The 115,343-nt window shown below is 51.3% G+C and carries 125 protein-coding genes, 3 tRNA genes and 3 pseudogenes (2 of these 131 cut by a window edge); 59 read left to right on the plus strand and 72 right to left on the minus strand.

The genetic code is table 11. The annotated features are described in order from the left end of the window. The 5 genes in view from HBUT_RS05920 to HBUT_RS05940 are tightly spaced (at most 47 nt apart) and all read right to left on the minus strand, a layout consistent with a single transcriptional unit that may run on beyond the window. Window positions 1–325, minus strand: partial view of a DNA cytosine methyltransferase gene (locus tag HBUT_RS05920; protein WP_048061506.1) — the start only. The gene continues 641 nt to the left of window position 1, outside the view; the window shows 325 of its 966 coding nt (coding positions 1–325); its start codon is at window positions 323–325; its stop codon lies beyond the left edge, outside the window. Beyond that, window positions 297–818: a GntR family transcriptional regulator gene (locus HBUT_RS05925; RefSeq protein ID WP_011822291.1), complete on the minus strand. Its 522-nt coding sequence runs from the start codon at window positions 816–818 to the stop codon at window positions 297–299. The genes HBUT_RS05920 and HBUT_RS05925 overlap by 29 nt, the downstream gene beginning before the upstream one ends. Window positions 819–844: 26 nt before the next feature. After that, entirely contained in the window at window positions 845–1,408 is a 564-nt protein-coding gene (locus tag HBUT_RS05930) for a tRNA (cytidine(56)-2'-O)-methyltransferase (RefSeq protein WP_011822292.1), read from the minus strand. Next, window positions 1,360–2,487 carry a GTPase HflX gene (hflX, locus tag HBUT_RS05935; protein ID WP_011822293.1) on the minus strand — a complete coding sequence of 376 codons (1,128 nt, stop codon included), beginning with the start codon at window positions 2,485–2,487 and terminating at the stop codon, window positions 1,360–1,362. The genes HBUT_RS05930 and hflX overlap by 49 nt, the downstream gene beginning before the upstream one ends. Window positions 2,488–2,534: 47 nt before the next feature. Further along, a complete protein-coding gene (locus HBUT_RS05940) occupies window positions 2,535–3,137 on the minus strand; it encodes a multiprotein bridging factor aMBF1 (RefSeq protein WP_011822294.1) in 603 nt (200 codons plus the stop codon). Between the two features lie 90 nt (window positions 3,138–3,227). Between HBUT_RS05940 and HBUT_RS05945 the strand changes: the two genes are divergently transcribed. Further along, window positions 3,228–4,445, plus strand: a complete 1,218-nt coding sequence (locus HBUT_RS05945) for a proteasome-activating nucleotidase (RefSeq protein WP_011822295.1) — start codon at window positions 3,228–3,230, stop codon at window positions 4,443–4,445. Here HBUT_RS05945 and HBUT_RS05950 read toward each other — a convergent pair. From HBUT_RS05950 to HBUT_RS05960, 3 genes are all read right to left on the minus strand, one after another. Next, complete coding sequence (locus HBUT_RS05950) at window positions 4,417–5,133, minus strand: hypothetical protein (protein WP_011822296.1); 717 nt, start codon at window positions 5,131–5,133, stop codon at window positions 4,417–4,419. The two genes, HBUT_RS05945 and HBUT_RS05950, sit on opposite strands and share 29 nt — an antisense overlap. A gap of 3 nt (window positions 5,134–5,136) precedes the next feature. Continuing rightward, window positions 5,137–5,565, minus strand: a complete 429-nt coding sequence (locus HBUT_RS05955; RefSeq protein ID WP_011822297.1) for a putative metallopeptidase — start codon at window positions 5,563–5,565, stop codon at window positions 5,137–5,139. Between the two features lie 73 nt (window positions 5,566–5,638). Further along, a complete protein-coding gene (locus HBUT_RS05960; RefSeq protein ID WP_011822298.1) occupies window positions 5,639–6,796 on the minus strand; it encodes a PhoH family protein in 1,158 nt (385 codons plus the stop codon). Between the two features lie 95 nt (window positions 6,797–6,891). On the opposite strand from HBUT_RS05960, the gene HBUT_RS05965 reads away from it, so the two are divergent. The 8 genes from HBUT_RS05965 to HBUT_RS06000 all read left to right on the plus strand — a co-directional run bounded on the left by HBUT_RS05965 (window position 6,892) and on the right by HBUT_RS06000 (window position 13,383). Beyond that, window positions 6,892–7,569 carry a tRNA(Phe) 7-((3-amino-3-carboxypropyl)-4-demethylwyosine(37)-N(4))-methyltransferase gene (locus HBUT_RS05965; RefSeq protein WP_048061507.1) on the plus strand — a complete coding sequence of 226 codons (678 nt, stop codon included), beginning with the start codon at window positions 6,892–6,894 and terminating at the stop codon, window positions 7,567–7,569. Window positions 7,570–7,642: 73 nt separating this feature from the next. Beyond that, window positions 7,643–8,104: a CBS domain-containing protein gene (locus tag HBUT_RS05970; RefSeq protein WP_011822300.1), complete on the plus strand. Its 462-nt coding sequence runs from the start codon at window positions 7,643–7,645 to the stop codon at window positions 8,102–8,104. A 63-nt stretch (window positions 8,105–8,167) separates the two neighbouring features. After that, on the plus strand, window positions 8,168–8,962 hold the full coding sequence (locus HBUT_RS05975) for a CBS domain-containing protein (protein WP_228546800.1): 795 nt from the start codon (window positions 8,168–8,170) through the stop codon (window positions 8,960–8,962). 65 nt (window positions 8,963–9,027) lie between these two features. Next, the gene (locus HBUT_RS05980; protein ID WP_048061830.1) at window positions 9,028–9,975 is read left to right on the plus strand and encodes a CBS domain-containing protein; all 948 of its coding nucleotides are present in this window, start codon (window positions 9,028–9,030) and stop codon (window positions 9,973–9,975) included. 73 nt (window positions 9,976–10,048) lie between these two features. Then, the gene (locus tag HBUT_RS05985) at window positions 10,049–10,900 is read left to right on the plus strand and encodes a CBS domain-containing protein (protein ID WP_011822303.1); all 852 of its coding nucleotides are present in this window, start codon (window positions 10,049–10,051) and stop codon (window positions 10,898–10,900) included. A 45-nt stretch (window positions 10,901–10,945) separates the two neighbouring features. Further along, entirely contained in the window at window positions 10,946–11,758 is an 813-nt protein-coding gene (locus tag HBUT_RS05990; protein WP_011822304.1) for a CBS domain-containing protein, read from the plus strand. A gap of 162 nt (window positions 11,759–11,920) precedes the next feature. Continuing rightward, the gene (locus tag HBUT_RS05995) at window positions 11,921–12,457 is read left to right on the plus strand and encodes a Mut7-C RNAse domain-containing protein (RefSeq protein WP_011822305.1); all 537 of its coding nucleotides are present in this window, start codon (window positions 11,921–11,923) and stop codon (window positions 12,455–12,457) included. Window positions 12,458–12,645: 188 nt separating this feature from the next. Beyond that, on the plus strand, window positions 12,646–13,383 hold the full coding sequence (locus HBUT_RS06000; RefSeq protein ID WP_011822306.1) for a VTT domain-containing protein: 738 nt from the start codon (window positions 12,646–12,648) through the stop codon (window positions 13,381–13,383). Here the strand turns inward: HBUT_RS06000 and HBUT_RS06005 are convergent. Together HBUT_RS06005 and HBUT_RS06010 are read right to left on the minus strand one after the other, a co-directional pair. Continuing rightward, window positions 13,307–13,960: a hypothetical protein gene (locus tag HBUT_RS06005; protein WP_194840469.1), complete on the minus strand. Its 654-nt coding sequence runs from the start codon at window positions 13,958–13,960 to the stop codon at window positions 13,307–13,309. The two genes, HBUT_RS06000 and HBUT_RS06005, sit on opposite strands and share 77 nt — an antisense overlap. Next, a complete protein-coding gene (locus HBUT_RS06010) occupies window positions 13,902–16,133 on the minus strand; it encodes a GNAT family N-acetyltransferase (protein WP_011822308.1) in 2,232 nt (743 codons plus the stop codon). The genes HBUT_RS06005 and HBUT_RS06010 overlap by 59 nt, the downstream gene beginning before the upstream one ends. Before the next feature lie 75 nt (window positions 16,134–16,208). Here HBUT_RS06010 and HBUT_RS06015 point away from each other — a divergent pair, with 75 nt between their 5' ends. Further along, window positions 16,209–17,342 carry a M42 family metallopeptidase gene (locus tag HBUT_RS06015; protein WP_420804934.1) on the plus strand — a complete coding sequence of 378 codons (1,134 nt, stop codon included), beginning with the start codon at window positions 16,209–16,211 and terminating at the stop codon, window positions 17,340–17,342. Window positions 17,343–17,429: 87 nt separating this feature from the next. Then, window positions 17,430–18,977, plus strand: a complete 1,548-nt coding sequence (locus tag HBUT_RS06020; RefSeq protein ID WP_011822310.1) for an acyl-CoA carboxylase subunit beta — start codon at window positions 17,430–17,432, stop codon at window positions 18,975–18,977. Window positions 18,978–19,500: 523 nt separating this feature from the next. Here HBUT_RS06020 and HBUT_RS08985 read toward each other — a convergent pair. Further along, window positions 19,501–19,977 (minus strand): acyl-CoA carboxylase biotin carboxyl carrier protein subunit, encoded by a 477-nt coding sequence (locus HBUT_RS08985; protein ID WP_011822311.1) that lies wholly within the window; start codon window positions 19,975–19,977, stop codon window positions 19,501–19,503. Next, window positions 19,946–21,421 (minus strand): acetyl-CoA carboxylase biotin carboxylase subunit, encoded by a 1,476-nt coding sequence (locus HBUT_RS06030; protein WP_011822312.1) that lies wholly within the window; start codon window positions 21,419–21,421, stop codon window positions 19,946–19,948. Before HBUT_RS06030 ends, HBUT_RS08985 begins: the two co-directional genes overlap by 32 nt. A 146-nt stretch (window positions 21,422–21,567) precedes the next feature. Here HBUT_RS06030 and HBUT_RS08990 point away from each other — a divergent pair, with 146 nt between their 5' ends. The 9 genes from HBUT_RS08990 to HBUT_RS06075 all read left to right on the plus strand — a co-directional run bounded on the left by HBUT_RS08990 (window position 21,568) and on the right by HBUT_RS06075 (window position 26,937). Further along, window positions 21,568–22,278, plus strand: a complete 711-nt coding sequence (locus HBUT_RS08990; RefSeq protein WP_011822313.1) for a biotin--[acetyl-CoA-carboxylase] ligase — start codon at window positions 21,568–21,570, stop codon at window positions 22,276–22,278. Window positions 22,279–22,296: 18 nt separating this feature from the next. Then, entirely contained in the window at window positions 22,297–22,827 is a 531-nt protein-coding gene (gene dcd, locus HBUT_RS06040) for a dCTP deaminase (RefSeq protein WP_011822314.1), read from the plus strand. 329 nt (window positions 22,828–23,156) lie between these two features. After that, a tRNA-Pro gene (locus HBUT_RS06045) sits at window positions 23,157–23,268 on the plus strand. Window positions 23,269–23,587: 319 nt separating this feature from the next. After that, window positions 23,588–23,971 (plus strand): class II SORL domain-containing protein, encoded by a 384-nt coding sequence (locus HBUT_RS06050; protein ID WP_011822315.1) that lies wholly within the window; start codon window positions 23,588–23,590, stop codon window positions 23,969–23,971. A 213-nt stretch (window positions 23,972–24,184) separates the two neighbouring features. Then, window positions 24,185–25,360 carry an MFS transporter gene (locus HBUT_RS06055; RefSeq protein ID WP_011822316.1) on the plus strand — a complete coding sequence of 392 codons (1,176 nt, stop codon included), beginning with the start codon at window positions 24,185–24,187 and terminating at the stop codon, window positions 25,358–25,360. 67 nt (window positions 25,361–25,427) lie between these two features. Then, window positions 25,428–25,505 (plus strand) — tRNA-Arg (locus HBUT_RS06060). 282 nt (window positions 25,506–25,787) lie between these two features. Continuing rightward, window positions 25,788–26,033 carry a hypothetical protein gene (locus tag HBUT_RS06065; protein ID WP_048061509.1) on the plus strand — a complete coding sequence of 82 codons (246 nt, stop codon included), beginning with the start codon at window positions 25,788–25,790 and terminating at the stop codon, window positions 26,031–26,033. Between the two features lie 24 nt (window positions 26,034–26,057). Further along, a complete protein-coding gene (locus HBUT_RS09565) occupies window positions 26,058–26,315 on the plus strand; it encodes a hypothetical protein (protein WP_048061510.1) in 258 nt (85 codons plus the stop codon). Then, window positions 26,224–26,937 carry an integrase gene (locus tag HBUT_RS06075; protein ID WP_083756350.1) on the plus strand — a complete coding sequence of 238 codons (714 nt, stop codon included), beginning with the start codon at window positions 26,224–26,226 and terminating at the stop codon, window positions 26,935–26,937. The genes HBUT_RS09565 and HBUT_RS06075 overlap by 92 nt, the downstream gene beginning before the upstream one ends. A gap of 260 nt (window positions 26,938–27,197) precedes the next feature. Here HBUT_RS06075 and HBUT_RS09835 read toward each other — a convergent pair. The 9 genes and pseudogenes from HBUT_RS09835 to HBUT_RS06120 form a co-directional block, all read right to left on the minus strand. Then, window positions 27,198–27,851: pseudogene (locus HBUT_RS09835) on the minus strand (recombinase family protein). A gap of 15 nt (window positions 27,852–27,866) precedes the next feature. Further along, complete coding sequence (locus HBUT_RS06085; RefSeq protein WP_011822320.1) at window positions 27,867–28,409, minus strand: hypothetical protein; 543 nt, start codon at window positions 28,407–28,409, stop codon at window positions 27,867–27,869. 135 nt (window positions 28,410–28,544) lie between these two features. Next, complete coding sequence (locus tag HBUT_RS06090; protein ID WP_011822321.1) at window positions 28,545–30,263, minus strand: hypothetical protein; 1,719 nt, start codon at window positions 30,261–30,263, stop codon at window positions 28,545–28,547. After that, a complete protein-coding gene (locus HBUT_RS06095) occupies window positions 30,263–30,781 on the minus strand; it encodes an exosortase/archaeosortase family protein (RefSeq protein ID WP_011822322.1) in 519 nt (172 codons plus the stop codon). Before HBUT_RS06095 ends, HBUT_RS06090 begins: the two co-directional genes overlap by 1 nt. After that, complete coding sequence (locus tag HBUT_RS06100) at window positions 30,774–32,108, minus strand: glycosyltransferase family 2 protein (RefSeq protein WP_011822323.1); 1,335 nt, start codon at window positions 32,106–32,108, stop codon at window positions 30,774–30,776. Before HBUT_RS06100 ends, HBUT_RS06095 begins: the two co-directional genes overlap by 8 nt. Window positions 32,109–32,120: 12 nt before the next feature. After that, window positions 32,121–33,302, minus strand: coding sequence for an ArsR/SmtB family transcription factor (locus HBUT_RS06105; RefSeq protein ID WP_153801403.1), 1,182 nt, complete (start codon window positions 33,300–33,302; stop codon window positions 32,121–32,123). 43 nt (window positions 33,303–33,345) lie between these two features. Then, a complete protein-coding gene (locus HBUT_RS06110) occupies window positions 33,346–34,086 on the minus strand; it encodes a hypothetical protein (protein WP_048061512.1) in 741 nt (246 codons plus the stop codon). A gap of 630 nt (window positions 34,087–34,716) precedes the next feature. Next, entirely contained in the window at window positions 34,717–34,986 is a 270-nt protein-coding gene (locus HBUT_RS06115; RefSeq protein ID WP_048061513.1) for a hypothetical protein, read from the minus strand. Window positions 34,987–35,079: 93 nt separating this feature from the next. Then, window positions 35,080–35,565, minus strand: a complete 486-nt coding sequence (locus tag HBUT_RS06120; protein ID WP_011822326.1) for a hypothetical protein — start codon at window positions 35,563–35,565, stop codon at window positions 35,080–35,082. 412 nt (window positions 35,566–35,977) lie between these two features. Here HBUT_RS06120 and HBUT_RS06125 point away from each other — a divergent pair, with 412 nt between their 5' ends. Continuing rightward, window positions 35,978–36,874 carry a VIT1/CCC1 transporter family protein gene (locus HBUT_RS06125; RefSeq protein WP_228546725.1) on the plus strand — a complete coding sequence of 299 codons (897 nt, stop codon included), beginning with the start codon at window positions 35,978–35,980 and terminating at the stop codon, window positions 36,872–36,874. Window positions 36,875–38,256: 1,382 nt separating this feature from the next. Further along, complete coding sequence (locus HBUT_RS06130) at window positions 38,257–38,868, plus strand: nitroreductase family protein (RefSeq protein WP_011822328.1); 612 nt, start codon at window positions 38,257–38,259, stop codon at window positions 38,866–38,868. A 73-nt stretch (window positions 38,869–38,941) separates the two neighbouring features. On the opposite strand, the gene HBUT_RS06135 is transcribed toward HBUT_RS06130, so the two are convergent. Continuing rightward, window positions 38,942–39,019: transfer RNA gene (locus HBUT_RS06135), tRNA-Arg, on the minus strand. Window positions 39,020–39,125: 106 nt separating this feature from the next. On the opposite strand from HBUT_RS06135, the gene HBUT_RS06140 reads away from it, so the two are divergent. Further along, on the plus strand, window positions 39,126–40,826 hold the full coding sequence (locus HBUT_RS06140) for a M28 family peptidase (protein ID WP_011822329.1): 1,701 nt from the start codon (window positions 39,126–39,128) through the stop codon (window positions 40,824–40,826). Between the two features lie 3 nt (window positions 40,827–40,829). On the opposite strand, the gene HBUT_RS06145 is transcribed toward HBUT_RS06140, so the two are convergent. Both HBUT_RS06145 and HBUT_RS06150 read right to left on the minus strand, forming a co-directional pair. Beyond that, window positions 40,830–42,815, minus strand: coding sequence for an arginine--tRNA ligase (locus HBUT_RS06145; RefSeq protein WP_011822330.1), 1,986 nt, complete (start codon window positions 42,813–42,815; stop codon window positions 40,830–40,832). 58 nt (window positions 42,816–42,873) lie between these two features. Beyond that, complete coding sequence (locus tag HBUT_RS06150) at window positions 42,874–43,200, minus strand: DUF167 domain-containing protein (RefSeq protein ID WP_011822331.1); 327 nt, start codon at window positions 43,198–43,200, stop codon at window positions 42,874–42,876. Between the two features lie 87 nt (window positions 43,201–43,287). On the opposite strand from HBUT_RS06150, the gene HBUT_RS06155 reads away from it, so the two are divergent. Both HBUT_RS06155 and HBUT_RS06160 read left to right on the plus strand, forming a co-directional pair. Next, window positions 43,288–44,067, plus strand: coding sequence for a CBS domain-containing protein (locus tag HBUT_RS06155; RefSeq protein ID WP_048061515.1), 780 nt, complete (start codon window positions 43,288–43,290; stop codon window positions 44,065–44,067). Window positions 44,068–44,175: 108 nt separating this feature from the next. Next, complete coding sequence (locus HBUT_RS06160) at window positions 44,176–44,415, plus strand: DUF2283 domain-containing protein (protein WP_011822333.1); 240 nt, start codon at window positions 44,176–44,178, stop codon at window positions 44,413–44,415. A gap of 134 nt (window positions 44,416–44,549) precedes the next feature. On the opposite strand, the gene speD is transcribed toward HBUT_RS06160, so the two are convergent. From speD to HBUT_RS06185, 5 genes are all read right to left on the minus strand, one after another. Next, window positions 44,550–44,978, minus strand: a complete 429-nt coding sequence (gene speD / locus HBUT_RS06165; protein ID WP_011822334.1) for an adenosylmethionine decarboxylase — start codon at window positions 44,976–44,978, stop codon at window positions 44,550–44,552. A gap of 114 nt (window positions 44,979–45,092) precedes the next feature. Continuing rightward, the gene (locus HBUT_RS06170; protein WP_011822335.1) at window positions 45,093–45,302 is read right to left on the minus strand and encodes a hypothetical protein; all 210 of its coding nucleotides are present in this window, start codon (window positions 45,300–45,302) and stop codon (window positions 45,093–45,095) included. A 138-nt stretch (window positions 45,303–45,440) separates the two neighbouring features. Next, window positions 45,441–45,815 carry a hypothetical protein gene (locus tag HBUT_RS06175; protein WP_011822336.1) on the minus strand — a complete coding sequence of 125 codons (375 nt, stop codon included), beginning with the start codon at window positions 45,813–45,815 and terminating at the stop codon, window positions 45,441–45,443. A gap of 127 nt (window positions 45,816–45,942) precedes the next feature. Beyond that, window positions 45,943–46,503, minus strand: a complete 561-nt coding sequence (locus HBUT_RS06180) for a hypothetical protein (RefSeq protein WP_011822337.1) — start codon at window positions 46,501–46,503, stop codon at window positions 45,943–45,945. A 19-nt stretch (window positions 46,504–46,522) separates the two neighbouring features. Beyond that, complete coding sequence (locus HBUT_RS06185; protein ID WP_011822338.1) at window positions 46,523–46,807, minus strand: TIGR00304 family membrane protein; 285 nt, start codon at window positions 46,805–46,807, stop codon at window positions 46,523–46,525. Window positions 46,808–46,931: 124 nt separating this feature from the next. Here HBUT_RS06185 and HBUT_RS06190 point away from each other — a divergent pair, with 124 nt between their 5' ends. After that, the gene (locus HBUT_RS06190) at window positions 46,932–47,555 is read left to right on the plus strand and encodes an SAM-dependent methyltransferase (protein WP_011822339.1); all 624 of its coding nucleotides are present in this window, start codon (window positions 46,932–46,934) and stop codon (window positions 47,553–47,555) included. Here HBUT_RS06190 and cysS read toward each other — a convergent pair. Beyond that, window positions 47,530–49,002 (minus strand): cysteine--tRNA ligase, encoded by a 1,473-nt coding sequence (gene cysS / locus HBUT_RS06195; protein ID WP_011822340.1) that lies wholly within the window; start codon window positions 49,000–49,002, stop codon window positions 47,530–47,532. The two genes, HBUT_RS06190 and cysS, sit on opposite strands and share 26 nt — an antisense overlap. 88 nt (window positions 49,003–49,090) lie before the next feature. On the opposite strand from cysS, the gene HBUT_RS06200 reads away from it, so the two are divergent. The 5 genes from HBUT_RS06200 (at window position 49,091) to HBUT_RS06220 (ending at window position 56,362) form a co-directional block, all read left to right on the plus strand. Continuing rightward, window positions 49,091–50,284, plus strand: coding sequence for a radical SAM protein (locus HBUT_RS06200; RefSeq protein ID WP_011822341.1), 1,194 nt, complete (start codon window positions 49,091–49,093; stop codon window positions 50,282–50,284). A gap of 3 nt (window positions 50,285–50,287) precedes the next feature. Next, complete coding sequence (locus tag HBUT_RS06205; protein ID WP_011822342.1) at window positions 50,288–50,869, plus strand: THUMP domain-containing protein; 582 nt, start codon at window positions 50,288–50,290, stop codon at window positions 50,867–50,869. Window positions 50,870–50,946: 77 nt separating this feature from the next. After that, window positions 50,947–52,458, plus strand: coding sequence for an ATP-binding protein (locus HBUT_RS06210; protein WP_011822343.1), 1,512 nt, complete (start codon window positions 50,947–50,949; stop codon window positions 52,456–52,458). A gap of 20 nt (window positions 52,459–52,478) precedes the next feature. After that, window positions 52,479–53,702, plus strand: a complete 1,224-nt coding sequence (locus tag HBUT_RS08995) for a DNA repair exonuclease (RefSeq protein WP_011822344.1) — start codon at window positions 52,479–52,481, stop codon at window positions 53,700–53,702. Continuing rightward, window positions 53,699–56,362, plus strand: coding sequence for an AAA family ATPase (locus HBUT_RS06220; protein ID WP_011822345.1), 2,664 nt, complete (start codon window positions 53,699–53,701; stop codon window positions 56,360–56,362). Before HBUT_RS08995 ends, HBUT_RS06220 begins: the two co-directional genes overlap by 4 nt. 37 nt (window positions 56,363–56,399) lie before the next feature. On the opposite strand, the gene HBUT_RS06225 is transcribed toward HBUT_RS06220, so the two are convergent. Continuing rightward, window positions 56,400–57,347, minus strand: coding sequence for a hypothetical protein (locus HBUT_RS06225; RefSeq protein ID WP_011822346.1), 948 nt, complete (start codon window positions 57,345–57,347; stop codon window positions 56,400–56,402). A 156-nt stretch (window positions 57,348–57,503) separates the two neighbouring features. On the opposite strand from HBUT_RS06225, the gene glnA reads away from it, so the two are divergent. Both glnA and HBUT_RS06235 read left to right on the plus strand, forming a co-directional pair. Then, window positions 57,504–58,889, plus strand: a complete 1,386-nt coding sequence (gene glnA / locus HBUT_RS06230) for a type I glutamate--ammonia ligase (RefSeq protein WP_048061843.1) — start codon at window positions 57,504–57,506, stop codon at window positions 58,887–58,889. 99 nt (window positions 58,890–58,988) lie between these two features. Further along, window positions 58,989–59,744, plus strand: a complete 756-nt coding sequence (locus HBUT_RS06235) for a hypothetical protein (RefSeq protein WP_011822348.1) — start codon at window positions 58,989–58,991, stop codon at window positions 59,742–59,744. A 219-nt stretch (window positions 59,745–59,963) separates the two neighbouring features. Here HBUT_RS06235 and HBUT_RS06240 read toward each other — a convergent pair whose 3' ends face one another. The 4 genes from HBUT_RS06240 to HBUT_RS06255 all read right to left on the minus strand — a co-directional run bounded on the left by HBUT_RS06240 (window position 59,964) and on the right by HBUT_RS06255 (window position 63,057). Then, the gene (locus HBUT_RS06240) at window positions 59,964–61,250 is read right to left on the minus strand and encodes a BPG-independent phosphoglycerate mutase family protein (RefSeq protein WP_011822349.1); all 1,287 of its coding nucleotides are present in this window, start codon (window positions 61,248–61,250) and stop codon (window positions 59,964–59,966) included. Window positions 61,251–61,273: 23 nt separating this feature from the next. Beyond that, entirely contained in the window at window positions 61,274–61,978 is a 705-nt protein-coding gene (locus HBUT_RS06245) for an HD domain-containing protein (protein ID WP_194840470.1), read from the minus strand. 91 nt (window positions 61,979–62,069) lie between these two features. After that, window positions 62,070–62,720, minus strand: coding sequence for a VIT1/CCC1 transporter family protein (locus tag HBUT_RS06250; protein WP_011822351.1), 651 nt, complete (start codon window positions 62,718–62,720; stop codon window positions 62,070–62,072). A gap of 100 nt (window positions 62,721–62,820) precedes the next feature. Continuing rightward, a complete protein-coding gene (locus HBUT_RS06255) occupies window positions 62,821–63,057 on the minus strand; it encodes a ZPR1-type zinc finger protein (RefSeq protein WP_011822352.1) in 237 nt (78 codons plus the stop codon). Window positions 63,058–63,233: 176 nt separating this feature from the next. Between HBUT_RS06255 and moaA the strand changes: the two genes are divergently transcribed. After that, window positions 63,234–64,322, plus strand: a complete 1,089-nt coding sequence (gene moaA, locus HBUT_RS06260) for a GTP 3',8-cyclase MoaA (protein WP_228546801.1) — start codon at window positions 63,234–63,236, stop codon at window positions 64,320–64,322. Here moaA and cyoE read toward each other — a convergent pair. Further along, window positions 64,315–65,211: a heme o synthase gene (gene cyoE, locus HBUT_RS06265; protein ID WP_011822354.1), complete on the minus strand. Its 897-nt coding sequence runs from the start codon at window positions 65,209–65,211 to the stop codon at window positions 64,315–64,317. The two genes, moaA and cyoE, sit on opposite strands and share 8 nt — an antisense overlap. Before the next feature lie 611 nt (window positions 65,212–65,822). Here cyoE and argF point away from each other — a divergent pair. Beyond that, window positions 65,823–66,767 (plus strand): ornithine carbamoyltransferase, encoded by a 945-nt coding sequence (gene argF / locus HBUT_RS06275; RefSeq protein ID WP_011822355.1) that lies wholly within the window; start codon window positions 65,823–65,825, stop codon window positions 66,765–66,767. Between the two features lie 20 nt (window positions 66,768–66,787). Here the strand turns inward: argF and HBUT_RS06280 are convergent, their stop codons facing one another. Beyond that, a complete protein-coding gene (locus tag HBUT_RS06280) occupies window positions 66,788–67,138 on the minus strand; it encodes a hypothetical protein (protein WP_011822356.1) in 351 nt (116 codons plus the stop codon). A 435-nt stretch (window positions 67,139–67,573) separates the two neighbouring features. Here HBUT_RS06280 and HBUT_RS06290 point away from each other — a divergent pair, with 435 nt between their 5' ends. From HBUT_RS06290 to HBUT_RS06315, 6 genes are all read left to right on the plus strand, one after another. Further along, window positions 67,574–69,706 carry an STT3 domain-containing protein gene (locus HBUT_RS06290; protein WP_011822357.1) on the plus strand — a complete coding sequence of 711 codons (2,133 nt, stop codon included), beginning with the start codon at window positions 67,574–67,576 and terminating at the stop codon, window positions 69,704–69,706. 101 nt (window positions 69,707–69,807) lie between these two features. Continuing rightward, window positions 69,808–70,290 carry a hypothetical protein gene (locus HBUT_RS06295; protein ID WP_011822358.1) on the plus strand — a complete coding sequence of 161 codons (483 nt, stop codon included), beginning with the start codon at window positions 69,808–69,810 and terminating at the stop codon, window positions 70,288–70,290. A 10-nt stretch (window positions 70,291–70,300) separates the two neighbouring features. Next, window positions 70,301–70,549: a hypothetical protein gene (locus tag HBUT_RS06300; protein ID WP_011822359.1), complete on the plus strand. Its 249-nt coding sequence runs from the start codon at window positions 70,301–70,303 to the stop codon at window positions 70,547–70,549. Next, on the plus strand, window positions 70,546–70,944 hold the full coding sequence (locus HBUT_RS06305) for a hypothetical protein (protein ID WP_011822360.1): 399 nt from the start codon (window positions 70,546–70,548) through the stop codon (window positions 70,942–70,944). Before HBUT_RS06300 ends, HBUT_RS06305 begins: the two co-directional genes overlap by 4 nt. A gap of 91 nt (window positions 70,945–71,035) precedes the next feature. Beyond that, on the plus strand, window positions 71,036–71,347 hold the full coding sequence (locus HBUT_RS06310) for a hypothetical protein (protein WP_011822361.1): 312 nt from the start codon (window positions 71,036–71,038) through the stop codon (window positions 71,345–71,347). A 3-nt stretch (window positions 71,348–71,350) separates the two neighbouring features. Then, a complete protein-coding gene (locus HBUT_RS06315; RefSeq protein WP_048061518.1) occupies window positions 71,351–71,929 on the plus strand; it encodes a hypothetical protein in 579 nt (192 codons plus the stop codon). On the opposite strand, the gene HBUT_RS06320 is transcribed toward HBUT_RS06315, so the two are convergent. Further along, on the minus strand, window positions 71,881–72,474 hold the full coding sequence (locus tag HBUT_RS06320; RefSeq protein ID WP_228546726.1) for a nicotinamide-nucleotide adenylyltransferase: 594 nt from the start codon (window positions 72,472–72,474) through the stop codon (window positions 71,881–71,883). The genes HBUT_RS06315 and HBUT_RS06320 overlap by 49 nt on opposite strands. A gap of 76 nt (window positions 72,475–72,550) precedes the next feature. On the opposite strand from HBUT_RS06320, the gene HBUT_RS06325 reads away from it, so the two are divergent. Next, window positions 72,551–73,693, plus strand: a complete 1,143-nt coding sequence (locus HBUT_RS06325; protein ID WP_011822364.1) for an ATP-NAD kinase family protein — start codon at window positions 72,551–72,553, stop codon at window positions 73,691–73,693. A 37-nt stretch (window positions 73,694–73,730) separates the two neighbouring features. Beyond that, a complete protein-coding gene (locus HBUT_RS09000) occupies window positions 73,731–74,330 on the plus strand; it encodes a zinc metalloprotease (protein ID WP_011822365.1) in 600 nt (199 codons plus the stop codon). Between the two features lie 30 nt (window positions 74,331–74,360). On the opposite strand, the gene alaXM is transcribed toward HBUT_RS09000, so the two are convergent. Continuing rightward, entirely contained in the window at window positions 74,361–75,086 is a 726-nt protein-coding gene (alaXM, locus tag HBUT_RS06335) for an alanyl-tRNA editing protein AlaXM (protein WP_011822366.1), read from the minus strand. A gap of 225 nt (window positions 75,087–75,311) precedes the next feature. Further along, the gene (locus tag HBUT_RS06340; protein ID WP_011822367.1) at window positions 75,312–76,061 is read right to left on the minus strand and encodes a hypothetical protein; all 750 of its coding nucleotides are present in this window, start codon (window positions 76,059–76,061) and stop codon (window positions 75,312–75,314) included. 98 nt (window positions 76,062–76,159) lie between these two features. Here HBUT_RS06340 and HBUT_RS06345 point away from each other — a divergent pair, with 98 nt between their 5' ends. Next, complete coding sequence (locus HBUT_RS06345; RefSeq protein ID WP_011822368.1) at window positions 76,160–76,936, plus strand: helix-turn-helix domain-containing protein; 777 nt, start codon at window positions 76,160–76,162, stop codon at window positions 76,934–76,936. A 276-nt stretch (window positions 76,937–77,212) separates the two neighbouring features. Here the strand turns inward: HBUT_RS06345 and HBUT_RS06350 are convergent, their stop codons facing one another. The 7 genes from HBUT_RS06350 to HBUT_RS09850 all read right to left on the minus strand — a co-directional run bounded on the left by HBUT_RS06350 (window position 77,213) and on the right by HBUT_RS09850 (window position 81,186). Then, the gene (locus HBUT_RS06350) at window positions 77,213–77,422 is read right to left on the minus strand and encodes a hypothetical protein (RefSeq protein WP_153801404.1); all 210 of its coding nucleotides are present in this window, start codon (window positions 77,420–77,422) and stop codon (window positions 77,213–77,215) included. 148 nt (window positions 77,423–77,570) lie between these two features. Next, window positions 77,571–78,389: a DUF2258 domain-containing protein gene (locus HBUT_RS09260; RefSeq protein ID WP_011822369.1), complete on the minus strand. Its 819-nt coding sequence runs from the start codon at window positions 78,387–78,389 to the stop codon at window positions 77,571–77,573. Between the two features lie 54 nt (window positions 78,390–78,443). Next, window positions 78,444–79,697, minus strand: coding sequence for an Nre family DNA repair protein (locus HBUT_RS06360; RefSeq protein ID WP_011822370.1), 1,254 nt, complete (start codon window positions 79,695–79,697; stop codon window positions 78,444–78,446). Window positions 79,698–79,822: 125 nt separating this feature from the next. Further along, on the minus strand, window positions 79,823–80,254 hold the full coding sequence (locus tag HBUT_RS10035; RefSeq protein ID WP_267195221.1) for an IMP dehydrogenase: 432 nt from the start codon (window positions 80,252–80,254) through the stop codon (window positions 79,823–79,825). A 4-nt stretch (window positions 80,255–80,258) separates the two neighbouring features. Then, the gene (locus tag HBUT_RS10040) at window positions 80,259–80,582 is read right to left on the minus strand and encodes an IMP dehydrogenase (protein ID WP_052287762.1); all 324 of its coding nucleotides are present in this window, start codon (window positions 80,580–80,582) and stop codon (window positions 80,259–80,261) included. Window positions 80,583–80,597: 15 nt separating this feature from the next. Then, the gene (locus HBUT_RS09845) at window positions 80,598–80,849 is read right to left on the minus strand and encodes a CBS domain-containing protein (RefSeq protein WP_228546727.1); all 252 of its coding nucleotides are present in this window, start codon (window positions 80,847–80,849) and stop codon (window positions 80,598–80,600) included. Then, window positions 80,800–81,186, minus strand: coding sequence for an IMP dehydrogenase (locus tag HBUT_RS09850; RefSeq protein ID WP_228546802.1), 387 nt, complete (start codon window positions 81,184–81,186; stop codon window positions 80,800–80,802). The genes HBUT_RS09845 and HBUT_RS09850 overlap by 50 nt, the downstream gene beginning before the upstream one ends. Before the next feature lie 147 nt (window positions 81,187–81,333). Here HBUT_RS09850 and guaA point away from each other — a divergent pair. Further along, window positions 81,334–82,905 (plus strand): annotated as a pseudogene (gene guaA, locus HBUT_RS06375) (glutamine-hydrolyzing GMP synthase). Between the two features lie 45 nt (window positions 82,906–82,950). Here guaA and prf1 read toward each other — a convergent pair. Continuing rightward, complete coding sequence (gene prf1, locus HBUT_RS06380; RefSeq protein ID WP_011822371.1) at window positions 82,951–84,063, minus strand: peptide chain release factor aRF-1; 1,113 nt, start codon at window positions 84,061–84,063, stop codon at window positions 82,951–82,953. Between the two features lie 146 nt (window positions 84,064–84,209). Here prf1 and HBUT_RS06385 point away from each other — a divergent pair, with 146 nt between their 5' ends. Beyond that, entirely contained in the window at window positions 84,210–84,518 is a 309-nt protein-coding gene (locus HBUT_RS06385; protein WP_011822372.1) for a hypothetical protein, read from the plus strand. 3 nt (window positions 84,519–84,521) lie between these two features. Here HBUT_RS06385 and HBUT_RS06390 read toward each other — a convergent pair whose 3' ends face one another. From HBUT_RS06390 to HBUT_RS06405, 4 genes are all read right to left on the minus strand, one after another. Then, window positions 84,522–84,926: a hypothetical protein gene (locus HBUT_RS06390; RefSeq protein WP_153801405.1), complete on the minus strand. Its 405-nt coding sequence runs from the start codon at window positions 84,924–84,926 to the stop codon at window positions 84,522–84,524. Between the two features lie 33 nt (window positions 84,927–84,959). Continuing rightward, window positions 84,960–85,583: a transcriptional regulator gene (locus HBUT_RS06395; protein WP_011822373.1), complete on the minus strand. Its 624-nt coding sequence runs from the start codon at window positions 85,581–85,583 to the stop codon at window positions 84,960–84,962. Window positions 85,584–85,614: 31 nt separating this feature from the next. After that, window positions 85,615–85,974 (minus strand): hypothetical protein, encoded by a 360-nt coding sequence (locus tag HBUT_RS06400; RefSeq protein ID WP_011822374.1) that lies wholly within the window; start codon window positions 85,972–85,974, stop codon window positions 85,615–85,617. Window positions 85,975–86,113: 139 nt separating this feature from the next. Beyond that, window positions 86,114–86,497, minus strand: a complete 384-nt coding sequence (locus tag HBUT_RS06405) for a hypothetical protein (protein ID WP_011822375.1) — start codon at window positions 86,495–86,497, stop codon at window positions 86,114–86,116. A 163-nt stretch (window positions 86,498–86,660) separates the two neighbouring features. On the opposite strand from HBUT_RS06405, the gene HBUT_RS06410 reads away from it, so the two are divergent. Then, complete coding sequence (locus HBUT_RS06410; protein ID WP_011822376.1) at window positions 86,661–86,966, plus strand: helix-turn-helix domain-containing protein; 306 nt, start codon at window positions 86,661–86,663, stop codon at window positions 86,964–86,966. A gap of 160 nt (window positions 86,967–87,126) precedes the next feature. Beyond that, window positions 87,127–87,516 (plus strand): hypothetical protein, encoded by a 390-nt coding sequence (locus tag HBUT_RS06415; protein WP_011822377.1) that lies wholly within the window; start codon window positions 87,127–87,129, stop codon window positions 87,514–87,516. A 67-nt stretch (window positions 87,517–87,583) separates the two neighbouring features. Here the strand turns inward: HBUT_RS06415 and HBUT_RS06420 are convergent, their stop codons facing one another. Then, window positions 87,584–87,898, minus strand: coding sequence for a hypothetical protein (locus HBUT_RS06420; RefSeq protein ID WP_011822378.1), 315 nt, complete (start codon window positions 87,896–87,898; stop codon window positions 87,584–87,586). 183 nt (window positions 87,899–88,081) lie between these two features. On the opposite strand from HBUT_RS06420, the gene HBUT_RS06425 reads away from it, so the two are divergent. Next, complete coding sequence (locus tag HBUT_RS06425) at window positions 88,082–89,119, plus strand: NAD(P)/FAD-dependent oxidoreductase (RefSeq protein WP_011822379.1); 1,038 nt, start codon at window positions 88,082–88,084, stop codon at window positions 89,117–89,119. Between the two features lie 4 nt (window positions 89,120–89,123). On the opposite strand, the gene HBUT_RS06430 is transcribed toward HBUT_RS06425, so the two are convergent. Continuing rightward, a complete protein-coding gene (locus HBUT_RS06430; protein WP_011822380.1) occupies window positions 89,124–89,738 on the minus strand; it encodes a hypothetical protein in 615 nt (204 codons plus the stop codon). Window positions 89,739–89,886: 148 nt separating this feature from the next. Between HBUT_RS06430 and HBUT_RS06435 the strand changes: the two genes are divergently transcribed. From HBUT_RS06435 to HBUT_RS06445, 3 genes are all read left to right on the plus strand, one after another. Further along, a complete protein-coding gene (locus tag HBUT_RS06435) occupies window positions 89,887–90,255 on the plus strand; it encodes a hypothetical protein (protein WP_011822381.1) in 369 nt (122 codons plus the stop codon). 39 nt (window positions 90,256–90,294) lie between these two features. After that, complete coding sequence (locus HBUT_RS06440) at window positions 90,295–90,789, plus strand: adenosine-specific kinase (RefSeq protein WP_011822382.1); 495 nt, start codon at window positions 90,295–90,297, stop codon at window positions 90,787–90,789. 230 nt (window positions 90,790–91,019) lie between these two features. Next, window positions 91,020–91,466: a hypothetical protein gene (locus tag HBUT_RS06445; protein ID WP_011822383.1), complete on the plus strand. Its 447-nt coding sequence runs from the start codon at window positions 91,020–91,022 to the stop codon at window positions 91,464–91,466. Window positions 91,467–91,528: 62 nt separating this feature from the next. Here HBUT_RS06445 and HBUT_RS06450 read toward each other — a convergent pair whose 3' ends face one another. Both HBUT_RS06450 and HBUT_RS06455 read right to left on the minus strand, forming a co-directional pair. Next, window positions 91,529–91,846 (minus strand): hypothetical protein, encoded by a 318-nt coding sequence (locus HBUT_RS06450; protein WP_011822384.1) that lies wholly within the window; start codon window positions 91,844–91,846, stop codon window positions 91,529–91,531. Then, window positions 91,846–92,331: a hypothetical protein gene (locus HBUT_RS06455; RefSeq protein ID WP_011822385.1), complete on the minus strand. Its 486-nt coding sequence runs from the start codon at window positions 92,329–92,331 to the stop codon at window positions 91,846–91,848. Before HBUT_RS06455 ends, HBUT_RS06450 begins: the two co-directional genes overlap by 1 nt. 207 nt (window positions 92,332–92,538) lie before the next feature. Here HBUT_RS06455 and HBUT_RS06460 point away from each other — a divergent pair, with 207 nt between their 5' ends. Genes HBUT_RS06460 through HBUT_RS09570 form a run of 3 tightly spaced genes read left to right on the plus strand, consistent with a single transcriptional unit; the run spans window position 92,539 to window position 94,059 of the window. Beyond that, window positions 92,539–93,282 carry a 60S ribosomal export protein NMD3 gene (locus tag HBUT_RS06460; RefSeq protein ID WP_011822386.1) on the plus strand — a complete coding sequence of 248 codons (744 nt, stop codon included), beginning with the start codon at window positions 92,539–92,541 and terminating at the stop codon, window positions 93,280–93,282. After that, a complete protein-coding gene (locus HBUT_RS06465; protein WP_011822387.1) occupies window positions 93,279–93,587 on the plus strand; it encodes a hypothetical protein in 309 nt (102 codons plus the stop codon). Before HBUT_RS06460 ends, HBUT_RS06465 begins: the two co-directional genes overlap by 4 nt. A gap of 28 nt (window positions 93,588–93,615) precedes the next feature. After that, complete coding sequence (locus tag HBUT_RS09570; RefSeq protein ID WP_048061524.1) at window positions 93,616–94,059, plus strand: hypothetical protein; 444 nt, start codon at window positions 93,616–93,618, stop codon at window positions 94,057–94,059. 331 nt (window positions 94,060–94,390) lie between these two features. Here the strand turns inward: HBUT_RS09570 and HBUT_RS06475 are convergent, their stop codons facing one another. Continuing rightward, window positions 94,391–95,377 (minus strand): SPL family radical SAM protein, encoded by a 987-nt coding sequence (locus HBUT_RS06475; RefSeq protein WP_011822389.1) that lies wholly within the window; start codon window positions 95,375–95,377, stop codon window positions 94,391–94,393. A 42-nt stretch (window positions 95,378–95,419) separates the two neighbouring features. Next, window positions 95,420–96,025: a 6-phospho-3-hexuloisomerase gene (hxlB, locus tag HBUT_RS06480; RefSeq protein WP_011822390.1), complete on the minus strand. Its 606-nt coding sequence runs from the start codon at window positions 96,023–96,025 to the stop codon at window positions 95,420–95,422. A gap of 187 nt (window positions 96,026–96,212) precedes the next feature. Between hxlB and leuS the strand changes: the two genes are divergently transcribed. Beyond that, window positions 96,213–99,164 (plus strand): leucine--tRNA ligase, encoded by a 2,952-nt coding sequence (gene leuS, locus HBUT_RS06485; RefSeq protein ID WP_048061526.1) that lies wholly within the window; start codon window positions 96,213–96,215, stop codon window positions 99,162–99,164. Between the two features lie 48 nt (window positions 99,165–99,212). On the opposite strand, the gene HBUT_RS06490 is transcribed toward leuS, so the two are convergent. Continuing rightward, on the minus strand, window positions 99,213–99,863 hold the full coding sequence (locus HBUT_RS06490) for a hypothetical protein (protein WP_011822392.1): 651 nt from the start codon (window positions 99,861–99,863) through the stop codon (window positions 99,213–99,215). A 406-nt stretch (window positions 99,864–100,269) separates the two neighbouring features. On the opposite strand from HBUT_RS06490, the gene HBUT_RS06495 reads away from it, so the two are divergent. Continuing rightward, window positions 100,270–100,965, plus strand: coding sequence for a metallophosphoesterase family protein (locus HBUT_RS06495; RefSeq protein WP_011822393.1), 696 nt, complete (start codon window positions 100,270–100,272; stop codon window positions 100,963–100,965). Window positions 100,966–101,175: 210 nt separating this feature from the next. Then, window positions 101,176–101,934, plus strand: coding sequence for a TatD family hydrolase (locus HBUT_RS06500; RefSeq protein WP_011822394.1), 759 nt, complete (start codon window positions 101,176–101,178; stop codon window positions 101,932–101,934). Here HBUT_RS06500 and tes read toward each other — a convergent pair. The 10 genes and pseudogenes from tes to HBUT_RS06550 form a co-directional block, all read right to left on the minus strand. Next, window positions 101,931–103,756: pseudogene (tes, locus tag HBUT_RS06505) on the minus strand (tetraether lipid synthase Tes). The gene HBUT_RS06500 and the pseudogene tes sit on opposite strands and share 4 nt — an antisense overlap. A 121-nt stretch (window positions 103,757–103,877) precedes the next feature. Beyond that, window positions 103,878–105,587, minus strand: coding sequence for a radical SAM protein (locus tag HBUT_RS06510; protein ID WP_011822396.1), 1,710 nt, complete (start codon window positions 105,585–105,587; stop codon window positions 103,878–103,880). A 37-nt stretch (window positions 105,588–105,624) separates the two neighbouring features. After that, a complete protein-coding gene (locus tag HBUT_RS06515) occupies window positions 105,625–106,782 on the minus strand; it encodes a radical SAM protein (RefSeq protein ID WP_011822397.1) in 1,158 nt (385 codons plus the stop codon). Window positions 106,783–107,227: 445 nt separating this feature from the next. Beyond that, on the minus strand, window positions 107,228–107,503 hold the full coding sequence (locus HBUT_RS06520) for a hypothetical protein (protein WP_011822398.1): 276 nt from the start codon (window positions 107,501–107,503) through the stop codon (window positions 107,228–107,230). A gap of 6 nt (window positions 107,504–107,509) precedes the next feature. Then, complete coding sequence (gene serS / locus HBUT_RS06525; RefSeq protein ID WP_011822399.1) at window positions 107,510–108,892, minus strand: serine--tRNA ligase; 1,383 nt, start codon at window positions 108,890–108,892, stop codon at window positions 107,510–107,512. 239 nt (window positions 108,893–109,131) lie between these two features. After that, on the minus strand, window positions 109,132–109,542 hold the full coding sequence (locus HBUT_RS06530) for a metal-sulfur cluster assembly factor (protein ID WP_011822400.1): 411 nt from the start codon (window positions 109,540–109,542) through the stop codon (window positions 109,132–109,134). Window positions 109,543–109,587: 45 nt separating this feature from the next. After that, on the minus strand, window positions 109,588–109,794 hold the full coding sequence (locus HBUT_RS06535; RefSeq protein ID WP_048061527.1) for a hypothetical protein: 207 nt from the start codon (window positions 109,792–109,794) through the stop codon (window positions 109,588–109,590). Further along, the gene (locus tag HBUT_RS06540; RefSeq protein WP_011822401.1) at window positions 109,784–110,581 is read right to left on the minus strand and encodes a nicotinamide mononucleotide deamidase-related protein; all 798 of its coding nucleotides are present in this window, start codon (window positions 110,579–110,581) and stop codon (window positions 109,784–109,786) included. Before HBUT_RS06540 ends, HBUT_RS06535 begins: the two co-directional genes overlap by 11 nt. A gap of 157 nt (window positions 110,582–110,738) precedes the next feature. Continuing rightward, window positions 110,739–112,055 carry a serine hydroxymethyltransferase gene (gene glyA / locus HBUT_RS06545; RefSeq protein ID WP_011822402.1) on the minus strand — a complete coding sequence of 439 codons (1,317 nt, stop codon included), beginning with the start codon at window positions 112,053–112,055 and terminating at the stop codon, window positions 110,739–110,741. A gap of 85 nt (window positions 112,056–112,140) precedes the next feature. After that, window positions 112,141–112,422: a hypothetical protein gene (locus tag HBUT_RS06550; RefSeq protein ID WP_011822403.1), complete on the minus strand. Its 282-nt coding sequence runs from the start codon at window positions 112,420–112,422 to the stop codon at window positions 112,141–112,143. 208 nt (window positions 112,423–112,630) lie between these two features. Here HBUT_RS06550 and HBUT_RS06555 point away from each other — a divergent pair, with 208 nt between their 5' ends. After that, a complete protein-coding gene (locus HBUT_RS06555) occupies window positions 112,631–113,050 on the plus strand; it encodes a thioredoxin domain-containing protein (protein WP_011822404.1) in 420 nt (139 codons plus the stop codon). Here the strand turns inward: HBUT_RS06555 and HBUT_RS06560 are convergent. The 3 genes in view from HBUT_RS06560 to HBUT_RS06570 are tightly spaced (at most 2 nt apart) and all read right to left on the minus strand, a layout consistent with a single transcriptional unit that may run on beyond the window. Then, window positions 112,991–113,914, minus strand: a complete 924-nt coding sequence (locus HBUT_RS06560; protein WP_048061528.1) for a PfkB family carbohydrate kinase — start codon at window positions 113,912–113,914, stop codon at window positions 112,991–112,993. The genes HBUT_RS06555 and HBUT_RS06560 overlap by 60 nt on opposite strands. Window positions 113,915–113,916: 2 nt before the next feature. Further along, the gene (locus HBUT_RS06565) at window positions 113,917–114,183 is read right to left on the minus strand and encodes a hypothetical protein (protein WP_011822406.1); all 267 of its coding nucleotides are present in this window, start codon (window positions 114,181–114,183) and stop codon (window positions 113,917–113,919) included. A 2-nt stretch (window positions 114,184–114,185) separates the two neighbouring features. Continuing rightward, a protein-coding gene (locus tag HBUT_RS06570) for a digeranylgeranylglycerophospholipid reductase (protein ID WP_011822407.1) crosses the window boundary here: on the minus strand, window positions 114,186–115,343 show its 3' portion. 207 nt of this gene lie beyond the right edge of the window; the window shows 1,158 of its 1,365 coding nt (coding positions 208–1,365); its start codon lies beyond the right edge, outside the window; it ends in the stop codon at window positions 114,186–114,188.

Here is a 115,343-nt window from a genome sequence, read left to right on the forward strand (position 1 = left end):
GTACAAGCTGACCCGCAGGATCCCGGTAGAGCCTGTCTATAGGATCCTTCATGCGCCTTGGGTTGGCACCGGTATAGGGCTCACAGGGAGGGCTACCTATGACCACATCCACGGGCCCTACGAGACTCTCAATGAGCTTACCCGTAACTTCCTGGATGTCCATGGCCAGGGCTACAGCCTCGGGGAAGTTGGCCTTGAAGCTCCTTATGGCGGCCGGATTGTTGTCTACACCAAGTAGTATACGGAAGCCAGCCCTCCTAAACCCCTCTGCAAAGCCTCCAGCACCAGAAAATAGGTCAACTAGCCTTAGCTCCACCAAGCTCATCCTCCAACATCTTTATGTACTGCTTGAGAATCTGTATTCTTAGTTCACGCTCCTCATCAAGAACAAGCATTGAGCCGCAACGCGGACATATGAACTCGTGGTCGAGCGCCTCTTCAAACGTATACCTTGTCCCATCACGTGGGCACACATAGTAATGAACGGACTCCTCTTTCTCTAGTAGGGTTCGGAGCTTCTCATGAGCTGCGCGCTTCCTAGACTCTATTATCGATGGCAATCCCTCATAGTTTATTCTCCAGTAGAATACGAGCTTGTTTTTCTGCGGATGTTTCTGCCTACGATAGACCACAAGGCCCTTTTCAGCCATGCTATTAAGTGCTCTCCTTACAACATTTAGCTTTAACCCTGTCTTAGTAGCTATATCAGCCTCTGATAGTTCTTCCCCAGCCTCGTAAAGGGCTTCAAAAACCTTTCTTGCATCACTGTCTACAAGCTTTTCGACAAATGTGAAGAGCTTCTCAATCTCGCTACTCATTCCTAGGCCCCCCTTATGGTTAAATATCAGGCTTCTCGGCTTACTACCTTTTTGCCCCTGGCAGACGGAACTATGCGTAGTTTTGCTCTAGGAAAGTCTATGTAGAGTTCCTTACCCTCATAAAGCTTGTGGAGAAATATTGCTAGAGCTGCAACTTCGCTGTGAGGCTGATGTCCAATCGCAACATTGTAGTCGGCATACTCGTAGAAGAATGGAGGCACCTTTTCGGCTCCGACGATTATGAGTTTAGGTTTACTGCTACGTTTAATCTCCTCTATAACGTCGTCTACGTGGAGTCCATACATGGTTAGGTGTATGACTTCGCCTCCAGCCCGCTTCCATTCTAGCACATAGCGTCTACTGTTGACACCACAAGCTAACTCCATGCTGCCGCCCCAGCGGTCGATTACATCTTTCAGCGATTCCATTACCTTCTCGTCACATGTATCACCTAAAATGAATCCATTAGCGCCAAAAGCTCTAGCTACAAGCCCTACATGTGTAGTAATCCTCTTATCTCGTTCGGGTCTGTGACCTATCCTCAACACGTAGACCCTTTCGTACCTGCTAGCAGGGTGGCTATACGACATAGCAGCTTAGCCACCCCAGCACCCGTCTTTGCGGATACCGGTATCACAGCTTCCAGGGCGGGGTATAGGGTTGATGCCGCACCCTCTAGTAGCCTTGTGAGCCTCTCGATGTCCTCTTGGGGAACGAGATCTATCTTGTTAGCTGCTATGATTAGGGGTTTATCTATTACACCTATTCTCCTCAGCGTCTGAAGCCCCTCGTCAAGCTTCTCGGCAATAACTGTGTCCGGCTCTGAAACATCCACAACATATAGTATCACATCGGCTGTAGCAGCTTCCTCTAGTGTTGAGTGAAACGCTTCTATTATCTCCGGTGGGATACGCATTATGAAGCCTACAGTATCTATGAAGACTGTTCGCAGTCCATTGAAGCTTATTGCCCTCCTCTTAGGTGTTATTGTTGTAAAGTACTCGGGGCCGACGGGTTTCTGTAAGCCGGTTATGGCGTTGAAAAGCGAGGTCTTACCGGCACTCGCGTAGCCCACTATGGCTATGTGTGGTAGGCCTGCGCTCCTCCTCTTACTCCTCTCAATCTCGTGGCGACGACGTAGTTCTCGCAGTTCACGCTTGATTTTTGCTATGCGGGAAACCATGTAGCGGTAGTATGCATCAATAGCGTAGCCGCCAGGGCCTAGAAATCCAGGGAGTTCTTTCAGCTTGGAGAGTCTGATTGCTTCACGGACCAGAGGCAGTTCATGCCTAAGCCTTGCAAGCTCTATTTGGAGCTTTGCTTCGCGGCTACCAGCGTGGAGCGAGAATATTTCGAGAATGAGCATTGTCCTATCTATTGTGTTTACACCGGTTGCCTTTACTATCCTAAAATACTCTCTTGGTTTGAGGTTGTCGTAGACTATTATCCTTGCATACTCGTTGCCCACGAGACTCTTGGCTTTCTCAGCCAACTCCTCAAGCTTTGCATCGCTTAGCAATTTGGAGCTGGAAACACGGCGGTAGTAGAGGACATCTACGACGCGGTAGCCTGCAGTTTCAGCTAGCACATAGGCTTCCCTAACCTCCCATCGTGCGAGACCACGGGGCAGCACTAGTATTGATGGTTTCCAAACAGCAACCTTAGCCATGCCTCAATACCCACCCTGGCAAGCTAACCTCCACAACATCTTGGAGCCTAGTCCTCCCTTATTTCGGCTATATCGCCTAACGTTAGGTAGAACTCGTCCCTCCTAGAGCGGGGGCTTGCCTCCAGCTCTTCCTCGACCACTGGTTCCAACAGTTTTACGCCGAGAACCCTCTCTAGCCTCCTAGCAAGATCTATTGGCGGTACTAGTGTGCCAGCTTCAATCCTCTTGATAACGTTCTCGCCGACCCTCACCTTCTGGGCTAGCTCGCGCTGGGTTAGGCCGAGGCGCTGCCTAGCCCTCCTAATTCTCTCAGCATAGTCCTCAACCACTTCGTAGCGTTCAACAACACCTAGGCTTGTCTCTCTCTTCCTGAGAGCCGCTGGCCTCCTCGCTTGTTGCCTCCGCAGAGCCGGCACTGCTGATGCCGCCGGCTCTCTAGGGGCTGGCTGTGTTGTTCGTCGGGTTGTAGTGAGGCGATAGCGTAGAGGCTCATCTGTCCCCGTACGCATTGAGCGCTCCATGTAGCGGCTGTAGCAACGTTCACATACCATCATTTCAGTGCCTTCAACGACTATACGGTAAGCCCTACCCGTTATCGGGGCGCCGCACATCTCACAGTAGAGTGGTGTAGTCCTCCTCTGTGCTGTCAAGGGGCTAGTATCACCAGTGTAGTTACGAGCCGCAAACCATTATTTAGGCTTCATCCTATCTCTAATATAGGTGCATGGTGGCGCTAGAGTATGCAGTACAGCGACGCCAATGACCATGAGGCTTACCTCCGGAAGTATATTCAACAGCTTGAGCGCAGGGTTCGCGAGTTAGAAGCTGAACGCTCAGAGCTGCGCCGTGAGCTACGCCGCTACCGCATAGAGGTTGACAAGCTGCTAAGCCCACCGCTCATCGAGGCTGTTGTACTCAGTGTGCTCCCCGATGGCAGGGTCGTGGTGAAGAGTAGTACTGGACCAAACCTAGTGGTAAACGTCTCATCAAATGTTGACGTGTCAAAACTAGTGCCTGGAGCCTATGTAGCGTTAAACCAGCGTGGATCTACAATAGTTGAGGTTCTACCGGAGCGCGAGGACCCCTACGTAAAGGCTATGGAGGTTGTTGACAGACCCAAGGTCACGTTCGACGATATTGGTGGGCTAGAGGAGCAAAAGAGGGAGCTATACGAGGCTATAATTCTACCGCTAAAGAAGCCTGAGCTATTCCGTGAACTAGGCATAGAGCCTCCAAAGGGCGTACTGCTCTACGGGCCTCCCGGATGTGGCAAAACACTACTCGCTAAGGCTGTTGCAAGCATGACCAATGCAACCTTCATACGTGTTGTAGCATCAGAGTTTGTCCACAAGTACGTCGGTGAGGGCGCAAGGATTGTAAGGGAGGTCTTCAAGCTTGCGAGGCGCAAGGCGCCATCAATAATATTCATAGACGAAATAGACGCCATTGCAGCCAAGAGGATTGATCTAGGGACGAGTGGTGAGAGGGAGATACAGAGAACGCTAATGCAACTCCTAGCAGAGCTAGACGGTTTCGACCCCCTAGGCGACGTAAAGGTCATCGCAGCCACCAACCGTATCGACATACTTGACCCGGCACTGCTAAGGCCGGGCAGGTTTGACAGGTTAATCTACGTGCCGCCACCTGATGAGAAGGGGCGGCTCGAGATATTCAGAATACATACCCGCCGCATGAAGCTCGGCGAGGACGTAGACCTTGCCTACCTCGCAAAGATCACTGAAGGTGCTACCGGCGCCGATATAAGGGCTATAGTGATGGAGGCTGGCTACAACGCTCTACGTGCCGGCAGGAGGGTAGTAATGATGGAAGACTTCCTAGCAGCTGTTGAGAAGGTTATGAAGAAGCGCCGCAGACCGTACGCCACGATGCCAGAATATCTTGACGAGGCTCCAACGCGTGCCACAACGTCTAGCGAGGCTGCTGTGATGCATATCTAGCAGTTTCCTCCTCCTCACGGATTTTAGATAGGTAGACTCTACGGTAGCGCCTCCAAACCTCGCCCATACGTGCAATCATACGGTTCCACTCCTTATCACTAACCTCCCGGTAGAACATCTCCACACGGCCATCAGGTAGGCTCCGATAGCCTGTTTTGAGGTATAGCTTGCCGTTCCTCGTAGCGAATACTGTGCAATAGGTTAGGAGACACACTATTGGCTTCAAATGCTTACCATACCTCTCAATTATACACTCTCCCCTCTCGACATCGAAGAATATGCAGCGGCCCATTGCCTCCGTGTCAAGTCTATATATTCTCACGGGGCCTCCAGGCGTGCGAATAATCTCGCTCGGCTGCCTCAACACTCTCTCACGAAGCTCGGGTGGTAGCTGCCTAACCTCATTCTCTATCATGAAGGCGCCACTACGGAATACGCAGCACCGGTTGCATCCTCTCGGACACTCCATCCGATATGTGTCGCGTAGAACGCTCTCACCCATTTCCTCGAAGACTAGGAGGTTTACATGGGTCCCAGGTGTAGGCCGGAATACTGCTAGTAGTCTCTTGAGCTTTGAACTGTAGTAGATGCCGTCAAACCACTTCTTCAGCCTGGCAGCCTCCCGGAGCATGTAGATGTTCCAGGCTCTATCCTTTCTGGGCTCCTTTAACACATATATCTTCGCCATGGACTATTCTCCCCTACTAGCTCCACGCACAACGATACTACACAGCTCCTCTACCAGCTGCCTTGGGAGCCTCGCTACAAGCCTCCTAATATTGCTTCGTCGAGCCCAGTCACCATGACTTCTCAGTCCACCACTAAACGTTCTCGGTATGTGGAGAAGTTCATGCACCAAAACTCCAACTATATCCTCGCAACTCCTAAGCCTAAGAATGTTCTCTGAAACTATCTCGATGACATACATGGGCTCACATAAGCCAAGCTTGACAAACGGTGATGGTAGCCCCCAGATGCGTGCGTGAGCCAGGGATCTCGAGCCACGGCTAAACACTATGTAGACTCGCTCTGGGTCTATGTAGTCTAGGCCTAGAGCTTCTATGAGCCGCCTCACAAGCTGCTCGAGCCTGCGGTCACGATGGAATTGGAGTTGTGGCAACCGTCGACCCGCCCCGAGGGGCCGAAGCTGCTAAAAATAACCTCTTGAAAGGCTTTTGATGGAGATGTAGAGGCTAGCGTCTCCTCCTCCTACGACCTGCCTCCTCTTCCTCTGTGACCTCGTACGCTCTCACACCGACGCCTAGCAGCTTTCTGAACACAGCGTCTATGAATTTTACGTGGAAGCCGCGCTGACCGACAAATGCGCCAAACTCATCGCTCCTAACCTTTACTGCTAGGTATGGACCCTGGAAGTCTACATCCACTATGTGCTTGTATATCCAGCTTACTGGATGGACAGCCCTTATGATGTTGGTGAAGTCTAGTGTTAGCTCTACAGCCCTCAGCCTTAGCTCTGTGTCCTGCTCTATCTTCTGTATCCGCTCGCCTCCGCGGCCCACTAGCCTGCCCAGATAACCCTCCTTGACTATTACGAGGGCGTCGGGTACGTGCTCTGCTGTTATCTCAAACTGCTTCTTGGCATCAATGAACTCTACAACCGTTATAACATCGGAGTCAGGAGCGTAGATTCTAGCAGCTTCAATAACCTTCTTTTCAACCTCGTTTAGTGGGCGGTTCCTCATCCTCATCTCTATGAGGAGTCTTATACCCCTCCTAGCGCCGGGTCTAACAATGTCCTTCAAGCCTAGATCTACGACCTTAGCGTTTTCCTCGCCGAGCAGAACCTCCCTCATCACAGTGGCACCATCTCTCTCAACACCATGAGGTTTCTGGAACACTGGATCGCCAGCAATGATGAACTTGCTGTTGCGACCAATCCTCATTAGTATCTCTACGCTGCTTTCTGGCGGTATGTTCTGGGAGTCGTCGAGGAAGATTATCGAGTCGTCAAATGTCCTGCCGCGTAGGTAGTGGGTATCAGCAAAAATTATCTTACCATCTCTTATTAGTTTCTCGACCTCGCCCCACTCTATGAAGCCTGCCAGTATGTCGCGTAGGTACGCCGATGCTATCTCATAGTACTGTGGCCCTAGCTCCTGCGCTGTTAGCTCCTTACCCGTCACTACATCAACGACCGGCCTTGATATGATTAGCCTTCGGTACTTACCCTCAAGGACAGCATCGATCCCATATAGTACGCTGAAGAGGCTCTTACCGCTACCGGTCGGGCCAAAGAGCCCCACTATTTCGTACTCATCACTGGTTAGGGCCTTGAGCATCTCCTCCTGGCCAGGGCTCATAGGCTTTAGCTTTTCAAGCAGCGCACCCATATCCGTTACACCCCGATAGCTCCTATCCTATAACCTCCAAGATACACTGGGGGCCACGCTACTGGAAGCTTATCAAGCTTAAGGATATCGGGTATATGGGTCCCAACCCAGCCTCCACCGGTGCCTGGGGACGCATCGTGGATCCAGTCTGGGAGAGGGAGAAGCTTGAGGCCTGGAGGAGGCTATGGGAGGACCTCGAAATAGGCTACCTTGACACCGACATACTCGACGTGCTTGTAGAGTTCTTTCTCAGGCCCGGCTCGTACAGCAAGAGTAGCTGCTCGGGAAGAATAACCGTTATCGACGCAAAATACCCGTGGGCTAAAGAGGAGACCATGACGGTGTTTAAGAAACATGAACCAGTAACTGTGGAAGAGATTAGGGCTGTTCTCGGGAGACCGTGGAGTACTAGGCTCTGGTTAAGCGTGCAAGGCCCCATATACCATGTCTACACCTACAGTCTTGAGGAGGCACGTATACTCCTCGAGGCTGCACGTGAGGCAGGCTTTAAGCATAGCGGGATACTTGTACCCTCTGAGCATCCATTAGTAGAGCTTAGAACGGGAATTCGGGCTGATATACTGCTAGCAGACGGTGACACGGTCATCGTTGGGGAAGATGAGAAACTACAACACGCTGTAAACGTTGCCAATGAGGTGCTCCTGCAAGCCAAGAAGAGGAATGAGAGGTTACTACAAGCGTTAAGGTATAGAAGGCCAGCCAGGCTCTGGGAGCCCGCAGTAGAGGAGGCTAGGAGGAGAGGGTGGCTCTAGTACTACAAAACCTATAATCCAGCACTACATGGCCTTCCAACTCGGCCAGTGTAGCAGCGGGGCTGGATTATCCTTGAGTAGTGAGGTTGAGATAGCTCCCGAGGAGCTAAAGATATCGGATGTCATGACCCCCAACGTTATAACTTGTAAGCCTGATGACACTGTTGTGGATGCGGCAAGAAAAATGGCCAAGTACAGTATTGGTAGCGTAGTCGTCGTCGATGATAAGGGCACGATTCTGGGCATACTAACTGAGGGCGACATCGTTAGGAGAGTTGTAGCTAGGGGTCTCGACCCATCCAGGACTCTCGTTAGGGACGTTATGACGACCAATCCCGTCACGATATACAGCGATGCAACGCTAGCAGCTGCAGCAGAGTATATGAAGAGAAAGGGTATTGGTCACCTACCAGTAGTTAATGAGCAAGGTAGACTCGTGGGTATAATAACGAAGACTGACATAGTGAGGCTAGCACCAAGCCTCATTGAAGTCCTATACCTCCGCCACAGAGAGAGCATGGAAGAAACAATCTGAACATAGCGACACAGCCTATTTTACACCCATTCAGAAATCTAATATAGTTATACGGTGTGAAACCTGGCCCTCCTAGTATCGGATGTATTCTCTGCAAGGACTTCCTATGCGCTTCCCGATACGAGTATTGGGGAGTTGCGCCGTATTATCCGCGAGTACTACGTAAGAGTTATACCAGTAGTAGCTGATGAGAAGACGTTAAAACTCATAGGTGTTGTACGTAGAGGTAATCTCCTCTACATATCATCGACACGTACTGAGTTCACTGCAAGAGACATTATGGACGAGCCAAAGATAGTAGCCAGGCCCTCAGATGACGCTAGGGAATTAGCAGATAGGCTCATTGAAACCGATGAGTGGTATGCGCCCGTAGTGGATGATGCCGGTAAACTACTAGGACTCGTTGGTCTCGAGAATATTATCGGTTATGTTGTAAATCACGAGCCTGAGAAGCTTATGAAGCCCGTGGAGGAGTTCATGGAGAGGAACGTGGTCTATGTAGAACCAACTACGCCTGTGTACAAGGTGTGGCAGGTAATGATGTCTAAGAGGTTTGCAGCATTACCCGTAGTCTCGGAGGGCAAGCTGATAGGCGTAATTGCAGAGCATGATCTCATAGTTCGCGGATTCGCACGACCCGACTTCGAGTCTCCTAGCGGTATCCGGCGGGGCCCACTAGTCCGCGAGCTGATGTCTACTCCGCCAGTAACAGTGCTGCCTACCGTTCCGCTGCTGAGCGCTGCGCGGCTAATAGTTGAGAGGTATATTGGCAGAGTCTATGTCGTGGACGATGATGAGAGTCTACTTGGCGTAGTTGATAGAAGCGATATTGTACGCGCCTGGCTCACAGCAAGGTAGCTAAATATCTCGTTACGTATACCTTCTTTGGGTTAGGAGTGGCAGCTGAAGAGGGAGGCCCAGCTATGAGAAGGAGTACAGTAGTACCTCCCAGAAGAAGGCCCGAAGGTATTAGGTGGCTTAGAAGTGATGGGAAGCCGAACTTTAGCGATAGGATACACCGGCACGAGGGCGAGGCAAAGCTACTGGCAAAACGCCCCGTCTACACTACAACGCGCACCTCTACTATCCTGCGGCTCTTAGAGGATATGACACGGTATAATGTGAGGGCTATGCCGGTTATAGTGCCTAACAAGGAGACACTTGAGGGAATGGTTACCGTTATGGATGCTGTGAGCTATCTTGGCGGCGGCGAACTCTACGACATAGTGGTTAAGAGGCATGGTAGGAACATATATGCAGCGCTACTAAAGGAGTACGTGTCATCAATAATGAACCCTAATCCAGTCTACGTCACCGTAGATGATAAGCTTACAAAGATACTTGAGGTAATGGTTACGCGGAACGTTGGGGTACTCCCAGTCCTATACCACGACGGGACGATATGGGGCATCATAACAGAGCACGACATCGTAGGATACCTGGCAGAGAAGACTGTTGGTAGGAGGGTCTCAGAAGTAATGACGACTAATGTGATAACAATAAGCGTTGATGCAACCCTTAAAGAGGCCATGGAGACAATGATTAAGTATGGTGTGCGTAGACTGCCAATAGTTGCAGACAACAGTGTCTGGGGCATGATAACGGCAAAGGACATAGTTAGGTTCTTTGGCAGCCACGAGGTATTCACCTTTGTTGAAACAGGAAATGTTGAAGAGGCCCTAGCTACGCCCGTTAAGATTGTAGGCGTAAATGACTACGTAACCATTAGCCCAGACGCAGACGTGGGTGAAGCAGCGAAGCTAATGATTGATAAGGGTGTTAGCAGCCTATTAGTCGTCGAGGAGGGGAAGCTGACGGGAATAATAACTGAGAGAGACATACTCTACGCGCTTGCAATAGCACCAAGTTAACCCAAGCTCGTATTTTCTCTCCGTATCCACATCCCGTACAAATCATACCCTCCAGCTAGATAGGCGATGTGTTATGTCCGAGCCTTTCCGTGTATCGGACTACATGTCTACGCCAGTTGTTGTTGTAACACCCCACAGCGATCTAGCCCATGTACGTAGGCTTATGCTTCGCTACCGTATAGGTAGAGTTGTAGTTATTGATGAGGCCGAGAAGCCAGTTGGCATAGTCACAATGAGCGACTTTGTCAGGCTTGTCGCAGAAAGGTTTTCAAGCAAACCCCTCGTAAACATTGCTGTAGCAGATATCATGACTAGGGATCCCGTAACGATACGTGATAATCGTTCACTAAGAGAGGCAGCTAGACTAATGATAAAACATGGTGTTAGCGGTCTACCGGTCGTAGACGAGGATGGCAAGCTTGTAGGCATAATAACTAAGAGCGATATCGTCCGGGCGTTTGCCGAGAAGCTCCGCGGCAAGTTTAAGGTGCGCGACTACATGGAGGCGGATTTTCCAGATGCCACACCATGGCATAGCATCTACTACGTAGCCGACCTCCTCTACAATAGCCCTGTAAAGCGTGTACTCGTAGTTGAGGGCGAAAGACTCCTCGGAATAATAGCACCGAGCGACATCGCATTTCTCAGCGAGCTGCCGATGCTGGCTAAGACTAGGATTAAGCCTATACGCCGTTTTGCTGAGCTGCCGAAGGGGCGTATGGGCCCCGTGTATAGCTATGTGATGCTCACCGCGCAGGATGTTATGACTCCAAGCCCCGTAACCATAGGGCCCGACGAAGATCTAGCTCTTGCTGCACAGCTAATGTTGAGACACGGATTTAGCTCGGTACCAGTGGTAGAAGACGAGACTCCCGTTGGGATAGTGGTCAAGCATAATATCCTCAAGGCGATAGCTGGAGTCTAGGCAGTCTAGACTACTAGGGAGCCCAGCAGCTGGGGTGATACAGACATGACTGTTACGGCTAAGGTACGCGATATAATGCTAACCGACTATCCGGCAGTCGAGAAGAATGAGACTCTTGTACAAGCCGTAAGGATTATGGAGCGCTATGACAGCGACCGTGTCGTAGTGTTTAGCGAGGGCCGCCTAGCAGGTATCATGACAAAGAAGGATATCATGGTTAAGCTAGCTACACTTAGAACACGCAGTGTTACGCCGGGTAGGCTACATGTCTCAAGCTTTATGACGCCAGACCCTAAGACTATAGGGCCCGACGCATCTGCTGTTGAAGCCGCCCAGGTAATGGTCGGGGACAACATTGGTAGCCTGCCAGTTGTAGAGGATGACGAGACTGTAGGCCTTGTAACGCGATGGGAGATAGCTAAGATTGTAGCCTCGCTGCCCGACGTCAAGGTTGTAGATGTAATGATAACTGTGCCTGAGGTGTTGAGGATAACAAACAAGGTTCTACATGCTAGGCAGGTGCTATTACGCTACAACCTCCTCTTCGTACCAGTTCTCGATGAGGAGGGCCGGCTAGTAGGCTACGTGACAGTGGACGAGGTCGCTGACGCATTCCTAGCATTCCACGACATTGTACCTGAGAAGTACCGTAAGGAGCGTATTGAGCACCTCTTAGTAGACGACATTATGAGGCTGCGTCCGCCAGTCGTAAGCCCCGATGCGAGCGTTGTTGAGGCGTTTGAGCGGATGAGCGAGAAGAGATCCAAGGGTGCAGCGGTAGTACATGAGGGTAGACTTGTAGGCATAGTGACGCTAAACGAGCTGGTTAAGCTAGTAGCTATGAGAGCTGCCCGCTAGCAGGTACGCCGCGGAACTACATACGATTGCAGCCACGCATCATGCCTCATTTTTACCGCTATCCATTCAACCTGACACATAGCGAGATATAGGGCGTGACCGTGTCGCGTCTTCTCCTCTGGGCACCACTCGACTCCGTTCGTGGCTAGCGGTGAGGACTTAATGAGGCAGGTAACTAGACTTAAAAGGCCTAGATTTATAGTAGACTCTATGCTAGGCAGCTTAGCGCGCTGGCTGAGAATGATAGGCTACGATACAGTCTACGCTAAGGGGTGGCATGACTCCCGCATACTGGAGGAGGCAGCGACAACAGGGAGAATAGTCGTTACCAGGGATAGAGGGCTCTATCGCCGCGCTTTACGCCGAGGTCTTACGGCTGTACTGGTCAGCGAGGACCTAGCATATTCTCTGGCTCTACTCAGCCTCAAGTTCGGTGTAGAGCTGAGTATTGACCCTAACCAGAGTAGGTGCCCGCTCTGCAACGCCCCGCTCCGGCCTGCTTCTAAGGAGGAGGTTAGAGGGAGGGTTCCACCAAGAGTTTACGAAGCCTATGACGAGTTCTGGGTATGTACTGGCTGTAGCCAGGTATACTGGCGTGGCGGCCACTGGCGAGGAATTAGGGAGACTCTTGAAGAGGCTAGGAAGAAGCTCCAAATCATGATGCGGCGGTCGAGCGATCGAGGGCCTCAGCACGGCTAATGCTCAGCCGCGTTTGCAGTCTGCATCCCGCCAACCAGTACGTATACGGGTGGGAGCCTCTTACACCTTGCTCCTCAGACAGTTATGCGCAATACTGCTTAAATGCTGCTGATCATCCAATACAGCATGGCCTTCCAGCTTATGGGTCCTAGGAGTGTCTTGGCCCCGCTGCACGGAGAGGAGGCCAAATGGAGTTTGACGTTAACGCTATCGTTGAAGCACTAACCAAAGGCTACAGCCCTGTAATAGCCTCCTTCATTATCTCGTTCGTATTTAACGCCATACCCTATATTACCGCTCCATACCTTGTAGTTATTGCTGGCTATGGGGCAATCCTCCCTGACCCCATTAGCAAGCTTGCTGTCGCTATTACAGGCGGTATAGGGGCAGCCCTCGGCAAGGTTGTAGTGTTCCTGCTTGGAAGAAGCGTACATCGCGTACTGCCGAGCAATATGAGGGAGAACGTAGTGTTCTTTGCTAGAACCTTTCAGAAGGGCGTATTTGTAGCTGTATTCCTCTTTGCTGCACTCCCACTGCCAGATGACGTGCTATATATACCCGTCGGCATGGCTGGCTATAAGTTGTTGCCCTTCTTCATAGCTGTCGCGATGGGTAAAACACTGATTACGCTACTAGCAGTGCTTCTAGGCGATGCAGTTAAACAGCTTGTTGGTGGAACAGACCCTATAGTCATACTAGCACTTATAATTGCAAGCATAATTGTCTCGATAATCATAGCAAGGATAAACTGGAGGAAGATAATAGCGCTCTACAATGAGCGTGGCATCATAAGAGCGTTTGTAGAGCTGATAATCCAGGTGTTCCTTGCGCTCCTACCCAGCAGCATTGCTAGACGTATCGAGGCCCGCGTCGATAGCTTACTAGGAGGAGTAGAACAGCAAGAGCCAGCAGGACAGCATAGATAGCATCTCCCAGGCCGAAGCTAGGCCCCCCTCCTCTCCCCTCCGAGTCTGTGCTAGAGCTGTACCTCGCTATATTCTCCGGAGTAGCTATGCTGGCACCTTCATGTATCCCCGTGAAGTGTTCTATAAGGCTAATCCACCATTCGTTGCTGGTAGTAGCGCCAGCCCGGCTGCTAGTGGTTTTGAAGCTGGATTTGTTAAACTGACCCGGCGGCTCACGCGTAACATTCACATCTAGGCTACAGACGCCATTCTTGAGGCTGACTACCAGCTGGAGCTTCCCAGTGAGCGGTACTGGAGCACGTGTCGCCAATGTTGCTGTTAAACCACTTATATTGACGGTGATGGGTACCTCGCTCCCCGCATAATATGCTTTTATATCAACTATTTCGCTACCACAAGCAACCCTAACAGCTAGGTGCTGCACAATGTAAACACCTGGCATGGATTGGATGGGTTCACTCGAAACCATGTTGACAGTACAATTGCAGTCTTCTAGCCTTGTTGCCCCTGCTGGGAAGCTAGCTAGTAGCAAGCCTTGGATTAGTGCTAATACTACTAGGCTCTGAGGCTGCTTCACAACTGTCACCAGCTTCTATACCAGCCCGCTTGGCTAGTAGTAGCGCTAGGCTTCTAAGATGCTTCCGCACCTCACTACTATCGACCCTTATGGCTGCTGTTATGTCTGCAAGGGTTTTACCCTGCAGTATCCTCATAACCGCCACCAGTTCCGCTTTAGGGTCTTCAAGGTCCAGCCTACCTCTTGCCAGTATATCGTTTACGAGTAGTAGCCATAGCACGTCGAGCACAGATTCTGCTTCAAGGCTACCGCATAGGAATAAGCTGAGCCTATACCTTTGCCACTCATCTATATCCGATAGGGGCTGCTGCGCTGGCACCTGGTGGGAGAATATTTCTACTAATATTTCTGCGGGGAGGCCACGGTAGAGGCTATGCGATGCTAGAAGCATTCTCTTCCTCGCAGCCGCTGCGACGCCTCCTAGTATCTTTGCGGCCTTGTTAGCTATGGGCTTCACGACTGCTATGTTATGCTCACCCGTAACCTTGTTGGGCAATGGCGACACGTAGATCGGAGTGTAGTTGTTTGCGAGCCAGAAGCCGAGTACGTCCGGCCTACCAAAAACTGCTCCAACCCAGTCGTATCCATCGCTAGATGCCACCTCCTCCACATAGCGTAGAAGCTTGCTGCCCAGGCCGCGGCGCTGGAGCCGGCTATGCACAGCGATCCTTACGATCCTCACGCCGCTGAGCTTGCCTGCTTCGGGTGCGTACTGGGCGAGTATGTCTGGCAGTATCCTAGCCGTTACAGGCAGCTCGGGACCCTCCAAGGCTGCATGGGCTACCGCGACAGGAGTATTCCCCGCTAGGAGAACGTATACGCGGTGGTGTGGAGCGTCGAGGAGTAGTGCTAGGTCGTCTGGCTCGTTGCGATAATGTGCCGATACAAGGATTGAATAGACTGCCCTGAGGAGCTGCTGCTTCTCTACCAGCTCCTTGCGGTCGAGCTTTGCTGGACGCAGTTCTACACCGTCAAGGCTTGGCGGTTCAGGCTCCGAGACCCGAAGCATGAAGGTGTCGTAGAGCCAGCCCTCTAGGGGATCCCCGGGTGGGTAGCGGACCGGTGTTCGGAGCTCCACTACGAGTCTTGGCTCAGGGAGTATCTCCTCCGCAATCTTGGCTAGCACGCGGCCGCTACCCTCGTAGCCGTGTATGGTTGTAGCTGCTAGGAGCCTGGGAGCCCGTCTAGCAATACTCCTAAGCCTTGAGGGGCCTAGTGCAGCCGCCTCATCAACCACGGTGAAGGAGCCCGGATCGGCACGGTCTGGGGTATGGTATCTCACGTGAAACCATGGCCCGGCAATACCGATTACAATGTTTCCACGCCTTATCTCCCAGTGCCTGGTACCCAGCTTTCCAAGCGCGAGTCTGAGTATGCGGAAGAAGCTTTGAACATTTGCTGGACTCGGCGCTGTCACGGATACAAAGCCAGCCATGTGGCTTGCAACTATGTAGGCTACCGCCAGGCCTAGGAGGCCAGACTTGCCCCGTCCCCGGTCGCCCAGTACTAGGATGCTCCTACCCCTCGACCTCACGTGGGCTACTATCTTGTCGAGGGCCTCTGCCTGCTCTATCGTAGCAGCCGCTTCGAGAAGCTTGCGGTGTACTGGGCTCCTGGCACGGTAGCCCTCGGGGCCTGGTGGCTTTCTGGCCTTGCCGCGAGGGAGCCTCATGGAATAGACCGTGTCAAGGTCTGCATCTGCCCAGAAGAGGCTCTCCAGCCTGCCGAGACTGCGGAGGAGGTATTCGCGGTAGAGCCCAGTGCTCATTCCACCGCCGGGCTGCCACACGTCAAGCCTGGGTACAACGAGGACTACAACGCCACCGCCCCTCACGGTTTCAGCGGCTGCTGCTAGCAGGTTGGGTCTAAGCAGGCCTGGAACAGCTAGGAGTACAGCATCGTTCTCCGTTCCTAACAGCTCCTCGATAGCACTAGGGCTGAGTACGCGGCTACACCGCTCCTGGAGCTCTCTCCTCAGCTCGGCTGGCGCAATACAAGCAACCTGGCTATAGACCTCGCTGAGCAGCCCCGCCACAGCGCTAGCACAGACTCCGATAGCTGTTGAGTGAAGTAGTACGAGTCCGCGGTAGCCGCTCCCTCTCAGCTCTGTAAGCCAGGCTGATAGCTGGCGTAGCACCATGTACAAGTCTAGCCGCCCCAGGACAGCCGCCACATAACCCTACCAGAGATACTATTTTCACGCAGCAACAACAAGCAAAACCACGGCCCACACAGCCCCACCGGAGGGGTGTCCGCTTTGACTCTACCTATCAGCGAGGGCGAGCTGGACGAGTTCTTCAAGCTACTCAAAAAACTCTCAGACGCCTTTGGCGTCTCGGGCTACGAGGACGAAGTTAGAGGGATAATTATAGACGAGGTACGCGAGGCTGCCGACCATGTGGAAGTTGACCGCTTCGGCAATGTTATCGCCATAAAACGTGGAGGCCGCGGCACCATCAAAATCGTCTGGGACGCTCACATGGACGAGATAGGGTTCCTAGTCAAACACATAGATGATAAAGGCTTTATCTATCTCTCACCAGTCGGCGGCTGGACCGACCACGTGCTGCCCGGGCAGAGGGTGCGAATACTCACAGACAACGGTACTTTAGTACGAGGCGTGATAGGGATAAAGCCACCACACCTCATGAAGCAGGAAGAGCGCAGCCAGGTGATACCCCTCGACAAACTCTTCGTAGACATCGGTGCTTCGAGCAGGGAGGAGGTTGAGAAGCTCGGTATAAGGATTGGAAGCCCTGTAGACCTTGACCGAGAGACGATACGGCTGGTTGGCGACAGGGTAACCGGCAAGGCCTTTGACGACCGTGTCGGCGTAGCTGTGCTCATAAAGGCGTTCAAGGAGTTTAACCCTGCTGAGCAGACCGTATACCTTGTCATAGCTACGCAGGAGGAGGTAGGCCTTAAGGGCGCACGTGTGGCAGCTCAGAAGATACAGCCAGAGGCAGCAATAGCCGTAGACGTCACAACCGCCAATGACGTACCAGGTGTAGAGGCAAAGGACCGCGTGGCAGAGGTAGGTAAGGGGCCCGCATTGACCGTTGCCGATGGGAGGAATGCTAGCGGGCTCATAGCGCATCCCAAACTGCTAAAGCTGCTTATGGAAACAGCTAAGGCTGAGGGGATACCCTACCAACTCTTCATCCTACCTGGAGGTACCACCGACGCCACCGCCATAGCGCTAGCAGGGGAGGGTGTACCCTCAGCCGTGGTATCGGTGCCAACACGTTACATCCACAGCCCTGTCGAGCTGCTAAGCCTCCGCGACGCAGTATACGCCGCGAAGCTTGTCGCAGCGGCTACCTCGAGGATAACCAGGGAGTGGTACGACCGCGAAATACTGTGGGGCAAGAAGATAAAGTAGCTTGTAACCCCAACTTTTAACCCTGCCACACCACAATCCTTCCGGACAACCTTATTCACGTAGCTCAGCGTCCTTTGGTGGCGTGCTGTGAGCCTCGAGGAGAAGCTTAGAGAGCTGGAGGAGCTTAGGCGTAGATCGCTCGAGGGTGGCGGCCCCGAGAAGATTAAGAGGCAGCGTGAGCGCGGCAAGCTCCTCGCGAGGGAGAGGCTTGACCTTCTCCTGGATCCTGGCAGCTTCCAGGAGCTAGACTGGCTCGTCACCACCCGCGGTGCACCACTCGGCGAGGTTCCAAGAATCCCTGGCGACGGCGTGGTAGCGGGGTTCGGCAGGATAAACGGTAGGCCCGTCTTTGTCTTCTCCCAGGACTTCACAGTAGCTGGTGGCAGTATAGGCGAGATGCACGCCGAGAAGATAGTGCGAACCATAAAGTACGCGTTGAAGAGCGGGGTCCCAGTCATAGGCATCTGGGACTCTGGGGGTGCCAGGATACAGGAGGGTGTCGCAGCCCTCCACGGTGTTGGAAGAATATTCAACGCGATAATCCAGGCCAGCGGTGTAATCCCACAGATATCCCTCGTCCTGGGCTCCTCGGCTGGTGGTGCAGCCTACGCCCCAGCTCTCATGGACTTCACGATCGTCGTTGACAAGATAACATACATGTTCGTCACCGGCCCAGACGTCGTAAGAGAGGTCACCGGCGAGGAGGTGACCTTCGAGCAGCTTGGAGGAGCACGGGTTCACAGCCAGTTAAGCGGCGTAGCCCACTTCCGCGCAGCAAACGAGGAGGAAGCCTTCAGGATTACTAGGAGGCTACTCAGCTACCTCCCAGACAATAATGAAGCCCCGCTACCAATCATCGACACGGGAGACCCGGTAGATCGACGCGATCCCGATCTAGACTCTATGGTGCCCGATGACCCCCATAAACCCTATGATATGAAGCAAGTGCTTGAGAGGATATTCGACCACGGCAGCCTCCTCGAGGTACAGCCGGAGTGGGGTACAAGCATCATAACAGCCTTTGCTAGGCTCGGCGGTATACCCGTCTGCGTGGTTGCCAGCCAGCCACTAGTGCTGAGTGGCGCGATAGACATTAACGCCTCGTGTAAAGCAGCGCGATTCGTTAGGTTCTGCGACGCGTTCAACCTCCCAGTCATAACCTTCGTAGACGTGCCAGGCTACATGCCCGGCCTAGACCAGGAGCACGGCGGCATAATCAGGCACGGTGCTAAGATGCTCTACGCTTACGCTGAGGCTACGGTTCCAAAGCTAACAGTCGTGGTTAGGAAGGCCTACGGCGGAGCATATATCTCGATGGGCAGCAAGTCGCTGGGAGCGGACATAGTCTATGCATGGCCCACGGCAGAGATAGCCGTGCTCGGTGCTGAGGCAGCTGTACGCATACTTTACCGGAAACGCCTCCGCGCGGCGGAGAACCCAGAGGAGGAGAGGAAACGACTCATAGACGAGTATCGCAGGACATTCCTAAACCCGTTCCGAGCCGCAGAGTTAGGCCTCGTAGACGACGTGGTTAAACCCAGTGAGACCCGCTACAAGCTCTACACAGCACTCGAGGTACTACTAAAGAAGAGGGAACCCAGGCTACCCAAGAAGCACGGAAACATACCACTCTAACCCCACGAAACCAAGGCCATGCTCTAGAGCAAGATCGCACTGATGACGATAGAAGCGGCATCCAGACCTGAATTCCACATCGTAACCCTCCCCTTGCCCACTCGCTATCATTCCTAGCACACCCAGCCCACCTACACACTGACACATACATGGTGTACATGCATGACATGCCGTTAACTCTACTCTGGATTGCAAGGAGAGCCTAGCACACGAAAACCGCATAGATGGGGGCGAGCCGCTCTACATCCTTGTACTCCGACTGACGCTTGTCAACCCTGGCTGCGATAAAGTAGTAGATAAAGTAGTATGTGAAGATACTAGAAGCGCAGACTCCCGGCACGCTGAAGCTGTGTTCCCAGCGATTGTGCAGGGTCCGCCAGCGCTGTGTACAAGCACCCTCACGGTATCACTCAGCAGTAGACCTCTGCCAAGCCCTGCCCGGACAACACCTGCTAGGTAGAGGGGTCGAAGATGAGCCACCGTGGGGAAAGCATCGCCACGCATCCAGGCTAGCTGCGCAGTATTAGCTGCTACACTTTATCCTCGCGAGAGGCTGCCCACGCCCGACGCCCATCCCACTATCGACAACATACTCCACAACACCGCTGCAGGGGGCGTGCACCTCGTTAACCATCTTCATAGTCTCAACAAGCAACAACAAGTCCCCCTTGTCCACACGTTCCCCTACCGAGACATGTACATCGACAACCTTCACTGGGAGCTTAGCCCGCAGCTCGCTACTCTCCGGGTCAAACTCTACGAGCCAGGACTCGGCAGAGGAAACATCGCCGGCTCGACCACGCTCAGCCTCTTCTTCGGCGAGTACGAGGTCTGAGATGTGGTAGCTGCCGTAGGGGGTCTCCAATATGTCCCCTACTAGGCGGGCCTTAACCGAAACCTTGCGCCCGTCCTCTAGCTCGACAACGGCCTCATAGACGCCTATATCTACCTCCCGGAACTCGACGAGCCTAGGTCCTCCACGGCGGCCATGGCCATCCATGGCTAGCTACCACCGGTAGCTTGGCAGCAGCTATCCCCGTTAGGCCGAGCGGCTTAGCCCGTATCCTGGAGGCTATAGCCCTAACTATGTTCCTCCTAGCCCTTAGCTGGGAGAGCAGCTCTCCCAGCTTCTCCTCGAGGATCCTCGTGTGAAACGCTGCTTTCCTAAACCAGTCAGACTCCACGATAGTTCTGAGGAGTTCGAGATTAGTCTTTACGCCTGCGACAACGGTTTCGTGGAGAGCCGCACGTAGCCTTGCAACAGCCTCAGCACGATCCCTACCCCAGGCGATAACCTTGAGGAGCAGTGTGTCGTAGCGGGTAGAGATCCTTAGCCCCCTCTCGGCGCCAGAGTCGACCCTCACGCCGGGGCCGCGGGGCTCACGGTACCCGGTTACGACGCCCTCCACGGCTCTGAACCCGTTCTCCGGGTCCTCGGCGTAGATGCGGGCTTCTATCGCCCAGCCGTGGAGCTTGATGTCCTCTTGTCCGAGCTGGAGCTCGCGGCCAGCAGCTATGAGGAGCTGCTGCTTTACAATATCGATGCCTGTCACCGCCTCTGTGACACCGTGCTCCACCTGGAGCCTCGCATTAGCCTCTATGAAGTATGGCTGTCCCCTCTCATCAACTATAAACTCTATCGTGCCGGCGCTCTGGTACTCGGCCTCCTCGGCGAGCCTTAGAGCGTAGTCTACGAGTCTGCTTCTAACCTGCGGCACCTTCTCGGCGAACGGGCTCGGAGCCTCCTCTATAATCTTCTGCCTCCTCCTCTGGATGGAGCACTCCCTCTCGTAGAGGTGTACCACGTGGCCCTGCCCATCGCCGAGAATCTGCACCTCGATGTGCCTCGGGTTCCTAACATACTTCTCTATGTAGACCACTCCGGCATCGCCGAAACCATTGCGGGCCTCAAGGCTCACGAGGCGGTAAGCTCTCCTAACCTCCTCGCTATTCGACGCAACCCTCATGCCCCTACCGCCGCCAGCCTTTGAAGCCTTCAACATCACCGGATATCCTATCCTCTCGGCACACCTCACAGCCTCCTCAGCACTACGAGCTTCGCACCAGGGAGGCGTGGGCACGCCAACCTTCTCTGCTAGCTGCTTGGCGCGGTGCTTATCGCCTAGGAGCTCCATGGTCTCCGGCTTTGGACCGGCCCAGGATATCCCGGCGTCGAGCACCTTCCTGGCAAAGGAGGGGTCTTCCGAGAGGAAGCCGTAGCCGGGGTGAAGTATGTCGGCGCCAGCCTTGATGGCCGCCTCCACGACGGAGTCGGGGTTAGTATAGCTCTCAACCATTACGGAGAACGTGCCAGCCCTAACATGGGGGCTATGGGCGTCGTCGGGGGCGTATATGGTTATAGGCTCCCAGCCCAGCTCCCTAACGGCGCGAGCGATGCGGATAGCTATCTCGCCACGCGTAGCTACCAACACCCTCAGGGCCACGGTGCTCTACACCCATCACCCTCTTAGCGGGCCCAACACGTTCGGAACGTGTGGATAGCGGATAAATAAGTAAGGGTTTTTGACAGGTGGCGAGATAGGTGTACGGCGGGTGTCGAACACTGTGCTACTCAGCGCAGCTCCGCCAGGTGCTTGGGCAGCTTAGCGTTTTAGAGGTATACGACGCTATAGATACGACTATGGACGCCACGCCCCCCAGGCTCCCGGCCGCTGTCGCCGCGCTCACACAGCGCCGGGGCCGTGGCAGAACTGGGGCCTGGCACAGCCCTCGGGGCGGCGCATGGATAACGGTATTCCTCAACGCACCGCCCGACCCCAGGCTCCCCACAGCTGTTGGGGGCTACCTCGCAGGGCTCCTCGAGGAGTTCCTATGCGGCGCCGTACACCTCACCGTCAAATGGCCAAACGACGTCTACGCGGGCGGGAGGAAGCTCGCCGGCATCCTGGTCGAGCACCGTGCGGGAATGCTACGGGTGGGCGTGGGGGTGAACGTCTACAACGAGCCGCCGCCGGGCGCGACGTCGCTAGCCCAGCTGGGCTACGGGGGTCCGCTAGCGCTGGTCTACGCCGCCATCATAGAGGCTGTTATGAGGGCTGCGGAGGACCCCGCAGGCGGCGTCGCGGAGGCTGCCGCCAGGGACATGCTCTGGGGCTGCAGGGTAGCCATAGAATCCCCCGAGGGGCTCGTCGAGGGAGTAGCCAGAGGCATCACTAGCAGTGGAGCCCTACTCGTCGAGACGGGTGAGGGGACCGTGGAGCTGGCGTGCTGCCACGTAAAAGCCTGGAGCTGCAGTAACACCAGGCCAGCCACCAAGTCAAGCCCGGCGGGAGGAGACTAGCCCCGGGATGGCCCGGCCTTGATACTCTCAGACCGCGACATAGCATGGTACATCGAGAAGGGCCTCCTCCGGATAGACCCACTACTAGACGACACGATAAGGGAGAACGGCGTGGACCTGCGCCTGGATAGCGAGTTCTGCCGCTTCAACCCAGACGCCCCCGAGCTAGACACGAGAAAACCATTCAACAGGGAAATCTACTACAACTGCGTGAAGGTAGACCCCGAGCAGGGCTTCACAGTAAAACCCTACGAGCACGTACTAGCCACCACAATGGAGACAGTCTGCCTACCCGACGACCTCGTAGGCCTAGTAAACGTGAGAAGCACCTTCGCCAGATACGGCATATTCGTCCCCCCAACCGTAATAGACGCCGGGTTCTGCGGACAGATAACAATCGAGATCATAGGCTCCGCCTACCCCGTAAGACTATACCCGGGCCAACGCTTCCTCCACGTAGTCTTCGTCCGCACAACAAGCCCAGTAGCAAACCCCTACCACGGCAAATACCAGGGACAAAGAGGCGTAACACCACCACGACCAGACTAGACAAAGCGAAGCTTCGAAACAATCCCATACATAATGCCTAGCTGATTTCCCGCAATTACACTCAGTTTTGCAAATCGCAGGCACAAACATGATCAAATATGCTAAGCTCATCGAAAGAATTATACTAGCTACTCACCCTGCTAGCTTGCCTAGTAACAACCCTAACTCTCCCCTAGCTAGCTATACACAGTCTCGCCTGCTCGTGAATCTGCACTGAAGCACTCACAGTCCCACCTAGACACTAACGACGCGACAGAGGACCTCGCACCAACACTGCAACCCAAATAACCCCCACCCAAACACGATACAACAATACAACACGGCCAGACGGGGCCGTCGTCTAGCCTGGCAGGATGCCAGCCTGGGGACGCACCCCGCCGCCCGAAAGGGCGGGCGCCAGAGCGCTGGTGGTCCCGGGTTCAAATCCCGGCGGCCCCACCATTACTTCTCCCTAATCGCGTCCTGGCTGGCCATTGCTGCTCCCATTTTGGATGCTGAGCGTGTCTCTGCTTCTGGGTTGTGGCACGAGGGTGCTTGGCGGGTGTAGGAAGCGTGATGGTATTGCTTTGAGCCCTTGTTTGCACGGGGCTGTTTCCATGTCCTCGTCGGGGATTTCGACTATGTCTAACTTGCTGCGCCTACGCGATTGGTGCTGGCGGGCATAGGGGTTTCGGAACTCTTTTTCGAACAGGGAAACAGCTACTACGTAGAAGTCTTTTTAAACAAGTGTTAAGTATTGGTAGGGTATGGTGAGGGGTTCTTGGCTGTCAAGCCTTTCGGGGAGATCATATATTCTCAGGAGAGGGCTAGCGGCGAGGCCATAAGCAAGGTTGAGACTCATACCCCGAGGATTGAAGCGCCTGACACTGTGAAGGCTGGTGAGCCTTTCCAGGTTCGGATAAGGGTTGGCCCGCATCCCAGCAAGGTTGAGCACTCTATAAGGTGGATAGAGGTCTACTTCTACGAGGAGGGTAGGCCGTACAACCCGATACACCTGGCGAGGATAGACCTGGCACCGGAGTATGCCGAGCCCGACGTGACGCTGACGCTCCGGCTGAAGAGGGGTGGCGTAATCTACGTACTGGAGTACTGCAACCTCCACGGCGTGTGGGAGGCCCGGAAGGAGGTTAAGGTGGAGAGCTAACCCCCACGGCTCAGCTGCGGCATAAGCGTCCGCCTCCGCCCCTGCTTCTTTTCCCCCCTCGGGGGCTCGAGTGAAGCGTTAGGGTTTCTCCCTGGCATGGTTTCTCTGGGTATTCGCTTCGCTGTTATCGGTCCTGTAGTGGGCCTGGTCGCCTGTAGAGTTAGGCTTAACCGTTACGATGCCTTCGCGTTTCTTGATGGTGCGTAGCAAGGGATGGCTACAAGGGTTATAAGGATGAATGTGGCTGCGCTAAGCCTGTACTCGCTGTTCCGTGGATTTAGTGTTAGTGGCTACCAGGTATTGTTCTCCGCCTACATGAGGTCTCTAGGCTACAGCATGACGAGTATCGGTGGAGCAGTCACGGTATCCTCTCTCGCTGGCGCACTGCTGGCGCCTGGTTTCGGCGCAGTAATAGAATGCTACGGCGCGAGGCTTACGACAACCCTTACGGGCCTCATGCTGGTGGTTTCACTCCTACTACTCTCCATACCCGAGCCGGGCTACGCAGCCTTCGTAGCCTCCTACGTGCTATACATGCTCGCCTTCAGCCTAGGGCAGCCGGCTCGCTCAACACTCCTAGCGAAGAGTGTACCCGGGGAACTACACGGCTACTACACCGGCGTAACCATGGCTGTATTCGCCACTGCACGCATAGTCGGACCCCTCACCGCCGGCTGGCTAGCAGCTCGAGCCGGCTACCCTCAAGCCTTCACTGTGCTCACCCTCTCAGCCGCAGTCGGGGTCACAGTGTTCCACATCCTCTCCATGGAGCCTAGCGAGCCAGCCTGCAAGAACACGCTTCAGAAGCTCCGGAGCGCCTACACCAGCGCCCTCAAGCCGCACAAGGAGCTGCGTAGGCTCTACCCCCTACTAGTCGTGGACCGGAGCGGCTGGAGCCTCTGGTTCCCCCTGCTAAGCGCCCAGCTTAAAGCAGTAGGTTACACCGAGGACCAGATAGGCGCCCTCTACACGGCCTCAAGCCTCCTACAAGCCACAACAAGCATGGTATGGGGAAGGCTTACAGACCGACTAGGCCCTGCCAAGACCGTAGCATCATCAGAACTCCTCGGCGCTGCAGCACTGCCGCTTCTCGCAAACCCCCACCCATGGATAAACGCCGCAGCAGGAATGGCCCTCATCGGCCTATCAATAGCAGCATGGGTACCCGCATACAACAAGCTGGTAGCCCAGCTGGCAAGAGGAAACCTAGGCGAAGCATACGCAAACGCAAACGCGGTGAGAAGCCTCGCAGGAACACCCACACCCACCATAGGCGGCATAATCTACGAAACACTGGGCCCCGCAGCACTATATACGCTATCAGCCACACTGCTAACCACATCAGCGGCATACGCCCTCAAAACACTAGACACCAAGACAACAAAATAATACCCACCTAAACACACCAACACCCAGCACGGCGGGCCCCGGCCACCCCAAAAACCTGGACTAGGATGGGCCCGTAGCTCAGCCAGGACAGAGCGCCGGCCTCCGGAGCCGGAGGTCCCGGGTTCAAATCCCGGCGGGCCCGCCACAAGCACATCTAAACCTTCACTAAATCACGCTGGGAATATGTCGGTTTCCGAATGTTGCATCCCCACGTCGCCACCATGCAACATATATCCGCTAATCACTCCTGATACACTCCCGGGGATCCCCGAGCTTGAGCCCCCCGAATGATGGGCAGGCAATCCCGGCCGGGGAGCCTTGGTGAAGCCTTGTAGACCCCTCCAAGCTGGACCAGGAGCTTAGGAGGAGGCTCCTCGAGAGGCTTGTCAAAAAGCTCGGAGTCAAGGGAGCCTCCGAACTGCTGGGCGTGGACCGGACGCTCATATACCGCATGAGGAAGGGCAAGGTAGCCGTGGGAGACCACCACGTCCCCAGGATCCTCAGCGGGCTAAGCCAGGAGGAGTTCGAGGAGGAATTAACCCTTGGAGAGAAGCTCGAGTCCCTAGGGATAATAAGCGAGGACAAGGTGAACTACACCCTACTCCTCCAGATCCTAGCCGTTGCGATGAGGGATCCCTACGCCCGGAGCCTGGTCCTACGGTACGTTACCTAGCACTACCGCGAGGACCTAAGGAGGATGCTAGAGACGGAGCTGGAGCTGAAACGACTAGAATGGACCCGCGGCTTCGAGGAGTACCTTCGCAGCCCGCCTAAGGGCAGGCCTATAGCGAGGGAGGACACCATAGCATACTACCGTAACCTCTTCAAGCGACACCTAGAGGGCAGGAAGCTATCGAGGCAGCTTGTCGAGGAGGTGTCAGAGTCAAGCAACCAATGGCTGCGGGTCGTGTTCAAGGCACTACGCCAACTACCTCTATACTCGGGGCGAGATTAGCCACCAAACCCTCCACTGGATCCAAGCAAGAGTCCCGGGAAGGCGTACCCCCAAGACTCCCAGGAACCCAGCGGTAGACCTAGAGGAGCTACGCTCAACGCTAGCCTACCTAGCAGGGAACCATGAGAGGTACTATCTCCTCTACAGGCTAATGCTAGAATCCGGCCTGAGGTTCGAGCATGCCCTGCGCCTCCTCGCCTCCCCCATACTGGAGGGTAGCGTGGTCGTATACGACCGTGTCTACCCCAGGCTATACTGTGATGAGGGGAGGGGCTTCTGTAGGCTCTACCTTGGATTCAACCAGGGGGTTAAGAGGGCTGAGTTCGCCTACTTCTCCACCAAGACCCGTAGGCTGGTCGAGGACCTCACACCCTGGAGCGTGCACCGCAGGAGCGTCGAGCGCTACGTCTCAAGGCATGGATTGATGAGGCCTGGGCTCTTGAGGAAGGCCTCTTGGCAGCTGCTTATAGCCTCGGGTGTGCCCCGCGAGGTTGCCCGCTTTATCCATTCTCGCTTCGGCGAGCTCAGGGTCAGCGAGTCATACTACGAGGGCCTGGTGAGGGAGGCAGACCAGTGGTACCCACGCTACCTCAAGCACCTCAAGAGCCTGAACCTGACCTAGCCTCACCCCCGCATATAGAGAGGCTGGGGGACCCATTAGCCCCATACTAATTAGTATTAGGAGGGATTGGGGCTCCCAATACCTTGAGAATACACGACGTAATAGAGCATCTCCACGAAATTAGGAGCTTCGGGGCTCGAAATCAGAGCTGATAATTAATCTCCCTGAAATGGGGCGCTAGACAGGGCTTCCTCCGCACTCGCCTACAGGCTAGAGGCATGGTTGATACACTCTATCATGAATCTGCCTCTCCTGCTTGATTATCTCTCATATTCCTCCCTCAGCCTTCTCCGCAGTGTGGAGTAACCCACTCCCAGCACCCGGGCTACGTCTCTTAGGCTCAGGCCTTTCCCACGGAGCTCCTCGTATTTCTTCCAGTCTATTGGCTTCCTGGGCCTTCCCACACGCTTACCCTCCAGTTTGGCCCTCCTCATGCCCTCCCTTGTACGCTGCCTTAGCAGCTCTCTTTCCCTTTCAGCCGCCCATGCTAGGACTGCTATGACTAGCTTCCTGACCTGGGGGTCTAGGCTCTGTAGGAAGGACTCCCTAGGGCTTACTGGGGGGACTGGGGCTCCCATCTCCTCCAGCTCCTCTACTGCCCTGAGGGTCTCGTAGAAGCTTCTTCCAATCCTTTACAGCTCGTACACAAGGACGGGCAGTGGCTTAACCCTCACCCTCTCAAGGAGCCTCCTATATGCAGGCCTGCCTCTCGGGGAAACCGCGCCGCTCACGCCATGATCCACGAACCATTCCTCTACGCGGAAACCGTGCTCCCGGGCCCATTCGAGTATTGCTATCTTCTGGTTTCCCGGATTCTCGTTATCGAGGCTTACCCGGATGTAGGCGTAGGCGCTCCTAGCCCCGGAACCCTTATGACCATGAGTCGTGATCGGAACCCTCCCATACGGGCGAATGTCCGTAAGGGACCCCTACCGAGCACTCCCATCGAGTTCATCGATAATCTCGTATAGTGCCTGGATTAAGTATGGGCGGAGGGCGGCGTCCGGGAGGTATCCCTGGACGCCTGGGGTTGTAGCTAGTGTTAGGAGCGCTGAGGAGCACGCTTGAGCAAGTAACTCTATGCTAGACCGAGCCCACTTGTTCACTGTCGTTACGCCTAGAGGTGTCTTGGCCCCGAATGTCTGGACCTCAGCCTTGACAACGTTCATCTGCCGGTTATAATAAATCTTGACTATCCTTGTGCCGTCGCCTGTAAGCATTCCCTTGAAGCTGTCAACTCCCCACTTGAGTGGGATGTAGGTTTCGAGCCTCGTCACGCGCCGTGCCCTCTCCATACTGGCCCTGATCGCTAGATCCCACAGGGTGAGCCCATCCTCGGAGGTGATCACTAGGGGATCCCTTCTATATGCGCTCTCCAGCCTAGCATTCTCCACAAGCAACACCGTGGAGGGCCCTCTGGGGTCGCCTGGGAGGTTGAGGATGTAGAGGCCTCCCCCGAGCCTTCTAACCAAGCCTCTCCTGCGAAGGCGCTGGAGCGCCTTGACAACCTGGTAGTAGGTGAGGTTTACACCGTAGTATTCCTCAGCGTCGCCTATTATATTATGTAATCCTCATTTCGTAACAGGTTTGAACTCATACTTAATTGCTTAGCTTATTAACTTTTTCAATTTGCGATAGAGAACGATTGCTATTATGCTAATTGCGTATCCAAGAAGTCTTGAAGGTAGAAGTAGTATTAATAGTTCATCGTAATACCCCAATGTGGTGCTTGATTTGCAGTTATTTACGCCTTCAACCTTGAATATCAGTGAATACTTGAGTTCCGATGATAGTGGTTCTCGCGAGATAAGGCCTTTTTCTTCGAGCATCTTTATAACGTTTCTAGGATTTGAGTAAAACCATTTGCTGTCTACAACTATGTACTTAATGCAGTATTTTTTACTCATATTATAGACTTTGTAGTAGCTAAGACTGTTCTTCACAAGATTATCGTAAACTATATAGTCCTTGTAGATACATCCCTCCATAAAACAGCTAAGCGCGTGCCATGTCTTAGGGCTAAAAACGTTTATCCATTGGTTTCCATGAAATGTATCACCGTCCATCAGGTACGCTCGAAAGCCTTCACCAGTATTCTCCTTAAGGAACTGAGCGACAAGGTATTCATCGCTATACACATAGGTATGGTCTGTGTGAAAGCTGTTCCAGTAGACTCCGACGTAGGCTGGCGTGTAGGCTGCAATGAACGCTACTAGAGCAAGGTGCGCGAATAGAGTAATGCTATGTCTTCCTCGTGAATTCTTAGCTGCTCTGGATAGTGAGTCTAGGAAGCCTAGAACCATTAACAGCCCTAGGGTGGGTATGAGTCTGAGTCCTTGCCCGTAAACCGCCACAAGGATTGTAAACGCAAGAATGTAATATAATGGCAGTTTTTCAGCTCTCCTCGCAATCGTAACATACGCGATGACGGCGATAAGCCCCATAACAATTATCGGGAGTTGCACAGCAGGCTCATAGAGAGGCGGGTACGGGCTAGAGCTATGGGCGAGTATTGATAGCTTGAAGCTTAAAGGTGTTTTCACCCGTAGATAATGCTGCAACCCGAAGGGTAGTAGTGCTGGTATAAGCCACCATGCAGTATAAGCAGCTGAGAGTAGTACTCCTACCGCTACTAGGATTATTAGGTATGTTATAGCCCTAAAGCTTGCCCCTCTCCTATAATGCGTGAGGATCTTAGCAACGAAAGTTGTAAGAGCCAGGATTGCGAGTTCGAGTGAGGCTATAAGGTGGGTTAGTAGCGTTAGGGCGGAGAATATGCTGAAACGCTTAACCTCATCGGAATCACCAGAATCTAGGAGCTTAACGAGGCTTGCTAGGGATAGGAAGGCGAAGGCTTCGCCTAGTATCCTAGTATACTCCCAATAAACTGCAATAGTTGATACGTATCCTGATATCAACGGCGCGGCTAGGGCTAGGAGTAGGGATGCCCTGCTTGAACCACTTACGCTGTAGGCGAAGGAGTATATAGCCCTAAGGAAAGCGTATATGGCTATGAAGTACGCTAGATAGGCTCCATATATAAAGCTGCCAGCTAATAGTCCAAGAGCGAATATGAGTAGAAGGCCTAGAGGAGGGTAGAACCGAAGTAGGTCGAAACCCCCACACCACGCTGGCGTGTACAGACCGTAGGAGTGTAGCTCCTTAGCCCACGAGATGTAGTATGCTATGGTTGCACTGTGGAAGTAGCCTCTCTCAAAGCTAGGAAGCCCCTCAGCTGTAAGGAGAGGATGTGCTAGTATGAGCGCCCATAACACTATTGCTATAGATGCAACAGTCTCGAATGGTAATGATCTTGCAAACCTCATCAAGGCCACCCTGCATATCTACTAGTTCTATAGATCCAGTCAACCCACAGTGTTGCAACCAGTAGTATCATGAAAGCGCCGCCAAGCACGTCGTGGAAGAAACGGAACGCTGCATAGCCCTGCACAACGCCAGCAACTCCGGACACAAACATGCGGACTATGTTAGCGAAGAAGAGGATTGTCGATCCCACAATGCCTGCCTTCACTTTCTGCCACTTACTAATCCTCGGGGTAAAAACTACGAGTAGGATGTAGACAATTAGAGAGTATATGCCAACGCAGGAAGGAGTGAGCACTATTGTGACAACATTCCCCCCTCCCCAGATCATGAGTGCATTATGGGCTACATCAATCACATTAATGCCCAGCGCTTTATAGGAGAGGATCATCACCCTCTTCTCAATCAACACTACTGGCTTGTAGAGAGACGTAAATATAATGACGTAGAGTATTACCGTTATCACTGCTATGGAGACTAATAAGCTATAGAAGCTATTGGTGCGAGCTTTTCTAATCACTGTAGAACCTCTCGTACTTACCCCTCTTGCTCGTAACATGCCATACCGCCCTCCTCGTAATCAAGTATTTTAAGGTCCCTATAGCATGGATTAAGGCAGTATAATATATCATCAAGATCATGTACCCTGCAACCACTACACTATTCATATAACCGCATTTCTCAAGTATGCACCCGGCAACTACGAGAGTTTCAATGCCAATCAGCCATAAATAGACTCCTATAGGCCATACAAGCTCCAGCCGCCCATAGCCTGCTAAAGCTAGGATCAAAGGCACAATTGTATTCACGTAAACCCATAACCCATTTGTGAAGAAGAGCCCTTGCAGTATATACCCGATCTTCTCGGTAAATGTGAGGTTTTCACTGCTAACAGCATCAACGAACGTTTTGAAGAACTCGTCAAGTGTTCCTACGGACCATCTTATCTGCTGCCTCCAGAAGGCGCGTTGAGTCCTAGGCACGGAGCCGTTAGCGTATGCTTCATGAGAAGCTATAACCTTCAGGTTTGGAATGCTTAATGCCGCGTCAATCGTGAGCCTGAAGTCCTCTGATAAACTGCCCTCCCTAAACCTCACAGCCTCCAATACACGTCTACTTATCAGGCCGCATGAACCTGTGAAGAAGGGGAATAACCTCAGCCAGTATCTTCCAACAATGTTGATTATCGCGCCCGCCATGGATGCACGATAGAGAAGGCCGAATAAAGTGTTAGAGCCCTTCACATGCCTCTGGTAGCCCTGTACAATATCGGCCTCCTCGTCAAAGGCGAGCTCGACAAGCTTTAAAACCATGTCGGAGGGAGGCTCGAAGTCGGCGTCCAGGATAAGTATGTAGTCAACGTTATACATTTCGAGAAGGATCTCTATAGCCTCATTTAAAGCACCAGCTTTAAGGCCTTTCCTCCCCTCTCTTTTAAGGTGGAGTATTCTACCATTACTTCTCACCGAGATATTGGAAATTTCATGCGATAAGCTTGAGTCGGTTGAATCGTCAACCACTATCGTTATTACGTACGGGTAGTCTATCCTCATAATAGCCTCAAGAGAGGAGAGCACCTCGTAATCGTTATAGACGGGCACTATTATACCTACCCTCGGCCATCCATAGGGCGACATCTTCCTAATGTAGCCTCTAGGCCTCGGAGAACCGTTCATTAAGAATTCAATGAAAGACGATATGTAGAAGACAGCATATACTCCAAGAACTGCGCTGGAGATAACGTAGAGAATGAAGAGTATATCTATGGCGGTTTCTCTAAGGACTATAGGCCACCAGTATAGCTCCTTAAAGAAATACTCTATAACCGCATCTTCAAAGAAGCCCATAGCTCTCACCCGCTATTTTCTCGCACATATCTCAAGAAGGACATCTCTCCAGCCCCTATCCCGGAGAAGACTTGTCAAGTCCTCGAGGCCCACTAGGCTAATCTTGTAACGTTTTGCAACAGCCTCGACTTCAACACCTTCATTAAGCTCTCTTACAACCCTGCAAAAATCGTCATCTCTTCTAGCTAAGCCCTCTATAAGCCTCCGTAACCCTTGTTCCCCCCTCAAATAGTAGTACTTGTATTTCTTCCACTTGAAGGATGATATTATGCCCCGTGACTCGAGAACATAGATATGCCAAGAGAGAACAGCTTTACCTAGGCCTGTAAGTCTAACCAGCTCGTTTAGATGGGCAAACCCTTTCTCGCTAAGTATTGATACTAAATATTTCCTAGTACTATGCCTAAGTGCTTTTTCTGGATTAATGCGCCAGTATAGTATGATTACATACCGTATCTTACGCTGTATTCTCTCCAAATACCTGCTATTAGCCTGTGATGCCTCTAGAAGCCCCATAGCGCCAAGTATTATAAGGGCACCTAAGCCCCTCCTATACCACGTAGAGGAAGGTGTCTCGACATTCATGCTTTCAAGAGCTTCTAGTAAAAGCTCCAGGTAGACGTTGTCCCTAGTATCATAGTAGGCCCAGACGATGTTAAATGGTATAACTACTAGTAAACCTTCCCCTACTCTTACCCTGTAAAAAGACCCATGCTCATGGACTTGATCTCCTAGAATCCCTACTACACGATATTTGCTCACGTTGTAGCCTCTAGGCATATTGATAGGTCCACCAACCAAGTTATCAATGATCCTTACAGGCAGGTCGTATTGGGATAGAGCGGGCTTTAGCATCATGACACCATTGTAGGTAGTGACCACGATGCCACTGCCTAACATGAATGTCACGAGCTTCCTGGAGATCATTAAAATTTCCCGCTCTTCTTCGGGCTTCCAGTTAGGGTCTAGAAGCACTACAACATCCTCAGAAGGGTTGAGCCTCACCTTCCCAAGCTCGCGCAGGCCTACAACACTATAGTTTACAGTCACACCGCTAGCCCTGCTGAAATTGAGGAAACTCCTTAAGTAGAAGAAATCATAATCGTCGGTAACCACATACAATATGCTTCTCGAAGACGAATCATGCGTAGAAGCAATAGTGAGACTAGCCACCCATACCGGCGACACTAGCACTAGGATAACCAATGCCCACAGGAGGAAAAAAAACGTGGAGACCTCATAAACCCTCCACCACCCTATCCCTCGCCTTCACCGCTCTCCCTACCACAGCCAGCAGCGACGCTGCTAGAGCTAGCCCTACAAGGCTTAAAGGCGACCCTAGCTCAGGAACCTCAGCACCATTAATGTACGCTGTTGCCGCGGCGCCTATAGCATACTCCGATGATGAAAGGTCTATATTAAGTGGCGTTGATGTGGTAGGCCTTACCCCCACGACCCTTATTTCGCTATCGTCATTACCATTTATAATAGTTGTTCCGTTAAAGGTGAACTGCGTCCACCCGCTAGGTGATCGAAGCACCCTGATCTCAACAGTAGAGTGGATCGAGCTTACATCGACCTTAAAGTTGGCTTTCTCTATCTGCGTATTCTCTGCAACTAGGACGCCATTAATATAGATTGATTCGACGCTCACCTTTCTCCAATCAAGCCATCCATCACTACCTATCCAGATGTGCGCCTTACCAGGAGCCTCATCACTAATATGTACTTCCACTTCATCCTCGGGGTTCACATCTATCCAACCTAAACCACTTACTTTCATCCGACCTCCCTGGACAACCCTCATTTGCATCACACCATCAACAATCCATGCACGCCCATCCGTGTTTAACTCGAACTGCTTATAGTCTCCCCTCGAGCGTGCTGGCTGGGCTAAAGCTGGTACCGCAACCAGCAATGCTAATAGCACGGCAACAACTACCATTCTTTTCATTGCCTTCTGCATACGCCTGCTCACCTTCAACACCCTTCAAAAATTAAATCGACATGTACTTAAAGATCTTATAGTCCGATCCGCACAAGCCATCGCTAACCATTAAACACGATTATTCAGTACACCTGTTTAATAGCTACGTGTCTAGGGGTTCAGTGGGCGTAGTCTTTTAAGCGGCTTTTCCGGCATCAATACGTCGCCCTTATACCTCACCCTAACAATCTTAGACATTTCTTCGCACCCCGTGTTGAATATTACCCCCGCAAGCCAATTAGTCTTCCCAGCCTAGGATGTTTCCAGATTATCAACAATGATACCCCAAGGGATAACCGTTTGTGAAGAGTGTTTCCAACTGATGGTTTCCTCTGGAAACGTAGTTTTTAATAACCCGGGCCTTTGGAGCCCCCGGGGGTCCCCCGGGTCCCTAATCCAGGCGGGCCCCCCACACTAATGCCCCTATATAAAGCCTGTCCTTTTCTGAAGAGTAGAATTCTACATGACCAGCCACAAAAGCTCTACCACCAATACCACCAGACGTGCAAGCAGCCACTATCACGAGGAGTGTACGGGTACAACCCACGTGAAAGAGGAGAACAATGAGCCTTACCACAATAGGTGGCATTGAATGATAGTGTTGTATTGAGGTACATCTTACTAGTTGTACATGACAATCTCTCTGACGAAGCTGCATAACGGGTTGCTCCTACACGCAGTTTTCGCGGTTTTCTCGTACTCGTTTAATAGCGTCTTTCTTAGCAGTGCCTCGGGGTCTATTCCGGCCTCTTTGCTTGTCTCCTTGACCAGGTTGTAGATGTGCTGAACTTGTACTTTGATATGCTTCAGCGCTTGTCTCGAAGCTTTCAGCCCTTTAATGGCGTCGTCAAGACTCTCCAACAACTTCTGAATGCTAGCGTTTTTCGGCATTTGAAGCCATACTAATAGGATGGTTAACCCGTTAAGTGTGGATGCTCTATCACCATAGCGTTCTGCTACTCTCTGTGCTCTCTCTAAGGTTGTCTATAGGTTCGCCCTGCCTAGGAGCTTGTCAAGAGAAACCTTGACCTCAACAACTACCAGTTCGTCTTCTCGATAGCCTACGAAGTCAACTTCGCCTATATCTCCTCCTATGCGGGACAAGGGCCTATACCTTTTCGCCAACAGAAGCGTTACCGTTACTTGCTCAAGAAGGACTCCCTGATATTTATCCTCCAACCTCTTAAGATCTTCATAGTAGGTTTTTACCACTGGTAGTGCGAGACTATAGCCTAAACGTACGAGGCTGACCAGTGTCCGTATAAGCTGTGTGATTTGGATTCCATGCTCGCTCGCCACGCATACTTTGTTTAGCTGCCCCACGATCTTTTCAAGATTCAGAATACTCTTTTCCACTGCCCTTTCCCAAGCTTTGCGATCTACATAGCCTAGGAGAAAGCTTAGGGCTGCCTTGCGGGCATAACTTTGCTCCATGCGCTTCTCCAGGGCGAGGTACAGGAGGCCCGCCAACACCACTCCGAAGAACAGTGTGTTACGCCTATCCCTACATGCCTATGCTGGTTGGTTGGTACCCAGCCAGACTCTATGAAGAACTTTGTGAACAAGTCGGGCGAGACGCTGCCGAAGAGTAGCCAGATAAGCATCACCCGGCGTGTGAGCACCCCAAGCGCGTAGGGCTCTAGGTCATGCGAAAACCAACACACCCAAACCACCTTACAGCACAGCCAAATCAGCCAAGAGTATTAAGGTGTTAACTCCTAGCCAGGCATTAGCTGAAACCCTGGACCCCGCTACCAGTATCGCTTAGACGGTATCAGGGCAGTGCTTTTCTCGGATAAGGCTGGGATGCCGTCTAGCTGTCTAGGTGTAGGGGATTTAGCCGTTAGCGTTACCGCATTGAATGCCGTGGGGGGCTAGGGACGTGGTGGGGCTTCCAGGGGAGCTGCTTCGGAGTGCCGAGGAGTTTTGCCGGGATGAGTTGTACAGTAGCATGATTTACCGGGCGCTAGCTGAGATTGAGAAGGATCCACACCGCCGGAAGCTCTTGGAAAAAATCGCGGAACAGGAGTACGAGCACTACCTGTTCTGGCGCAAGCTCCTCGGACGTGACTGTAGCGTTGGAAGACCCCGGGTTGGCCTCATGGCTGCCGGCTACCGGCTCCTCGGACCAGCATTTACGCTACGACTCCTAGAGCGGGGCGAAAGAGAAACCATTCGGAAGTACAGGGAGATGCTTCTCCACCTCCCGGGGGCCGAGAGGGCTAAGCTCGAGGAAATCATAAGGGATGAGAAGGAGCATGAGAGGAGGCTGTTAGAGGAGCTTGAAGATGCCAGGATAAAGTACCTGGGCTACGTGGCCCTAGGCCTCGCAGACGCAATAGTCGAGATAACCGGTGTACACACAGGCTTCCTCGGCGCAACCTCGAACACAATCGTGGCCGGCGTGGCCGGCCTCGTCGTAGGCTTCTCAGCCGCAATGTCAATGGCCGGCGCAGCATACATACAAGCAAAACACAGCAAAGAGGAGAACCCGCCCGTAAGCGCCATAGTAACCGGGATAAGCTACATACTCTCCGTAGTCCTCCTAGCACTACCCTACTTCCTCACCAAAAGCATGCTGCTAAGCTTCACAGCAAGCATACTCGTTGGGATCACCTTGACGGGAGCCTTCACCTACTATAGCACGGTAATCCAGGAGAAACCATTCACAAGAGAATTAGCCGAGAGCACCGCCCTACTCCTAGGCACAGCAGCCGCAAGCTACGCCTTCGGAGAACTACTAGGAACGATACTAGGCATAAAAGGCATAATAGAATAGCTACTACATCAACCTCCTATCTACATCATCTGCACACATTACCACAAGGAACCCAAACAACTCTCCATGATAGAGCTTGGGGCCAACACCCATTACTTTTCAGTTACCACTAAAACCCCAGCACTACTACACCAAGCTTCTCAGCTACAACTACTTTAGACGCCAAAGGCTGAGTCATTAAGTTCTGAGGTATCCACAGAAGCCGCTGCCAGGAGAACCCGTACATTCTGGCGTGGACTGGAAGGATCAAGTTAGAGACGCTGGATCTTGGTGTTAGTGCGAGTTTGTAACTTAGGACTGTACAGTGTGGTCTACATGTGATTTATGGTACAGCTAAGTGCGTGGATCGTACGTATTGCTAGTTGTTACGCATAGAAACATACATGTTCCTGCAAGCTGCTATGGCGCTGCCCGGAAATCGATTTGTATAACAGCGCTTTGGGATTACTATGTTGGACTTGTGGAAAAGTTACGGTAGTTCTTGCAGTGTACATTATGAATTTGCCTCATTGTTTGTAACCGTAGGAATTTACTTGGGGCTTGCTACGGGTTTAGCAAGTCCTACGACACTTTCCATATATAGAAAAAGAGTTGCGTTGCAATGAAGGTAAGGGTATCCTACTGGCTTCATCGTAGAACTATACCTATTCATTGCAGTCGTATCGTTTCTCGTGCTATTACACTATGAAATTGGTTTAGAGTGCATATCTGGAATCTGCATAACACATGTAATCGAAGTCTCATCATGAGCCATGTTGATAGTTAGTATTGCCTTAGCAATGTATGTTGCCAAGAACATGAGTGGAAAGGGAAAAGTGTTAAGCGTATGATTCTGCCGACATTTATACAGCCCTCCTCTATGTTGGCTGTGTTGCCAGCCTTGCTGAGACTATAGTCAAAAGGCAGTGAGGGCTCTTGTTTGGCTAAATACAAGCTTCAAGTGGTGGCATAGAATGTGCATACAGCACGTTTGATAAGAATACCGGTGTTCCATTTCCATCTAAGGGTAGCTCTTCACCCTCAATTACTATCACATTGATTGTACTGCTAGACTACAACTTAGCCTTTAGAATCCTCGTCATCCCTAGCTCAGCATCTACCGCATATATTATTAAATATCCAAATATCCTAGCAAGAGGTATGATGAAGTAGCCCGTGCCAGCCCGAAGTCTACTGCAACCCTACGCTTAGGGATTTCTCTTAACACGGTATCGATTACAAGATCTACAGGCTGCATGATTTTCCTTCAGCTAGACTCGAGAGCCCCGATTTTAGACGGTGATGCTGTTTACGGGTTCCTCCTGCACTATCATGCATTCAAACCAACCCATTATATTAAAATGGTGTGCTAGTAAAAAGTCTCGCCAGGAGGCGGTTAACCCTTGGCCGCCAACTGTGTATTCAGCCTTGCAAGGAGAAGGCGTAGTATTAGGCGTTACCGTAGGGACCCGGTTAATCTCGAGGATATCCTATACGCTATCTCGGCGGCGCTGGAGGCTCCATCGGGCGCTAATCGGCAACCCTGGAGGTTCATAATAGTTGACGACGAGGAGGTAAAGAGGAGGCTTAGAGAGGAATGTGAGCGGTGGGAGAAGAAGTTCCATGGGAGCGAGTCTCTACCAGGGTGGTTCAAGGAATGGCTTAGAGATAGGGGTATCACTTGGGAGAAGCCCTTCCTTACCGATGCTCCATACCTCATAGCCGTTGCCGCCTATAAGAAGGCGCCCTACGCACGTGAAAGCACGTGGCTTGCTATAGGCTACCTGCTCCTTGCACTCGAGGAGAGGGGCTTGGCATCGCTCACTTACACACCCACGAACCCGAGGGCCGCGGCTAGGATCCTCGGGATACCCGAGGACTACACTCTAGAAGCATTAATCCCCGTGGGCAAGCTCGCGGAAGAGAAGCGCAAGGAACCCAGGATGAGCATTGAGGAAGCCGTACACTATAACGGCTGGGGCCGCAGGCTACCAAAACCAGCATCCGAGAGCTAAACTAGTATGAGATCTAGTACTTCCTTATAGCACCTCATTGATGCCAGAAAACGCAGCACGAGGATGTCTCGAATGGCGGGCCCGCGGGGATTTGAACCCCGGACCTCCGGCTCCGAAGGCCGGCGCCCTATCCTGGCTAGGCTACGGGCCCACAAATCCTGCGCGCTACCGTGTTTGTTATTTCTCCCGGGGTGGGGTTAGTGTTTATGTTTTTGTCTTGCCGGCTTGCACTATGTTTTCATTTGGGGTAGTGTGTTATGGCTGTAGACTTGTTTTCTGATGTCCTAAAACTGGTTGATGGTCTTCGTGGGTTTGAGCTTGTTGCTAGTCTTGCCAGGTTTCACCGTGTACAAGGTGGCGACGATATAGTCGTGGCTGTTGAACATGTTGGCCAGGTGCTTGAGGAGCTTGGCGTCGAGGTTCGGTTGGAGGTGTTTCGTGGGCCTCTGGGGCTTGGGGAGTTTTGGGGTTTTGGTGAGCCGCGTGGCTGGCGTCTAGGCGGTGGACGTGTTGAGGTTTGGGAGGATGTTGGTGGCTGGAAGACTGTTGCCTCTGTGGAGGATACACCGCTTACGGTTGTTGTTCATTCTCCTCCGGGTAGTGTTGAGGAGAGGGTCCGCCTGGCTGCTGAGCCTGCTGATGCCGGTGAGGATGATATCGTTGTCTCTCCAGAGTTTGACGCGTACAAATATTATCGCTTTGCTGAGCGCGGTGTTACCGGCATAATTGGTACACATAGGGGGCCTGGTGTAAGGTATTGGGGGCTCTTCCCAGCATTCTTTATTGAAGAGCCTAGGGTGCCTGCAGTCAGCCTGGAGTACAACACTGCCATGAATCTTGTTGGTAAACGTGTCCGCATTACCGTCGAGTCTGAGTATCATGGATTCCCCTCTACCCCCATACTTGTTGCGCGTGTTGGGCCTGAGGGTGCTCCCTGCATAGCACTATACGCGCATGCTTGTCATCCACGACCCGGCGCTCACGATAATGCTAGTGGTGTGGCTGTACTTGTTGAAGCTCTCTATGCGCTGAAGGAGCTTCTTGGCAGAGATAGCTGGTTCTCCGTATGCGGCATTGTGGTGCCAGAATATACTGGCAGTATGGCTGTCTTTGCGCAGCACATCGTAGACCCGCAAGAGGTTGTTGCAGCTGTTAGCGTGGACATGGTTGCTGCAGATCTCGCTGCTACTGGCGGCTCTCTACACCTTGTTGCTTCGCCTCTACCGCTAGCGTCTCCACTCGACCCGCTACTTGACGTGTTCCTAGGCCATGTTGAGGGCTATGCTGGCTTCGAGTTCTACAGTGTTGGCAGCGACCACGATGTGACCATCTCGCTCGGCATACCAGGCAGCATGGTTAACGAGTGGCCGGACCGCTACTACCATACAAGCCTCGATGAGCCCGGCAACCTCTCTGCTGAGAGGCTACGCGCTACTGCCGCCGCAATAGCTGCTGCCGTAGCCGCACTAGCACGGCTAGGCCCCGAGAAGGCAGCTAAGCTTGCTGGGCTCTGGGCAAGGCACCAAGCTTCAAAACTCTCCGCAAGAGCTTATGCAGGCGAGCCTCTGGACATGACTGCCGCGGCTGAGCTTGAAAAGCTAGCGGTAGAGCACGCTTCTACACGCATTAAAGCACTGGCTTCTGGCGGACAACCAGAACCGCCTTGGCCATTTGAGTTTGAACTCTCTCTAAGGGCTCCCATGAGCAAGCTCTACCTCTACGCTCACCGCCACGTAGAAGCCTATAGAGAGCTACTCAAAGCACTCGAGGATGATCGTGAGAAGGTGCTTCAGCGCTTACTAGTCCTAGGCTCCGGTACTGCATCGCGTAGGGTAGTAGAGCTCTACGCGAGGGGAGTACTAGGGCTCAAGCATGCCGAGAAAAAGGCCGATCTAGTCGTCAAGGCTCTGACTGCTAAGCCCCAGCAGCGGGCTGCAAGCGGAAAGCATGAGGGCTAGGCCCTACATTCTCTCTATGGGCTCTATGCCTAGCAGCCGGAGGCCGCTCGCCACTATGTTCTTTACAGTGTATACCATTGCTAGCTTGAACATCTGCTTGCCTTTATCGGGCTCGTTGACCACACTATCGCCACTGGCATACCACTTGTTGAACAAATCTGCTAGCTTGTTAAGGAAGGCTACTATTAACTCCGGCTTCAGCTCGTCCGCTGCCTTGGCGAATATGTAGGGGTAGCTGAGCGCTAGTAGGATGAGACTGCGCCTTAGCTGGTTTTCCTCTGCCGCAGCATATTCTATGGATTCCCAGTCCAGACTGATACCGCGCTCCGCCGCCTTGGATAGTATACTCGAGGCGCGCGCATGAGCATACATGATGTATGGTGCGCTGTTGCGCTCAAAGTTTAGCGCCTCCCTCAGATCGAACGTCATGGGCTTCAGTGCTGATACCGAGACTAGTGCATACCTCATAGCTGCAACACCGACAGCGCGCGCTATCCGCTCCTTCTCCTCTGCTGACAGGTGAGGGCTCCTCTTCTCCACCTCCTCCCGCGCCACCCGTATCGCTTGCTCAACAAGCTCGTCGAGGGTTACATAGCGGCCACGCCTACCACTCATCTTCTGGCCTGGAAGGTTTACCATCTCGTAGGCATAGTGGATCGTGTTTAGACCCTCGCGACGATACCCTAATGCTATGAGTGCAAGTCTTACTTGTAGCTGTTCCAGCCTCTGTTCGGCTGCTATCACATTGTACACTTTGTCTGCATTAAATTCGCGGAACTTCTTTATGCTGTATGCTATGTCGCGTGTCGTGTATAGTGTTGTGCCATCGCTGCGCTGCAGTATAAGCGGAGGCACATCATAGTCCTCGGGGAGGCCCAATACACTACGCACTATCGGGTCGCGAAGCACTGGTTTTAAGTTTAGGGCGAAGGCTCCCTTGTAGGTTGTTGCATAGGGGCTCTTACGCGCCTCTTCGAGTATCTTTGAGACCATGCCGCTCCAGGCTAGGTCGCTCTCCCAGTCCCACACATCAAACTCTATGCCGAGTTTACTTAGGGTTTCACGGAACCCCTCAAGGCAGAGTTCGACGACTCTCCTAACCTTACGGACTATCTCCTCGTTCTCGCGGTACTCGTAGACCCTCATTAGCCTTGATATCTCTGCTCCAACATCCCTCCCCCTAACAGCCTCCGAGATCTTGTCGAAGATATCGGGGTACTGTTCGCGGAGCCGTGCAGCATCTGCTACAAGACTGTCTAGCTTCCGTAGAAGCTCCCGGTACCGTTCATCATCACCACTAGCCTTGGCCTCCTCTACCTGCCTCTTAACCTCCTCTATATCGGCCAACGTATGCGTTATAGCGTATATCGCGCCTATCCAATGGTCAGGCTTAATACCGGGCGGGGGCTCCTCGAAGCCACCAGCAATGTAGCCATAGGCCATTACTGCTACCTGGCGACCGAGATCGTTTATGTAGAACCTTGTTTGCACCACGTGGCCTCTTGCACGCAACATTCTCGCAAGAGTATCTCCGAGGCTTGCATTTCTTGCATGCCCTATGTGTAGTGGATGTACAGGATTAGCACTCGTGTGCTCTATGACTATGCGCATAGGCTTATCGGTCTTGATAATACCGTAGCTCTCCCCGTCAAGCCTAGCAGCGTTGAAGATAAGCTTTGCAGCCTCCGCTGCATTCAGTTTGATGTTGAGGTATCCACGCACAAATAATACATCCTTTACGATGGTGCTTCCTGCGAGTACCTGCTTAACTTTCTCTACAAGCTCCCCGATACCCACACGGTATTTCTTCGCGAACCTCGCCAGTGGTACACCATAGTCTCCAAGCTCCGGGTTGGGAGACTCATATACTATGTACTCTACCTCCCTACCATCAATCTCTACGTCGAATGATGAGAGTGCTTCTCTAATAGCTCTAGCAAGCAGCTTGTGCGGAGTATTAGCGTAAACCTCCAGCGACGCCTTTGTCAAGGGAACCGCCTACCCCGCAACACGTGGTAAAGGTACAAGGCTAGGGGGATCTCATGGTCTAGCTCCTAGCCTCGGACTCTCTTAGGGCTTCAACTATCTTCTCGAAGACTTGATTCCAGGTAACGTTCTTTATCCTAACCCTCTTAGTTTTCTCTCGCGTACCGTATACTATGTCTATCATTGAGGGCGAAACCCCTAGGAGCCTCGAGAAGAACATTACTATGCTTGCATTAACCCTTCCCTCTACGTCTAACTCCTCAGTGTAGAATACCAGCTCGCCAAGCTCCATGCGCAGCCCGGTAAATGATGCCTCGGGCTTAACATAGAGGGTTACGTCTACGTAACCGTCTCCCTCCGTAATGTGTTTCCTGAGTGCCTCCTCCACCGCTACTACACCCCAAACCCGGAAGACGACGTAGGCTTCTCATAAAAGCATACTAGTGGCTAACTGTATACAGCCTAACGGGTGTTGTTGCTGCAGGGACCCCGTTTCTACGAGATTGTTGAGCCTCATATGCCTATTACGAAGCTGGTTAAGCTCCTAGCCGTAAAGTCCATAGAGCACGCTATCGTCATTGATGACGGCATAATTATTGGCGTCGTCTCTGTAAAGGATGTTGCAAGACACATTGTCAGAGCTTTTGAAGCTGCAGGCTCTGTCGAAGCACTCAACCTGAATGCCATACTTGGGGATGTTGTAGCCAGTATTATGAGCAGGCCCCCCTACGTGGTATCCGGCCCGCTTGACTACTGCAGAGCTGCTAGCATAATGCTGAGCAAGGGAATAGGCATCTTACCAATTGTAGATTCTTCAGGCTCTTTCCTGGGAGCCATAACCGAGCTGGACTACGCATTGCAGAGCCTCAAGCTTGACGCGCAAGCTAGCCGTTATGCTACCGGTAAGGTGATTCTCGGTGACCCCGACGAACCCATTATAGAGGCACTGGGTAGGATGTACGAGCATGGTTTTAGGAGGCTACCCCTACGCGTAGGTGAGGACTACTACATGGCTACAATGCAGTCCCTACTCCTTGCTATAGCCAGGAGACCTCACATGGAAACACTCTTAGAGAAGGCATATAGGTACTCGACACCAGCAACAATACTTGATGCCGACACGGCTAGTATAGCCAATGCTGCAGAAACAATACTCTCCATACCCGAGCGCGCCATATTGCTTAGAAGCGCTGACAAGATTAGCATACTAACCGAGCGCGACCTAGTGAGAGCCTACAGGGATGAACACTGCTAGAAGGAGAAGGGCGTCACATTATGCCGGTCTACCCTCTAGCTCCGATCGTGGTCTTAGCCACCGCGTTAATATACTTCCTAACTGCGAGGCTCTTGTGTGGTGCAAAGCATGGAGAAAGGCCTAGCAGAGAGAAGACCTAAGCAATACTATGTGGAGGACATTGAAAGACTCTGGATAGAGTATGATAGGCAAACCGATACTCTCTACATATACTTCGCCGATAAGAACGAGGAGCCCGAGGAGGCTCTACTAGTAGGGGAAGACATCATCGTAGGAGTTAAGGGGGATAAACTGCTAAGCATAACGGTTAACGAGTTTTCGAGGAGAATAGGGCTGGAGAAATACTAGTTGTCAGCTAAGGACGCTATCCTCCGTGCCCAGCTACCTACCATGGTTCCAAGATGCTAGCCGATGAAGAGCCGTGTTTCAACGAGCCTTAGCGCGATGAAGAAGCCGCGGCCGTCTCTGAGGCTTAGGGTTCTTTAACGTTTTTCGCTCTCCGTGTAGCCTGGTATGCTGCTCCTATCTGCGTAGTGTACTATGTAGTAGCGCGGCTTTAGCTTCAATACTATGTAGTTGAACGCTTTCCAGGGATCACTGTTTGCACCACAAGTGTACACGTCCACAGTAGCATAGCCATAGTCGGGCCATGTGTGAATTGATATGTGGCTCTCAAGCACCAGGGCGATGACAGAGACACCGCCATGGAACCCAGTAAACTTCCACGTCTTAATGTCCACTAGGTTCATGTTTGCAACTCTAGCAGCTTCTACTACGATGTCCTTTAACAACTCCTCATCCCAGAGCTTCTCCTCGTCAACACCATAGAGGTTCCCATAGACATGCTTACCGACGATAAGGTCTCCGCCCGCCTCCCTACCACCCTTCTTTACGTTTTGTTGCACAGCCATTGCTCATCACTACCTTTTCGCTTGTTAAATTTGTGCCGCCGAGTGTAGGAAACCCCGCCATAAGAGAGTTTTTCACCTTTACGCAGCCAGCATATAAACCCCAGCTCGCAACAACTAGCACTTAAACCCCTCAACAATGAGGTTTAGACGCTCAGCGAGCCGACAAACTTCGTCCACAGGTACCACCGCAACAGCACCATCTTCGCCATAGAGTATTGCTATGCCGCTTACAACCTTTGCCTTAAACCTCACAGGCTTCGATGGCCTTGCTAGTTCCAGTATTTCTGGCAGCCGTACAGTCTTCTTCTGCTTCCGAGCAGGCATAGCTTCACCATGTAGAGGATTATAACATGCTTAACCGCGCGATATAAGCTGCTGGCCAAAAGATAAGATGTGCAGTCTAGGAAAGTAAAAAATTAAGATGTGGGAGGCTCTAACGCTTTCTCCAGTCTTCTACTATCTTTAGACAGTCGTTGTATATGCTAGCCTCCTCCTTGACGAGCCATACATGCTCCACTCTAGGCTTAGCGCTTCTCTCAGCATGCGCTTTCTCCTACGCTCCTCTAGCTCCTCCATGACGCCCGGCATGTCTGGCGTTGCGTAGCGGCCTCCACGTAGCTCTACGATATCGCCACGCTGCCTCAGTTTTGACAGCGCCTTCCTCAGCCTATCCTCGCCAGCTATCCCGCTGAATGCTTCCCTTAGCTCCTTCCACGTTACAGGCCGACCCTTGTTTCGTATGAACTTGTATACTAGCTCTATCAACTCCTCGTCGGTTGGAGCCTTCATTACGACTAGTTCTTCGTCCTCGTATAGGACGTTTAGCTCTATGCTCATACGTTTCCACCCATTAACTAGAGTTGACGAAGCGTTTCTGATAAATATTACCATTCACCGTGTTAACTTTAATTAGCAACATTTCTAGGGAGAAACAAGACTAAAGAATAAGCTTGTGGGACTACTGTTACCCCACCGGCTCTTCGAGAAACCTCTTTACAACATCGTATACCTGCACACTCACCCTTGCAAGCTGTGCCAGAACCACAGTAGAGAGACCACTTACGTAGAGGTGTATGGGTATATAGATTGGCGCTAGAGATGGCTCTTCAACATAGACGTCTATGAAGCCTAGCGTACTAGCAAAAACCGTTACGAGACTTGCAACTACATCGTTCTCCGACGCCACGCCCTCAACAACATTGTAGGCTAGCGAGCGTAGGCTCTCCAGAAACTCTTGTAGCGCAGCTGCCAAATCCTCACCTACATCGGTGAGTTTACAGTACTCATTACACTCAACAACACCATAAAATGAGAGCATATCTACTATCTCGTCTAGCCTACCGCATCTGAAACCATAGGACTCGATATATGCTCGCAGATCCTCTCTTGCCGCTTTACCGGTCGTCTGTAGTATTCGTAGTATGAGTATCATACATCGTGCACGCTGTGATAGGCTACGGAGGACACGCCTATCCGCCCGTAGGAGTATCTCTTCTACACTAGCATCTATACCAGCTTCCCTCAACTTCCTACACTCCCCAAGCCTACCGTGTAGGTGGTAGTGCTACATGTCTAGCTAGCAAGTAGGGAAGGAGCATTAACAGTACTGCAAGTGCCATTAACACTATGCCGCCTATAACAGCTATCTTAACCATATCACTGTTCGACCCAAAGATTATCGGTATAGGGCCTATAAATACTATGCCACCATACTCCGTCTTGCCGCCAGCTCTGAACGCTGAGAGGAAGATGCCAAGAAACACTAGTAGGACGCCTATGAAGATTAAGGCTATGCCTACGGGCACTAACTTGGCCGGCGTAAACTCCAAGGCTTCTCCAGCCCCTTGAAAGCCAGCCTATATACCCCTATCCAACTAGACTTCCTGCCGTGCGTGCATAAAGTTATTGGTTTACCGGATATATGGAGCTAGTCGGGAGTGGTGGGGGGCTTCCTTGACGCTATTTGGCTTCAACTACGATTACCAACCATCTGTGCCGTGGGTTCCGACACGCAACGAGGTTATAGAGTACCTCGTAACAGTGCTTCGGCCAAAACCTGGCGACGTCGTATATGATATCGGCTGCGGGGATGGCAGGGTAGCAGTGACGATAGCATCAAAGTTTCCCCACGTGAGGGTTAGGTGCGTAGAGCTACGTCGCGACCTTGTGGAGAGGGCTAGGAAGCTTGCCGAGGAGCAGGGCGTTAGGGGGCTAGTTGATATTGTTGAGGCTGACTTCTTCAAGGTAGACCTAAGGGATGCAAACATAGTATACATGTATCTTTTGACTAGTGTTAATCAGAAGTTGAGGCCAAAGCTCGAACACGAGCTTAGGATTGGCACTCTTTTAGTATCGCTAGACTTTCCGATACCTGGCTGGAACCCAGTTGCAACCATTGAACTTGAGAGGTCTTGGCAAAGGGTATTCTACATCTATGTGCGCGGAGTCTCGGATATAGGCACAGCCAGTGAAGCTATGGAAGAGGCCCTGAGGAGCGCACTTAGGAGACTCGACCTTGAAGCCGCTAGGAGAAAGGGGGCAAATATAGTTATTAGCCTTCCTCAAATCTCCAAGTAGTTTTGCCTCCAGGATAATCATAGAGCTTTATGCCTAGCTCTCCGAGTTCTGCCCGAATGTTGTCTGCCAGCTCGTACATCTTTCTCGCCCTAAGCTCGGCTCTGACCTTAACTATGAGGTCTACGAGCTTACCGACCAGCTTTTGGGCTTGTTGAGCTACACCATATACAATGTCGTCGAGCACTGCGAATACCTCGTTGAACTCTAGTAGTGTCCTGTAGGCTAGGATGGCTGCTGTATAGTTTTCTGCTGGCAGAATTTCGGCGTTAACAGTCTTTACGAGCTTTAGCGCTGCTGCTAGCGCGCGGGAAGTATTGAAGTCATTGCTCATGGCCTCGTGGAACTCCTTGTAGAGCGTCAGCACTGTGTTGACAAGCTTTGCTTCGCTATCACCTAGCCTTGACTGGGGGTCTACCTCCTCGATGATCCTCTGTAGGCCTTGTAGGGCCCCACGCAGCCTTCGGAGGTTTGCTTTTGCCTGCTCTAGCGATTCCTCAGAGAAGTCTAACTGTGTTCTATAGTGGGCGCTTAGTATCCAGAGGCGGAGCGTCTCGGGGCTCCACTTCTTCAACGCCTCTCTTAGCGGTATAATGTTGCCTAGACTCTTGCTCATTTTTTCGCCGCGTATTGTGAGGTAGCCCGTGTGCAGCCAGTATCTCACCCAGGGCTTCTTGCCAAAGTATGCCTCGCTCTGGGCTCGCTCGTTCTCGTGGTGCGGGAATATGAGGTCCTGGCCGCCACCATGTATGTCGAATTGGTCTCCAAGATACCTTGATGCCATTACGCTGCACTCTATGTGCCAGCCCGGCCTCCCCCGGCCCCAGGGCGCCTCCCAGTATGGCTCGCCCGGCTTCCACGCCTTCCAGAGAGCGAAGTCGTATGGGTTCTTCTTCTCCTTTAGCACGTCCTCCTCCTGGCGCCACTCCTCGGGGTGGAAGCGACCGCTAAGCCTTCCATAGTCTGGATACTTGTCTACCTCGAAGTATACGCTGCCGCTTGGCGCTACGTAGGCGTAGCCCTTGTCTATGAGACCTTCTATGAACTCTATTATCTCGCGTATATGGCTAGTGACGCGGGGATGCATGTCTATCTTTATGCGGAGCGCGCGGAGCCCCTCAAAGTAGTCCTTAGCGTATGTCTCGACTATCTCGCGCCAGTCCTTACCCTCCTCACGTGCTCGGTTGATAATCTTGTCATCGATATCTGTTATGTTCTGTACATGGTAGACATTGTAGCCTCTTAACCTCAGATACCTCTTGATGGCATCGAATGCCACGTAGGTTCTAGCATGGCCGAGGTGTGTGTAGTCGTAGACTGTTGGGCCGCAGACATACATGCGCACTAAGCCGGGCCTTAGGGGCTTAAACTCCTCAAGTTTACCTCCAAATGTGTTACGGACCCGTATGGGAGGTAGTTCTATGTAGCTTAGTACGGGGTAGTTCTGCACAATAGTCTCACGCCCCTAGGCGTGGAGTGGTGGCCCTGGAAACCTGCATAAAACTCTAACGCTGAACTCTTCCACGGGTGTAAAAGAGGTGAAGCTGCCGGCGAGGCTGGAAGCGCTACAGAAGCTTAAGGCGAGGCTTGCTGAGACGCTGGAAGCTAAGCTCGAACCTAGAGAACGCGAGACTGCAAGACGGGACCACCATGCATACCGTAGGCCCCGACCATGCGGCATGACTATTCATACCGGCGTGGGCTGTAATGTGGGCTGCCTTTACTGCTACGTACCCGACATGGGATTTCCGCTTAAGCCTAGACCATACCCTCTCAACGGCCTACAGTTGGTTTACGCACTAGTCCTCAATCCATACTTTGTACCCGGCCCCGACGGTACTCTGCTAGCCTTCGGCTCTGTAACCGAGCCACTGCTACCTGAAACCGTAGAGCAAACCATAGAGTATCTACGGCATACACGCAACTACCTTGGAAACCCACAACAGCTTTCAACAAAACTCGTGGTTCAGGGAGAGCTTTTTGAGAGGTTCACCGAAGCACTAGAGCCGAGAGCAAACATACTCATAACCATTACTACGATCTCGAAGGCGCATATCCTCGAGCCTAGAGCACCACCACCTATGGAGAGGTTTGAGTTTGCACGCATGCTCGTAGAGCGAGGTATTAATGTAACTCTCTTCCTGCGCCCTATAATACCTGGTGTGACTGATAGGGAGCTTGATGCGATACTATCGGCTGCAGCCAGGGCAGGAGTACGCACCATTGTTCCAGGCAGTCTCCGTGTAACACCAGGAATCATACGTAGGCTCCGAGCCTCTCGCATCGTCGACATGGCTGAGATCGAGAGGAGGCTGCCAAGGAAGCCCCGCAGTAGCCGCGACCAGGTTGCGATACGCGAAACGGACCTGAAGAACCTCGTGGCCCGTAAAGCTAGGGCTTACGGGCTAAGGGTTCTGCCCAGTAGCTGCTCAGCAAACATAAGGTCCCATGGCCTTGCATGCCATGCATGCATCTGGGGCCCTTGTGGTAATCCGAAATTACTCCCGCGACTCGTGGAGGAGGAGGTTGCTGAGGCTGCAGAGCTTCTGGGCTGCAGAAAGCCCCGTGTGAGGATCTCTGGATTCCGGGTGCTAGTCCGGTGCGGCTCAAGGCTTGAGGCAAAGACGAGGAATATAATCCAGTCGTGGCTTGAAACTCTGACAAAGAGGACTGTAACTGTTATAGCTCCCGGCCTACGTGGCAAGGGGTATGAGGCGTATGAGGAGGACTAGGCTGTGACAGGCGAGCAGGCTGGACGGTACCGTCTATTCAACCTAGTCATAGCCTATGAGCCTGGCACACATCGGGAGGATGATGCTATACGGCTTCTCCGGAGCATCATACCGGGCTTCCGGGTATTTGACGTAGCACAGTTCCTCATACTCGGGAAGGTCTATGGAAACCCTTACCAGGCTGTACAAGCTGCTGCAGAAAAGCTTTCAGAGGATGACCCCATACTCCGCATGATACCTGTTGATTACAACACGCCACCCTACGTGGAGTCTGTCGCTCCTCTCATCGCAGAACTCATCCGGGAGAGAGCTAAGCCTGGCGACACGTTTGCAGTGAGGCTTGAGGGCTATCTCTACAGCAGGGAGACTGAGAGAAAGCTCCACAAGAGGGAAGCCATAGAAGCGATAGCAGAGAACATAGATCTACCCGTAGACCTGGACAATCCGAGGATACTCGTGCTTGTAAAGGTTGTAAGGCTAACCCGCTCACTAAGCTATGCAGCTGTAACAGTTGCGCCACCCTGCACCATCTACTCGAGGCACCATGGCGGAGGCGTCTGTAGGGTAGAGTGGCCCCCAGCCTAGAGGGCTAGGAGCCCTAAACCCTAGTAGGGTCCTATGAAGGGTAGTCCATGTATTAGCTTCTATGGGGAGGACAGTTATTGAGCCGCCAGCAGCCAGGAGAGGTGGTCGGCTTCACCATTGATAATGCTACACCAAGTATTGTCCGCTTCGTTTCGACGAATCCACCCCCAATTGGAGACTATGTTGTTGTCGAGTCTCCCGAAGGCTATGTACTAGGTCTCGTAGAACGCGTTGGAACGAAGAGTATGACACTTGCATTCATGTCTACAGCTTTCGACCCACGACTCATTGAGAGACTCGGCGATGAACTGAGAGGCGACGTTTACTTTGAATGCATCGCAAGACTGCTAGGCAGACTTGAGGATTTGAAATTACCGCGGCTACCACCGCTTCCAGGTGCACGTGTGTATAAAGCGCCAAGAGCAGTTCTTGAGAAGGTGTTTGGGGGCAAGGAGCCCTACTACATTAGGCTCGGTGTTCTCGCCTCCAGACCCGACGTACAAGTTAACGTGAATGTAAACATGCTTGTTACTAGGCATACCGCCATACTAGCCATAACTGGTGCTGGCAAGAGTAACACAGTAGCAGTTATTGTTGACAGGCTTGTAAGGATAGGCGGAACAGTAGTAATCCTAGACTTTCACGGCGAGTACCTAGCCTCAAACCTTGGAGGGGGAAGGGTAAATATTATCGAGCCACGGCTTAACCCACGCCACTTATCCATAGCTGAGCTTATGACGCTACTGGGCATAGAGCACAGGTTCTATAACCAGGAGCGTGTTCTCCGCAAGGCTCTGCGCAGGCTCGAACAGCGCAGCGTACACACCAAGGGCTTCCTTGACGAGCTTGCTGAGGAGCTGGAGAAGCTCGGTACTAGCCGAAGAGAGGAGGTCACGGCCATAAACGCAGTCATAAACAAGATTGAGAGCGTAAAGGACCGCTATAGCGACATACTTGACGACGAGGCTGCGGACATAGTTGCAAGGATTAGACCAGGTTATGCAAACGTTGTTGACCTGAGTAGGCTTGACCGGGACGCCATAGACGTTACCGCGAGCCATTTACTGCGAAAGGTGCTATGGGAGAGAAAGCTACACAAACTCGGCGTGAAGAGTAGATTACCATACCCTATCCTCATAGTAGTTGAGGAGGCGCACATACTAGCGCCAAAGGATGAAGACACCTTGTCGAAGTACTGGCTGGCAAGGATAGCTAGGGAAGGGAGGAAATTCGGAGTAGGCCTCATGCTTGTAAGCCAGCGCCCCAAAACACTTGACCCGGATATTCTTAGCCAGGCGAATAACCTTATAGTGCTTCGGATTGTCGAACCAAGCGACCAGCGCTACATACAAGCCGCAAGCGAATCCCTTACCGATGACCTTGTTGAACAGCTTCCAGCGCTAAACACGGGCGAGGCAATAGTAATAGGGCCCCTCATCCGCGTCCCGGCGCTGGTTAAGATAGACAAGTACCCAGGTCCTCTCGGCGGCAGCGATATAGACGTTGTGGCCGAGTGGCAGAACCATATGAGCCAGGAATCCGAGGCCGAAGAGTCCACAATAGAAGATGTACTATCAAACCTCATGTAGTAACACCCCTAGGAGGGGATATGACGGAGGCTGACTATAGCGTGGAGCATCTACACTTGCTTCACGTGTCTGATACTCATCTTGGCTACCGACAGTACGGCATTATAGAGCGAGAAATGGACTTCTACCAGGTGTTCGAGGAGGTAATCGATATAGCAATCCGCGAACATGTAGATGCAGTCATACATACTGGCGACCTATTTGACTCTACAAGGCCACCAGCACAAGCCATAAGGGCTGCAATAAGAGCGCTTAAGAAACTAAGAGGACATGGTATACCCTTCATAGTTCTCGCGGGTGACCACGACACTCCTAAGCGTGCAAACCTCTCACCCCTCACCGAGCTCGATGAGGTCGGGCTGGCATACACTATAGGAGCCATCGGAGATAAGCCGACAACCATACAAATTGATACAAGACATGGTCGCTTACTTGTTAGCGGTATAAGGAGCCAGAAGGGACTCCATGCCAGGAAACATTTGCTTGATGCGTTTAAACAGCTTGTCCCCCGCGATAGGAGCACTGTGAACATACTCTTGCTCCACCAGGCTCTCCGCGAGGTCGCCCCCAACTACGAGGTTGAACTGGGCGAACTTCCCAAGGGATTCTCATACTACGCGCTAGGACACATACATCTCTACCGCGAGTTTAGGCTAGGAGATGCTGCAGTGGTATACCCTGGCTCGCCCGAAGTCCTAAGGATTGATGAGGCTCGCGAACAGCCTCAGCGCTATGTTGTACTCGTAGAGGTAGACCAACGTTCAACAAAATCACTTGAAAGAATAAGGCTGGAGATGCCAAGGCCCATAGTTTACAAGGAGATCATCTATCAAGGCCTTGCCGAGTTTAAGAGCTTGCTCGTGGAGCTTCGGGAGAAGCTTGCAAAGATGGCAGCTAAGGGAGTGAAGAAGCCTCTACTATACATGTACGTGAAGCGGTTACCAAGGGGCTCGAAGACAGATATCTACACACTCGTCGAGAGGATTCTGGGAAGCTACATCCTAGACTACAAGCTTAACATTGAGACAGTGATAGAGAATGTGCCGAAGACTGTGCAGAGTGCAGCCGCCACTATAAACATTGAGAATATACTCCGGGAGCTTCTCGGAAACGACGAGCTAGCACAGCTAGCAGTAAAACTCATTGAAATCCTTGGAGGCGAGTCCGAGAAGCATGCGCTCAAGGAGGCCTACAGTATTGTTGCGCAAGAGTTTGGCCTTGATAGGGAGGCTGGTCTACTATGATCATAGAGGCTGTTGAGCTGGAGAACTTCCTCAGCCATCGCTACACCAAAGTCGAGCTTGGCAGAGGCATAGTAGCCGTAGTTGGACCCAATGGTGCAGGCAAGACAAGCATCGTTGACGCCATAACATATGCACTATTCAACATACACTCGCGCGATACTCGCAACAAGAAGGAGCCCCTCATACGCCTCGGTGCTCCTGCTGCAAAAATAATAGTAGAGTTCAGCGTTGGCAAGAAACGTTACCGTGTACATAAAACAGTGTATCGTGGCGCAACACCTACTCAGGCAACTCTCTACCTTCTCGAGGATGGTAAGCCCCGGCTTGTTGCGCGCGGAGTTGAGAGTGTTTCTAGAGAGATAGCCAGAATTGTTGGTTTTGACCCACAGCTAGCAGATGTGATCATGGTTACTAGGCAGGGTGAGATAGAAAAGATACTCGTAGACAAGAAGGCTCGGATAGAGGCGATTAATACTCTTCTAAAGCTGCGAGCAATGGAGAAAACCTATGATAGAATGCGGGATCTCATAAGCAGGGTTTCTAGGAGGCTAGAATACTACCGTGGAAGACACATTGAGCTTGAGAGGGAGTTGAAGAGGCTACGAGAGGAGGCTGCAAGGTATGAAGAGGCAAGGAGGGAGCTGGAGAGGGTTAGTGCTGAGCTGGAGGAGGTACGTAGAAAGCTCGATGAGGCCAAGCACGAGCTTGAAAGAGTTGAAGAGCTTAGGAGAGAGTACGAGGATCTCAACTATCGTCTCGGGTTGCTCGAGGCGGCTATTAAGAGGGATAAGGAGCGTCTTGCTGAGCTTGAGAGAGAGTATAGGGAGGCAAGAGCAGCTGAGGAAGAACTTGAAGCTCTTCGTGGCGCTTTAGAGGTTGCGAGGAAAGTGCGTGAGGTTAGGCAACTGCTAGTGAAGCGGAGACAACTTGAAGCTCACCTTGAGGCCATCGAGAAAGGACTTGAAAACTTTGAAGCTGATGAGGATATGTTAAGAAATCTCGAAGAGGTTGTTAGGAGGTATGAAGAGCTAGAGGAGAAGCTCCGGGAGCTAGAAGATGTAAATAGGGAGTACATGATTGTGGAAAAACAACTGGAGAATATTGAGAAAGACATTAGGCGCGTTGAAGAGGAGCGAGATAAGGCTAGGTCAAAGCTATATGCTCTGCTTCAGTCAAGCCTGCCCGTGGAACCACCCAGCGAAGTCTCCAAGCTACTTGAGTTTATAGACTCTCTTGTACACGACATTGATAAGAGAATCGAGCAGCTGCGAGCAAGGAAGGAGGCTGTTGTAGGCCAAGTTAGTGCTAAGCTGAACGAGAAGGAGTACATTGAGGGCATACTGTTGAAGCTTACGAGTGCTAGTGGAAGGTGCCCTCTCTGCGGCCGCCCCCTAACGGAGGAGCACCGAATGACGCTTATCTCGAAGTTTAGGAGTGAAAAAAGAGGCGTGGAGACCGAGATTAAGAGACTTGAAGCGCAAAAGCAGACCATAGAGGCAGAGATAACGAGGCTTGAACAACAGAGGGAGCGTATAAGGGAGCTTGGGAAGAAGATTCGCGAGCTTGTTAGCCAGGTTAGCCAGCTCGAGGCTAGGCTTGAGGAGTTACGTACTGAGCAGGCTAAGCTTAGCGAGAGGCGACTCGAACTCTTTGAAAAGCATAAAGAGTACGAGGAGGCTAGGAAGGAGCTGGAGAAGCTTGGGCAGGCAGTTGTAGAGTATAGGGTTCTCAAGCGTAGGCTTGAAGAGCTTGAGAAGCGTAGGGTAGAAGCTGAGCGACTCCGCGAGGAGCTTAGGAGACTTGATGAGAAGATTGGTACTTTACTTGGAGAGCTTGGGGTTGATGCTAGTGGCCTGGATGAGCTTGAGGAAAGGGTTTCACACCTTCTCGAGATGGTGGCTGAGCTGAGGAGTAAGGCTTCAAGGAGACCCGAGCTTGAAAGGAGACTTGACGAGGTTAGGAGGAGGCTTGAGGACTACGAGGAGGAATATAACAGTGTTGCTGGGAGGCTTGAGGAGCTTAAGGGCATCGAAGAGGAGTATGAGAAGTTGAGAAGCCTCGTCGAGAGCCTTGAGGAGAGGTATCGTGAGAAGGTAGCTGAGTACTCAAAGCTCCGCGGGATAGTGGACGAGCTGGAGAAGAGTGTAAAAAGGCTTAAGCTCGTTGAGGAAGAGTATAGACGTGTTAGCGAGAAGCTCGAGCGTTATAGCCATGCAAAGAGAGCGCTGGAGCGTATCCGTGCCGTTATAGGCCCTGAGGGCTTACAGAGGATTGTCCGTCAGGCCATCCGTAATAGTCTTGAGTACCATTTGCGCCAGATACTCTCAGCCTTTAACATAGACTTTGTCGATGTAAAACTGGACGATGAGTACAGTGTTACGCTGATTACGAGGGCTGGCGAGAAGACCGTCTCGATGCTCAGTGGAGGTGAAAAGATAGCGCTAGCTATAGCATATAGGCTGGCTCTAGCAAGGCTAGTTGGGAGCCGCATAGAGTCACTCATAATGGATGAGCCCACTGTACACCTTGACGCTGAGAAGCGTAGAGAGCTAGTGAACATCATTAAGCAGAGTCTGAGTGTTACAGGGCTAGCACAAATGATAGTTGTTACGCATGACCGGGAGGTTGAGGATGTTGCTGATAGAGTTATAGAGGTTTAAGGAGCCGTGAGGGGCACAGCGTTGTACAAGTGCTAGGCTAGCCGTCGCTTTCCACATTCCCATATTCTATGATAGGCTCCCAGCATTCCTTACAGAGGACTGCTATCTCATTGTAATTGTCTAGTTTTACGCCATCTCTTCCAACAAATGTTTCAAACACGTAGCTTGAGCTATCCATGCTTCTACGGAGCCTAACCAAAAGCCCAGGCGGCATGGTATAGAGCGTATACCCTTCTGGTGTCTTACGCGTATAGATTGGGGCCCATGTGCTAGCTGCAGCTAGGGCTTCTCCAAGGCGTATTGGGTGGATGTTTGACGCAGCTGCCAAGCCGCTGTACAGCCTGGCGAGTCCTGCGACTAAATCGGGGCCATACCCTCTTTTGCCCGCGATGCTTGTTACGTGGGTGCGATATTCTCGGAGTACGCTGTATAATTGCTCCCCATAACGGTAGATGCAGCTTCCCCATTCTATGAGCACGTCTCCGCGCGGATATAAACATGGAAGCAGGTGTTGCGCCTTCTCCACCACGGTCTCGGGTATAAGCGGGTAAATAGCTTCAGCTTCAAGCCAGCCCTTAACTACTAGCACCTCCTCACCAATAACTAAGCCCTGCTCATTGCTAGCAAGTTGTAGTACCCACCTGCCCTCCAGAACGGTTCTCTTAACAGAGCCTATGACTGTGGACCTCCTATAGGGTAATCCATAGACGTCAATGCTCGCCGGCTTAGAGTCTACTATGATAGCTATATCAGAGATACTGAAATGTGGTAGTGGCTGCGGTATCCAGGGCTGGGTAGGGGTTACTGGTAGGAGCTCGCTGAGGCTCTTGAACCTTGCCTGGAGCCTCGTCGTCGAACCCCTACTACTAACTAGCCTACATTCACTACCGCTGCAGACATAGAGGGTTTCACATGTTGACTCATACTCTACCCGTATTGGTTCGCTAGTAGCGTCAATGTATACGTGTATGCTGCAGGAGGTCAACGCTCCAGCCCTCGCCTAGGCCGGGGGTCATAGCTTACATCTAACCCTAGTTTGGTTTACCGGTACAGACCACACAACAACAAAAAACAAAATTTCGAAGCACACGAGAGGAACACATAATATGTTGTACTGAGGAGCTTGATTCCAGGCGAAAGGATGTCTGGAACTCCAGGTTCAGATCTGGACAAATTCAAGTGGTTAGAGCTGCACTACACAGACCTGGCTGGCTATCTGAGGAGTGTTACTATCGCAGCGGAGGATCTCAGAGACAATGTCGACGTAACAGGCTTTGATGGTAGTAGTGTTGAAGGCTTCACGGATATAAGTGATAGTGATCTAACACTGCGTCCAGATCTAAGTACATTGGCTGAGATACCATGGCTAGAGGCTACGGGGAGGGTAATATCAACAATATACAAGAATGGTGCTAGGTATGAGCGTGATCCACGCTACATTGCTGAACGTACTGAAAAGCTTCTTGGCGAACAAGGCCTTGAGGCTCGTATAGGTCCCGAAATAGAGTTCCACATAGTAGACAAGCTATACCTTAGTGTTGACCAGCCACAGCGCGGACTATGTTACCGCATAGTTTCAAGTGAACACCCCGGCAGTGGCAGCTATTTCGAGAAGACTAAGAAGGCATACCACACACCGGCACCCTTCGACAAAGTTTACGGGCTGCGGCTCGAGCTAGCCGAGGTTCTAAGGAAATACTTCAGAGTACATGTAGAGGTTCACCACCACGAGGTTGCTAGTGGCGGACAGATTGAGATAGACTTCCGTTATGGTGGCGTGGTATCAGCTTCTGATGGGGTTATCACGGTCAAATACGTTGCAAGGAATATTACTGCAAGGCATGGCTATACTGCAATCTTTATGCCTAAGCCGTTCGCTGGCGATAACGGGAATGGGATGCACGTACATATCAGCATTTGGGAGCGTCGCGGGAATGGTTTTAGAAACTTGTTCTATGACCCATCAGACGGTTATGCAGAACTGAGCCAGTACGCTAGGTACTTTATCGGGGGTCTCTTAGAGCATGGGAGAGCTCTTGCAGCAATCGTGGCACCAACCGTGAATAGTTACCGTAGGCTAATACCAGGCTACGAGGCTCCAGTCTACCTCGTCTGGGGAAGGAGTAACCGTAGCGCAGCCATCCGTGTACCATTCTACGGCCGGGGTGCAGAGAAGTCTAAACGCATAGAATTTAGGCCCCCCGACCCCTCCGCCAACCCATACCTGGCCTTCACCGCCATAATTGCAGCCGGCCTAGATGGTGTGAGAAAGAAGATCGAGCCGGGCGACCCCATAGACCGTAACGTCTATACTATGAGCGAGGCTGAGAAGAAGCGGCTCGGGATAAAGGAGCTGCCTAGAAGCCTAGAGGAGGCGCTAGACGAGCTAGAGTCAGACAACGAGTTCCTACGACCATACATACCGTCAAGCGTTCTTGAAGCCTACATAGAGCTTAAGCGGCGTGAAGCCAGGGAGCTTAAAGGATATCCAAGCCCAATGGAGATCTACACATACCTCTCACTCTAACACAACTATCAAATCTTGTTTTCGCCTTATAAGCTTCAGACCTTACAGTACGGAATTTATGGCCCAGCCGGTGAGGAGGGCTCCGGGCGTAGCCGAGTAATGGCTCGTGCGGAGAAGGGGATGCCGGCCCGAGGCTCCATCCCACAGCAGATGCCCCGCATTGCTTGTTATGGGATTGCATTCCACATTCTCGCAAACTACAGGGATGAGATAGGTAGTGACGATGCCTTCGTGGCACGCGCTGACTATGTAAACGGTAAATGCCGTATCGAGATAGGGGGAACATTATGCGATGGCAAGGCTGTAGAAGCGGCCGCAGGAATATTGCCTCGGCTCATTAGAGTACCGCTCATACCCTTCGAGGCTAAGTGTGTTAGTGGAGAATACAAAGCTCATATGGGGTTTGCTGAACTCTCACGCAAAGCTGTCGAAGAGGCTCTGTCTGCACTGCGTAGTGTCCTTGTCAGCATTGCGCTTACGGTTAACTACGAGTACTTTATTGTTGTGGGATGGAATGGAGGTGTCGCAACTGGATATGGGAGGCATGACCGCATACAGCTGCCACACATTCAAGCCGTACTGTTTGTACACACACACCCTATAAGCATCTGCTACCCATCAAGGAATGATCTTCTCTCAGTGGCCGATTTCCTGGCCGATGGAGGCCTTGCAGCACTCATAGCATCGCCACACTGTATTAGTGCTCTGAGGCTGATAAGGCCCCTCATAGAGGATGATTACTGGGCCCTTCAGGAGGCGGCGAGCTGCGTAGCAAAAGCCAAGTCCGCCGAGCACTACATGGACTGCCTAGGCATGCTGCAGAAGCTTGAGAGTATAGTGTTTGAACTCATATAGGTCTGGACAAGTATCGGGGGCTCGGCTAGGAAGGCCTCTGGCATCGGCCCCGCTTGGGAGGCCTACCTCTAACTACGGGCTCGCCATAGCCCCGGAGAGTGTGTATACTCGCATCTGCGTCAAGGTAATCAATATTTACCGGGGTTGGAGTGTAAAACTTCTTGGTGCTGACGTGGACCGGATCTGAGGCCTCTACAGCTTGTGATGATGCATCGGGCGCTACTGAGTAACACCTAGTTCCTTCGCTATGCTTCTAAGTAGTTGCCAGCCATACTCAACTGTCCTTCCTGTTGCTAGGCATGTTTGTTCATCGAATCTACCCGGGCTTGTACTTAGGCCCTTCCAGCTAGCCATCCATGGTACTGGGTCGTCTGCATGTGCTCTTACCCTCCACGGCGTCGCATGATCTGAAGTTACTATCACGGCTGTCTCGTTAAGGTCTATCAGCTCTATCAGTGGTTGTATGAATAGTTTGTCTATTAGCTCTATCGCTCTCTTCTTGCCTTCAAAGTCGCCGTCATGGCCGGGTTCATCTGGACCCTTTAGGTGCACATATATGAAGCGGTGGCCATCACGATATGCTTTTATCGTCGCCTCAAGCCTTACAGGGAGATCTCTTTCGTGGTTACCAGTTGGTGGCGGTACACTATAGTACTTCATACCGGCAGCAACGGCTATACCTATCTCCACAGGCATTTCAGCTATGGCTGCTGCAGGCGATAGGCCAAGTACACTTGCTATCGGTGGTAGTCTTGGTGGCTTTTCGCCCGCATCTCTTAACAGTATAGCGTTTGCCTTGAGCAGGCCACGCTTTGCCCTCTCCAAGTTTACTGGATGATTATCAAGTATTTCTATAGCCTTCTCAACAAACTCATCTACTAGCTTGCACGTGTACTCTGCCTCCTTGCTTGACAATAGTGGCTTGCAGCGTGGAAGTACCATCTCTGGATTCCTTACCGCTACTGAGATCAAACCACGTCTCTCATATGCTGGGTCAATGTTTGAAACCATTGCGGAAAGCTTGTGCTCCCTATCACCTATAATGACTACTGCGCGGTGACCAATTGTAGCCTTAACCCTGGCATAACCAGTTGAGCCTAACCTCATGCCGTCAAGAGCCTTGGCTAATTCCTTCGCCTCTGGCGAGGTTAGGCTACGGGCAACCCTCCTATCTATTATCCTGCGTGTTGAAGGATCAACTGTTGCAAAGTTTGCCCTGAAGGCAACCTCATAGCCTTCACGTATTTCCAAACCCACGCCAAGGGCTTCAAGAGGACCACGACCGGTGTAGTATTCCTCGGGGTTGTAGCCGAGTATGGAGAGGGTTGCGAGGTCGCTCTCCGGAGCTACACCCTTGCCGACCGGGTAGTGTACACCACAAATAGCGTGTCTAGCTAACGTGTCAAGTCCTGGCGTAGAGGCGCTGCTTAATGGTGTTTCACCGTTGTCGGGGCGGTCTGCAGCACCGTCAAGGATTAGGAGTACTATCCGTTTAGGCCCTGGCAAGGAGCTGGTCCACCTCCAGCGTACTAGCTGTCCCCGAAGCTATTCGTAGCTGTTGCCGCTAACTCTTTTCTCGCTGCCGTTACTGCTCGTTTTACGCCATCTATGTAGGCTTCATGTTCTGCTGCAAGTCCGTCAAAGAATTCCCTCAATATGTGAGCCTTGTTGACGGCAAGCTTTCTCGCGGCATCACTGCATAGGAACTGGTCAAGTCTAGCCAGTTTCTCACGGTAATGGTTCAACGTACCGTCAATGTCTCGTTCATGGCGGCCGGAATAGTAGATTGCGCGGTATACCCCTATAGCTCCTAGGGCGTCGAGTTTATCAGCATCGCTTAGTATGCACGAGAGTACGCTACTATACTTTCCCCCCGACAGGCTATAGCTGTGTTCAAGTATTGCACGCTTAACCTTCTCGACAACATCACTGCTAAATCCCATTCTTGGCAGAACGAGTTCTGCAATACTAGCCGATACTATGGCATGATGTATGCCAAGGCGCTCCTCAACACCCCTACCAACATCATGCAGAATGGTGGCTGCATACATTTCCTCATCGTTTATATCATGTGCACCAATCATCTCTTTCAGCTTGAAAGCTATACACATCACCCTTACAGTATGGGGTAGCCCGTGCGCTTCGTCGAAGCCTTGCAGAGCTGCAGCAAGCGACAGCAGTTGACGGCACCAGGTTATTGATAAACACTTATCCACCACAGCACTACAGTCCAAGCTCTCGGGCACCGGTGAGGTGTTCCGGCGGAGCTGAGGACAATAAGACAGCAGACTCATCTGTGATGAACTCTTCGCTGTCCCGAGGTGCTTAGCCTATTGGTGTACCCTTAAACACTAAGGATAACACTGTGAAGAACGCTATAGCGGCTAGCCCTATCCCGGCAAGCCTAATACCGCTTACAACCATGCTCTCTCCACTTATCCTACCGAGATAAGCACCAAGGAGAAACAGCTCTAGGACTATAAGCATTGCAGAAGTGTAAACGAGAAGCCCCGTAGCAGCTCTTACACCGAGCAGTAACGCTATGGTAAACGGTGTCACACCTATGGCTGGAAGGACTATTGCTCCAAGCCCACTCCACAACGCGACATAAATGGGAACTATCTTAGCTGCCCTCTCGTATATGCTGCCCCTTAGCGTGTGCAGGATAATCCTCTCTGTACGCTTGAGTTCTCTAAGTCTCTCAGCCCGCTCGGAGAGATATGTGGCTACGACACCACTAAAGAAGCCCATGGCGAATGATGCACCTATAACGCTACCCACGTAGCTTGCAGGGCTTGTAGTGCCACTGAGATAGTTTCCAAGGATCACGCCGAGACTCGACAGTAACCCGTCAAAGCTGTTGGTGACAAACATTCTGCGAGCAATACTATCTGCGTTAAGCATGCGAGCATACTTTATCATCTCGCGGTAGAAACGCAGCATCAGCCCAAATATGCTAAAGATCCCCCGCGTCAAGGGGCATGCATCCCTTCCTACAACCAGATACAAGGGCGAGATAGCAAAGAGCACACCGTGTTTTTGGAGGAGTAAAAATACACGACCTATATGCAGGCCTCTACCTTGCGCCCCGTTTTGCCAGCTTCACCCTGGCAACATACTCTTCAAGTACTATTCTCACTTTGCCACCGTTTTTGCCGATGTTTACGAGGAGGTCATTAACCCTATAGCCGCACCTCGGGCACCAATAGTAGTACCTAACTATTCTACCTCCATTACGGAATTCTATCTCTACACGATACTCCATATGTGTTCTACACCTAGGGCATACAATGCCATCCATGCCCTGCGCCATAACCCAGCACCCTCGCCGCATACATACCTCGAATATTCCCGCTATCACAACCGTTTAGCGCCATGACTTGCTCAGCTACTAGCCCGGTTCTACTCCAGTGTACACTATAACCCGCGTTAAGGCTTAATATACCGATTTCGCTTCTAAGACTAACCCGGACGAGGTGAAGCATTACGATACTCTTTGACGCTTATGGGAGGCCGTTAACTAATCTGAGACTTATGGTTACAGGTAGATGCAATTTTGCATGCTTTTTCTGCCACATGGAAGGCTATAAGCAGGGATATCGGGTAGAGGACGAGGTTAGCCTTGAGGAAATTGAGCTTCTAGCCAAAGCTGCTAAGAGGATTGGCATTGAGGCTTTCAAGATCACTGGCGGCGAGCCGACAGTAAGGAGTGATCTTGTCGATATTGTTAAGATTCTTCACAGCTACGGGTTCTATGTGTCAATGACGACCAATGCTTCACTCCTACACAACCATATGCCAGGCCTTGCAGATGCTGGTATAGGACATGTGAATGTTAGCCTACACTCTCTCTCCGAGAACGTGTTTGAGAAGATTACTGGACGTAGGATGCTCGGCCAGGTTATCCAGAACATAAGGCTACTACGCGAGTACGGAATACCAGTTAAGATAAACTTTGTAGTACTGAGAGGGCTCAACGAGGACGATGTCGTAAAGTTGATAGACTTTGCAGCATCTGTTGATGCAACAGTGCAGATTATAGAACTCCACCCTGTAGGCAGGGCTGTGAAAAGGTTTAAGGACTATTATCTGCCGCGCTGGCATATACTTGAGAAGCTTGAGGATAGGGTTGTCGAGATAAAGTACAGGGTTGGACTCCACAATAGACCAATACTAGTACTTGATAACGGTGTACGTGTAGAACTCGTAGGTCCCGTAGGCAACTACGCATTCTGCGCCGCTTGCACACGTATGCGAGTCACTTACGACTTTAAGCTAATACCATGTCTAAACTGGCGCGGTAGCCCAATTGATATTAGGAAGCGGCTTGTCAATACACACTCTCCCGAGGAGAAAGTTGAGAAGATTATTGAAGCCTTAAAGGAGGCTAACATGCTCCGCAGACCCTTTGTCCTATTTCCAAGGAGTGGTAAACCGTTCACAGTTAAGCGTAAGTGGCGTATCGCGAGACTTGGCATACCTCGGCGCGACGGTAGCTTATCAATAACAGGGCAGCGACGCGAGAAGGTTCTAGCCCTGCTACTCGGAGAGTGGGGTAAGTATCTACAAGCTAGCTGATGATGTATGATACAACCTTTTCAAGCATCATTACGAGGAATACAAGGCCTAGCATCATGTTTGTTTTCTTGAATGCCGTTCTGCTGTAATTCGGATCTCCTCCGAGTTCTGCATATTTTACTGCAAGATGAAAGATTGCTATGGCGGCAATAACGCCTACTATGAGTGACACCGTACCTATGACATTGTTGACCCAAAGCCCAACAATAGAGTAGCCCATTACGAGCGAGCCTAGTCCTATGCCGGATGCAACAGCTATAGGGGTATCAGCTACAACTGGCAGCATTGGCACATTTGCGCGCCTATAATCATCGCGGTAGTATGTTGCTAGGAACCATATGTGTGAGGGAACCCATGTAGCGACAATAAGTGAGAACAGAAGCGCATTAACATCGATTCTTCCCGCAGCGGCTGCCCAGCCACCAAGAGCCGGTGCACCACCAGCAACAGCTCCAGCTATAATGCTGAGTGGTGTTCTCCTCTTGAGGAGATAGGTGTAAGCTACTATGTCAAAGAGGAAACCAATAACTATTGCAAGAGCAAAGTGAGGGTTTATAATGCGCCAAGCGAGGATTACGGATACAATTGTGGCTGCTACGGTTGCTATAAACACCTTTAGAGGGTCAAGCCTTCCAGCTGGTAGTGGCCTATCCCTAGTCCTCTCCATAAGTGCGTCTATGTCCCTGTCAAAATACATGTTTAGCGCTGTAACCGCAGCTATAGTGATAAACCCTAGAGTGAGCACCACTAGGTGTCTCTCATAGGGCTTTCCGAGCCCGCCCCCAACAATATATGCTGTATACATTGTAAATAGTAGTAGGAGTGTCTGCTTAACCTTAGCTAGGGCAAACACGTCCAGCAACACGGATCGCACACGGCTGAGCTGCATCACATGTGCACCTCGTTCGCCGAAAATTTACGTAGACACCCTAGTTAGAGCCTATAGCGAGGCTCAAAACTATTTAACTGTTAAAGCGGATAAAATCTCTGAGGCTGCGTAGATGTGCACTGCATGTTCAAGCTAAAGCTTACACTTGTATCAACACGTCAGGAAAACTTGCTTCACTGCATGGAGAGGATTCAGGCAGCACTATGTGCACACGGTAGATGTATAATGGGCCGAGCCGGCTGGACTATTTCGGCTATACGGAAGTGCATAGTCATCCTTACAGCTCCAAGGCCTAGAGCAGCTCAGCTAGTACCCGTACCTCTCCCGGCATCATACGAAACACCAATACTGATTGAATGCATGGCTACCGAGGATGTAGTTGAGTTAGTAGAACTGCTCAACACAGCTACGGAGGATTGCAAAGCTTCTCTACTGGTCACAGAGGCGGCTAATACGTAATAGCCACCAGCCCGTAACATATCTCTGGGCGATGACAGGGTAAGCGGTCGCCGAGGGACTGGTATGAGGAAACTCCCATGAATGGAGCCCACATAGACTGAAGACATGTTAAAGTACCGGACCCTTACTTATGTTTAAACGGCTGAAGCCCCTTGCCCGGCCCCCTCTACGGCCGCGACCTTTTATCAATACGTGACCTCAGCAGCGAGGAGGTATGGCTAGTCATTGAAACTGCTAGGCAGATGAAGCTACGCTACTACGCTGGTGAGCGCATCATACCCATGCTAAAGGGTAAGACTATCGCCCTCATCTTCGAGAAGCCTAGTACGCGTACAAGGGTCAGCATGGAGGTTGCCGCGCTACAACTCGGCGCGACCCCCCTGACATTCAGACGCGACGAGCTACAGCTGGCCCGCGGCGAGCCAATTAAGGATACAGCACGCGTACTATCGCGCTACGTGGACGCAATAGCCGCAAGGGTCTTCAAGCATGAGAGCCTGGAAGAAATGGCTGCCTATGCAAGCGTACCCGTTATAAACATGCTCAGCGACCTCGAACATCCCTTGCAAGCTCTAGCGGATGCCTTAACGATTTACGAGAAGAAGGGCCACATAAAGGGCATCAAAGTCGTATACGTGGGTGATGGTAGAAACAATGTGGCGCACAGCCTCCTACTGGTCATCGCTAAGCTCGGGGGACACATAGTTATATCATCGCCTAAGGAGCTGACACCGAGAAAAGACATCCTCGAAGCCGCACAGCTGGCAGCAAAGGAGACAGGAGCAACAATAGAGCTTATTGAGGATCCCGCTGAGGCTGTTAGGGGTGCCGACGTGGTCTATACCGATGTCTGGGTGAGCATGGGTGAGGAATCCCTAGCCGAGGAAAGGAGGCGTCTATTACAGCGATACCAGGTTAACGAGAAACTAATGTCACTAGCATCAAACAATGCCATATTCATGCACTGCCTACCGGCCCATCGCGGTGAGGAGGTAACCGAGGAAGTCATAGAAGGCCCATGGAGTGTCGTGTGGGATCAAGCTGAGAATAGGCTACACGCACAAAAGGCTGTTCTAGCACTGATATTAGCGCCTTAAAACGCCGTATACTTTTCTCTTCACCTAACCCTCCTAATCTCCACGCCCAGCTCTCTAGCAGCAGTCTTCGCGTCGTCCAGGAGTACTGGGCCTGAACCGTAGAGTACCAGTATTGGCTTAGCGTTTATACTTCGAGCCTTCTCTGCAATAGTCTCGACCATCGATCTACCTACATTGACGCTGCCATAGATAACGTCTACCGCCAGTATAGTGGACTCCTTCTTAGCTACGAAGGATACAGTGCCCTTCGGCGTTGGAAACTTCATCTTCACACTGTACCCGGCCTCCACGTAGCGACCCGCAACCTTTCCCTCAACACCATACTTTTCTGCAAGCTTCTTCTTCGTAAACACGATTTCCGCTAGTGTCACAGCTCCTTCACCCCGTGCCCCCAGCACTGGGCTAGGCTTTATTAGTATCCCCCTCACTCCGGGTCTCCGCTAGGACGTGACTTGGCAGAGCCGGTTATGGCCATTGGCATTGCAGGAATGTTCTTCATAGTGCTTGGCTGGGCTTTATCGCTACCTGCTGTTCCCCCCCTACGGCTAAGCACATCCTACTTCATTGGCAGCACATTATTGACTATTTACGCTATACTCTTGAGGGATCCCATATTTACTGTATTGAATGCTCTTGCTACAGGGTTAGCGTTAGCGAATATATTTCGCGGCCTAAAGCAGCGGCGTAAACAGGGTGTACTGGAGCGATGAACACATCTAAACTATTAACGGTTACAACAAGTATTCAGCCATTATCATCATAGCTCTCGTGACACTGTTACAGTTATAGGCTTCTATGTCAGGTACATGCCATTTGAGAACTACAAGCACGTAGAGAAATTTGCCAGGAATTACGGCATCTCACCCGACGTAGCAAAATTCTCCTACATAGACGCCAACGACCCCTGGATAGAGTACTGGCTAGCCAGGTACCTACACGATAAAGGTGTGTCGTCTTGGGCTAGCCTTACCCGTGACAACCCTGTAACAAAGCTATTCTGGTACCCGTGGGGTAGAGACTTTACGCATACAGAGTTCCCATTCATACCCGTTGTTGGCGCGCTAACCCCTGGAGGCATGAGGGTTGTTGAATGGGTTTCACTGCTACCGCCAGTTTTCGGAACACTAGCAATAATTATTGCAGCCATCTACATGTACCGTGTCTATGGACGTCCAGCAGCAATCATAGCTGCTGCTCTTCTATCACTCCTGCCAGCATCAACCTCAAGGACCTACGCTGGGTTCGTGGAGAAGATTGGTATTGCACTTCCCTTCCTCATTCTAGGCCTCATGTTCTACGCCGAAGCACTTAGGAGGCGTTCGCTGGTATACGCTGTTGCTGCTGGTGCTGCATTTGGCGTTATAAGTTATGTATGGGGAGGCTACGTTATTGCCGGCCTTGCTATCGCCGTAACTTCACTGCTAGTACCACTAGCTGTCAATAGGCTTGATGAGGCTAAGCCTTATCTCCTGACAAGCATTACTGTAGCTGCTACCGCGCTTGCAGCATCCATACCAGCCGACATCTACGGCCCGGCATCAATCAGGTTTTATGCCGCCGCACTCGCTGTAGCACTGTATGTGTATGGCATTGTGTTCGTTCTAGAAAAGCTTCATGCCAGGAGTACTGTAGCGAGAGGCTTCGTCTATAGGCTCGCAGCTCGTTGGCGCAAGTTCTACACATATGTGCTCGCAGCATCCATTATCATCGGCATGTTTATAGCGTCGCTGATCAAGCTGCCGAGCCGCGCCGTGTTTGCTATAGCCTGGCCTCTACGGGAGACAGGGCTCATACACTTGTCCCTGCTCGCTGAGACTGTTGCCGAGCATTCATCACCACTTACAGATCCGAGGCTTATGAGGGACTTCATGTGGAGTACCAATGTACTAGTTGTGCTTGCACCAATAGCTGGGTTATACCTCCTCTATCGAGGCCTATGGAGAAGAGAGGCTTACCACATACCGCTAGCTATCACAGCTCTAGGACTGTACTATGCCGTGCTCGGAATGGTTTACTTCCAGCAAGCAGCATCGGTAGTAGGCATACTCGCTACAGCTGCACTAACACCCTATGTGCTAGAGCCGATCACTATTACGAGCATACAGCGCACAAGGAGATGGAGACGTAAGAGCCAGGGGCCCTCGGAGCTGCAGCTCCTTGGAGCCGTAGTATTCATAGCACTCATAGCTGGTGGCATGGTGGTAAGCGCGTATAGAACAGTAAACGTCCTCGAGAAGCATGTAGCAATGATTACAGGGTATAGCCTAGACACTACCCAGCTGGGCTGGCTCTACCTGCTAGATTATCTCCGGCAGAGTATAAGCAACGATACAGTTGTCGTCACATGGTGGGACTATGGGTACCAGATAAGTGTTGGTGCCGAACGCCCCTCAGTAGCTGATGGTGCAACGATTAATGCTACCCAGATACGACTACTAGCAGAGTTCTACACAGCCACAAGCGAAGACGAAGCCGCCTCGATACTCGAAAGGCTCGGGCTAAAGCCTAACCAGACCTTGATATTCGTACACGATCTGGCACTCTACAACCCATCAAAAGGCATACTTGTGTATACACCCGCTATAGACATACCAAAGTCAGCTGCCATGCTCCATATAGCTGAGAAGGACAAGGAGGGGTTCTGGCCGATAAACGATAAGTACATGTATACGATGATATACCGGTTCTTCTCTACTGCACCATTCTACCTCGACAAGATAGGCATAGCAGTGCCCAACGTAACTGAGCTAGTAAAGCCAAAAACCGTTCTCGTCGGCAACCTCCAGATGAAACCATTTACTATGAAGAGGTTTGAACCATACATGGTAGTCGTAGGGTTCTACATCGACGCTGAGACAGGCCAACCAATCGCAAAAATAGTAAACGGAGATGTGTACTATTACGTAATGCTGCTAATACTGTTTAAGTGGGTTAAATAGCTGCATCACTGACAAACTGGGCTGAGGAGGCTGAAGGCTTCAATACATAGCTCTGAGTCCCATTTATTAAGGGGGGCTAGAGAGTAGAGGGTGCAGCGCTGATGATATTTAAGCGACGGAGACAAGTATCGCCGCGTGTAAAGCTGCTAGAGCTAGCAGTCGCCACAAGATATGCTGTTTCCAGGTTGGGGCTGCAAGCTGCAAGGCTTAGAGCAGCATATCAGCGGACACGGGACAAGACACTGCTGAAAATGCTCGAGAACATCGTTAGGCTTCAGGCTGTATTGGAGGTCTTGTCTGTTAGACTTGAGACACTAGCACAAATAGGCACCATATCCTCGGAGGATCTGTACACGGTGAAGCAGATAATTGCTGATCTTAAATCAGCTTATGGCGACATAGCACCAGGCATATCCAGCATGCTTGCCGACCTAGAGAATACTGTTACCTCAATAGCTTCCCTCACAGGCCTAGAGATCCTTACCACGGGGGTAACAGTGGCTGACGAGAATGCTAGACGGATACTAGAGGAGGCTGAGCTTATAGCTAGGCAGAGGCTTGAGGAACTGATGAGACAGACATAGGGTGAAAGCGTTGAAACTCACAATAATATATCACTACCGGGATACGGGTCTCGTCCGCATAACACACTATGGAGAAGACGGCCGCAAGATAGCCGAAGAAGAATATAGGGACGTTAAAACGCTAGTTGTGAAGACTCCAGTCCTGCTCCCCCGGGGGATGCATCACGCTATAACAGCATACGTCATAGAGGGGGGAGCCCGCATAATAGCTAGGGATGGCATATTGATAGTCGAGGGTGGGGACGGGGAGGCTGGATGATCAACGTAAAGATAGAGATGAGTAAGAGCCGTACAGGGAGGCATGCAGCTCGCAGCCTGGCGCTACTCGTCTCCGAGGAGGGCGATATTGTAGAGGCTAAGCCTAGGAGGATAGCTGAGACTAAACCGCTTTACAGCAGGGGGCGCGCCTACATAGCATCTATTGACGTGCCGGAAGGCTGGTACCTGGTCTACGTATATCTCGTGAAGAATCTTAGGGGTCACGTTAAGGGTTATATTGAGGTCTATTCCAGGGATGCCGAGCTACTCTACCGCGCAGTGTACCGGAAGTTAAAGCTCAGGTTTAGCAAGGGGGACCCGCACTATGCTTGGATTGTTAGACGGGTAGCCGAGTACCTTAAGCTGCCAGTCAAAAACTATAATCTAGAGCCGTAGGAGTAGAGAATGGGTGGCCGATGACCGGGGCTCAGAGGCTTACCCTCTGCGGGGATGTAGACTTCACGGACCGGGGGAGGCCGTACATCACTTGGCACAGGCTAGGAGAAGGCTTTTGGAGCGTAAGCTTAAGGAGATGCTCCTAGAGCAAGCGAAGAGAGCTGGTATAAGTCCAGAGCAGCTTGCCGAGTGGCTCTACGAGTCTGCCGGTATACGGGTTAAAGCTACGTGGCATGATGTCGAGAGGGAGGTTCTACGATCAGACGAGGTTTCAGCACAGGAGCTTGCGGCCTACCTGCTCTCCGAGGGTGTTGAGGTAGATGAGAGTAAGTGGCTCGATATACTTAGGCAGCATGGCTTGTCAAAGAGCATCCCACGCCTACCTCGGGAAGGTGAAAAGTAGGCCTTGTGCGAGTCTCTAAGGCATCTAGAACGCTTGCCTTGTGGCAAGCTGCGCGACTGTATAGATATGCTTGCAATACTGTTTGCAGCTTCCAATCTAGGCCCCATAGGTAGGCCTAGCCTCTCAACACTCATTGGTATTGGTGAGAAACGCGTACGAAACCTTGTAGCAAAGCTTCGCAGCGCTGGGCTTGTTAAGGCTTCACGGGCAGGAATTACGTCGGACGGGATGCAAGGAGTGTTGTGCCTCAGTTCTGGGGGCTACACTATAGCCCTTGCAGCATGTAGCAGGGCAGTAGCCGAGCTGATGCTTCGCAGCATAGTAGCTCTGAGAGATAAGCTTGTAATCCTAACGGGAAGCCCAGCCATACTCGAGGTCATAGGCTACATAGACTCGAACGGTGCTACCGTCTTCCCGGGGCTTGGCTTGGAGCTCTCGGAGAAATATGCAAGGCTCGTCAGCGAGATAGGTAGCAGGGAGACCTGCAGGAGCGTAGGTGGCTGCCTCGTAGCCGTATTCAACTTGCCGGACTGCTATCGCTGCTGTGCAAGTTTCTTACAGGCACTGGCTATGTCCGGGTAGTTCTCAGCTATCTCCCTAACCCTGGAGACCCCGTCTATGTAGTCTATTATCTCTGCGACAGGTTCGGGTACATGTAGACGCCACTCATCAGAGCCAAGAAGCATTAAGCACCTGATATACTCGCCTGACCAGACAGACTTATTGCGTAGCGGTGGCGTAACGGTCTTCACCCCGGCGTCGCGAAACGCCCTGCTTACAGCTGGATTCGCCGTTGCCACTGCTTCCACGGGCGGCACGTAGCCGAGAACGAAGCCTGCATTGCCAGCATAGACTGAGAGGGTCTGTATCGTCGCTGTAACTATCCTGGCTAGATTGAGGCCTGCCCACTCGAGCGCAGCCCTAATCATTAAAAGTCTCTCGCCAGCCGTGAACGGGTTTAGCCAGGTATGGCTTTCATCAGCCATTCCAACGAGTATTACGACTTCCTGATACCTCTCGTAGAGCCACTTGACAGCCTCCAGGTGCCCTAGGTGGAATGGCTGGAACCTGCCAAAGAATAGTACACGTCCACGCCCAAGCCTCCGGTAGGCATTCTGGAACCACAATAGTATGCACCTCTTAGTCCTGCCCGCTAACTTAGAATCCCAGCTCCACGGCCTCTCAGCGCCTCGGGGCATAATAGTGGCTCGGCTAGTCTGCTTCGTCGTCAACCCTCTAGCCGGTATAGGTGGGCCCCTAGCACTCAGGGGCAGCGATGGCAGTGCAGGGCTAGAAGCGCTTCGTAGGGGTGCAAGGCTTGTATCCCCTGAGCGTGCTCGCGTCTTTGCTGAGGAGTGCAAGCGTCTACGGCTAGGGGAGAGGATAGTCTTCCTAACAGCCTCAGGAGTCATGGGAGAGACGCCCCTAAGCAAGGCAGGCTTTGCGTCATACCATGTTGTCTACCATCCGGACAGCTGGCCCACAAACCCCCACGATACCATGGAGACGGTTCGGGCCTGCATAGCCCGTGGCGCCGAGATAGTTGTATTCGTTGGAGGTGACGGAACTGCCCGCGACGTAGTGTCCGCACTGCACGAAGTTGGTGCTGCCAACACACCGATTCTTGGTGTACCCTCCGGTGTCAAGGTCTACAGCTCAGTCTTTGCAGAAAACCCTCGTGCAGCCGCCCATGTACTTGCCGAATGGCTTGATCACGGCACTACATGTGAAGGCGAAGTAGTGGATATAGATGAGGATGCATTTCGTGCAAACATGCTGAGAGCACGCCTGTACACTATAGCAAGGACTCCTTGCAGCCCATTAATGGTTGGGGCTAGCAAACAACCAACACCCTCCACGGAGGAGGAAGAGGAGAATAAGAGAGCTATAGCACGCTACCTGGCGGAGAACATGGAGGAATGCACCCTCTACATTCTAGGCCCCGGCACAACAGTCAAGGCTATAGCAGATGAGCTAGGTGTTGAGAAGACCCTGCTGGGGGTAGACGTAGTACACAACCGTAGGCTTGTAGCCGCAGATGTTGACGAGAAAACACTTTACAACATTGTGGCCAGGCACCTAGAAGGAGGCGGCAGGGTAAAGATAGTCGTGACACCTATTGGAGGGCAGGGCTACATCTTTGGAAGAGGTAACCAGCAGATATCGCCCAGGATACTGAGGCTCGTAGGCCGAGACAACATTATAGTAGTTGCAACAAAATCTAAACTCTCAAAGCTGAAACGGTTAAGAGTCGATACGGGAGATGAAAAGGTTGACGAGATGCTTAGAGGCTATATACGTGTCGTAACAGACTACGGCGAAGAGACCGTGGTGCGTGTAGAGTAGAATATAGCAATCCACACCCTCCGAGGGGGATTTGGAGATGTACGTGTTTCGGGATGAACCCATATACATGGAGGAGTGGAAAGCCCTACTGATAGCATCGCTAGCCATTGCCTTTGGATTTGTAGGCTTCAACGTAGTAGGCGTAATAGCTAATCCAGTTAGCTATGCTGGCGGTGTACTAGCTGGAGCCATTATCGGTGTTGTACTCCACGAGCTAGCCCATGCATGGATGGGGCGTAGGGAGGGATGCGTTGCCCACTTCGTACTGTCAAGGATAGGGCTTAGCCTCACACTATTCTTCGGGCTGCTCAGAACCCTCAACATACCATTCGTAATATTAGCACCCGGCTATGTCTCACTATACTGTAGAACCTTTGCACGCGACGACTACGTAGCAGCAGCTGGACCCATGACGAACATTGTCCTAGCGGTAATTGGTAGGGCAGCTGAACGGCTGGCAGCAAGCACGAGCTATGGTGCCTACGTATTCGCTGCTGGATTCACCGATGTAAACGCATGGATAGCACTATTCAATCTACTACCCTTCATACCACTCGACGGCTCAAAGATAATGAGGAGAAATCTCATAGCATGGCTAGCAATGCTGGTCCTTGCAATAGTCCTCGCCTACCTATAAGGAGGGATAGAAACTGAGCCGTGAAGCTGGCTACTCTAACAATGTGTAGTAGACCCTCTTCCTCCTCCTACCCCGGCTTTCCAGCTTCACAATCTTTATCCCAGGTATCTCACAAGTATTCCTCACGTGTGGACCGCCATCAGCTTGTATATCTACGCCAGGTATTTCGACTATTCTCAGCTTCTCAACATCTGGTGGAAGTTTATCAGCCAGTTTGACTATCCCGGGTATGCGTAGGGCTTCCTCCCTCGGCAACCAATAGACTTTAACCTCAATACACCTTCTAATGATCTGGTTAGCCTCCTCTACTGCTTGACGGACAGCAGACTTCCAATCATCAACATTTATCTCGAGATCATCCCTAGCCGTCTCCGGCGTTATATGGCCACCAGTAACTCTTGCACCGTACTTGTTGTAGAGTACTGCTAGTAGTATATGGCTGGCCGTGTGCAGCTTCATCATCTGGTACCTACGCTCCCAGTCAATAACGCCATGGACACGCATTCCCGGATGCAGCTTGGACAAGTCACCATCAACAATATGTGCTACATCGCCTTCACGCATTACGACATCTACTACACGCAGCTCTGAGCCGTCAGGTAGTATTAGAATGCCATGATCAGCGTCAAGGCCTCCTGAGGGCCTGGGATGAAATGCTGTAGCCTCGAGAAATACTGCATTTCCTTCTACACGGGTCACTATGGCATCAAACTCTTTGAGGTAGCTATCCTCTTGAAAGAGAAGCTTTGCTGGCAAAACGGGGACACCCATAGTGTGGACCTGGACTCAGGGTAAAAAAGACTCATTATCAGCTGTTTAGCTTTAGGATTAGACCATGCTACCAGTTGCAGCCGATCAGGGCTTGGCTGTTCTCACAACCTCAGCAAGGAACCGCGTAAAGCTGTGATGTTGCAGCTTTGATGCGATCTCTCTTGGAGACTTGACATAGGGGATGTCTAGTATATAAAGGGGCTTGGATAGTTATGCTAGCACCTTATCAGTCTTAAGCATGACTAGCCCACTGACTATCTCTGAAACCTTACGCAGCTTGTCACCATCAAACACTATTGCTCTACCCGGAGCTACTACAATGAAATAGTCAACCCTGCCTTCGAGCCCGGCAAATGGTACTACGGCGTTGTTAAACGACTCTATTACAACTACATCATAGCTTCTATCGAGAATAGTTAGACAGGCTGCAAGGTTCTCAGCAGCACTAGCTGTTGACAGTTTTTCAACAAGCCTACTCGCCGATATAGGTGTAGCACCTGTAGCCTTCACCAGTTCCTCAACAATTTTCCTAAAACTCGGCCCCAACCTCTCAACGTTCTCCGGAACGTAGTAATGAACTGCGCTCCCTTCCGCACAGCTAGAGAATCTGGCAAGAACAACCATACCCTCAATGCTCGATATCCTCGCTAGGTACTGGGCAACCCCACTAAAGAGTAAGGGGTCAGGATATGCAAGCATTAGGCTTACAGGGTTTACAAGGTGTATATTGCTATCACCAAGCTGTTCAATGTAAATTAGCGCATCGTTACCAGCTAGAATCCCGTGTCTTAGCGAGGACTCCACCGGATCCCATGAAGACCAGATGTTGTAGGCTGCTACCGGCTTGTATGCCATGACCCTAGCTCCAAGCGTCCTGAGCGCCGTAGCTAGTCCTACTGTAAACCACGTCTTTCCCGACTCTAGCTCGAGGAGACCAGAGACAAGTAGCTTTATAGCCATCCTGCAGCCTGCCCCAGGCTTATCGTACTGTTGAGGTATTATTGTCTCGGCGGTGTAAGAGTTACGCCCATACCTGGAATAGTACGAGTAGGGGTGTAATGAGCAGCCAATATGGCTGGAGTGATAGGGCTAGCTGGCATGAGGAAGTTGCAGAGACTAGTGGGCAGGAGAGGCGGCAGGGCCCCCGGAGCAGGATTGTCGAGGCAATAGCTGTTCTCCTCCTAGCTAGGCCGATGAGAGCTGCTGAGATAGCACAAGTACTGGGTAAGCCTACACGCTATGTTAGCAGCTACCTCAGCTATTGGCGTACACGAGGCCTCTTCGAGTACGAGAATGGATTCTGGACGCTAACCGAGAAGGGTGAAGAGTTCGCCAGAAGCATCCTTGAGCGCGAAATGAACTCCAGGGTTGCACAGTATGCTGCTCTTGCACGCCAGATACTGGAGCAGGAACAAGTCAGCTCGACAATAAACAACAATACAAGCACTGGACCGAGGCTACTCTCAGGCAGAATCCAGCCATTCATTGCCGCCTATACTGGTAAAACCGGCAAGAAACGACGAAAGCAGGGACTACCCAGATCAGCATGTATCCAGGCAATTCTCGCCGACCTGGAGATAGACGAGGAGGAAAGAGCCATTCTGGAGCATATGCTCAATCACTATCTACAATGGGGTACCTCGTACACCTACCTGGACCAGCTCGAGCACGATCTCGAAGCTGACAGAGTTTGGCTACTAACAGTGTTACGCCGTCTGCAGACAAAGGGAATCATGTACATATACAATGACCGGCGCCTTGGTATCAGAGTGGGGCTCTCCAAGAGGCTCAAAGAATTCGTCATTGCAACGTGCCAGCCCAGCTCTCAAGTATAGCTACCACCCCTATGCTTCGTCTGGAGAATGGGTATTCTTGCTCCGGGAATACCTAGCCAGAGCTAAACATAGCCTTTCACCATCAAGTTTATACAAACAGGCAAAAATACTCGGTGATGCATGGTATCTATACTCGCTGGCTAAGTAATACTGAGATGAGGCTCTGGGGTAGTGAAGATAAAAGGGGGGATGAAGCTTAGGTGAGAACCTCCTCGCTTTGCCGGAGTAGTTGTGGTAGTCTATACTTGTATCCAGCCGCGGCATGCTCGTCATCTACTATAGCCCGAAGGCTCGTCTCCGGTTCCTTAGCTTGACCTCCCAGTAGAGCTGCCTTGCTGCTGGATTGCTTGCAGGTGCCTCCAATATCTTTCCATTTGCTAGCTTTAGTAGAAGCTTGTCTCCTTGTATCCATACATCCTCGATCATGTCAAGTGAAGGATACTTCGCCTTGCCTTGTTGGTCATCCAAAAGTAGGCTTTCAGTCATAGCGTTTTGGGCACCTGCCAGTATTATCTAGATAGGGTCTACCTATATTTTGGTGTTTCGGAGGGTAAAATACTTGGGTTGTGAGGAGGCCATTTTGTGCTGATGCTTGTGTGATGAGTGGAGACCTCGCCGAACCCACCATTAGCGACTAGATGATTTCCTCCATCTTCTGCTGTATTATTCTCATAGCCTCGTCTCTTGTCATTTTAGTATAGCTAGCTGTTGTAGCTGCCTCCACTAAAGCCTCGGGAGCATTTTCAAGCTCATCAATTCCCTTCTCTATTGTTGTTTCAGCCTTGTAAGCGTCGCCATCAGCTATTAGTATTATCGTTGCTCTGGTCTTGGAGTTCTCGCTGTTAAGTATCGCTAGGCCTATGTTGTTGCCCTCTGCGTCTTTGAGCATTGCTATCTTCTCGCCGCGACGGGTTTCACCATAAATTATGGCCTCTGCAGGCTCTACTGGCGGCTTAAGCTGTGGCAAGGCTGGTTTCTTCTCAACCTTTTCGACCTCCTCTACTTGTGCACTTGCTATCCGCTCCTCCCTGACACGCTGTACTTCACGCTCAACTTCAACTTCACGTGCTTCTGTCCATGCTTTCTCCTCTTCTGTGACTGGACGCGCTAGTACCTCCTTGGCAGTCTGGAGTACCTCCCTGACAGTCTTTTCAACGTCCTCGTCGGGTATGCGGCGGAAGGCCTCGACACGTAGTGTGTCGAGCTTCCACACGATATCGCCGTCTCGCAACTCATATTCTATCCTTATCCTGACGACGTCGCCTTTGTCTATCCTTAGCTTGTTTACGAGTATCTCGAAGAGTAGCCGGTTGAGTTCGCCTGCCCTATAGGCTACTTGTTTAGGTTCTATTGCTCCCTTCTTGATTTCGTCTCTCAGCTGGGCGAAGAGTACCCGCCGGAGCTTGTCTGCATAGGCGCCTGCTATTACGAGGCCCGTGGAGAGCTGGGGCAAACAGTTCCACCTCTCTGGTTCCAATGCATAGTTTCCCACTAGCTATAAACTGTTTTACCTCTTCAAGAACATGTCCAGTGTTGTGGTACTACGCGTCTTTCTTGCAAGGATAGAGCTGTGGAGTGCACTGCGCGCAGCATCTGATAGCAAGAGCTTCTCCGATACATACCTTATAGCTTCATCTAGCGTGTCAAATGTTGCAACTAGGCCATGTACTAGTGCTTGCCGGGTTGTTTCGCGGAGGTGCCAGTTGCCAACGGGAGCATAGTAGTCCCTTGTTATCTCCCTCACTATTATCGCCTTTGCTTGTCTCCTCCTAGCGTGGAGTTGCTCTGCTACGGGGAGTCTCATAGCCATGTAGCCGCCATCCATCTCGGATAGCTTTAGGCTCATAGACTCTGTAACCCTGTAGACTACGGGCTGGCTAGCAGCTTGTGTCCAGGGTGTTAATGGGTGCCAAACCTCTATCAGCTCGGCCTCGTAGGAGCCTGGGAAGAGGATTACCGTAATGTAGTTGCCGAGGTAATGTGCATGGTAGACCTCGACTCTGCCCAGGGTATCGTAGGTTCGCACCCTGTGTAGCAGCCTGGTCGAGATTATCTGGTCGACAGCAGTTATGCTCCACCTTGTCGGTACTAGTCGCCGGCTTCTAACCCGGCCTAGGAGGCCTAGCGAGAAAGCCCTCACAATGGTGTATACGTCTACACCACTCCTATACAGTTCGTAGACAGCCTCATCGCTTCTTGCATCGTCCCATATCAGCTTCTCGAGCTTAGGGTGCAGCGTCGGGTTAGACTCGACAATAACTTTTCTTGCAGGGGCTGCAGGGCCTTGCGGGGCTAGCACACCGTCAAAGCGGAGTGAGGGTATGGGCGGTTTTTCTAGTAGTGCACGGGACTGGACAGGCTTGGTGGAAACAGCGGCTACGGAAATTTCCTCCTCGTAGAGCTTCCAGGGTGTTGTAGCCTGAACCCTCTTCACGCCCGAGACTAAGCTTGAGCGGTAAGAGATTATCGTGCGTAGGGGTAGCCTTTGCCTAGCCCAGTCGAGTGGCGCATCGTGCAGTCTTGCCTTCTCGCCGTGCTCCTCGGGCGGTAGGTTGTAGAGGATGGGCACAGTGGGATAGCCAGCCTCGCCGACAACAATGCTGGGAGGAGAGTCTCCCTCGACCTCTCTCGAACCCGTAATGCGAGAGGATGCTAGAACTTGCTGCCGAAACCTCTCAAGTATGGGGCAGTAGGGTAAGCCGCAGAGCTTCTTGTAGCCCTTGCACCGCGTGCAAAGGCCTGGCGGTATACGCCGCCCCACGTCCTAGCCCTCTCTCAGCCCTCCCTGCCTGTAGGTTCTATGGCTGTAGTGGGGTGTAGAGCTTTCCTCCTCATGCCTCTTGTATAGAATCCTATGTAGCTATGCTATTGTAACTTGTGGCGAGGTTAATTGGTGGTTTTGACACTGACCGTTTTAGGTTCAATCACCTTGATAAGTTTGGCTTTCCTCCACAGCTCCTCGATGCTAGCTGCACCAGCGTATCCAAGGCCTGCGCGGATACCCTCAACAAATCCGCGGATAACTCTTGATAGGGGACCACGATATGGTACTAAACCTTCGACGCCTTCTTCTAGCTTCTTTACGAGCCTCGCATATCTGTCCATGGCAAACCTCTTCTCCATTGCTCCTCGGCTAGTCATCCCCCTATAGGGCTTGTAGAGCTTCTCGCCTATTCTTATCAGCGGTGCAGCCGCTTCATCTGTTCCTGCAACAGCGTAGCCTAGCATTACAGAGCTAGCTCCAACTGCAAGAGCTTTTACAGCATCGCCAGGCGTCCTTATGCCGCCATCAGCTATCACTGGAGCATCTAGCTCCAGCTCTTCAACTGCATCCCTGGCAGATGCTGTAGCCCATAGCGTTGGCGAGTATGCCCCCTGTCATCTGTGGCGTCGTACATATTGATTCTCCGCCTACACCAGCTCTAACGCCGTCAATCCTCTCGACTATTGATGCTGCATCCATGACTGCTTGGTAGTTACCAACATTTCCTATCACTATGTCAGCAGTAGTCTCCTTAGCGATCCTTGCAGCGGCTCTCATCGCGTTAACATTGTGGAAGTGTGCTACGTCCATCACTAGTGCATCAACGTAGCGGTCTAGCATCTTTGCACGCTCTAGGTCGAAGGGTGATATTGCAGCGGCCACGATAAGCCTTCCATCTTAGTTGGTTGCAGGGTCATATTCTTCGAGAGCTTCACGCAGCGTTATCGAGCCAACGTAGTGTCCATCCCTATCAGTAACAGCTACTACGTCAACTTTGCCTTGCCTGACAATGCTAACTCCCTCCCGGATAGCCTCGAGGTGGACACTTGGCCCACTAATTGCCATTGAGTCTACGGGTTCGCCTCCGCTTCTACAATTCTCAGAGACAATGTGATAGTAGGCGTAGCCAGCTAGCCTTGCCAGCGGCATCTATGATCGGTAGCTGCCTAACCCCCTCTTTCCGCATAACCTCGAGTATGCGGGTACAAGGCTCGCCTTGGCTAGCGTAGAGCGGTCTGAGGGGTAGCGCGGCGGGATACTCCTTGACAGCTCTAACATCCTCGACTTGTCTGGCTATGGGTAGGTTGCGGTGCACAACACCTATGCCGCCGTGAAGCGCCATGTCTATAGCCATTTCTCTTTCAGTCACGATATCCATGGGCGATGATGCTAGAGGGATTTTCAGTCGGACATTCCTGCTAAACCTCGTGTCAGTCTTCACTTGGTGGGGCTCAACCTCCGCTCTCCCAGGCTCAAGGTATAGCATCTCCAAATACAAGCACTACCTGGGCGTCAAGAATTTTTGAGCGGAAATCAGCCAACATGTATCCACCTAAAGAGCCTCATGCAGCCCCATATCCGGGATGTAGCGTTTATTCGAGTTGTGGTTTTGCAGAGTCCCGCGGAGTACACGATGAGGAGCACGGAGGGCTGGAGGCCCTACCGGGAGCATGATACAGTCCTCGTTATTGGGTTTGGAGGACAGTACGTGCATCTCATAGCTAGGAGGGTTAGGGAGCTAAATGTTTACAGTGAACTCATACCGTTTAACAGGCTTGAGAGACATGTTGTTGAGGAGGTGAAGCCTTGCGCCATAATACTGTCAGGTGGGCCCTCAAGCGTCTACATTGATAACGCGCCGAGGCTGCCGGGCTGGCTTCTAGACTATAGCGTGTCGCTACTCGGCATATGCTATGGTCATCAGCTCCTATCCATAATGCTTGGTGGTTGTGTTGAGTGAGGGCAAGGCGAATATGGCAGGACTATAGTGAGGCTTGTTGGTAGCGACCCATTGTTTGGTGGGTGGAGCCAGAGCGAGGAGGTGTGGATGAGCCATAGCGACTATGTATCTCAAGTGCCGCCGGGTGCTAGGGTCCTAGCGGTCTCGGAGGATACCGGCTACATAGCAGCCTTTAGACTCGATAGGGATGGAAGGCCGATCTATGGCGTCCAGTTCCACCCCGAGGTTGCTCACACGCCTAAGGGCCGGCTACTCATAGAGAACTTTGTACTCCACATAGCCAGGTGTAGGCCCACCTGGAAGCCAGAAAATTATGCTGAGAAAATGGTTGAAGAGATACGAACGATGGTTGGAACCAGAGACAAGGTACTGGTTGCTGTTAGTGGTGGTGTAGACTCTACAACCACCGCGCTACTTGTCAAGAAAGCGGTTGGCGACCGCCTGGTAGCAGTATTTGTTGACCACGGACTTTTCCGTGAGGGCGAGGTTGAAGAAGTACTATTGACACTGCAGAGCCTGGGCATAAAGCCTATCGTGGTGCGTGCTGCTGACAAGTTCCTCTCAAGACTACGTGGCGTAGTAGATCCCAAGGAGAAGAGGAGGATTATCGGGGAAGAATTTGCCCGAATATTCGCCGAGATAGCTCGGGGAGACCCTGCAATAAAGTGGTTAGCCCAGGGTACAACCTATCCAGACGTAGTGGAGAGCAGTGCCGAGCCTGGGACTGATAGGATTAAGAGTCACCACAATGTTGCAGGGCTTCCAGCATGGCTGGACCTACACTTGATGGAGCCGCTAAGATATCTCTACAAGGATGAGGTGAGAAGGCTAGCTCTCAGCCTAGGCGTACCCCGCGAGGTAGCCTATCGACACCCGTTTCCAGGCCCAGGGCTAGCTGTGAGGATTATTGGTGAGGTTACCGAGGAAAAGCTTCGGATAGCTAGGCGTGCAAGCAGAATAGTTGAGGAGGAGCTGCTGAAAGCAGGACTATACTATAGTGTCTGGCAGGCATTCGCCGTGGTCGGGGACGATAAGTAGGTGGGGAAAGGAGACCGTAGGGTCTATGGCTACATAGTCCAAGTCCGGATAGTCAAGAGCGAGGATGCCATGACTGCTGACTGGGCCCGAATATCATACGAGGTCCTAGATAGGATTGCTAGAAGGATTACGGGCGAAATATCCGAGGTAACAATGGTTGCGTATGCGGTGACAACCAAGCCGCCAGCAACCATCGAGCCACAGTAGCGCCAGAGGCTGCATACTCACTCCAGTATCGTTCTCTGCTGTGCATTACATTATCCTGAAGTGTAGCACGCCAACAAGCCCCTTGAACGTCTTGCGTATCCACTCCGCCTCAGGTAGGTCTCCGCTCAAGAAGTAAACCTTGGTGCCATACTTCTTAGCCTCCTCCGCCAGTGTATCTGCATCAGGCCTCTCCTCGTCGACTATAATGTATTTCAGAGCACCCATTTCGAGGGCTGTTTTTACCATCTTGTCGCCATATACTGCTAGCCCGTCATCCTTTGCTAGGTGGAGCTTAAACTCCTCAACAGCCTTAGCGAGTTCTGCGTACTTGTTCTGCTCAATTATGTCGGCAGCCTTTATGACTAGCTCTCTCAGCCCAGCCTCGCCCTGATAGGCTACATCGACGGTCTTGCTTGCTATCTTTTGGCGTACACGGTAGTCCAGGAAGTCCCTTGCTTCCTCGAGGAAGTCTTGCTTGGCGTAGCCGGGGCCACCGAGTATTATCGCTCTGAGGACACCCTTCTCTATGAGTGGCAGGAAGTGTTTGTTCATTGCTTCGGCTACCTCGCGGTAGAAGCCCTTTACGAATTGCTCGATCTGCCTATCGAAACGCCTCTGGCTCTGACCGCCCTTATGGTGCTTGCCTGGCACGTAGCCCTCAAGTTCCTCTAGAACTTGTATACGTGTACCCTTAAGCAGGCCTATAGTGGCCTGGTCGCGCTCGATTATTACGAGGCCGTAGGTCTCCTCTTGTTCTATCATTTCCTCGAGGAATTCTGTATGGAACCACTTGTCGGTACGGTAGAAGAAGACTGGCACCGGTTCTGGCGGCGAGAAGACGAAGCATATGAAGTCCTTAGTCTCCATGTCCTCTCCGCAGAAGACTGCTAAGCCGTTAGGCGGCACCTTCTGTATCCTCGTAAGCCTATCCATGGCGGCTGCTAGTGCCCTCTGTACAGCGTCGCGGGTCCTCTTGAGCTTAATATTGTCGGTTATCGAGTACTCGGTTCTAAGCAGGCTGACAACGTCGCTTATGGGCCTGCCTGGTGGTATGTAGAGTGTTAGCAGTACCGTTGCCGGCGCCTTCCAGCGCTTAAGCTCTCTAATAATCTGTTTCAGTGTTCTCTTGTCAACCATTAGCTGGCTAGCTTGCTGCATTCCACCTTCCCCTGTGCACACATAAACTAACAGAGCGACACCTTATAACGTATACCATGCCAAGCTATCCTGGCCAAACAGTATTACTATGGGGTTCTGCTTAACGCTAAACCCTAGTAGACTATGGTCTCCCGGGGGACTAGCTCGTGGAGCATGTAGAGGTTGTAGTGTTTAGAGGCTATGGCTCTCGGAGCAGTGCCGTACGAGAGAATGCTAGGCGTGTAGTGGAGGCACTACGCGAAGCAGGATACCTGGCTTCTTTCTCGGAGGTAACAGTGCCAGTAGCTGATGGCGAGGAGGGGTTTGAACCGTTTGTGCTGGTAAACGGCGTCGAGGTATACATTTCAGCCGTAGAGGTTGACAGCTCTAGGTTAGCTGAGTATGTGATTGAAAGCGTGTATCTTGCAAGTACGCTAGCTGGCTTCCCCTTGCCTCCAGTGAGTATTGAGAGTTAGCACCTAGCCTTGTTTTTGTTGCATACCAAGCCTATAGAACGGACACGTTTGCCAGTACTTCTCGCATTTTGTAGCCTCACTCTTTGTCAGCAGGCGGTTGAGCACCTGGCATACCACAAGGTAGCCGCCAGCATACTCGTAGACCTTGAAGAATGGACAGCCAGATCTAGGCCTATGAGTTATAAGGTGTATTGGCTTGTAGGGGCGAAGCTGCTTCTCAATAGCAGGCTTAAGGCTTGCCTCGAGTACTGGGCGGCTACGCTGCTGGCTAGACGGCTCAACGTAAAACTTGCAAGACTTGTACTCAGCTTCGCCCCCAAGGCACCGCTCTGGCGAAGTCACAGCTGTCGTGGGCTCCGAGAGCTTAGGTGACGTGCATAACCCGCCGCGATACCAGGGACACGGCATTAGCAGCCACCGCTATAAGGTCCCCTTTTCGTCCTAGCAGCCCAGTACCCGGCGGATCTCGTCTAGGAGGGCAGCCTTCTCCTCCAGCTCCTTAACACGTTTTGCTAGCTCGTCGCGCTCCCTCTCTAGTTCTTCTAGCTGCTCCCGTATCTCCTCTAGTTGCTGTTTTACATCCTCCACCTCGCGCGTCTTCTCTAACTCCTCCCTGAGCCTGTAGTTCTCCTCACGAAGCTCCTTCAGCTCTTCCCTAAGCTTCTCGAGCTCCCTTCTACATTCATCTCCTTCTTCAGCAACTGCGAATGGGAGGGATATTGTTGGCTCTCCTCTGACAAGCTTTTCATATGTCTCTCTCACAATTTTCCCAGCCTTGGTCTTCCCTTGTAGATGGGCCCTTATCGTAGTCTCGCTCCTCCCAAGTTCCTCTGCGATCTGGCTAATGCTGTAGCCGGCCTTCTCTCTAGCAAGAGCAGCAGCAGCTATTGCAAGGCTGTCAAGCCATGTGGCTTTCTCAAGCGGGTCCCGTATGAGTTCTATTATCTCAGGTCTGTAGAGCGTGGCGACTATCAATGCAGTCTCTAAGAGCTTAATCTCCTTCTTCGAGGTTGGCCTTAGGGGGACATGGCTGAGATCTATTTTTAGCTCGCGCTGGACAGCCACGATGCATCACCGTGCAAGGAAGGCTCCAGTGTTAGACTAGGTTGCAGCAGGGAGGGTTTTTGCAGCACGGGTCGTTACCGGCGCTACAGCGGTTACGAACCCACTCGCGTATCATTTCTGCGAGCCTCTCATCCAGCGACATTAAGGCGCCAAGTAGGAAGCTGTTAGCGTGACAATAGCCCTCCTGCTTCAGTATCCTTGTTAGCGGAGCAACCATGGACTTTACTACTACGAGCCAGAAATTCCAGTCTGGCAACTCGAATAGCTCCCCCATACTCTTGATACTGTATTGCTCAAGAACGCTTTCCACATGGGCTAAAACCTTCGCAGTAACTTGTCCCGGCACCCTGGCGGCACGCATGCTCGTCCGGATAGCCTCCAGTAGCTGCATGAACCCCCCCGGTAGCCTGGAGGTAACGCTGAGAAATCAATAATTAGCTTATAATGTCTTCTGGCGATAAAGATGCGTAGGGGGGATGATAGCATAAGGCCTCTACCGAAAGGTGATGACGCTTTAGGCCGTTGACCCCCTAGATGGGTGTGTAGACAAACTCCTGCAGCCTATGTCTTATCTCGTAGATGTAAGCCCGTATCATTGTTGGAAGCTTCTCCCTGCCTGCAACAACTACCCGGTAGTAAGCCTTGTCAACAATATCATACGCCTTCATCACATCGCCAAGCGCTATGCTAGCTCGGTCACCGCATAGGATCGCATGGAGGTGCTGTGCCATGCTCTCTATAAGTTGGATTGATGAAAGCCGTCGCTCTAGTATCTCCGAGAGAGTCTTGTCGCCTCTCGACTTAGCGTCTACAAGCTTCTCACTATAAGCCTCCACTAGCCGCTGCGATGCCTCCAGGAGTCTGTCTACGAGTCCGCAGATAGATAGTATGTTAATACGTGCAGCAACACTCATCAGCTTCGCCTCCAGCCCAGAACATATGTTTAAGGTATGGCGTTGTTATAGGGTGGTTTAGGCCGGGATAATACTCCTGTCCATATGGTATTTCATAGTGTAGAATGTATTGGCCCTATATAAGGGTGTGGGGTTACCCCCGATTATTCGGAGGCGTAGAGCCGTGTCCCTAGGCCAGCGCGAGAACAGCAACGACAAGAACAATGTATACGTATACAGTAAAGACATAATCCTACACAAACTCTATGAAGATGATGAGGTTGTCGTTGTGGTCGCACCTAACGAGGACCAGTTACGGGAAATTATCCTGCGCCTTCTAAGGGAGAAACCGATGACGGTTAGGGAGCTCCACTCGATACTTTCGGGCCTCGCTAGCGAAGATAAGATACGCTATGCCCTTAACAAGCTGGTAGAAGAGGGTATCGTTGGTAGTGATGAAGAGGGTAGATACTACGCCTACTACGTCTAATTCTCCCTTTCTCTCTGTGCCCGATAGTTTTACTCGTTCCTCTCTCCCTCAAATCGTATTTACGGGTAGCTAGGTTCTCGAGACTCTCGATTACACTCTCATAACTTTCATCGTCAATGCTATCTACGATACACATACTAGCATAGAAGCAGGGTCACTCATGCCAAACCTCATAGCATTAATTGTCGAGAGCGCTATCCTCGGTTTAGCATACCTCGTACTGCACGAGGCTCTACACTATGCAGCGGCAAGAATACTAGGATTTGGAGCTGAGTTGGCATGGGGAAGCGACTCGTTTCTCCCATCCCCATCTGTGATCATCCATGGTAGCCCTACCGGGTGGAGGAGACTTGCAATACTCTATCTGCCCTACATCATTAATGCTGTATTCATATTGTCTGGCATGCATGTTGTAAGGCTTATTGGGCTGCTAACACTCCCTAACATGTTGTTAGAGGAGGACAATGATAGAAGCCTCCGTCTGCCATTTGCGGTAGGACTACAAGCACTAATTATAGGCTGTGTTGTAGTGTTAAACCCGTGCATGTGATGCGGGTAGAATGCTAGATAGATGGTGCTGAGCGTCTGACGGAACTCCAAAAATCTTTCCAAGAGGCTTAAACGGAGAGTGTGAGATCAAGGAAGTCCATTGGCAGCGGCCTACCCTTCTCCTTTAGCTCGTCGTACTTCTTCGAGAGCCACTCTACGAACACTGGGCAGCCATCAAACTTACCATCGCGCTCACAGCGCTCGCCAAGCTTGAGGAAACATTTGCCTGTACGCTTATCGTAGTATGGACACATCTTATGGTATTGTTTGGCGCTCCGTATCATCCTTGTTATCCAGCGTTTCTTTGGGTCACGCTTCTCTTTCTCCTCTACCTGCGAGAGTATACGGTCCAGCTCCTCGCTCGAAATACGCGTCTTGTTCATGGTTTATCACCCCTTCAGATGGTATTTGTTTAACATGTGGGTAGGAGGGTTTCGCCGTTTATGCAGACCAGCCTTAGTTTCGGGTACACCTAGACGGGTTCCCGGCTTCTATAGCATTTATGCTTTTATATCCTTATGCCTTTGGTCAGTAATTGGACTTCTATAAGCTATGGTGTGTATTGTATGGATTATGTAGTATGTGACCGCGGAGAGGTATGCATCCTCGGTGCCGGTGTTGCTGGCTCTGTTCTCGCATACCTGCTTTCCAAGAGGGGTGTGAGGATTCGTGTCTACGATATGTGGAGGAGTTATGTGAAACCATGTGGAGAGGCTATACCGTCATGGCTTCTAGAGGTCATTGACAAGCATGGCTTGCCTAGACCGAGAATCCTCAACACTGTAAAACGCTACGTTATAATCGGCTCTGACGGTAGAGTTGTTAGGGAGGTCGAATTCAAGGATCCTCCTTGGCTGATAATAGACAAGTCCGAGTGGATTAACAGGCTAAGGGCAGAGGTGAACATTATCGTTAAGCCGGTACGCAGTTACCCTCGCAGAGGCATAGTCGTTGACTCGCGCGGCCCATTCTCTTCTAGGGGTGGTAAGATTGTTGTTTGGAGGGCATACGGTAAGGTAGAAAAACTAGCAGACGATGAAGCCTACATAGTTATTGACTGGAGTAGGGGTGTAGGCCTAGCCTGGGTATTCCCGCATGGTGATAAAGCCAATTTTGGAGGAGGATTTGCTGGTGTTAGCGAGCCACGGAGATACACTGTAAAGCTGCTCAGCAAAGCTGGCCTAATCAACACAGATAAGGTAGAAGGTGAGGCATACTCGATACTTACCATACCGCCGCGCATAGACCTCGGCAGCGATAATGTTGTACGAGTAGGTGAGGCTGCTGGTCTCGTTATGAGTTTGGGTGGCGAAGGTATAAGGCCAGCAGTGCTGTCAGCAATAGCACTAGCATCGGTGGTAAAGCTTGAAGACGAGCTGGTGCTTGATGTAAAGTTATACAGACGCCTCGTTCACGGGCTCGTGAGAGAGGCTAAGCTTCATGCTAGAATATTAAAGTTCGCATCGCTGTTAGGTGAAAAGGCTGCATATCGAGCTTTAACAATGGCTTCTGACAGTCTTCTAAAGAGCTGGTTTGAGGGTAAACTTAACAGCGTCTCGTCGATAATCTTCGGCATGCTTGGCAGGAAGAGTGATGGAGACTAGTGTATCACCTCTTTAGAACCTCGAGTAGTTTGCGTGTAACGAACTCCCTAGCCTCTGCTGCACTGGGAAACTCCTGCCTACTCTTCACGGTGTATTCGAGTATGAAGCTATTACGCTTCTGGTCATATGCCAGCTTGGCTTCCAGCTTACCATCATAGGTTATTTTTATGAACTTCTCGTCGGTCTTTAGCTCTAGTCTAAAGCCCTTCTTCTCAAGCTCCCGTAGAACAGACATGGCAGCTTCGAGTAGCTCCTCGACACTAGCCTTCTCCCCCTTCTCAATCTCCCGCAACCTAGCTTCAATAGCCTCAATAACTTCAGGAATGTCGCTATAGGCTTTCCTGGCCTCTTCAAGTATCTTCTTCAGTATTCTCAGCGCCTCGCCACTCTTATCAGTCTTTACCAGTGTTAGTAGATCGTCGAAATCCTTGCTGTGCAAGTAATCTGCTAGTCTTCTCACATCGCCACCAAAGACGTTAAACCTGTACTTATCCTCAGCTCTACCAATCATTTTTCTAATATCGTCCACGTACTGTCTAGGTGCGTCGGGGCTTGCAAGTATACGGTTTACTATATGCCGGAGGAAGTCAATCCTCTTTGTCTTAAGCGTTGAAGCCATAGCTATCACCTCGCCAGCGTGTCCCCGGGTATGCAGTGATACTATCCATATGCTAGTTGTTAGCCTAGCCTTAATTAACTATGTATCGGACATAGACTACCTAGCTATGTGTGGTGGCTGCTAGCGCAGCTACCGGGGCAGACCCGGGTTGACAGGCAACAGCTGTGTAGAGTTTACATCAAGGATAAGGCATGATGGCGTTGTAGAGGTTAGGCTTGAGAAGGAGGGCCATGGTTTCTCGATTGTCATCCATAATATTGTCAAGCAGGTAGATGTAATTACCGGCGAAGAGATAGGCGAGATAATGGTAGTAAACAAGTACAGGATTACGGGTAGGCTCGTAAAGCTATGCAGTGTTGGGATCCCAGTAGAGCATATTAGGAATGGTAGTGCTGAAGTACTAAGGTTTAGGGATGCAGTAAGCAAAGCTGTGCTGGAAATAAGCTATGTTGTCTGTGGCGAGAATGTAGATGTCACTGTTGCAGTCTGCAGGGAGCCTAAATGTAATTGTGTTTAAAGCCCGGCCATGCTCTTCTATAACTTAACTGGTGGAATCATGTCTGAGGAGGTAAAGTTCCACGTAGTTGACATACCAGTGCCCGAGGGCACTAACGTGATTATAGGCCAGGCACACTTCATTAAGACTGTTGAGGATCTCTATGAGGCCTTAGTGACCAGTGTACCGGGCATAAAATTTGGACTAGCCTTCTGCGAAGCTAGCCATAAGAGACTTATACGTCACGAGGGCAACGACGAAGAGCTAAGAAGACTAGCTATAGAGGCAGCTAAGAGGATAGGTGCGGGCCACGTCTTCGTGATATATATTAAGGATGCATGGCCCATAAACGTGCTCAACGCCATAAAGTCTGTACAAGAGGTTGTAACAATCTTTGCCGCTACCGGCAATCCTCTACAAGTAATTGTTGTCGAGACGAAGCAGGGCAGAGGCGTCGTAGGTGTAGTGGATGGGTTTACACCGCTAGGCGTGGAGACTGATGACGATATTGCTGAGAGGAGAGCCTTTCTGCGAAAGATAGGCTACAAGAAGTAGCTTCGTAAGAGTAGCGGGGGCCCTCGAGGCCCGGCTGAGTCTTCATGATATTCTTCAGTCCCGCCGTAGTAGTTTTTACCGCATGGAGGTTCCTCCTCACCGGGCCCCCACAACTCTCTCCCCGCTGCCTCCCGCACATAAAGCAATGGCGCTACCCGATGGATATGCTGTAACGAACTCTACCATATCGCTCTCACACGTGTCCATAGGGCTGCGAGGGTGAATAGGGCTTGGGTAGGACTGGTAAAGTCATAGCAAGGATCTACAAGGAGGAGGAAGCCAAGATAGGGCCTGTAACACTTACGGTTTACAAGCTGGAAAATATAAGGGAGCATAGCGGAGAGCTAGTGGATGTTATTGCAGACTATGCTGAGAGGTATAGGAACACAAAGGGCTACGTAATAATTGTGGAGGTAAGAAATAGCCGGGGTGAGGTCGTCGAAGAGACTGGTTATGCTACCGTTAGTGGCGATGTGCTGTTCCATCGACCGGCAAGGCTCAGCGCTATAAGACTTGTGAGAAGTGGCAAACAAGCGGTAGTGGTAGAGGAGGTTAAAGCTCCAGGCGAATACTACGTCTACATTGGCCGTATAGCGGTGCCTGACGGAGTTGATGCAGTCGTACTCATAACCGATCAAGGCTCAAGGGTTGTGCTTGGAGCAAAGATGAGGGGGTGAAGAAAGACTCCAATGGCGACCGTGGTTTCTGGGATGAGCGTGCTCCGCCCCTTCAGACCCTTCTAGATGTTCTTGGTTCTCCAAAGATATGTTTCGAGTTCGCGGCGGACCATATCGTAAATAGTGTCGAGGTGTACTCTACGTACATGGAGGTATAACCCCTTACGCGTAAAGGGTCCTTTCCCGCAGATGCGGCAGCGCAAAATTCTATCATCCTCAACAGCTATTTGCTCGGAAACAGTTGCAACTATTGCTGCTGCAGCTTCCTTAACGCTCTGGGGCATATCGTCGAGGCTATAGCTGAGGCCTGCAGCACTTCTAATAGCTGCCTCAGCTATCTTAGAGACTATGTATATGAGGTCGAGCCTCGCATACCCCATTACCTCTTCACCCTTGGCGGTACAAGCAGCATTGCAGCTATGAGCCCTTGTAGTTCCTCGCAGCTCATTCTAGGTAGTATCTTTACTATTAACCGTCTCGCATCAGCATCATAATCCATTGCTGCGAGTATATCGGCTACGATTTCGGAGAGTATATCTTTATCGCAAGCGTTTGAGGCCAGATACTCGAGAGCAGCTATTAATCCATCTTCGCCCCAAACATCTACGAGGACTGTAAAGTGGTTCCTTTTCCTGGAAGCTATCTCGGCAACCCCATCAACGTATTTCGCATCAATGCCACGTAGATAGTGTGCTAGGAGATCGTATGCATGCTCTCTGCACTCGCTGCATTCAATACCAAGTCTTTCGAGTAGAGAGGCCATGGAGGCTGTTAGGGCTACCTCTCTCGGTGTAGCAGTAACTTCCTTCTCCACGAGGGTAGGGGTTGTGGCAGCCTGGAGTGACTCAACAGATGTAAGCTCCAAAGGTTATCCCCACTCCTCTTGGTTTAGCTTATAGGGCTAGAATATAGATGTGGGCCAGTAATACCATTATATATGGTGCTCGGTCGTCAGCTGGACTAGGATACTTCATCCCAAAACCTTGAGTAGTTAGAGGTCTGGCCGGGTCTAACTCATCACCCTCTAGACCGTCCGGGATATTACGTGGGCTCCGGTTAATAGGTTACAGCCTTGGGGCCAGCAGTTTTGAGAGGCTATTGTGCTAGGTGTGGTAAGCCGCTTACACCGGGAGATAGTGTTGGACCATTCTGCCTCGACTGTTACGTGGAGATGTTTAAACTGCTCTGTGTACCTGAACGAGTGAGATTTGACTATTGTAAATACTGTGGGGCCTACCGGATTGGCCACCGCTGGCAGAGTGGCGGCGAGCTGGAAGAGGCTGTTCAACGTTTTGTAGAAGAGGTTGCTGGAGGCGTTAAGCCGTGCAGGCCTGAGGTTAGGGGCTTTAGTGTTGAGGGCGTGGAGCCCCTGACAAAGCCGTCCTGGAGGACAATATACGCTATACGCTACAGCATACAAGTACAAGGTGTGGACAAGCCTATAAGCCAGACGTACCGTGTTGAGGTTAGAGCTAGCCCGACAATATGTCCTACATGCAAGGATGTTAGGGGTGGAGAGTACAACGTACTGCTCCAGGTGCGCGGGATAAAGCCTGCCGAGTTAGCTAGACTCCTCGGCCCATTGCTCGACTCTAGCGAGCAAATACAGAACTCCATAGTTGACATAGTAGAGTATAATAATGGTGTTGACTTCCTATTGCTTGATAGGGGTAGTGCAGCTAAAATAATTAAGGAAATCAAGAAGAAGTACATAGTGGTTACCCGTACAACTGGCGAGGATGTCGGCATAACATCTACTGGGCATATGAGGAGGCGTACTGTGATAGCCGTTAGGGTGAGGAGGCCACGGTTATGAGCGATATAATAGACTACGTACCCGAGGACGTGCTCGAGGAGATTGTTAGTGCTGAGAGCGAGCTAAAGCAGAAGAGGAAGAGGTACAAGCCATACCCCTCATCGCGTGATGTAGTTGAAGCAGTAATAGAGGCTGTCAGAACGTTTAGTGGACACCCCGACGAGTTCCCCGATTACGTGCTTGAGATACTGGAGGCCAGAGGGTTTGATGTTAGACATGTAACGTTGAAGAGGATATGGAGGACCTATGAGATGCTTGTTAGGAAGGGAGTTATAGGTGATAGATTGGGAGTCCTCGCGTCCTAGGAGCAAGGTGCGAAGGGGGTGAATGATATTGCAGGTCTACATAAAGCATGGTGGTGTATGGCTGAGAATAAAGGAGGTATACACGATACAGCCCACAACTAGGAAGAGGCGTGGTAGGCAGCAGCCTAGAAGCTCTCCATACGGTATTGTTGCGGAGAGCGTTGAGAGTATTGAGCTTAAGGGCTATAAGTACAGCAAGGAGATAGCCGTACCAGCGATGAAGGTTAGTAGATTCGCAGCAAGGCTCCACCTGGAGCCAGGCGAAGCCATAGTTGTTATCGAGGAGTATGCAGCCGACAGGTACAAGGCAATGATCTACGCGAAAAACAAAACACAGCTTGAGGAGGCTGTCAACAGGGCGCTCACAATACTCTCCTCGCTCCAAGTTGGTAGGGGCAGGACACGTGAAGAGGTGGATGTGGAGGAGGCTGAGGAGCTAGAGGAGGAAGAGGAGGTGGAGGGCGAAGAGTAAGCCTTGGACCCTATGGATATCTGTGAGGTTTGCAACAGAAAGCCTGCTAGGTATCGCTGTCTGCTGTGTGGCAGACATGTATGCGAGGACGACTGGAACAATGGGGTCTGCGTTCTCTGTAGGAGTACTTTGTGTCAAGCTTGCGGCTTGAGGCTTGCAGTGGCATCGTGCAGTATGTGTGGCCGTCTAGTCTGCGATGAGTGCTCGGTGCAGGTAAGCCCCGTGATCAGATTGTGTAGGGAGTGTTATGTACGTGTGGGTGGTAAGTGGCCTCCGCGAGAGCTTGTGGAGATGGAGGTTGGCAGACTAGCAGCATCGCTGGTAGAGTTCCTCAAGCTATACGTTCCTGCCCGCTAGCATACTCATCGAGTCTTCTCTGCTGTGGTTTCCGGGGAGGCTCTATACGCAGTGGGATTAAGTGGGAGCCATCGCAGGTCCTTGCGGTGTGTAGCCAAGGGAACCCCTCTCTACACGTCGCAAACTCCATGCCGAGACGCTCGGCTTCACGCTTAACCCGAAGCATTATCTCGTACCGCAAGCTTTGCCGTAGATACCAGTAGCCATGCATCCAAACACCCTCCTCCCTGTACAGTTTGTTGTATAGTTTCTCGTACTCCGGGAAAGCCTCAACAAGCCTCTTCAAGTTATCAGGTCTAGCCTTGTAGGTTGAGGTTACAACAAACCGGACACCAGCCTCATAAGCAGCCTCTAACACCCTCCTTATACTCTCTGCATCATCAGTTAAGTAGGGGAATACCGGGTCGAGCCGGAGCCCCACTGGTACACCTGCACGGGAGAGCCGTCTTAGTGCCTCGATTCTCTCTCGTGGAGGTGGTGCTCCCGGTTCTAGTTTAGCGGCAAGTCCCCGGTCGAGTGTCGTGATAGTCATTGTTACTGCTGCATTACCTCTTGATAGTAGATCTGTGTCGCGGGCTACGAGTGAGCCTTTTGTTATAATTAGGACCTTGAAGCCACGTGGTAGGAGCTGTTCGAGGGTCCAGCGTGTCAGTTTGTAATACTCCTCCTCTGGGGGATAGGGATCGCTGCTGGTCGAAATATCTATGTGGAATCTCGGGTCTATAACACTGGTAATGTCGTGGAGGAGTCTCTCCCTATAGTTCTTCTTTGGAGTGCTAGGCCTCTGACCTATGTAGGCTGTAGCGTAGCAGTATACGCAGAAGTGACTACAGCCAGTGTAGGGGTTTAGCGAGTACTTTGTGGGACACGTGCAGAGGGGACTTCCCCATGGATCAAACGCGTTTACAACTTTACCACTTCTCAGCAGTCTCGGCCTACGCTTGCCAGCCACGCTAGCCAAGACCTAGTAGCCCTACAATCATGTAGTGTGTGCCTTAGCTCCCTAAAGCTCTATGTTGGCGTGTCTTGCCCGGAGATCAACCTCACTCTTTCCGAGCCTATGCATAAGCTCTACGACCACGCCATCAAGGAATACTAGCGCAGTATCCTCGAAGAGAGTTCCGAGCGGTGCCAAGGGTTCGTGGATGCCCAGTATCTGTCTCGCAAAGTAGTCTATGTCTGGCGCGAGCTTAGTCCTTCCAGGTATCTCTACAACAATGTCTGCGAGTCTTCCAAGAGGGCTGTCAGGGTAGCTTGTAATAGCTATGATGGTTGCCTTAACCTTCTTTGCCGCTTCCGCAGCTGTAACTATGAGCTGCGTTCTACCGGAGCCTGATATAGCAACGACTACGTCTCTCTCGCCTATGCTCGGTGTTATTGTCTCGCCGAGGACATAGACGTTGAAGCCTAGGTGCATAAGCCTCATGGCAAATGCTCTTCCTACAAGCCCGCTGCGCCCAGCACCCATGACTAATATCTTACTACCCTGGCGGTAGGCGTTCTCTAGGACATCGAGCATCAGGCTAACCTGCTCCTCGTTAAGCTTCTCAATAACCTTGTCTATGAACATGACTATTTCTTTCATAGTTTTACGCACGTATTCAATCATTACTCCGCCTTCCCTCAAGCTCCGCGTGACGGGTACGCAGTGAAAAGAGAATATAAGCTGTTATTCCTACTGCCAGGGGTAAAGCTTATTTAACACCAGGTTAGAAACGTTGGTATCCGGCCCATAATATGGATCCATGGACGGGTGACTGGTTATTGCTTCGAGCATAGTTACGCGCAGAGAGCCCATAAATGAGTATGCAAAGTATCTCGTCGAGATAGCCAGGAAATGGCAAAACGAATGGAGGAGAAGCAGAGTATTCGAGGCAGATCCCCAGCCCGGTAGAAAGAAGTTCTTCATTACTGCGGCTTTCCCGTATCCCAATAGCCCATTGCACCTAGGTCACAGCAGAACATACACGATAACCGATGCTTATGCAAGATTTAAGCGGATGCAAGGTTACAATGTGTTATTCCCAATGGGCTTCCACTATACGGGAACACCGATACTAACAATGGCTGAGTCAATAGCGGCAGGGGACAAGGAGCTAATAGACCTAATGATAAACGTGTATGACGTACCGCCGGAGGATATAGAGAAGCTGAAGGATCCCCTATCCCTGGCAAGATACTTCCATAACGATGCAAAGCAGGCAATGATGGAGATTGGTTATAGCATTGACTGGCGTCGTGAATTCACATCGATAGACGAGGAGTTCAAACAGTTTGTTGTGTGGCAATTCATGAAGCTAAAGGAGAAGGGGCTACTAAAGAAGGGCACCCACCCAGTAGGATGGTGCCCCAAGCACAACATGCCTGTAGGCATGCATGACACCAAGGGCGACGTGGAGCCGGAGATAGGCGAGTTCACACTGATACTATTCAAGCTTGAGAATGAGGATGTCTACCTGCCAGCAGCAACGCTAAGGCCAGAGACGGTATTTGGGGTAACCAACATTTGGCTTAACCCCGAGGCAGAGTATGTGCTGGTAGAAGTTGATGGTAGAAAGTACATTATGAGCAAGCGTGCAGTATTCAAGCTAAGGTTTCAGCGTGACAACGTAAGGGAAGTCAGAGAAATTGATCCCGGCGAGTTGTTTGGCAAGCGAGTGGTAAACCCTGCAACAGGTAGGAGGGTTCCAATACTGCCAGCAAAGTTTGTTGATCCAGCCACGGCCACCGGAGTAGTAATGAGTGTGCCTGCACATGCGCCATACGACTATGTGGCGCTGAGAGAGCTGCTGGAAAACAAGGAGCTTCTCGAAAAGTATGGTGTTAACAGTGAAGAGTTAACACCAATTCCGCTCATAGAGGTTAAAGGGTATAGCGAGCTTCCAGCCCGCGATGTCGTGGAAAGGATGGGCATAAGAAGCCAGTACGAGCGAGACTTGCTGGATAAGGCTACGAAGGAGCTGTATTCGGACGAATACCGATATGGTGTTATGAGGAGTGATATAGTAGAGCTAGTTTACCCTGAAGCCCCCTCAGAGCTACGTGATCTTGTACGTGCAGCTGTAAAGGCATGGATCGTTGGTCAGCCGGTATCAGTAGCTAGGGAAGCCACGGTGAAGTGGCTCTCCGCTATTGGTCGTGCAGATAAGATATATGAGATAATGAATAGGCCTGTCTACTGCAGGTGTGGCACCGAGATAGTAGTTAAGGTGCTGAAAGATCAATGGTTCGTAGACTACGGCAACCCTGAGTGGAAGCGCATAGTGTTAGAACACCTGGAGGTTATGAGGATAGTGCCAGAGGAGCTAAGGGAGGAGTTTCGAAAGGTCGTGGACTGGCTCCGCGAGCGTGCTGTGGCTCGTACTCGTGGCCTAGGGACAGAGCTTCCGTGGGCTAAGGGCTGGATAATAGAGAGTCTTAGCGATTCAACGATATACATGGCGTTCTACACAGTAATTCACAAGATTAGAAGCTATGGGCTAAAACCGGACCAGTTAACGCTAGAGTTCTGGGACTACGTAATGCTTGGTAAGGGAGACCCGAAAGCTATCTCGGCGAAGATTGGTGTACCCGTTAAGGTGCTTGAGGAGCTACGTAGCGAGTTTGAGTATTGGTACCCGCTAGACTCGAGACACAGTGGCAGGGATCTGGTGCCTAACCATCTGACATTCTTCATATTCAATCACGTGGCAATATTTCCGAGGGATAAGTGGCCACGCCAGATAGTGGTAAATGGTTTCGTGATGCTTGAAGGCAAGAAGATGAGTAAGAGTCTACGCAATATCATACCGCTACGCAGGGCTCTGAGAATATATGGTCCCGATACAGTTAGAGCAGCAATACTTGCTGCTGCTGAGCTGCTGCAAGATGCAGACTTCTCTGATGCGCTAGCGAGGAGTGTTATGGGTCAGCTAGCGAAGTTCGAGTCCATAGCAGCTAAGGCATTAGAACACGATGATAGGGTGGACCTAGTTGATCGCTGGCTGTTAAGCAAGCTCCAGGAGAGCATAGAATATGTGACCAAGGCCATGGAGGAGCTAAGGGTTCGAAGCGCAACAATACACGTTCTGTACGAGATGGAGAACATGGCGTCGAAATACCTTGAGTTGAGGGGTGGCAAGCCAGGTCCAGCACTCCTAGAATACGTGAAGACGTGGACGAAGATGCTTGCACCAGTAGCACCACATCTTGCCGAGGAGGTCTGGCATAGACTTGGCGGCGAGAGCTTCGTATCTATCGAGAAGTGGCCAAGCTCTGACAAGACAAAGATCGACTATGAGGCGGAGCTAGCGATAGAATACCTTGACAAGGTTATAGAGGATGTAAAGTCTATACTGAGGATATTCAAGGGTAAGCCTAGGAGACTCATCATAGCTGTCGCCGGAAGGGAATACTGGAGCTACGCGAGAATAGCTGCCGAGGTCCTGCTCGCAAGACAGCAGCTGAGAACACTAATACAGAGATTCGTTGAGGCAGGAATCAGTGACCGCAAGCAAGCTGCACAGCTAGCACAAAAAATTAGCCGTGTATTCAGCGAGCTAAGCCCCGAGACGCTAAAGAGAATTAGTATGGTCGAAGAGTTTGATGAAAAGGCTGTCCTAGAGAAGTTCAAGGACTACGTGGCATCAAGACTAGGAATGGAGGAAGTTGTTATAGTTACCGCTGAGGAGGCCGAGCATAAAGAGCTAGTACCTCCAACAAAGCTGGCCCAAGCAGTTCCAATGCGGCCAGCCATACTAGTAGAGTAGCCATCAGCCAGGCCTCAATCATTATTTTAACCATAATGCTTGGTGCTTCTAGTTCCTACAGTAGTCTATAACTATGTAGCCTAGGCTGTCAAGTCTTAAGCAGTCCATGGAAGCCAGCTCCTGGATAATACGTCTAGCTTCTCCACGTCTGACATTCTTGTTATATGCGATAACGTCCACAGCGTCGCGCAAGGCTATGCGGCCAGCGGTGGCATGCTCGCATAACAGCTCAATTATATCTCTTGGGCATGGATCGCTAGCTTTGATTAGCTGGTAGCCCTTAAGCCGAACATACTCTCGTAGCCTCCTACCAGCTATACTTGTCTCCAAGAGGTAGGTATCGCTGGCTAGGTGTCTAGCTTTTAGCCTAGCAAGTCTCCTCGGTGGAGGTTTTAGCGGACCTGCATAGAAGACTACTACATCCCAGGCTGGCGGTTCACACCAGAGAACAATAGTGCTAGTGCCTATAGCCATGCTAGAACCACAGTCGCGTACATTGACTTGTTCAGCATTGTTGGCAGTTAGTGCCCCAAGGATAGCCTCCGTGAATGCTTCACTACATAGTATGGTGGGAGTTATAGCAAGGCCTCTAGCGATATTGTTTGCAGCAACCGCGGCTAGCACAACAGCAAGCCTTTGAAGGGGCGGTGATAGATAAGCCCTCAGCTCCACGCCGAGGCTGTCTACTATGCTCTGCACAGCCTATTCCCCCAAGCCAGGAGCTAGTGGTGAATTCAGCGTAGCTCAGCTTCTTCACAGCCCCATACTAGGGGCTCAGAGCCTAACCCTCATCCTCCAGAAGGACTCCTCCTAGAGTGTTGCTAGAATAATATTTCTAGCCAGGCCACGATACATCTTCAAGCAATGCTGGAGGGTGACGAGTAAGAGGGTCGCTGATACATGATGACAGCCGGATTAGCCGACTCCAAGGCTAGGGCGTTAGCTCCTACTAAAACCTTATAACGCGTGATGCCAGAGTATAGTGCTTCACACGGCCCTGCAACAGCTCCGCCCGGCCAGGGCGGAGCTATTGGATGAGCAGGGCTGGGACGTATTCACCGTGCACAACTCCTCCCTAGCCGCCTTGACGTGGCGGTGGAGCTAGATGAAGATAATAGCGGTATCGGATGTTCATAGCCCACGCTATCTACTGCACTATATGGCGGCTCTATCGAAGCATAAGAGTGACTGCGAGTCAGCAATGCTGGTGGTTTGGGCTGGCGACATGGTTGACAAGGGCCGGGTTGGGGCCCTACAGCAAGTAATTGCTGTTACGAGAAGGTTTTGTGGGCATAAGAGTATTGTTGCAGTATTTGGTAACGAGGAGTACATGGATCTCGAAAGGACATTCATAGAGAAATACAATGATGTCGTATGGTTAAATGATAGTTACATGACGCTCAGCGCTAACGGTTTATGCTACGGGATTTACGGTACGCGGGGCGCGCTTGACAGACCTACACGCTGGCAGGAGCGTAACATACCCAATATAAGGTTCATTTATCAGCTTCGCGTTGAGAGGCTAAGGAGGACTCTCCAAAAACTAAAGTCCATATGTCAAAAGCTCATAGTTGTAATGCATTATGCACCAACCTATGCTACTCTAGAGGGTGAGGACGAGAAGATATGGCCCGAAATAGGGAGTAAAGCCATGGAGAAAGCGTTGCTAGAGGTAAAGCCTGACATAGTTATACACGGGCATGCACATAGGTCGAAGCGGCTTGAAGTAGACCTCCAAGGCGTAAGGGTATACAATGTTGCCCTCCCTGCACGTGGCGGCATAACAATCATAGAGGTGTAAGGGCCTGTGATGTATAGGCCGCCTATGCTGATTAGCTGATGAATCTTTTACGGGCTGAGGCTCAGGCAGCCGCCACAGCTTCATCGCCCTCTGCTCCGGGTTCGGGATGTTCATCACAGCCGGGTCAAGCTCTCCAGGGAATTTATCATTTCGGTTTAGTACTTGTCTATATTACTTGTCTTAGTATATTGGTGCAGTCGGGGAGGATGTATGGTTGAAAGGGTAGCTTACATAGATGTTCACAGCCACCTCCCAGAATACAGTGATGCCGATATTGAACGCATACTAGCCAGCATAGATGTTGTAATAGTTTCTGTCGGCGAGGATTTAGAGAGCAGCATTAGAAGCATTGAGATAGCCGAGAAATATAAGGATAGGATATACCCCTGTATAGGCCTTCACCCCTGGAATGTTAAGTCTCTTAGGGAAGCTCTAGACGAAGCGAAAAGGATAGTCGATCTAGCACTGAGCCGAAACATTAAATGCCTAGGAGAGGTAGGCCTTGACACAAAGTTTGTTGGCGAGACCATAGAGCTGCAGCGTGAAGTTTTCCGCATATTTCTCGAAGCTGCACGTGACTACAAGCTATTCCTTAACTTGCATACAGCGGGAACATGGGAAGAGGTTTTCAACCTACTAATACGCTACGATATTGTTGCAGCTAACTTCCACTGGTATACTGGGCCGCTACACTTGCTAAAGGACATAGAGTCTGCTGGCTATACGATATCGATAAACCCTGCTGTAAAGATACAGGCTAAGCACCGCAATGTGGTAAAGGCAGCACCCATATCGATAATGCTTACCGAGAGTGATTCGCCGTACAAGTATCGCAGTCTAGAGCTGGAGCCCCGCCTTGTAGCTGATGCAGTGGCCGAGATAGCAGCTATAAAATCCGTGGAGGCTAGCGAAGTTAAAAAGTTGGTCTATGAGAACTTTAGGAAAAAGGTGTTAAGTGTTATTGGCTAGCCAATACTCTTGCCTTGAAGTACATCGTCAGGCACGATACCCTTGTATGCCTCGTAATATATTGGTGTGCTCTTTAGCAGCTTAATGTTGCGTACATACTTGATGTCGGGCCCTATATCCTTGCCGCCATACTTTCTTACGTATTCTTCAATTGGTATTCCGTACTTCCTAATGATATGGTCGCGGTAAAGGTCGTGAACACGTTATATGTACAGAATGGTATTATTCTACCGTCCGGTGATAGGTAGTGGATATTGCACCTCATTACGCGCTCTACGTCGTAGTTGTATGGGTCCATGAAGTGCATGTTGCCGAGGAATAGCATTCTATAGTGTAGCTCGCCGAGGGCCTCATAGTTGCGTTTTATGAACACATTGGCTAGCAGCTTAGTTATATTGAGGTCTTTTGGCAGCTTTTCGCGGTCAACAAACTTTGGTAGATCTTTTATGATTGATGCTATCTTGAGCTTGTGTTTGAACCCACTAAGCCTTCCCTCTCTAGCTGCTCTTAGCTCTCCGGTCTTCTGTTCCATGTACTCTATGAAGCCCTCAACGTCAAAGAACTCTGTTATCGGTATAAACCTCTTAGGTAGCCCGTCGGCATCACGCTCTACGAAAACGTATGTCGCTGAACCGCATGCTGGATGGTTGGCCATACATATCTTCAGCTCGCCGCTGAGAGCCTCAAGGAAGTATGCAAACTTTGCTGCCACAGGTATAGGGAACCATGCGTCAGCTGGTATCTGGCCATCTGTCTGTTCTTCGATAAGCTTTAGCACATCAGGTATTGTTACCCGGTACTTTTCCCTCTCCTCCTTCCTCATTCTGCCAGTGAGGCTGACGGGCTGATAATTTACACCCCTAATCACGTCCATGTGTTTGGCAGCGAACTTTATTATTGCGCCGAGTTCATGTGTGTTAATACCTTTTATCACAGTGGGTACTAGCACCACGCTAGTCACGCCAGCCCTCCTAAAGACCTCAAGGGTATACGGTACCTCCCAGTGGTTCTTCGGGTTCGTACGCGGCGTAACACCGTCAAAGCTCATATAAACTGTGTTTAGGCCAGCCTCGCGGAGCTTCTTAGCGTACTCTACAGCTGTTTCTGGGCCCTTTTCGAACCATAGCCTTGCAAATGTTATGCCGTGAGTGTTGAGCTGTATATGGCGTACACCTTCCTCCTTCAACAGCTTAATGATCTCGGGGAGGTCTGGCCTTAGTGTTGGCTCGCCACCGGTTATCTGGACAGACATTACAACGCCTTCTTTGGCGTACTGTCTTATCATCATCCTTATTTGCTCCAGTGTTGGCTCATAAACATAACCCATCTTCTCGGCGTAGAAGAAGCAATACCAGCATGATAAGTCGCAGCGGTTAGTTACAACCAGATTTGCGAGTGCTGTATGGTTCTTATGGCGTGGACATAATCCACAGTTAAAGGGGCATGGCGCTTCAAGCTTTACGTATGCTGTAACGCCAGTACCTTCCTCCTCATACTTCATGAATCTCTTGTATATCTGGGCGTCGCCAAAGTACAGCTCTTCTATGGTGCCATGCTCAGGGCAGCTCCTCTTGATGTATACCTTTCCACCGCGCTCAAATATTACTGCTGGTAGCAGCCGGTAACAGTATGGGCATACAGTAAGCGTGTATGCTATAAATCTCTCGTTCTCCTTCAGCTTTGGTAATGGACCTCCGATACGTATCGTTCTACCTGCTATACTAACGGTCTTCGCCTTAGGATCAAACCTTGCAGGTGCGTCAAGTATTTGTGCATGCCGCTGGTCAGTTTCGCTACGACGGTCTGAGTGCAGTGATAGCATGTCCACTTGCCCCTCTTGAAGCCTCAAATAGAGTATACCCCTTGACGACTGTTAAAAAGATATCAGTGCTTGAAACTAACACTTGTTTAAGAAACCCGTAGGTTATCCCACTCCGAGGGATTCAGCACCTAAAGCCCGTAAGGCCTACGTAGCGTAGCACGTCCCGACCAAGTCTAGCCAATTCGCTGCTTGAACGGAAGGGTCTACGCGATACCACTTGAAGGGCCATGCTCCTGCCTAGTACCTTAGTTAAGGCTGAAAGGCTTGCATGGTTAGCGTCAAGGGGTATTGGCATACCGCGCACGCTTCGTGCAGAATGAGAGTAGACAACGACATCTATGACTAATGGAGGGTCGAGCTTACACGGTATCTCGACTACCACCGGGTAGCTTCCAGCCTGCCTGGCAAAGGTTACCCCTTGTGATGCATCGTATTTTTCAACGTAAACGTGCCTTAGCACAGAACCGCGAGGCAGTAGGCGTTCAAGGAAGAGTTTCGAGTATCTCAATGCTATCCTCTGAAACCACTTTGCATACCTCTCATGCTTCTTTACGATTTTCGTGCCAACAAGCGACATCCTAGTGCCAGGGAGTACTAACACCTTCCTAACGTTAATCCTTCTTAGCTGCAGCCCCCTTCTATACACCTCCTCGAGTAGTTGTGTGTTGAGCTTATAGGTTTCAGCAGTCTCGCCTATAAGGCCTAGGACGAAGTTTATGCCTGGGAGAAGTTCTGGAAGCCCATTATAGCCTGGCACGTCTCCATACCTGTTAATAATCTCGATAGCCTTTAGCGTCTCTTCCGGTAGTGTCTTAAGGTTATTCTCTACAACGACTCTAGGGTCAGCTGTCTCTATGCCGAGGGCAGCTACGTCTCCAGGTGTATGATACTTAATTATGGTCTTGATGGCCTTAACAGACTCTTCCTCATGGCGCACAATAGTTCCAGGGTTAACATTGTCTATGTGGAGTGTGATAAGGCTTGGTGCTACACTTCTAATTCCATGCAGTAGCCTTTCAAGGGCTTCCGGGTTGGGCTTAGGCCACTCGGTAGTGTCAAGCTCCTTGCTGCCGTAAACTAGTATGTCTGCTTGCCGCCCAAGCCTGAAGTGACGTACACCAGCACGGTATAACGCTTCAACCTCCCTGACAACGTCTTCCGGTTTTCTCTGCCTTGGTTTGCCGTAGAGTTTTGTTACACAGAAGCTACAGCCACCACTTATCCAACGGCTGCAGCCGCGATATGTTTCAATTTCAGCTACTAGGTTATAACCATGGTTAGGGTGTTGTTCAACAATCTTTGCACCCTTAACGGCAAACTCTGCTAGAAGGTCAAGGTTTTCAAGCCTCACCCATGGCCTCGCCTTCTCTGGCCCTTCCACAGCGTACTCGTAGACATATAACTCTGGGTCACCGGTCACTATCACGTCGAAATTGTTTCTAATGGTACTTGGGAGAGCTGCAACTGTGCCACCCTCGTTTCCTATTCCCCACCGTGCAGCCGCACCAACAAGCATCTTGAACGGCCTATCTATGAGGCTAAACCATGTCTTGAGTTCTTCAAGCGTTATGGGAGTACCGCCAATATACCTGCCCGGTACTACAGCACCAGCAATAACTATCACTGTGTCGTATGTATTTGCTCTCTTTATGAATTCTGACGGGTTTCGGCGTGCTTCGTCAACAGTGAAATAGTGTATGGTGGTAGACTTATCCACAGCCCAGATAGCGCCCGCTATATAGCGGGGATACACGTCTATGTAGGGTGGCACGCCGAAACCAGCAGGCTCGTCGGTATAGCCGTCGAGTATCAGTACCCTCCTGGGCTTCATGGTCAGCCCCTAACCCGGCTGCGCCTCCACTCGATAGCTAGCTCACAGGCTCGTAGAGTATGCCTAGTTTATCAGCGTAAGCCTTTACTTCCTCAACCTCCTCAAGGTGCACCCTGCGTGCTATATCCCTCCATCTCCGGGGGTACTTTGCTACCAGGTTTTCAGGTCTATACTGATCCATAATGTTTACCAGAATCCGGTCTACTGGCAGGTTTTCGGAAATCCACTGCATAATGGGCTTGCTACAACACTCTATATGGTTTGGAAGCACTAGATGTCTAATAATCATGTCTCCATGCTCAACAGCTATTCTGATATTCCTAGTTACTATCTCAAAGTATCTGGGCACAGCTGAAAGCCTAAGGGCGCACTTATCGTCACCATACTTGAAGTCTGGAAGCCACAAATCAACAAAATCTATCAGTATCTCCATTGCTTCAAGAGTCATGTACATATTGGAGTTCCATATATGGGGCACGTTGACGTCGAGATACAATAGTGATTCAACGATAGTCGGTATATTTGGTGTTGGTTCACCACCCACATGGTTTATGTTTCGGGCACCATAGATACGTAGCTCCCGCTGCATTTGTGCAAGCCTCTTGGCATCAACAACCTCTCCTGCACGGGGCATAACTTGGCTTATATCATAGTTCTGGCAGTATACGCAAGTAAAATTGCAGCCACCATAGAATATTGTGCCGCTAGGAACCAGTGGCGGCTCCTCGCCGAGATGATGGAACCAACTATGGACATAGGTCTTATTGTCTATGCGGCACGCTCCGATACGCCTACTACGGTCAATCATACACCTTCTCTCACACAGTCTACACGGGTTAGCTAGCCGCCTAGCAGCCTCAACGTCAAGGTGGAGTAGCGAGTACTCCGGTTTATCCCTAAACTCACGCTCGTAGACCTCTAGTGTCAGTGAGCCCTCAAGAGCCTCCTTTCGCAGTTTCTCAAGCTCAGCGTGGAGGCGACGCTTAAGTTGCCAAAGGTTTTCATCGTCCAACTTTGAGGGGTTCTCACCAGCGTCCACGGCACGGGCAAGGAGGAACTTTGCCGGTGCTTCATCATTCATAACCATGTAGTACCATTTGAGCCTCCTACGCACTTCGTCGTTAAACCATACATATATGGCATCGGGTCTAATGCGTCTCCATATGACCTCTGGGACGAACCTATCGTACACCAACGCAGTAATGCCCCACAGAATAGAATTACGCTAGCAACCCGTTATACTAGTTGACGCGACATACTAGCTACTCGTACTCATAACTTCTTGCAAGCAGATCAAGTTCCTAGTATTGAGCACAGAGTGTGGCTGTAAGGTACAGCTCCACTGATAATTGCCCCCTATAGAAGCGTAGAACTCTACATGAACTTCATGAACGCAGATGAGCTATATGCTGGTGAATGAAGGCTCTATAGTGATAGCAGAAATAATTGAGGGTTAGGGAAGTCGTTATCCATGTGCTACTTCGGTGCCATCTAAACACTAGAGCATCAGGGAGAGGTGGTTCTTTAGTCAAAACATTTAGACATGTATGGATGCCACATTTTAGTCGCATAGCGTAATGTCCAGGGCAGGTCTCCACTCGTTTTCAGCTTGCCTGTACATAGTACTGGTTGTTGTGGCACTACTTACTGGTTGTCCGCTCTAAGAAGAGTCTATAGGCCTTCCATTCAGGCATGTTAGCATATTCTAGAGCTAGCCTGTAGAGCCGCTCTAGCTCTTCGTCCGAAGCATGATCTATAGGCTCGCCCTGGTAACCCGACTCTTCCCATCTTCTCTGCAGCTCCTCGAGAAGTTTCTCCACGTAGGGATCGCTGTAGAATGCTGCCTTGTTCATCTGTGGGGCGTTTTCGACAATATCTAGTATCCGTGCCTTTAGCTCCTCTCGTGTAAGAGCCACTGTTCTCTAGCCCCTCACCTTCTTCACGGGGTGGATAGCATCTTTTGGTGCTTTCGGGAATATTTCAAGATATTTTCTCAGCACCTTAGGTATGACTACTGTGCCGTCGGGCTCCTGGAAGTTTTCCAGTATGGCTGTTATCGTTCTTGTTGAAGCTATGGCTGTTGAGTTTAGTGTGTGTACGTACTCGCGCTTCATATCTTTCTTCCTCACGAGCCTTATATTTAGCCGGTAGCTCTGCCAGTCAGTGGTGTTGCTTGCACTAACCATTTCCCTATACTTGCCTTGTGCAGGCATCCACACCTCAAGGTCATACTTCTTAGCTGCGGGTGCGCCTAGCTCGCCGGAGACAACGTTTACGACACGGTATGGTAGGCCTAGCCCCTGGAATAGTTCCTCAGCATTCCTTATCAGCTCTTCAAGAATATCCCAGCTCTCCTCTGGTTTTGCGTACACAAACTGCTCGACCTTGTGGAACTGGTGTACACGGAATATTCCTTTGAGGTCGCGGTTACCTGCACCGGCCTCCTTGCGAAAGCATGGACTTATACCGACAAGCTTTATGGGTAGCTCGTCCTCCATTATCTCCTCGTTGTAGTAAAGGCCAGCGAGAGGGTGTTCAGCGGTAGCTATGAGGTATAGGTCTTCGTCTTCAACCTTGTATATTGCGTCCTTAAAGGTCTCCATGTCTATTACGCCCATCAGTATTTTGTGCCTTATCATGTATGGTGGTAGTACGAGTCGGTAGCCCTTCTGGGTAAGCCTGTCTATAGCATAGAGGAGCAGTGCAAAGTCGAGCCAGACAATGTCGTCGAAGAGGTAGTAGAAGCGTGAACCTGCAACTTCGGCAGCCTTCATAGTATTGCCAAGCTTTAACACGTATTCAAGCATGTCAGCGTGGCCTACCGGTTTCCAGTCGATAAGCTCATAGTCTACCTTGAAACCCCATCGTTCGGTTTGCGCTTTAAACGCGTCAAGATGCCCTCTGTAAACCCTTGGCCGGCCCCAGAAGCGAATGGGCACGTTCTCCTCGTCTGAAAAGCCTACCGGTACACTGTCATGCACGATGTTTGGTAGAGATAGGAGTATCCTCTCGCGTTCCTCCTCGAGAGCCTTAAGCTTCTTTTCCAGCTCCTCCCTCTCAGCTAGGAGTCTTCTAGCCTCCTCTATCAGTTTCCTCCGCTCCTCGGGATCCCTAGCTGAAGCTATCTGTCTTGTTATCACGTTATGACGGTGTCTTATCTCGTCAACTTGCCTCTTAAGCTTCCTCCACTCCTCGTCGACTCTCTTAGCCTCATCGATAACTGATGGGTCTAGTCCTCTCTTTCTCATGCTATCCTTCAGTATGTCGGGGTTTTCACGCAAGTAGCGCAATATGCTCCAAGTCAAGATACAAGTACACCCCTAGGCTTACCGAGGGCTCCAGCTGTGCTACGGATGCTGCTACGCATCTATTCCTCTTACTCTCCCGGTTAAATGGTGTTAATCGTGTAGAAGACGTCTACCCTACAACATAGCCGTGGGTGGGGTTAGTGGATTATTGTTGCTCAGCTAGCTGGTGGTCCCCTCATCACGCTTCAGCTGCCAGCCTATACTGGCTTCATCGCCAGCAGGGAGCGTTCTCCCTGTTAGGTTTGAGCAGTTTGCCCTCCATAAATCTCCTTATACCTCTTAATCCACTCATCAACTACATCGTAGCCGAATAACTCTTTGAGCATTTCACGGCCCTCTGGCGTTACGCGCTCAGGGTTCCAGGGAGTCTCGACATCGAGTTCTACCTCTACGTCCTTAGCTTCGGGTACGCGTTCTCTAATGGCTTCTTCGGCGAGTGTGACTATTTGATAAGCGACTGGGCAGCCTGGTGCTGTTACACCAAGCCTAACCTTGATCTTTCCATCCTCCGTTACTTTGAGATCGTATACCAGCCCTAAGTCGTAGACGTTTACTGGTATTTCGGGATCGTATACGTTGCGGAGGGCATCAACAACCTTCTTACGGATCTCCTCGAGGTTTAGCTTTTTGGGTTGCTCTGTAGACACGAGTGATACACCTCCATTTAAACAGCCGTAACATAGGGACCTATTTTAGCGTCCCGTCCTCCTTGGTGGCCAGAGCTTCAACGTGACTGCATATGCTGTAAACGGCGATGCAAGCGTGAATGCTATCCCAACAATCAGCATGGGTTTGGAGCCAGTCCTAAGTCCAGTATAAACCAGTAGTAGGCCTATAAATGCGAGTGGCGCTAGCACAATGTTGTACATTATCATTAGCTTCCGTAGACTAGTGTGCAATCTCCTCCACCTTCACGTTAGCCCCTTCTAGTAGGCTGCGGAGCTTCTCTAGAACCTTTTCCGCCTTTGCTTCGGCCTTGCTGCACTCTTCCGCTGATGCCAGGACCTTTACCTCTACAACTGGCTTCTCAAGCTCGTGGCCTTTAGGGTGGCTCTTGACATAGCAGTCAAGGCATTCCCTAGAGGCCTTCTTAAGCAATGGGGCGAGGCTAGACTCGGGCATACCAGTGATAAGGATTCCTTTCTCTACAACACAGAGCTGGGGAAGCAGGGGTTTTAGCTTCTCGAGAACATATTTGAACATTGCCTCCATCTCCCGGGGCACGCCGGGAAGCACGAAGATGTGTGTACCCTTCTCAACGAGGTATGCTCCTGGAGCAGCACCAACTGGGTTTGGCAGAGCCTTAGCCCCTGCTGGTAGCAGAGCCATTTTCAGCCTCTCATGCGTCAAGCTATAGCCTTGAGATTCGTAGAACTCACGCACCATTCTATAGGCATCGGGGTTTAGTGTGAGGGGACGGTTTACAGCAACGGCAACAGCCTCCATAGTTTTATCGTCATCTGTTGGACCTAATCCCCCAGTTGTAACAACGATGTCTGCGTTGCCGATAGCGTCGCGTAGCACTCCGACTATCTCAGCTATATCGTCGCCTACCACAACTATACGCTTAACATCTACGCCGCGTAGTGTTAACTCGCGTGCAATCCAGGATGCGTTGGTGTTAATAATACGGCCGATTAGGAGTTCGTTTCCAATATTTATAATCCATGCTCTCGGCTTGTACAATGTATCCGATACCCAGAAAGCTGGCCTCTAGCTCATCCAGTAAAATGCGCGCCGCCCCCCGGACGGCCCCGCGGCACGGGGCTGGATGAGGGTAAGGGGACTTGCCTCCCGCAACCTATTCTCTCGGTACGTGGAAAAGATGGAGTTGAGCTGGGAACTAGAGTAGGAGGTAGAGCCTTCCATCCTCGAGTGGGTTTACATCGAAGCAGTATTTGACCTCAAGGTATTCTTTACGGTACTCCTTTACTTCTCTCGCCACCTTCTCGGGGTCCTCGCCGTCGATAAGCACTCTTCTCATGAACCTTGCTATATCCTTCATATTGTCCTCCTTCATGCCGTACCTGGTCATCTCTTGTACTCCTAGACGTAGGCCACTTGGATCCTTGATAGCGTCTGGGGGATCGTAGGGTAGTAGGTTCTTGTTTACAATTATGTTTGCCTTCTCAAGTAGAGTAGCTGCTTTTGCACCGCCACCCTGGGCCCTTACATCAACTAGTACTTGGTGGCTCTTAGTGTAGCCTAGATGCTCTCCTAGAACCTTGAAGCCCTCAGCTGCGAGAGCTTCTGCTAGTGCCTTAGCATTCCTAACAACCTGGTCGGCGTATTGTTCGCCAAAGTACTTCATTTCTACAGCGGTAACGGCGAGTGCGGGGAGCCTATGTAGATGGTGGTTGCTGACAAATACGGGGAAGACAACCCTTGATATGGTCTTGTAAAGTTCCTCGCTCCGTGTAGCTACTATCCCGCCCTGGGGCCCGGGGAAGGTCTTGTGTGTTGAGGCTGTCATAACATCTGCTCCATGGTCTAGCGGGTTTCTCCACCTCCTCCCGACTATGAGGCCTAGTACGTGAGCAGCGTCATACACTAGCTTTGCACCAACGGAGTGAGCTGTATCAGCGATCTCCTTTACCGGATGGGGGAATAGATAGACACTACCACCGAGCACAACGAGGCGTGGCCTAACCTCCTCTATTAGTCGGATAGCCTTGTCAACGTCGATGTTCATGTTCTCCGGGTCGTAGGGCATCTCGATATGCTCTATGCAAAGTCCGCCAAGTGTACCAAACTTTGTATGACTAACATGTGCTCCTGCCTGTACTGGTGCAACAACCGCCTTATCGCCGCAGTTGGTTAGCGCTCTAAAAGCTGATGCGTTTGCAGTAGTCCCACTAACGGGCCGGGGATCCACATGTGCTCCGCCGAGCAGCTCGCCCATAAGCTGCATAACTCTATGTTCAATCTCGTCGACATATCGAGTGCCCTGGTAGTATCTCTTGAATGGCTTACCCTCAGCATACCGGTGCATCATGTCGCTAACGTATGCTGCTAGCGCGAGAGGGCTCATAGCGTTCTCGCTGGCTATAAGATTTATAGTCTCGTACTTGCGCCATAGATTGTGTGTTATCGTCTTTTCGAGAACCTCCCTCAGCTCCTGGGGGAGAAGGGGTAGCTTTTCCTGCCAGAACCGGAGCACTTTCCTGGCACCGGGTAGCCGGTGATATAGTAGAGACTAATTAACGCAAGCTCCTTGAAGCAGTGATCATGCTAGTATAGGGGCTTTACTGATACTCGCTAACCTTGACATAACTGGGTCTAAGCTTTAGAGCTTCAACATTCCTATGTGCAATCTCTACCGCCTCGACTACTATATCATAGGTTACCGGTACGCCTATCTCATCCTCGTAGCGGCGTAGAAGCCAATAGGCATCAATTTCGTCACTCCATTCTCCCCAATGTTCAACCAGTATCTCGGCTGCACGGCTAGGAGCTTGCAGAAACCTCTCATCAACATAGTCCTCCCGGTCGCCTCCACCCTTAACCTGACCTCGCTCTCTAGGCATGGACTACACCCTGTCTCTCCCAGAAAAGTAGCGTATAACTGGCATGCTATTGGTGTTACGCCCAGCAAAACGTACTACTGGAATAGAATGTGGAATAGTCTCATGCGCCCACTAGCATCCCAGCAGTGTTAAGATGGGGCTTACTGGGCTGTAGCTGTTTAAGAATAGGACATCTGTCATGAATACTTGCAGTCGGGGGTCTCTCACTGTGGCGGCTGTAATTGGAGCTGTTAAACTACCCGTACACGACGTGGCTCAAACTGTAGGCGTAGACCTATATCCTGTTTACGATGTTGAAATAGTTATCTATGGTGGCCTAGACCCGCAAACAGACGAGCTGGTAGACAATGCAAGGAAGGCTGCAGCCATACTACGAGAGGAATACGGTGTAGAGGTTATTGTTTCGCCAAACATAGTTCACTGGGACATAACCAGCTTTACCCCACAGCCATACATGCTCCCAGTCCTAGTCGTTAATGGCCGCGAGGTCTCAGAGGGGAAGGTCCCCTCCGTCCAGGAGATAGTCGATATAGTACTAAGACTCTTCGACGAGGAGAGGGGTGAGCACTCAATACCACCACTCAAGAAGGGAGATGATGCTGTTGAAGTTATGGCATGTACATGGTAGACGCTTAACCTTCCTTACCTTAATCTCTACAAGATTCTTGCTGCATACTCCCTTCTCTATGCATGTCCCTTCCCTGCTGTCAAGGAGGCATTTAACAGCCGATGCGGCGGCGATAGTGGCCCCAGCCAGATCCTCGCCGCGTAGCAACATGTATGCGAGAATACCTGTAAACATGTCTCCTGCTCCAACACTATAGCCCTCTGACACGTAAGGCTCTACGGCAACAGCTATGCCAGCAGCGCGATCCAGCGCTATGGCTCCCTTTTCGCCGAATGTTACAACAAGCCTTATCGGTGCTAGTACATCTACAATATAGCTCAGAGCTTCTAGTCCCTCGTCTCCCACATCTTCAACGCTTATGCGGACAATACAATTCCAAGGTATGTGTCCCCGAAGCTCTGCTAGGAGATGTCCGAAACGCTCTATGCGGCCGTCACTGCTTATCCTCGTAAAGCCTTGCACATCCAGTATGCATACGCGATAGCCAGCACTATACTTGGCTAGTAGCATAGGGCTATACTCCCAGTTAATGGGCGAGAATACAGCAGCATTGCATGAGGGGAGTGCATCACTAAAGAATGTTGAATGTAGCGCTTTCAGTCTCTTAACCCCTTGAGGGTCAAGCTCAAGGCTAAACGCCGTAGCACAGTCTCGATATGCCTCAAAGTTGGTGGGTCTACAGGGCTCGGCGAGATACTCTGATGCAGCTGTGTTGCTGCATGGTAGTGCAAGGTTTACACCGATACTAGCCCCTACACCGTGCATTGCGAATAGTATGTAGAAGGCTGGGCCCCCACGCTCAATGTTGTCTGCGGCGTGATCTATTGTAGGGGCTGCATAGACGTCTATGCAGTTATTCATCATTGCTAGTCCTCTTCCTCCTCAAGCTTCTCCTCAGCCGGTTCTCCAGGCTCTACAATCTGTACCTTAACCCGCTCTGCCCGCTTCACTTTTGCATGGTTCAAGATATGTATGACTAGGTCCTTCTCGGAGAAAAAGTATGTTGCATCCACGCCAAAGCCGCAGATGGGGCATGCATATAGCCCGGTTACGCGGTCACGTGGTACTTTGAGTCTTACACCATAGACCTCTATAATTGTCTCCTCCCACTGAGGCTCCCATTGAAGTGACACTGCTAGCTCCCAAGCCTAGCCTCATACTCTTTTAGGAGGTTTTCAACCTCTCTTACCCATTGCTTGAGCCCTGAGGGATTCTCAGGGTAGCGCATGTAGAGTTCCTTGATTTTCTTCATATAGTCTGCTACAGTCTTTAGCTTTGCCAGCAGTGTCGGCCTACGGAGACCGCGGAGCACTATCATGGCCTTCTCTATAACCGAGAGTTTTAGCTCCCCTGTCTCGCTAGCGTAGAGCACGTCTGTCTCTGGTATGAGCTTATGTTTCATCCCGAACTCTATATCATCATTACCTAGCCTCTGTAGGAACCTCCTAAACACGTCGAGCGAGGCCTGCTTAGCCCCTATAGACCTCATGTAGCTAGTGTTTAGGCTCCACAGTGCCTCTTCGTCGAAGCGCCCCTTGTTGTAAGCTTCCTCGAAGGCCTTGGCAGCGTAATAAGCGGCTCTAAAGCCATAACCCATGCCTCCACCGTGAATGGGATTTACAGTGTAGCCAGCATCGCCTATTACGACGACACCTGGCCCGACCATAGTATTCGACGGCCTGCGTGTGGGTAGCGGCGCACCAGCAGCCGTTATGACACGGTGTTTTAGCCTTAGGAGGCTATGCTCAACAAGCTTCTCCCGGTAGATCTGCATAGGGCTCGGATATCCCATGCCTCCCTGTACACCGAGGCCAACATTGCTTCGGTGGCTCGTCTCGGGGAAGAACCACCAGTAGCCTCCGGGAGCTATCTCCTGGTTCAAGTATATCCTTATGACGTTTGGTTCTTCGATCTCGTAATCTTCATACTCTATTATCTCGCGGTATGCTATGTTGGTATCCCTTGGATCTATATCCTCGTAGATAGGCCAGTCGCGTGGTAGTCTTCGCCTTATAACCCTAGAGAATCCGGTAGCCTCAATCACAAGACTCGCATACAGTTCCACTACGCGTCCATCCTTAGACTTTGCCTTAACCCCGATGACCTTGCCGCCAGAGATTATCGGTTCAAGTATGCTAGTCTCGTAGAGAACCTCGGCGCCACGGTTTAAGGCATCCTCGACAAGCCAGCGGCCAAAGGCTGTACGGTCAATAATGTAGCCTTTACCGTGAACACGATAGCGGACCTCCTCGCTTGGAGAGTAAATATCAATAGCTGTAACCCGGTTCTTAAG

This window comes from Hyperthermus butylicus DSM 5456 (assembly GCF_000015145.1).
Classification (GTDB): Archaea; Thermoproteota; Thermoprotei_A; order Sulfolobales; family Pyrodictiaceae; genus Hyperthermus; species Hyperthermus butylicus.

What these genes read in the sequence shown, in the direction of transcription:
- HBUT_RS06560 (WP_048061528.1), bottom strand. Translation starts at nt 113,914, where the DNA reads ATGATGAATAACTGCATAGACGTCTATGCAGCCCCTACAATAGATCAC.
- prf1 (WP_011822371.1), bottom strand. Translation starts at nt 84,063, where the DNA reads ATGCAGCAAGCTAGCCAGCTAATGGTTGACAAGAGAACACTGAAACAG.
- HBUT_RS05990 (WP_011822304.1), top strand. Translation starts at nt 10,946, where the DNA reads ATGACTGTTACGGCTAAGGTACGCGATATAATGCTAACCGACTATCCG.
- HBUT_RS06495 (WP_011822393.1), top strand. Translation starts at nt 100,270, where the DNA reads ATGAAGATAATAGCGGTATCGGATGTTCATAGCCCACGCTATCTACTG.
- HBUT_RS06055 (WP_011822316.1), top strand. Translation starts at nt 24,185, where the DNA reads ATGGCTACAAGGGTTATAAGGATGAATGTGGCTGCGCTAAGCCTGTAC.
- glnA (WP_048061843.1), top strand. Translation starts at nt 57,504, where the DNA reads ATGTCTGGAACTCCAGGTTCAGATCTGGACAAATTCAAGTGGTTAGAG.
- HBUT_RS06350 (WP_153801404.1), bottom strand. Translation starts at nt 77,422, where the DNA reads ATGACTGAAAGCCTACTTTTGGATGACCAACAAGGCAAGGCGAAGTAT.
- HBUT_RS06345 (WP_011822368.1), top strand. Translation starts at nt 76,160, where the DNA reads ATGAGCAGCCAATATGGCTGGAGTGATAGGGCTAGCTGGCATGAGGAA.
- HBUT_RS09565 (WP_048061510.1), top strand. Translation starts at nt 26,058, where the DNA reads ATGCTAGAGACGGAGCTGGAGCTGAAACGACTAGAATGGACCCGCGGC.
- HBUT_RS06000 (WP_011822306.1), top strand. Translation starts at nt 12,646, where the DNA reads ATGGAGTTTGACGTTAACGCTATCGTTGAAGCACTAACCAAAGGCTAC.
- HBUT_RS06405 (WP_011822375.1), bottom strand. Translation starts at nt 86,497, where the DNA reads ATGAGTGTTGCTGCACGTATTAACATACTATCTATCTGCGGACTCGTA.
- HBUT_RS05980 (WP_048061830.1), top strand. Translation starts at nt 9,028, where the DNA reads ATGAGAAGGAGTACAGTAGTACCTCCCAGAAGAAGGCCCGAAGGTATT.
- HBUT_RS06255 (WP_011822352.1), bottom strand. Translation starts at nt 63,057, where the DNA reads ATGGCGCAGGGCATGGATGGCATTGTATGCCCTAGGTGTAGAACACAT.
- HBUT_RS06170 (WP_011822335.1), bottom strand. Translation starts at nt 45,302, where the DNA reads ATGCCTGCTCGGAAGCAGAAGAAGACTGTACGGCTGCCAGAAATACTG.
- HBUT_RS09850 (WP_228546802.1), bottom strand. Translation starts at nt 81,186, where the DNA reads ATGCTATACCTTGAGCCTGGGAGAGCGGAGGTTGAGCCCCACCAAGTG.
- HBUT_RS06465 (WP_011822387.1), top strand. Translation starts at nt 93,279, where the DNA reads ATGAGCGATATAATAGACTACGTACCCGAGGACGTGCTCGAGGAGATT.
- HBUT_RS06550 (WP_011822403.1), bottom strand. Translation starts at nt 112,422, where the DNA reads ATGCCTAGAGAGCGAGGTCAGGTTAAGGGTGGAGGCGACCGGGAGGAC.
- HBUT_RS06235 (WP_011822348.1), top strand. Translation starts at nt 58,989, where the DNA reads ATGGCTCGTGCGGAGAAGGGGATGCCGGCCCGAGGCTCCATCCCACAG.
- HBUT_RS05995 (WP_011822305.1), top strand. Translation starts at nt 11,921, where the DNA reads ATGAGGCAGGTAACTAGACTTAAAAGGCCTAGATTTATAGTAGACTCT.
- HBUT_RS06415 (WP_011822377.1), top strand. Translation starts at nt 87,127, where the DNA reads ATGCCAAACCTCATAGCATTAATTGTCGAGAGCGCTATCCTCGGTTTA.
- HBUT_RS06450 (WP_011822384.1), bottom strand. Translation starts at nt 91,846, where the DNA reads ATGGGGTATGCGAGGCTCGACCTCATATACATAGTCTCTAAGATAGCT.
- HBUT_RS09000 (WP_011822365.1), top strand. Translation starts at nt 73,731, where the DNA reads ATGTACGTGTTTCGGGATGAACCCATATACATGGAGGAGTGGAAAGCC.
- HBUT_RS05930 (WP_011822292.1), bottom strand. Translation starts at nt 1,408, where the DNA reads ATGTCGTATAGCCACCCTGCTAGCAGGTACGAAAGGGTCTACGTGTTG.
- cyoE (WP_011822354.1), bottom strand. Translation starts at nt 65,211, where the DNA reads ATGCAGCTCAGCCGTGTGCGATCCGTGTTGCTGGACGTGTTTGCCCTA.
- HBUT_RS08985 (WP_011822311.1), bottom strand. Translation starts at nt 19,977, where the DNA reads ATGGATGGCCATGGCCGCCGTGGAGGACCTAGGCTCGTCGAGTTCCGG.
- HBUT_RS06290 (WP_011822357.1), top strand. Translation starts at nt 67,574, where the DNA reads ATGCCATTTGAGAACTACAAGCACGTAGAGAAATTTGCCAGGAATTAC.
- HBUT_RS06440 (WP_011822382.1), top strand. Translation starts at nt 90,295, where the DNA reads ATGTCTGAGGAGGTAAAGTTCCACGTAGTTGACATACCAGTGCCCGAG.
- HBUT_RS05945 (WP_011822295.1), top strand. Translation starts at nt 3,228, where the DNA reads ATGCAGTACAGCGACGCCAATGACCATGAGGCTTACCTCCGGAAGTAT.
- HBUT_RS08995 (WP_011822344.1), top strand. Translation starts at nt 52,479, where the DNA reads ATGACGGAGGCTGACTATAGCGTGGAGCATCTACACTTGCTTCACGTG.
- hflX (WP_011822293.1), bottom strand. Translation starts at nt 2,487, where the DNA reads ATGGCTAAGGTTGCTGTTTGGAAACCATCAATACTAGTGCTGCCCCGT.
- HBUT_RS06425 (WP_011822379.1), top strand. Translation starts at nt 88,082, where the DNA reads ATGGATTATGTAGTATGTGACCGCGGAGAGGTATGCATCCTCGGTGCC.
- HBUT_RS06140 (WP_011822329.1), top strand. Translation starts at nt 39,126, where the DNA reads ATGGCTGTAGACTTGTTTTCTGATGTCCTAAAACTGGTTGATGGTCTT.
- HBUT_RS06430 (WP_011822380.1), bottom strand. Translation starts at nt 89,738, where the DNA reads ATGGCTTCAACGCTTAAGACAAAGAGGATTGACTTCCTCCGGCATATA.
- HBUT_RS09845 (WP_228546727.1), bottom strand. Translation starts at nt 80,849, where the DNA reads ATGCCGCTGGCAAGGCTAGCTGGCTACGCCTACTATCACATTGTCTCT.
- HBUT_RS06220 (WP_011822345.1), top strand. Translation starts at nt 53,699, where the DNA reads ATGATCATAGAGGCTGTTGAGCTGGAGAACTTCCTCAGCCATCGCTAC.
- HBUT_RS06160 (WP_011822333.1), top strand. Translation starts at nt 44,176, where the DNA reads ATGGAGAAAGGCCTAGCAGAGAGAAGACCTAAGCAATACTATGTGGAG.
- HBUT_RS06100 (WP_011822323.1), bottom strand. Translation starts at nt 32,108, where the DNA reads ATGGGCTTCTTTGAAGATGCGGTTATAGAGTATTTCTTTAAGGAGCTA.
- HBUT_RS05965 (WP_048061507.1), top strand. Translation starts at nt 6,892, where the DNA reads ATGGGTCCCAACCCAGCCTCCACCGGTGCCTGGGGACGCATCGTGGAT.
- HBUT_RS06420 (WP_011822378.1), bottom strand. Translation starts at nt 87,898, where the DNA reads ATGAACAAGACGCGTATTTCGAGCGAGGAGCTGGACCGTATACTCTCG.
- HBUT_RS06500 (WP_011822394.1), top strand. Translation starts at nt 101,176, where the DNA reads ATGGTTGAAAGGGTAGCTTACATAGATGTTCACAGCCACCTCCCAGAA.
- HBUT_RS06295 (WP_011822358.1), top strand. Translation starts at nt 69,808, where the DNA reads ATGATATTTAAGCGACGGAGACAAGTATCGCCGCGTGTAAAGCTGCTA.
- HBUT_RS06305 (WP_011822360.1), top strand. Translation starts at nt 70,546, where the DNA reads ATGATCAACGTAAAGATAGAGATGAGTAAGAGCCGTACAGGGAGGCAT.
- hxlB (WP_011822390.1), bottom strand. Translation starts at nt 96,025, where the DNA reads ATGATTGAATACGTGCGTAAAACTATGAAAGAAATAGTCATGTTCATA.
- HBUT_RS06390 (WP_153801405.1), bottom strand. Translation starts at nt 84,926, where the DNA reads ATGCCGTGTCCCTGGTATCGCGGCGGGTTATGCACGTCACCTAAGCTC.
- HBUT_RS05925 (WP_011822291.1), bottom strand. Translation starts at nt 818, where the DNA reads ATGAGTAGCGAGATTGAGAAGCTCTTCACATTTGTCGAAAAGCTTGTA.
- HBUT_RS05985 (WP_011822303.1), top strand. Translation starts at nt 10,049, where the DNA reads ATGTCCGAGCCTTTCCGTGTATCGGACTACATGTCTACGCCAGTTGTT.
- HBUT_RS06510 (WP_011822396.1), bottom strand. Translation starts at nt 105,587, where the DNA reads ATGAAGCCCAGGAGGGTACTGATACTCGACGGCTATACCGACGAGCCT.
- speD (WP_011822334.1), bottom strand. Translation starts at nt 44,978, where the DNA reads ATGGCTGTGCAACAAAACGTAAAGAAGGGTGGTAGGGAGGCGGGCGGA.
- HBUT_RS05960 (WP_011822298.1), bottom strand. Translation starts at nt 6,796, where the DNA reads ATGGGTGCGCTGCTTGAAAAGCTAAAGCCTATGAGCCCTGGCCAGGAG.
- HBUT_RS06090 (WP_011822321.1), bottom strand. Translation starts at nt 30,263, where the DNA reads ATGAGGTTTGCAAGATCATTACCATTCGAGACTGTTGCATCTATAGCA.
- HBUT_RS06175 (WP_011822336.1), bottom strand. Translation starts at nt 45,815, where the DNA reads ATGAGCATAGAGCTAAACGTCCTATACGAGGACGAAGAACTAGTCGTA.
- HBUT_RS05950 (WP_011822296.1), bottom strand. Translation starts at nt 5,133, where the DNA reads ATGGCGAAGATATATGTGTTAAAGGAGCCCAGAAAGGATAGAGCCTGG.
- HBUT_RS06115 (WP_048061513.1), bottom strand. Translation starts at nt 34,986, where the DNA reads ATGCCGAAAAACGCTAGCATTCAGAAGTTGTTGGAGAGTCTTGACGAC.
- HBUT_RS06400 (WP_011822374.1), bottom strand. Translation starts at nt 85,974, where the DNA reads ATGCAGCTACTGGAGGCTATCCGGACGAGCATGCGTGCCGCCAGGGTG.
- HBUT_RS06340 (WP_011822367.1), bottom strand. Translation starts at nt 76,061, where the DNA reads ATGGCTATAAAGCTACTTGTCTCTGGTCTCCTCGAGCTAGAGTCGGGA.